This is a genomic window from Pseudomonas sp. AC070, from assembly GCF_979258635.1.
Window position 1 is genome coordinate 4,122,947 of the sequence record NZ_OZ409871.1, and the last position, 113,587, is coordinate 4,236,533.

Annotated in this window: 99 protein-coding genes, 1 pseudogene and 1 riboswitch (2 of these 101 cut by a window edge); of the genes and pseudogenes, 59 read left to right on the forward strand and 41 right to left on the reverse strand. The window is 60.3% G+C overall.

The features are described from left to right. From cptA to ACZZ0Q_RS18500, 9 genes are all read right to left on the reverse strand, one after another. Positions 1-1,310, reverse strand: the 5' portion of a protein-coding gene (gene cptA, locus ACZZ0Q_RS18460) for a phosphoethanolamine transferase CptA (protein ID WP_463560831.1). 424 nt of this gene lie to the left of the window's left edge; 1,310 of the gene's 1,734 nt are visible here — the first part of the coding sequence; it begins with the start codon at positions 1,308-1,310; its stop codon lies beyond the left edge, outside the window. Between the two features lie 248 nt (positions 1,311-1,558). Then, positions 1,559-4,162: a LuxR C-terminal-related transcriptional regulator gene (locus tag ACZZ0Q_RS18465; protein WP_463560833.1), complete on the reverse strand. Its 2,604-nt coding sequence runs from the start codon at positions 4,160-4,162 to the stop codon at positions 1,559-1,561. 211 nt (positions 4,163-4,373) lie between these two features. Continuing rightward, on the reverse strand, positions 4,374-5,741 hold the full coding sequence (locus tag ACZZ0Q_RS18470; protein WP_463541270.1) for a DUF1329 domain-containing protein: 1,368 nt from the start codon (positions 5,739-5,741) through the stop codon (positions 4,374-4,376). A gap of 37 nt (positions 5,742-5,778) precedes the next feature. Continuing rightward, positions 5,779-7,578 carry a DUF1302 domain-containing protein gene (locus ACZZ0Q_RS18475; RefSeq protein ID WP_463541269.1) on the reverse strand — a complete coding sequence of 600 codons (1,800 nt, stop codon included), beginning with the start codon at positions 7,576-7,578 and terminating at the stop codon, positions 5,779-5,781. A gap of 353 nt (positions 7,579-7,931) precedes the next feature. Next, entirely contained in the window at positions 7,932-8,846 is a 915-nt protein-coding gene (locus ACZZ0Q_RS18480; protein WP_463541268.1) for an SDR family oxidoreductase, read from the reverse strand. Between the two features lie 127 nt (positions 8,847-8,973). Continuing rightward, positions 8,974-9,528, reverse strand: coding sequence for a hypothetical protein (locus tag ACZZ0Q_RS18485; protein WP_463541267.1), 555 nt, complete (start codon positions 9,526-9,528; stop codon positions 8,974-8,976). A gap of 25 nt (positions 9,529-9,553) precedes the next feature. Further along, on the reverse strand, positions 9,554-10,450 hold the full coding sequence (locus tag ACZZ0Q_RS18490) for an alpha/beta fold hydrolase (RefSeq protein ID WP_463541266.1): 897 nt from the start codon (positions 10,448-10,450) through the stop codon (positions 9,554-9,556). After that, entirely contained in the window at positions 10,450-11,217 is a 768-nt protein-coding gene (locus ACZZ0Q_RS18495) for a class II aldolase/adducin family protein (RefSeq protein ID WP_463542291.1), read from the reverse strand. The genes ACZZ0Q_RS18490 and ACZZ0Q_RS18495 overlap by 1 nt, the downstream gene beginning before the upstream one ends. A gap of 256 nt (positions 11,218-11,473) precedes the next feature. After that, positions 11,474-11,926, reverse strand: a complete 453-nt coding sequence (locus ACZZ0Q_RS18500; protein ID WP_463541265.1) for a flavodoxin — start codon at positions 11,924-11,926, stop codon at positions 11,474-11,476. A gap of 218 nt (positions 11,927-12,144) precedes the next feature. Here ACZZ0Q_RS18500 and ACZZ0Q_RS18505 point away from each other — a divergent pair, with 218 nt between their 5' ends. The 7 genes from ACZZ0Q_RS18505 to ACZZ0Q_RS18535 all read left to right on the forward strand — a co-directional run bounded on the left by ACZZ0Q_RS18505 (position 12,145) and on the right by ACZZ0Q_RS18535 (position 16,146). Beyond that, positions 12,145-12,756, forward strand: a complete 612-nt coding sequence (locus ACZZ0Q_RS18505) for a hypothetical protein (RefSeq protein ID WP_463541264.1) — start codon at positions 12,145-12,147, stop codon at positions 12,754-12,756. A 144-nt stretch (positions 12,757-12,900) separates the two neighbouring features. Beyond that, a complete protein-coding gene (locus ACZZ0Q_RS18510) occupies positions 12,901-13,476 on the forward strand; it encodes an antibiotic biosynthesis monooxygenase (RefSeq protein WP_463541263.1) in 576 nt (191 codons plus the stop codon). Between the two features lie 73 nt (positions 13,477-13,549). Next, entirely contained in the window at positions 13,550-14,257 is a 708-nt protein-coding gene (gene folM / locus ACZZ0Q_RS18515; protein WP_463541262.1) for a dihydromonapterin reductase, read from the forward strand. 24 nt (positions 14,258-14,281) lie between these two features. Continuing rightward, a complete protein-coding gene (gene folX / locus ACZZ0Q_RS18520) occupies positions 14,282-14,653 on the forward strand; it encodes a dihydroneopterin triphosphate 2'-epimerase (protein ID WP_122452064.1) in 372 nt (123 codons plus the stop codon). Between the two features lie 115 nt (positions 14,654-14,768). Then, positions 14,769-15,059, forward strand: a complete 291-nt coding sequence (locus ACZZ0Q_RS18525) for a DUF1244 domain-containing protein (protein ID WP_122492816.1) — start codon at positions 14,769-14,771, stop codon at positions 15,057-15,059. Continuing rightward, on the forward strand, positions 15,059-15,397 hold the full coding sequence (locus tag ACZZ0Q_RS18530) for a HopJ type III effector protein (RefSeq protein WP_463541261.1): 339 nt from the start codon (positions 15,059-15,061) through the stop codon (positions 15,395-15,397). Before ACZZ0Q_RS18525 ends, ACZZ0Q_RS18530 begins: the two co-directional genes overlap by 1 nt. Positions 15,398-15,555: 158 nt before the next feature. Then, on the forward strand, positions 15,556-16,146 hold the full coding sequence (locus ACZZ0Q_RS18535) for a putative glycolipid-binding domain-containing protein (protein ID WP_463541260.1): 591 nt from the start codon (positions 15,556-15,558) through the stop codon (positions 16,144-16,146). Between the two features lie 104 nt (positions 16,147-16,250). On the opposite strand, the gene ACZZ0Q_RS18540 is transcribed toward ACZZ0Q_RS18535, so the two are convergent. Next, the gene (locus ACZZ0Q_RS18540; protein WP_463541259.1) at positions 16,251-17,615 is read right to left on the reverse strand and encodes a spinster family MFS transporter; all 1,365 of its coding nucleotides are present in this window, start codon (positions 17,613-17,615) and stop codon (positions 16,251-16,253) included. A gap of 364 nt (positions 17,616-17,979) precedes the next feature. Continuing rightward, positions 17,980-19,020 (reverse strand): ferrochelatase, encoded by a 1,041-nt coding sequence (gene hemH / locus ACZZ0Q_RS18545; protein WP_463541258.1) that lies wholly within the window; start codon positions 19,018-19,020, stop codon positions 17,980-17,982. A gap of 351 nt (positions 19,021-19,371) precedes the next feature. Here hemH and ACZZ0Q_RS18550 point away from each other — a divergent pair, with 351 nt between their 5' ends. Continuing rightward, complete coding sequence (locus ACZZ0Q_RS18550; RefSeq protein ID WP_463560835.1) at positions 19,372-20,358, forward strand: NAD(P)/FAD-dependent oxidoreductase; 987 nt, start codon at positions 19,372-19,374, stop codon at positions 20,356-20,358. Positions 20,359-20,439: 81 nt separating this feature from the next. On the opposite strand, the gene ACZZ0Q_RS18555 is transcribed toward ACZZ0Q_RS18550, so the two are convergent. The 4 genes from ACZZ0Q_RS18555 to ACZZ0Q_RS18570 form a co-directional block, all read right to left on the reverse strand. Then, a complete protein-coding gene (locus ACZZ0Q_RS18555) occupies positions 20,440-21,204 on the reverse strand; it encodes an amino acid ABC transporter ATP-binding protein (protein ID WP_122452069.1) in 765 nt (254 codons plus the stop codon). An 11-nt stretch (positions 21,205-21,215) separates the two neighbouring features. Continuing rightward, on the reverse strand, positions 21,216-22,313 hold the full coding sequence (locus ACZZ0Q_RS18560) for an amino acid ABC transporter permease (protein WP_463541257.1): 1,098 nt from the start codon (positions 22,311-22,313) through the stop codon (positions 21,216-21,218). 10 nt (positions 22,314-22,323) lie between these two features. Next, a complete protein-coding gene (locus ACZZ0Q_RS18565) occupies positions 22,324-23,502 on the reverse strand; it encodes an amino acid ABC transporter permease (protein ID WP_463541256.1) in 1,179 nt (392 codons plus the stop codon). 107 nt (positions 23,503-23,609) lie between these two features. Beyond that, a complete protein-coding gene (locus tag ACZZ0Q_RS18570) occupies positions 23,610-24,638 on the reverse strand; it encodes an amino acid ABC transporter substrate-binding protein (RefSeq protein ID WP_122492822.1) in 1,029 nt (342 codons plus the stop codon). 546 nt (positions 24,639-25,184) lie between these two features. On the opposite strand from ACZZ0Q_RS18570, the gene ACZZ0Q_RS18575 reads away from it, so the two are divergent. The 3 genes from ACZZ0Q_RS18575 (at position 25,185) to ACZZ0Q_RS18585 (ending at position 29,022) form a co-directional block, all read left to right on the forward strand. Next, positions 25,185-25,841 (forward strand): alpha/beta hydrolase, encoded by a 657-nt coding sequence (locus ACZZ0Q_RS18575; protein WP_463541255.1) that lies wholly within the window; start codon positions 25,185-25,187, stop codon positions 25,839-25,841. 27 nt (positions 25,842-25,868) lie between these two features. Beyond that, positions 25,869-27,794, forward strand: a complete 1,926-nt coding sequence (locus tag ACZZ0Q_RS18580) for an acyl-CoA synthetase (RefSeq protein ID WP_463560837.1) — start codon at positions 25,869-25,871, stop codon at positions 27,792-27,794. Between the two features lie 289 nt (positions 27,795-28,083). Then, positions 28,084-29,022: a GGDEF domain-containing protein gene (locus ACZZ0Q_RS18585; RefSeq protein WP_463541254.1), complete on the forward strand. Its 939-nt coding sequence runs from the start codon at positions 28,084-28,086 to the stop codon at positions 29,020-29,022. Positions 29,023-29,140: 118 nt separating this feature from the next. Here ACZZ0Q_RS18585 and ACZZ0Q_RS18590 read toward each other — a convergent pair whose 3' ends face one another. Beyond that, positions 29,141-29,725 carry a YajG family lipoprotein gene (locus ACZZ0Q_RS18590; protein WP_463541253.1) on the reverse strand — a complete coding sequence of 195 codons (585 nt, stop codon included), beginning with the start codon at positions 29,723-29,725 and terminating at the stop codon, positions 29,141-29,143. 522 nt (positions 29,726-30,247) lie between these two features. On the opposite strand from ACZZ0Q_RS18590, the gene mqo reads away from it, so the two are divergent. Beyond that, positions 30,248-31,762, forward strand: coding sequence for a malate dehydrogenase (quinone) (mqo, locus tag ACZZ0Q_RS18595; RefSeq protein WP_122492827.1), 1,515 nt, complete (start codon positions 30,248-30,250; stop codon positions 31,760-31,762). Positions 31,763-31,967: 205 nt separating this feature from the next. Here the strand turns inward: mqo and ACZZ0Q_RS18600 are convergent, their stop codons facing one another. Next, a complete protein-coding gene (locus ACZZ0Q_RS18600) occupies positions 31,968-33,077 on the reverse strand; it encodes an NADH:flavin oxidoreductase (protein ID WP_463560839.1) in 1,110 nt (369 codons plus the stop codon). Between the two features lie 60 nt (positions 33,078-33,137). Next, entirely contained in the window at positions 33,138-33,743 is a 606-nt protein-coding gene (locus tag ACZZ0Q_RS18605; RefSeq protein ID WP_463381841.1) for a TetR/AcrR family transcriptional regulator, read from the reverse strand. Positions 33,744-33,957: 214 nt separating this feature from the next. On the opposite strand from ACZZ0Q_RS18605, the gene ACZZ0Q_RS18610 reads away from it, so the two are divergent. Then, a complete protein-coding gene (locus ACZZ0Q_RS18610) occupies positions 33,958-34,236 on the forward strand; it encodes a hypothetical protein (RefSeq protein ID WP_463541252.1) in 279 nt (92 codons plus the stop codon). A gap of 140 nt (positions 34,237-34,376) precedes the next feature. Here the strand turns inward: ACZZ0Q_RS18610 and ACZZ0Q_RS18615 are convergent, their stop codons facing one another. Next, entirely contained in the window at positions 34,377-34,859 is a 483-nt protein-coding gene (locus ACZZ0Q_RS18615; RefSeq protein WP_463541251.1) for a glutathione peroxidase, read from the reverse strand. Positions 34,860-34,964: 105 nt separating this feature from the next. Further along, positions 34,965-35,450, reverse strand: coding sequence for an FKBP-type peptidyl-prolyl cis-trans isomerase (locus ACZZ0Q_RS18620; RefSeq protein ID WP_108096087.1), 486 nt, complete (start codon positions 35,448-35,450; stop codon positions 34,965-34,967). Here ACZZ0Q_RS18620 and ACZZ0Q_RS18625 point away from each other — a divergent pair. The 4 genes from ACZZ0Q_RS18625 (at position 35,433) to ACZZ0Q_RS18640 (ending at position 40,214) form a co-directional block, all read left to right on the forward strand. Beyond that, positions 35,433-35,783: a DUF3565 domain-containing protein gene (locus tag ACZZ0Q_RS18625; protein WP_463561034.1), complete on the forward strand. Its 351-nt coding sequence runs from the start codon at positions 35,433-35,435 to the stop codon at positions 35,781-35,783. The two genes, ACZZ0Q_RS18620 and ACZZ0Q_RS18625, sit on opposite strands and share 18 nt — an antisense overlap. Further along, on the forward strand, positions 35,783-36,967 hold the full coding sequence (locus tag ACZZ0Q_RS18630) for an acetate kinase (RefSeq protein ID WP_463541249.1): 1,185 nt from the start codon (positions 35,783-35,785) through the stop codon (positions 36,965-36,967). Before ACZZ0Q_RS18625 ends, ACZZ0Q_RS18630 begins: the two co-directional genes overlap by 1 nt. Before the next feature lie 81 nt (positions 36,968-37,048). Then, positions 37,049-39,139, forward strand: a complete 2,091-nt coding sequence (gene pta / locus ACZZ0Q_RS18635) for a phosphate acetyltransferase (RefSeq protein ID WP_463541248.1) — start codon at positions 37,049-37,051, stop codon at positions 39,137-39,139. A gap of 160 nt (positions 39,140-39,299) precedes the next feature. Further along, positions 39,300-40,214, forward strand: a complete 915-nt coding sequence (locus ACZZ0Q_RS18640) for an acyltransferase (protein ID WP_463541247.1) — start codon at positions 39,300-39,302, stop codon at positions 40,212-40,214. Between the two features lie 128 nt (positions 40,215-40,342). Here ACZZ0Q_RS18640 and ACZZ0Q_RS18645 read toward each other — a convergent pair whose 3' ends face one another. From ACZZ0Q_RS18645 to ACZZ0Q_RS18660, 4 genes are all read right to left on the reverse strand, one after another. Beyond that, positions 40,343-42,475 carry a putative bifunctional diguanylate cyclase/phosphodiesterase gene (locus ACZZ0Q_RS18645; RefSeq protein ID WP_463541246.1) on the reverse strand — a complete coding sequence of 711 codons (2,133 nt, stop codon included), beginning with the start codon at positions 42,473-42,475 and terminating at the stop codon, positions 40,343-40,345. Continuing rightward, entirely contained in the window at positions 42,456-46,214 is a 3,759-nt protein-coding gene (locus tag ACZZ0Q_RS18650) for a PAS domain S-box protein (RefSeq protein ID WP_463541245.1), read from the reverse strand. The genes ACZZ0Q_RS18645 and ACZZ0Q_RS18650 overlap by 20 nt, the downstream gene beginning before the upstream one ends. 263 nt (positions 46,215-46,477) lie before the next feature. Further along, entirely contained in the window at positions 46,478-47,215 is a 738-nt protein-coding gene (locus tag ACZZ0Q_RS18655) for an OmpA family protein (protein WP_463541244.1), read from the reverse strand. A gap of 105 nt (positions 47,216-47,320) precedes the next feature. Next, positions 47,321-47,956, reverse strand: a complete 636-nt coding sequence (locus ACZZ0Q_RS18660) for an MBL fold metallo-hydrolase (RefSeq protein ID WP_463541243.1) — start codon at positions 47,954-47,956, stop codon at positions 47,321-47,323. A gap of 318 nt (positions 47,957-48,274) precedes the next feature. Here ACZZ0Q_RS18660 and ACZZ0Q_RS18665 point away from each other — a divergent pair, with 318 nt between their 5' ends. Both ACZZ0Q_RS18665 and ACZZ0Q_RS18670 read left to right on the forward strand, forming a co-directional pair. Beyond that, on the forward strand, positions 48,275-48,571 hold the full coding sequence (locus ACZZ0Q_RS18665) for a type II toxin-antitoxin system MqsR family toxin (protein ID WP_463541242.1): 297 nt from the start codon (positions 48,275-48,277) through the stop codon (positions 48,569-48,571). Positions 48,572-48,573: 2 nt separating this feature from the next. Next, positions 48,574-48,975, forward strand: a complete 402-nt coding sequence (locus tag ACZZ0Q_RS18670) for a type II toxin-antitoxin system MqsA family antitoxin (protein ID WP_463541241.1) — start codon at positions 48,574-48,576, stop codon at positions 48,973-48,975. Here ACZZ0Q_RS18670 and ACZZ0Q_RS18675 read toward each other — a convergent pair. Further along, the gene (locus ACZZ0Q_RS18675) at positions 48,972-49,991 is read right to left on the reverse strand and encodes an AraC family transcriptional regulator (RefSeq protein WP_463560841.1); all 1,020 of its coding nucleotides are present in this window, start codon (positions 49,989-49,991) and stop codon (positions 48,972-48,974) included. The two genes, ACZZ0Q_RS18670 and ACZZ0Q_RS18675, sit on opposite strands and share 4 nt — an antisense overlap. Before the next feature lie 292 nt (positions 49,992-50,283). Here ACZZ0Q_RS18675 and ACZZ0Q_RS18680 point away from each other — a divergent pair, with 292 nt between their 5' ends. Then, positions 50,284-51,120, forward strand: coding sequence for a metal-dependent hydrolase (locus ACZZ0Q_RS18680; RefSeq protein ID WP_463541239.1), 837 nt, complete (start codon positions 50,284-50,286; stop codon positions 51,118-51,120). Between the two features lie 131 nt (positions 51,121-51,251). Here ACZZ0Q_RS18680 and ACZZ0Q_RS18685 read toward each other — a convergent pair whose 3' ends face one another. Both ACZZ0Q_RS18685 and ACZZ0Q_RS18690 read right to left on the reverse strand, forming a co-directional pair. Further along, positions 51,252-52,193, reverse strand: coding sequence for an alpha/beta fold hydrolase (locus ACZZ0Q_RS18685; RefSeq protein ID WP_463541238.1), 942 nt, complete (start codon positions 52,191-52,193; stop codon positions 51,252-51,254). A gap of 69 nt (positions 52,194-52,262) precedes the next feature. Continuing rightward, the gene (locus ACZZ0Q_RS18690) at positions 52,263-52,937 is read right to left on the reverse strand and encodes a TetR/AcrR family transcriptional regulator (RefSeq protein WP_463541237.1); all 675 of its coding nucleotides are present in this window, start codon (positions 52,935-52,937) and stop codon (positions 52,263-52,265) included. 104 nt (positions 52,938-53,041) lie between these two features. Between ACZZ0Q_RS18690 and ACZZ0Q_RS18695 the strand changes: the two genes are divergently transcribed. After that, positions 53,042-53,884, forward strand: coding sequence for a hypothetical protein (locus ACZZ0Q_RS18695; RefSeq protein WP_463541236.1), 843 nt, complete (start codon positions 53,042-53,044; stop codon positions 53,882-53,884). A gap of 117 nt (positions 53,885-54,001) precedes the next feature. Here ACZZ0Q_RS18695 and ACZZ0Q_RS18700 read toward each other — a convergent pair whose 3' ends face one another. From ACZZ0Q_RS18700 to ACZZ0Q_RS18715, 4 genes are all read right to left on the reverse strand, one after another. Further along, entirely contained in the window at positions 54,002-56,749 is a 2,748-nt protein-coding gene (locus ACZZ0Q_RS18700; protein WP_463541235.1) for a LuxR C-terminal-related transcriptional regulator, read from the reverse strand. A gap of 613 nt (positions 56,750-57,362) precedes the next feature. Then, positions 57,363-58,733 carry a DUF1329 domain-containing protein gene (locus ACZZ0Q_RS18705; RefSeq protein WP_463541234.1) on the reverse strand — a complete coding sequence of 457 codons (1,371 nt, stop codon included), beginning with the start codon at positions 58,731-58,733 and terminating at the stop codon, positions 57,363-57,365. A 32-nt stretch (positions 58,734-58,765) separates the two neighbouring features. Further along, positions 58,766-60,667: a DUF1302 domain-containing protein gene (locus ACZZ0Q_RS18710; RefSeq protein WP_463541233.1), complete on the reverse strand. Its 1,902-nt coding sequence runs from the start codon at positions 60,665-60,667 to the stop codon at positions 58,766-58,768. 232 nt (positions 60,668-60,899) lie between these two features. After that, the gene (locus ACZZ0Q_RS18715) at positions 60,900-62,582 is read right to left on the reverse strand and encodes a fatty acid--CoA ligase (RefSeq protein WP_463541232.1); all 1,683 of its coding nucleotides are present in this window, start codon (positions 62,580-62,582) and stop codon (positions 60,900-60,902) included. 281 nt (positions 62,583-62,863) lie between these two features. On the opposite strand from ACZZ0Q_RS18715, the gene ACZZ0Q_RS18720 reads away from it, so the two are divergent. Continuing rightward, a complete protein-coding gene (locus ACZZ0Q_RS18720) occupies positions 62,864-64,039 on the forward strand; it encodes a thiolase family protein (RefSeq protein ID WP_463541231.1) in 1,176 nt (391 codons plus the stop codon). A gap of 152 nt (positions 64,040-64,191) precedes the next feature. Here the strand turns inward: ACZZ0Q_RS18720 and ACZZ0Q_RS18725 are convergent, their stop codons facing one another. Continuing rightward, on the reverse strand, positions 64,192-64,824 hold the full coding sequence (locus ACZZ0Q_RS18725; RefSeq protein WP_463541230.1) for a LysE family translocator: 633 nt from the start codon (positions 64,822-64,824) through the stop codon (positions 64,192-64,194). 70 nt (positions 64,825-64,894) lie between these two features. On the opposite strand from ACZZ0Q_RS18725, the gene ACZZ0Q_RS18730 reads away from it, so the two are divergent. The 4 genes from ACZZ0Q_RS18730 (at position 64,895) to ACZZ0Q_RS18745 (ending at position 68,317) form a co-directional block, all read left to right on the forward strand. Next, positions 64,895-65,860, forward strand: a complete 966-nt coding sequence (locus tag ACZZ0Q_RS18730) for a 2-hydroxyacid dehydrogenase (protein ID WP_463541229.1) — start codon at positions 64,895-64,897, stop codon at positions 65,858-65,860. Positions 65,861-65,900: 40 nt separating this feature from the next. Continuing rightward, a complete protein-coding gene (locus tag ACZZ0Q_RS18735; RefSeq protein ID WP_463560843.1) occupies positions 65,901-66,899 on the forward strand; it encodes a methyltransferase in 999 nt (332 codons plus the stop codon). Positions 66,900-66,935: 36 nt separating this feature from the next. Further along, a riboswitch (yybP-ykoY riboswitch) is annotated at positions 66,936-67,069 on the forward strand. An 86-nt stretch (positions 67,070-67,155) separates the two neighbouring features. After that, positions 67,156-67,740 (forward strand): TMEM165/GDT1 family protein, encoded by a 585-nt coding sequence (locus ACZZ0Q_RS18740; RefSeq protein ID WP_463541228.1) that lies wholly within the window; start codon positions 67,156-67,158, stop codon positions 67,738-67,740. 133 nt (positions 67,741-67,873) lie between these two features. Continuing rightward, on the forward strand, positions 67,874-68,317 hold the full coding sequence (locus ACZZ0Q_RS18745) for a ketosteroid isomerase-related protein (RefSeq protein ID WP_122492855.1): 444 nt from the start codon (positions 67,874-67,876) through the stop codon (positions 68,315-68,317). A 111-nt stretch (positions 68,318-68,428) separates the two neighbouring features. On the opposite strand, the gene ACZZ0Q_RS18750 is transcribed toward ACZZ0Q_RS18745, so the two are convergent. After that, positions 68,429-69,247 carry a M48 family metallopeptidase gene (locus tag ACZZ0Q_RS18750; RefSeq protein WP_463541227.1) on the reverse strand — a complete coding sequence of 273 codons (819 nt, stop codon included), beginning with the start codon at positions 69,245-69,247 and terminating at the stop codon, positions 68,429-68,431. A 1,251-nt stretch (positions 69,248-70,498) separates the two neighbouring features. Between ACZZ0Q_RS18750 and ACZZ0Q_RS18755 the strand changes: the two are divergent. Together ACZZ0Q_RS18755 and ACZZ0Q_RS18760 are read left to right on the forward strand one after the other, a co-directional pair. Continuing rightward, positions 70,499-70,699, forward strand: a pseudogene (locus ACZZ0Q_RS18755) (HAMP domain-containing protein); the annotation flags it as partial. A 114-nt stretch (positions 70,700-70,813) separates the two neighbouring features. After that, a complete protein-coding gene (locus ACZZ0Q_RS18760) occupies positions 70,814-71,557 on the forward strand; it encodes a methyl-accepting chemotaxis protein (protein WP_463561036.1) in 744 nt (247 codons plus the stop codon). Positions 71,558-71,776: 219 nt separating this feature from the next. On the opposite strand, the gene ACZZ0Q_RS18765 is transcribed toward ACZZ0Q_RS18760, so the two are convergent. Further along, the gene (locus ACZZ0Q_RS18765) at positions 71,777-72,319 is read right to left on the reverse strand and encodes a phage infection protein (protein ID WP_463541226.1); all 543 of its coding nucleotides are present in this window, start codon (positions 72,317-72,319) and stop codon (positions 71,777-71,779) included. A 392-nt stretch (positions 72,320-72,711) separates the two neighbouring features. Further along, positions 72,712-73,446, reverse strand: coding sequence for an SDR family oxidoreductase (locus ACZZ0Q_RS18770; RefSeq protein ID WP_463541225.1), 735 nt, complete (start codon positions 73,444-73,446; stop codon positions 72,712-72,714). Between the two features lie 206 nt (positions 73,447-73,652). Here ACZZ0Q_RS18770 and ACZZ0Q_RS18775 point away from each other — a divergent pair, with 206 nt between their 5' ends. Both ACZZ0Q_RS18775 and ACZZ0Q_RS18780 read left to right on the forward strand, forming a co-directional pair. Then, complete coding sequence (locus tag ACZZ0Q_RS18775) at positions 73,653-74,090, forward strand: nucleoside deaminase (protein ID WP_463541224.1); 438 nt, start codon at positions 73,653-73,655, stop codon at positions 74,088-74,090. Positions 74,091-74,324: 234 nt separating this feature from the next. Then, positions 74,325-75,434 carry a polyamine ABC transporter substrate-binding protein gene (locus ACZZ0Q_RS18780; protein WP_463541223.1) on the forward strand — a complete coding sequence of 370 codons (1,110 nt, stop codon included), beginning with the start codon at positions 74,325-74,327 and terminating at the stop codon, positions 75,432-75,434. Between the two features lie 134 nt (positions 75,435-75,568). On the opposite strand, the gene ACZZ0Q_RS18785 is transcribed toward ACZZ0Q_RS18780, so the two are convergent. The 3 genes from ACZZ0Q_RS18785 to ACZZ0Q_RS18795 all read right to left on the reverse strand — a co-directional run bounded on the left by ACZZ0Q_RS18785 (position 75,569) and on the right by ACZZ0Q_RS18795 (position 78,349). Beyond that, positions 75,569-76,941, reverse strand: a protein-coding gene (locus ACZZ0Q_RS18785; RefSeq protein ID WP_463539766.1) for an IS3 family transposase whose coding sequence is annotated in 2 segments (ribosomal slippage) — positions 75,569-76,459 and positions 76,462-76,941 — 1,371 coding nt in all. Because the reading frame shifts where the segments join, the coding sequence is not laid out codon by codon here. A gap of 108 nt (positions 76,942-77,049) precedes the next feature. Further along, a complete protein-coding gene (locus ACZZ0Q_RS18790) occupies positions 77,050-77,985 on the reverse strand; it encodes a glutathione S-transferase family protein (RefSeq protein ID WP_463541221.1) in 936 nt (311 codons plus the stop codon). Positions 77,986-78,049: 64 nt separating this feature from the next. Next, complete coding sequence (locus ACZZ0Q_RS18795; RefSeq protein WP_463561038.1) at positions 78,050-78,349, reverse strand: GIY-YIG nuclease family protein; 300 nt, start codon at positions 78,347-78,349, stop codon at positions 78,050-78,052. 271 nt (positions 78,350-78,620) lie between these two features. On the opposite strand from ACZZ0Q_RS18795, the gene ACZZ0Q_RS18800 reads away from it, so the two are divergent. Together ACZZ0Q_RS18800 and ACZZ0Q_RS18805 are read left to right on the forward strand one after the other, a co-directional pair. Next, a complete protein-coding gene (locus ACZZ0Q_RS18800; RefSeq protein ID WP_463542289.1) occupies positions 78,621-78,872 on the forward strand; it encodes a CopG family ribbon-helix-helix protein in 252 nt (83 codons plus the stop codon). Continuing rightward, positions 78,847-79,137, forward strand: a complete 291-nt coding sequence (locus ACZZ0Q_RS18805) for a type II toxin-antitoxin system RelE/ParE family toxin (protein WP_463541220.1) — start codon at positions 78,847-78,849, stop codon at positions 79,135-79,137. The genes ACZZ0Q_RS18800 and ACZZ0Q_RS18805 overlap by 26 nt, the downstream gene beginning before the upstream one ends. 9 nt (positions 79,138-79,146) lie before the next feature. Here the strand turns inward: ACZZ0Q_RS18805 and ACZZ0Q_RS18810 are convergent, their stop codons facing one another. Further along, positions 79,147-79,617, reverse strand: a complete 471-nt coding sequence (locus ACZZ0Q_RS18810; protein WP_463541219.1) for a nuclear transport factor 2 family protein — start codon at positions 79,615-79,617, stop codon at positions 79,147-79,149. Positions 79,618-79,740: 123 nt separating this feature from the next. On the opposite strand from ACZZ0Q_RS18810, the gene ACZZ0Q_RS18815 reads away from it, so the two are divergent. The 14 genes from ACZZ0Q_RS18815 to ACZZ0Q_RS18880 all read left to right on the forward strand — a co-directional run bounded on the left by ACZZ0Q_RS18815 (position 79,741) and on the right by ACZZ0Q_RS18880 (position 99,056). Then, positions 79,741-80,685: a GlxA family transcriptional regulator gene (locus ACZZ0Q_RS18815; protein WP_463541218.1), complete on the forward strand. Its 945-nt coding sequence runs from the start codon at positions 79,741-79,743 to the stop codon at positions 80,683-80,685. Between the two features lie 63 nt (positions 80,686-80,748). Further along, entirely contained in the window at positions 80,749-81,528 is a 780-nt protein-coding gene (gene yaaA / locus ACZZ0Q_RS18820) for a peroxide stress protein YaaA (RefSeq protein ID WP_463541217.1), read from the forward strand. Positions 81,529-82,411: 883 nt separating this feature from the next. Beyond that, complete coding sequence (gene algD, locus ACZZ0Q_RS18825) at positions 82,412-83,722, forward strand: GDP-mannose 6-dehydrogenase (RefSeq protein ID WP_122492868.1); 1,311 nt, start codon at positions 82,412-82,414, stop codon at positions 83,720-83,722. 140 nt (positions 83,723-83,862) lie between these two features. Further along, complete coding sequence (alg8, locus tag ACZZ0Q_RS18830) at positions 83,863-85,344, forward strand: mannuronan synthase (RefSeq protein ID WP_463541216.1); 1,482 nt, start codon at positions 83,863-83,865, stop codon at positions 85,342-85,344. A 44-nt stretch (positions 85,345-85,388) separates the two neighbouring features. Then, positions 85,389-86,555, forward strand: a complete 1,167-nt coding sequence (locus ACZZ0Q_RS18835; RefSeq protein WP_463541215.1) for a PilZ domain-containing protein — start codon at positions 85,389-85,391, stop codon at positions 86,553-86,555. 3 nt (positions 86,556-86,558) lie between these two features. Beyond that, on the forward strand, positions 86,559-88,007 hold the full coding sequence (algK, locus tag ACZZ0Q_RS18840; protein WP_463541214.1) for an alginate biosynthesis TPR repeat lipoprotein AlgK: 1,449 nt from the start codon (positions 86,559-86,561) through the stop codon (positions 88,005-88,007). Beyond that, entirely contained in the window at positions 88,004-89,485 is a 1,482-nt protein-coding gene (locus ACZZ0Q_RS18845) for an alginate export family protein (protein ID WP_463541213.1), read from the forward strand. The genes algK and ACZZ0Q_RS18845 overlap by 4 nt, the downstream gene beginning before the upstream one ends. A 26-nt stretch (positions 89,486-89,511) precedes the next feature. Next, positions 89,512-91,155 (forward strand): mannuronan 5-epimerase AlgG, encoded by a 1,644-nt coding sequence (gene algG, locus ACZZ0Q_RS18850; RefSeq protein WP_463541212.1) that lies wholly within the window; start codon positions 89,512-89,514, stop codon positions 91,153-91,155. A 14-nt stretch (positions 91,156-91,169) separates the two neighbouring features. Continuing rightward, the gene (locus ACZZ0Q_RS18855; protein WP_463542288.1) at positions 91,170-92,663 is read left to right on the forward strand and encodes an alginate O-acetyltransferase; all 1,494 of its coding nucleotides are present in this window, start codon (positions 91,170-91,172) and stop codon (positions 92,661-92,663) included. Then, a complete protein-coding gene (locus tag ACZZ0Q_RS18860) occupies positions 92,660-93,772 on the forward strand; it encodes a mannuronate-specific alginate lyase (protein ID WP_463541211.1) in 1,113 nt (370 codons plus the stop codon). Before ACZZ0Q_RS18855 ends, ACZZ0Q_RS18860 begins: the two co-directional genes overlap by 4 nt. 198 nt (positions 93,773-93,970) lie before the next feature. Further along, the gene (locus ACZZ0Q_RS18865; protein WP_463541210.1) at positions 93,971-95,524 is read left to right on the forward strand and encodes an MBOAT family O-acyltransferase; all 1,554 of its coding nucleotides are present in this window, start codon (positions 93,971-93,973) and stop codon (positions 95,522-95,524) included. 12 nt (positions 95,525-95,536) lie between these two features. Further along, positions 95,537-96,712 carry an alginate O-acetyltransferase gene (locus ACZZ0Q_RS18870; RefSeq protein ID WP_463541209.1) on the forward strand — a complete coding sequence of 392 codons (1,176 nt, stop codon included), beginning with the start codon at positions 95,537-95,539 and terminating at the stop codon, positions 96,710-96,712. Between the two features lie 71 nt (positions 96,713-96,783). Continuing rightward, positions 96,784-97,434, forward strand: a complete 651-nt coding sequence (locus ACZZ0Q_RS18875; protein ID WP_463542287.1) for an alginate O-acetyltransferase AlgF — start codon at positions 96,784-96,786, stop codon at positions 97,432-97,434. A 176-nt stretch (positions 97,435-97,610) separates the two neighbouring features. Then, positions 97,611-99,056, forward strand: coding sequence for a mannose-1-phosphate guanylyltransferase/mannose-6-phosphate isomerase (locus ACZZ0Q_RS18880; protein ID WP_463541208.1), 1,446 nt, complete (start codon positions 97,611-97,613; stop codon positions 99,054-99,056). Positions 99,057-99,241: 185 nt separating this feature from the next. Here ACZZ0Q_RS18880 and ACZZ0Q_RS18885 read toward each other — a convergent pair whose 3' ends face one another. Then, complete coding sequence (locus ACZZ0Q_RS18885; protein WP_463541207.1) at positions 99,242-100,633, reverse strand: PhoH family protein; 1,392 nt, start codon at positions 100,631-100,633, stop codon at positions 99,242-99,244. A 541-nt stretch (positions 100,634-101,174) separates the two neighbouring features. Here ACZZ0Q_RS18885 and ACZZ0Q_RS18890 point away from each other — a divergent pair. The 13 genes from ACZZ0Q_RS18890 (at position 101,175) to ACZZ0Q_RS18950 (ending at position 113,307) form a co-directional block, all read left to right on the forward strand. Beyond that, positions 101,175-102,470, forward strand: a complete 1,296-nt coding sequence (locus ACZZ0Q_RS18890; RefSeq protein ID WP_463541206.1) for an NCS2 family permease — start codon at positions 101,175-101,177, stop codon at positions 102,468-102,470. Further along, the gene (gene trmA / locus ACZZ0Q_RS18895) at positions 102,467-103,555 is read left to right on the forward strand and encodes a tRNA (uridine(54)-C5)-methyltransferase TrmA (protein ID WP_463541205.1); all 1,089 of its coding nucleotides are present in this window, start codon (positions 102,467-102,469) and stop codon (positions 103,553-103,555) included. The genes ACZZ0Q_RS18890 and trmA overlap by 4 nt, the downstream gene beginning before the upstream one ends. Positions 103,556-103,682: 127 nt before the next feature. Continuing rightward, the gene (locus ACZZ0Q_RS18900) at positions 103,683-104,636 is read left to right on the forward strand and encodes a YbgA family protein (RefSeq protein WP_463541204.1); all 954 of its coding nucleotides are present in this window, start codon (positions 103,683-103,685) and stop codon (positions 104,634-104,636) included. 14 nt (positions 104,637-104,650) lie between these two features. After that, positions 104,651-105,622: a MerR family transcriptional regulator gene (locus ACZZ0Q_RS18905; RefSeq protein ID WP_463541203.1), complete on the forward strand. Its 972-nt coding sequence runs from the start codon at positions 104,651-104,653 to the stop codon at positions 105,620-105,622. After that, positions 105,622-107,100, forward strand: a complete 1,479-nt coding sequence (gene phrB / locus ACZZ0Q_RS18910; protein ID WP_463541202.1) for a deoxyribodipyrimidine photo-lyase — start codon at positions 105,622-105,624, stop codon at positions 107,098-107,100. Before ACZZ0Q_RS18905 ends, phrB begins: the two co-directional genes overlap by 1 nt. Positions 107,101-107,103: 3 nt before the next feature. After that, positions 107,104-107,580, forward strand: a complete 477-nt coding sequence (locus ACZZ0Q_RS18915; RefSeq protein WP_463541201.1) for a nuclear transport factor 2 family protein — start codon at positions 107,104-107,106, stop codon at positions 107,578-107,580. Beyond that, the gene (locus tag ACZZ0Q_RS18920) at positions 107,577-108,365 is read left to right on the forward strand and encodes an SDR family NAD(P)-dependent oxidoreductase (RefSeq protein WP_463541200.1); all 789 of its coding nucleotides are present in this window, start codon (positions 107,577-107,579) and stop codon (positions 108,363-108,365) included. The genes ACZZ0Q_RS18915 and ACZZ0Q_RS18920 overlap by 4 nt, the downstream gene beginning before the upstream one ends. After that, a complete protein-coding gene (locus ACZZ0Q_RS18925) occupies positions 108,362-109,612 on the forward strand; it encodes an NAD(P)/FAD-dependent oxidoreductase (protein WP_463541199.1) in 1,251 nt (416 codons plus the stop codon). Before ACZZ0Q_RS18920 ends, ACZZ0Q_RS18925 begins: the two co-directional genes overlap by 4 nt. Continuing rightward, entirely contained in the window at positions 109,609-110,406 is a 798-nt protein-coding gene (locus tag ACZZ0Q_RS18930) for a DUF1365 domain-containing protein (protein ID WP_463541198.1), read from the forward strand. The genes ACZZ0Q_RS18925 and ACZZ0Q_RS18930 overlap by 4 nt, the downstream gene beginning before the upstream one ends. Then, positions 110,393-111,664: a class I SAM-dependent methyltransferase gene (locus ACZZ0Q_RS18935; RefSeq protein ID WP_463541197.1), complete on the forward strand. Its 1,272-nt coding sequence runs from the start codon at positions 110,393-110,395 to the stop codon at positions 111,662-111,664. Before ACZZ0Q_RS18930 ends, ACZZ0Q_RS18935 begins: the two co-directional genes overlap by 14 nt. 16 nt (positions 111,665-111,680) lie before the next feature. Further along, positions 111,681-112,166 (forward strand): DUF2878 domain-containing protein, encoded by a 486-nt coding sequence (locus tag ACZZ0Q_RS18940; RefSeq protein ID WP_463541196.1) that lies wholly within the window; start codon positions 111,681-111,683, stop codon positions 112,164-112,166. Between the two features lie 39 nt (positions 112,167-112,205). Beyond that, positions 112,206-112,523 carry a YkgJ family cysteine cluster protein gene (locus tag ACZZ0Q_RS18945; RefSeq protein ID WP_122492890.1) on the forward strand — a complete coding sequence of 106 codons (318 nt, stop codon included), beginning with the start codon at positions 112,206-112,208 and terminating at the stop codon, positions 112,521-112,523. Positions 112,524-112,581: 58 nt separating this feature from the next. Continuing rightward, positions 112,582-113,307, forward strand: a complete 726-nt coding sequence (locus ACZZ0Q_RS18950) for a class I SAM-dependent methyltransferase (RefSeq protein ID WP_122492891.1) — start codon at positions 112,582-112,584, stop codon at positions 113,305-113,307. Positions 113,308-113,320: 13 nt separating this feature from the next. On the opposite strand, the gene yjiA is transcribed toward ACZZ0Q_RS18950, so the two are convergent. Further along, positions 113,321-113,587, reverse strand: partial view of a GTPase gene (gene yjiA, locus ACZZ0Q_RS18955; protein ID WP_463541195.1) — the 3' portion only. The gene runs 708 nt beyond the window's last position; 267 of the gene's 975 nt are visible here — the last part of the coding sequence; the start codon falls outside the window, past its right edge — the gene reads right to left on this strand; its stop codon occupies positions 113,321-113,323.

Consider the following 113,587-nt stretch of genomic DNA (forward strand, 5'->3'; position numbering starts at 1 on the left):
AGGCTCGACACCACGAAATCGTTGTACAGCACGGCATTGTCGTAACTGTTGTAGGTCGGCAGTTGGTCGTCACGCAGGCTGGCTGGCGCGCCCGAGCGGTCGGTGAATTTCTCGAACTCCGGCGGATAGCGGTACTGGTAACTCATGTGCGTGCCCAACAAGTGCACGACGATGAATTTCTTCGGCGCGTCTTCCTGCAACACCTTGGCAAACGGTGCCAACACGTCGCCGTCGTACTGGCGCGCGTTCTGGTTGCGGTTGTTGTTCAGGTACACCTGCTCGTCGGCCTGCTCGGAAAACGTGGTGAGCATGGTGTTGCGCTTGGTCATGGTCTGCTGGTTGGTAATCCAATAGGTCTTGAACCCGGCCTGCTTCATGACGCTGACAATGGAAGGCGTTTTCAGGTACAGGTCCGGGCTTTCTTCATCAGCAAAGGTCAGCACCTGTTGCAAGGCTTCGATGGTGTAGGGACGCGGGGTGACCACGTCGTCGAACACCAGCATGTCGTTGCGCAATTTATCGAGATTGGGCGTGGTGTTGCGCGGGTATCCGTACAGGCTCATGCGCTGGCGGTTGGTCGATTCGCCGATCACCAACACCAAGGTCGCCGGCTCATTGCCTAGGCTGCTCTTGAGGTGTTTGAGCGGCGGAATTTTTGCCACGTCATTGAGCATGCCCTGCATGTTGCCCAACTGCTCACGGTATTGCCGATAGCCCAACACCAGTTGCCACGGCACTGCCGGTTCCAGCTTGGCTTCGACTTTGAGCAAGGCATCGCCCAGGGTTTTCTCGCGCAGGCTTTGGCTGATCAGCGGATAACCAAGCGAGCACAACAACATAAACGCCGCCGCCGCAAAAGCCGGCTGACCGGTCATCTCAATCGGTCGCACCCGGCGCCACAACAGGTAAGCCACAGCCGTGTGCAAAGCGAAGGCTGGCACCATCCACCAGGCGAAGTATTGCGTCAGGTATTCACTGCTCTCGGCCAGGTTCGACTCGAACATGATGAAAATCACGCTCTGCGAAAACTCCTGCCCGTAAATGAAAAAGTACCCCAGGCTGGCCAGCGACCCGGCCCACAGCACCACGCCGATCACACCGGCGATAACCCGCGTTTTCGCCGGGAACAGCAACACCGGCACCAACCACAGCGCGCTCATCAAAAACGCCTGACGGAACCCGGTGAAGCCGGACGTGCCGGTAATTTGAATGAGTAACTGCGGAACGCAGGAGAAATACCAAAAAAATAGAAACAACCAGCCTATACCGGCCCAGTCGATGCCCCACCCTTTGCCGCTTCGAACTTGCATATACCGCTGCTCCGCCAAAAACCCGGAAATCCGCTGGAAAGAAACAATGCGTAGCGGAACGTTGGACGAGCACCCTACGGCAGGGGGTGTGAAAAATATGTAAGCGTGGAGAAGCCCGCGTGGCGAGGTTTGCAGGAATCGCGGCTAAAGCCGCTCCTACAGGTTTTCACGTTCTGTGGGAGCGGCTGGGCGGCATTCCGATTAGCCGCGATGGTTTTGATCTGGTCGGGAATCAGGAGCGGAGTTGTTTACACCAGCCAGCCCAGCGCCTTAGCCCGGGCCACCGCTTGCGTGCGCCGCTCGACGCCCAGTTTGACGTTGATGCGCCGCGCGTGGGTTTTCACGGTGTGCAGCGAAATATGCAGCCGATCGGCGATCTGCAGGTTGGAATAGCCTTGGGCAATCTGCTCCAACACCATTTTTTCGCGCGCGCTCAGCGGCGATGTTTCCGCCGCCGCCTCGGCGCCCGCCCCCGCCTGACTCAGCAACAGCCGCAGTTCCAATGGCTCCGCCAACTGCGGCAGCACGTTTTCCAGCCACGGACCAAATTGCGCGTGCAGCGCCTGCAGGTCCGGAGTCACGCCCTGCTGCTGCGCCGTTTCCAGGGCCAGCCGCAACATGGCCTCGGCGGGTTTTTCCAGGCCATTCGCCATCAGCGCCTGCACCAGGCTGAATCGGCAGCGGTTGAGCAAGCTGCGGTAACCGCCGCGCTCGCAGTCATCGCTAAGGGTTTGCAGCGCGTCCAATGCTGAACGCACCTCGCCCAATTGCAGATCGGCCAAGGCCAATTGATAGCGCAAACGTGGAAGCAGGTCGTAGAAGCCAGAAGGTGCCAGCAGGTCGCGTTCGAGGTAGCCGTCGAGCGTGGTTTGCAGCACGGCGCGCGCCCGCTGTGCTTCGCCTTGGCGCAACCACAGCGCGCCTTGCGCCAGTTGCAGCACGCCGCGATAGCGCACTTCCGGCACGTGCTGCCATTGCATCAGCCGCTCGGCCTTGCGCAGCAGTTGGAAGGCCAGCGTGAAGTCGTTAGCTTGGGCGGCCAGTTCGGCCAGGCCCTGGTAGCCAAAAATAACGTAGGCGTCTTCGCAGGCTTCAGCGGCTTGCAGGCCCGCGTTATAGGCGGCATGAGCGGCCTCGATTTGGCCCTGGCTGGCGAACAGGCTGCCGCGTAACAGCAGCAACCGCCCCATCACCGGACCCTGACGCCCCGCCGCTTGCAGATGTTGCAGGCACAGGTCGGCCAGTTCCAGCGCCGCCTGGGTGTCACCCATGACGGTGAGTTGGTGCACGCGGTCGACGCTCAGCAGCGCTTCGAACAACACGCTGCCGTTCAGGCGCGCCAGCTTCAATCCTTCCTGAATGTAGTCGTAGGCCTCGTCGAGCAGGTGCTCGGCGAATGCCTGCTGGGCGAGTGCCTGATAGCACAGCGCGCGCTGCGACCAGGCTTCGTCCGCCAACACCTCCAGCGCCTGCAACGAATGCTCGCGGGCGCTGCGTTGGCCGCGCTGGCGTTGCAGCACGCCTTGAATGGCTTGGTAATGCGCAAACAGTTGTTGCTGCTGCCGCGCCGTGGGCTGGGGGAAGAAGCGGCCGAGGTCTTTGAGGCAATCGTCCACTTCATCCAGGCGCGCGCAAATCAGCAGCGCCCAGGCTTGCAGGGTGATCAGGCGCGGCGTGCTGGAGTACAAACTGGCGGGCAGTTCGTGTCGCCATTGCAGAAATTGCGCAACGCTCTGGCCCACCAGCAACTGTTCTTGGCCGAAGCGCTGCAAGTAATTGGCCGCCACGTCGGGCTGATTGGCAAACAGCGCATGTTCCACGGCCGCGCGCACGTCGCCGTGGCTAGCAAACCATTGGCAGGCGCGCACGTGCGCCTGCGTCGGTGCGGGCGCTGAGCTTTGGCGTTTGAGCACGGCCGCCAGTGGCCGCGACAGGCGGAACCATTCGCCGCAGCTGTCCATGCCGAGAAAAAACATCTGCCGTGCATGCAGTTCTTCAAACAGCTGCGCGCCGCTTTCATCCAACACGTGCTCGCACAGCGCGGCGGAAAAACGCGGCATGTGGGCAAGCACCGACAGCGCCCGCAGCAAGGTTGGCGACAAGCCGGAGAGCACTTCTCGCACGATGTATTCGTGCAGCAACGGCGTGCCGGAGGCCAGGCGTTCGGGCAGGTTCTCGGCGGTGCCTTTGATCAGCAACAGGCAGGCGCCGGCCACCCAGCCTTCGCTGTTGTGCAGCAATTGCGCGCGCAGTTCGGCGGGCAGGTCGAGATGGTGTTGTTGCAGCAAGCCGTCGAGCTCGTGTTCTTCCAGGGCCAGCGCCGAGGCGTCCAGCTCCAGCAGATCACCTTGCAACATCAGGCGCGGCAGGTTCCAGGCCGGGCGCCGACGCCCGCCGATCCACCAACGCAGGGTGTGCGGTGCCTGTTCAAGCAGACGGTCGAGGCAGTCGTCGAGCTCGGCGCAGGCGTCGCGCGGGTAGTCGTCGAGCACAATCCAAAGGGGTTGCTCGATGCGGCTGAGTAGGCTGCACAGCTCATCGTAGGTGTCGCCCTCCTCCACCGCGCGGCCGAGCGCTTTGGCCAGGCGAGCAAGCAGTTCGATGGGCGTGAGGGCGCGGCCGAGCAGGTCGAGCCACACCACTTGGGTGCCGACCGGCGCTTGGCGCACGCATTCGTTGAGCAACACGCTTTTACCAAAACCGGCCGGTGCACAAATCAGCGCCAGGCGGCTGTCGCCAGCCAGCAGCGCTTGCACCAGACGCGGACGGGGAAAATGGGCCGCCGGCAAACGCGGCAGCGGACTGTCTGATAAACGCAGGGGGCGCGGTCCAATCGGGTGGACGTTATGCATGGTCGATGCCTCTGCTTTTTTTGTTTTTATTCAAGGTGAAACAAGGCCCGATCTTAACCACGCTTAGCTCGTAACGGGCGGCCAAATAAGAAAAAGGCGACCCGCGGGCCGCCTTATTCATACACCTGAGCAGTGCTCATTAAGCTGTGTGATGGACGCTCGTTGGGCTTCGCGGCGCTAGGCCTAACCTACGTCCAAATTGTTTCGAAGCTTAACGAACGCCAGCGTTACGCAGGGCTGCCGGGGTGTAGTCGGTGGCCGAGGTTTTGATGCCGTATTCAACCGAGTGTTTCTCTTCGTTCATCATGCCAATGGCCAGGTAACGGCCAGCGATGATGTCGTAGAGCGCTTCGAAGGCATAACCCGGGGCCTGCGCCACGAACTGCTGGTACAGGAACGCTTCGCCTACACGCCACAGTTGACCACGGCCGTCATACATTTCCGAAGCGGCGATCTGCCAGGAGTCTTCGTCGACGTAGAACTTACGTTTGCCATAGATATTGCGCTCGCCGCTTTTCAGGGTCGCTTCCACTTCCCATACGCGGTGCAACTCGTAGCGGGCCAGGTCGGAATTGGTGTGGCCAGCTTTGAGGATGTCGGCGTATTTCACGTCCGGCGATTGCAGCTTGAAGTTGTTGTACGGGATGTACATTTCTTTCTTGCCGATCAACTTCCAGTCGTAACGGTCAGGTGCACCGTTGAACATGTCGAAGTTGTCCGAGGTACGCAGACCGTCCGAGGCGGTGCCTGGGCCGTCATACGAAACCTGCGGCGCACGACGCACGCGACGCTGACCGGCGTTGTAGATCCACGCCATGCGCGGCTCGGCTACTTGGTCGAGCGAATCGTGTACCAGCAGCACGTTACCGGCTAGACGCGCGGGTTCGGTTACTTGCTGCTTGAAGAACAACAGGGCGTTTTCGGCTTTGGCCGGGTCCAGACCTGGCATACCCGCCGGGAACGACACCTCGTCGGTGAAGTGCACCAGGGTGTAGCTGCCGTTCGTTTGCGGCGTGGCCTGCACGATGTTGCGGCGCAGGTTGCCACCGCGATAACGGGTGATGTGGTTCCAGACCACTTCCAGGCCGTTCTGCGGAATCGGGAAGGCGTAGTAGCGGCTGTCGGTGAAGTTTTTCAGGCCGTTACCGCCTTCGAGCAGCACGGTTTTTTCGGCGCTGATCTTGGCTGCTTTGTTGATTTCTTCCGGCACGGCGGTGGTGCGGTGAGTCGGGTAAACCGGCATTTTGTAAGTGTCGGGATAGCGCTTGAACATCGCCAGTTGGCCAGCCGAGAGCTTGGCTTTGTACTGGTCGGCGTTGGCGGCGGTAATCACGAACAAGGGCTTTTCGCCGGCAAACGGATCGCTGACGAAACCACCGCTGTTTACCGACGCGGCGTTCTTCGCCAGACCGCCGTTCCACTCCGGAATACTGCCATCGGCATTACCCGCTTTCTCACCGCCCAGTGGCGTGAGCGTGGTGCCGAGCTTGGCCACTTCGGCGGCCGGCACGGCAGCCAATACGCTGCTGGCAAGCAGCGAAAGAGCCAGGGCACCCAACAGATTTTTCGTTGTTTTCATTGTTCTTGTAGTCCTCTGTTATTTCCGCAAGCAATTCTTAGAAGTTCACGCCAACGCTGAGGGCCAGGAAGTCACGGTCGGTGAGTACGTTGTAATCGCCGCCGAAGAAGTTGGTGTACGAAATACCCGCGGTGTAGGTGTTGCGGTATTCGGCATCCAGACCAATGCTCGCGGCCTTGGCGCCTTCGTTGAAGTTCGGGCCATAACCATCGACATCGTGCGACCACGACAGGTTCGGCTTGAGGTTCACACCGGCGAACACGTCGCTGTAATCCCAGATGGCACGAGCGCGGTAGCCCCAGGATGTGTTGGTGTAGTAGCCGTGAGGACCGCCTTGGGCGACGTTACCGAAGGTTGAGTCGCGGCCATAACGCAGCTCACTGCTGTGTTCCAGACCACCGATGGAGTTGGCGCCGATTTCACCCACTACCGTTACCCGATCTGCGCCCATGACCTGGTCGAAGAAGTGGGTGAAGGTGGTTTGGATCTGGGTGACTTCTTTGCGGTTGTAACCACGGTGATCGCGGTTGGCCGTTGCGCGCGCGGCAACCACGCCAGCCAGACCGCCACCTGCACCCGTGAAGGCACCGGCAGGGTCAGTCGCAGCCAACGGCGTCATATCGTTGGTGTTGATCTGCAGCGGCATATTTGGCCGGTAGCTGATTTCACCGGACCAGGCTGTGCCGGTGGGGAGCGTGGTGGAGAAGCTCAGGCCATACAGACGGATATCTTCCGGATATTCGAAGTAGTACTTGCCGGTGCCGAGCAGGATTGGCTGAGCCAAGGCACCGCCCAAGGTGGTGAACGCGCTCTGAATTTCGTTCGCGGTGGCGTTTTGAATGCCCAGGAACGGCGTACGAGCGTGGTAGTTCATGAAGTACGCGCCGTATTCGGTCTCATCGCCCTGCCAGCGCAATGCTGCGCCCCACTGGCCCGAGTCGCTTGGGTCACGGTCACCAATGCGGCGAACGGCTACACCCTGCGAATTCAGGTCTACGCCAGCGCCGGCCAATGCATTTCGCAGCACCGGGTTGTTGTTCAGGTTGGCAACCGTAGCGCCATCCAGAATGCGGTAGTTGTTATCGCAGCCTTCCTGCAACACGTCCGTGCTGGAGAAGAAGGTGCCGCAATTATCCACAACGGTCTGGTCCCACTCGATCTGGTAGAACGCATCGGCGGATAGATTCTCGGTAATGCTCTGCGAGAGGTAGAACATATTGACCGGAATCAGACCCTCCTTCACTTCGGCGCCTGGACGGCGGAAGGCGGAAACGTCGACCGGGTTGATCGAGTTGATGCCGTTCTGGATGAACGTACTTTCACCCCAGCTCACCACCTGCTTACCCAAACGCGCACTGCCTGGCTGATCGGCGATGGCGTAGTTGTGGTAGACGAAGGCATCCAGCAGTTGGTAGCCCGAGGACTTCGCGCCCATCTTGGCGTGGTCATCATCGATGTCCATCAGCTCGCGATGCTCATCTTTGAGTTCGAAGTCGTACCAGTATTTGCCGCGCAGGAAGACACCGGTGTCGCCGTACTTCAGTTCAAGGTCGTGGATGCCTTTGAAGATTTTCGAGAAGGTTTTGTCGCGTCTGAAATTCAGTCGGCCATCGTCGTTGGTTTGAGTGAAAGCGTTGCCGCCGTTAGCGCTACCGATGTAGTCCTGATCGGCCTTAGCAGTAGACCAGCTAGCACCAAGCGACAGCGAAGAGTCGAACTGCCCCTCGATCTCCCCGATATTGAAATTCACCGCGTGAGCCTGGGCGCAGGTGCCCAATGCGATCGCGATTGCCAGAGTCTTTGGCTGGAACAGTCCGGGCCTTTTTGTTGTTGTCATGCGGCTCTCCTAGTTGGTGAAACTGTGGTGCACCGTACTCAGCGGATGACACGCGGATAAGCGCACGAAGGTTTGATTCTTCGTGTCGCCCAAAAGGATGAAAGCCCGCACCATGCGGTCATCACAGGGCACCAACACTGGAATGAATGGAGGGGCATTCGGCGGGGCGGGAACTTTTGCAGTTTGTAAGAAAACCAGCGCAAAACTTCGCCTTCGCCACAGACCCTGTAGGAGCGGCTTTAGCCGCGATGCTTTTCGCTTAAGAGCATCGCGGCTAAAGCCGCTCCTACAGGTAAGAAATTTGGGCGAAAAAAAACCGGCCACTTGGGCCGGTTCCTCTTGGAGAGCAGTGATTACTTGCCCGCGTACTTCTGCAAATTCGCCATCATTGCTTGCAAGGCTTGCAGGCTGTCTTCGGGATGGCTGGCGCCTTCGAAGTCGCCGATTTCTCGCCAGTGGGCGGCCACGTCTTCAGCGGTGAAGCCGACTTTCGGATCAAAGCCCGCGCCGTTGCTGCGCTCCCACCGCACTTTGCCAATCCAGCCGCCGCCTACTTCGTAGAGGCCGGCGGTGTCTTGGCAGTTTTCGCTGCCCAGGTACACCACCAACGGGCTTACCAGTTCAGGCTTCAGTTGCTCGAACACTTGCTGGGGAATCAGCCCTTCGGTCATGCGCGTGCCGCCGGTAGGGGCGATGGCGTTGACGAAGATGTTGTTTTTGCGGCCTTCGATGGCCAGGGTGCGGGTCAGGCCGTACAGGCCGAGCTTGGCCATGCCGTAGTTGGACTGGCCGAAGTTGCCGTAAATGCCCGACGTGGACGAGGTGAAAATCACGCGGCCGTAGTTCTGCTCACGCATGTGCGGCCAGGCGGCGCGAGTGACCTTATAGGCGCCGGCCACGTGCACTTGGTAAACCAGGTCCCAATCGGCGTCTTCCATTTTGTGGAAGGTTTTGTCCCGCAGGATGCCGGCGTTGTTGACCACAACGTCGATGCGGCCAAATGCGTCGAGGGCGTTCTGCACGATCTTCTCGCCGTCGGTTACAGAGTCGTGGTTGGCCACGGCGGTGCCGCCGGCCTCAACAATTTCAGCCACTACGCGGTCTGCCGCCGAAGCGTTGGCGCCTTCACCGTGGGTGCTGCCGCCCAAGTCGTTGACCACCACCTTGGCGCCGGCTTTGGCAAATGCCAGGGCGTGGGCGCGGCCAATACCACCGCCAGCGCCAGTGACGATTACAACCTTGTCTTCAAAACGAACGGACTCGCTCATATCAAACTCCTGTGGCAGATAGCAGAACATGCGATGGCGCCGAGTGTCGCGGAGCGCGGCGGTGGCCACAAGAAAAGCGGCCGGGGCTGAATGGCGCGCAATAACGGTAGGGCATGATTCGCGCCGCTCACTGCCGACCTGGCGCGGGGGCCGGACAGGTTGGCGAGACGACGGCGGGCGGCTCAACGCGGGTGTAGCGATAGGTGACATCGCGGTCTGGCGCGCCGCCGGCAATGATCAGGAACATGCCGAAACTGCTGGTGTGCACCGTAGCGGCCAGTTGCTCGGGGGCGCTCAGTGCGAGCGTTACGTCACGCGCGTTGTGGCCCCAGGCGATAACCGGAATGCCGTTGAAGTCGCTGTCGGAAAATTGGTACTGGGTGCCGTCGAGATGACCGGCAATGCTCAGTTGCCCGACGCAGCGGCCTTCACGATGCAGGCGTGCGGTGAGCTGTTGGTCGGCGTCTATGTGCAGCTGAACCAGGCCAGCGGTGGCCGGCGCGTCGTTTACTGGAAAATTGGCGCGACTGGCCAGCAACGGCCAGAGCCCCGGCGCGAACTGCGGATTACCCAGCGGCTGTTGGGCATACCAGCCTTCAAATAGCGGCGCCTGCTCAGTGGGCGCGCTGCCTGCGCAGCCGCCCAATAAAAGCATCACCGTGAACATCGCTGCCTTGCGCATAGTGCCTCCCGCTAAACGTCAGCGGCTAGGCTACAGCAGCTCCAGCGAGGGCGGCGCGAAAAGCTTGGTAATGCTGCAACACCTGCGCCGGCGCCTCGGTTTGCGGGTAATGGCCAATGCCTTCGAGCAGCACGGTGTCCGGTTGCGGAATCAGCTCGCGGTAGCGCGCCACCATATGAGCGCCGGAAATCGGGTCCACCGCGCCATCAATCACCCGCAGCGGCAAACCGCCTTTCTGCATCGCTGTCACCCAACGGTCGCGCTGTTGCCGGCGCTCGGGAATGTAGTGAATCAAACGGTGCATCACCGCCGGGCCGTTGTTGTGGGCGATCAGGCTGTAGAAGTCGTCCAGTTCCTGCTCGCTAGGCTGGGTGTTGGGCCCGAAAACCTTGGCGAAACTTTCCGCCAACTTCTGCCGACCAAACATCCGGCCGATCAGCGGCCCGAGCGGACTCAACAGCAGTTTTTGCACCAGCACCGGGCGATGGGTTTCCGGGAACAAGCCGCCGTTGAGGAACACGCACGAGGCCAGGCGAATTCGCCCTTCGTGGTGCCGGGCTACTAATTCCTGCGCCACGCTGTCGCCGTAGTCATGGGCCAGCACATGCACCGCCGCGTCGATGTTCAACTGGCGCAGTAGCGCCTGTTGGATATCGGCCTGTTGCACCAATCGGTAATCGTGGCCTCGGGGTTTGGCCGAATCGCCAAAGCCGAGCATGTCGCAGGCGATCACCTGGTACTGCTGCGCGAGGGTGTTCCACAGGTAATGCCAGTCCCAGCTCGCGGTGGGAAAGCCGTGGATCAGCAGCAACGGCTCGCCGCGCCCCGCCGTCCAATAGGCAATTTTGTGGCCTTCAAACGTCAGGCTCTTCGCCTGCGCGCGCCAGTCGCGCAGGGGAATGCCGGCGAGAGCCGGCGTCATCACGCGCCGTAGCCCGGATTTTGTTGATCCAGTTTGCGCAACAGCGCCGGCCACGCCAGCGAGCCGCCCATGCCTTGGGAGGTTTTCATCACGCCCTGCACCATGGCTTTGGCGCCGTCGAGAATTTGCTGCGGAATGTGGATCAACTCGGCGCCGCCGCTTTGCGCCATCACTTGCACTTCGCAGGCGCGCTGCAAGGTGAACATCATCAGGAAGGCGTCAGCGATGCTGGACGAGCAAGTCATCAGGCCGTGGTTAGGCAGAATCATGAAATTGCTTTCGCCAAGATCGGCTTGCAGGCGTGCTTTCTCTTCATGGTTCAGCGCTACGCCTTCGTAGCCGTGATACGACAGGCTCGACAGCACGAACAGCGACTGCTGCGACAGCGGCAACAACCCTTGCTTCTGCGCCGACACGGCGATACCAGCTGCGGTGTGGGTGTGGATCACGCAACCGACGTCGTGACGCACTTCGTGCACGGCGCTGTGGATGGTGTAGCCGGCCGGGTTGATTTCGTAGGGGCTGTCCATCTTCTTCACGCCGTCGAGGTCAACCTTTACCAGGCTGGAGGCGGTGATCTCATGGAACATCAAGCCAAACGGGTTGATGAGGAATTCTTCGGTGCCCGGCACCTTGGCCGAGATGTGGGTGAAGATAAGGTCGTCCCAGCCGTGCAGCGCAATAAGGCGGTAGCAGGCCGCGAGGTCGACACGGGCCTGCCATTCGGCGGCGGACACCTGATCTTTGACGTTCGGTACGGATTTGATTTGCGCAGCGGTCACGGCGGTCACCTCGGTTGTTTTTGTTTTCAGTGCCGGTGAGTCTAGCGAGGGATGGCGGGGGCGATAGTCGCTCTGGCAGCCAGCTTAGTGGCCTTGTGGGTCAGGCGTGAATGAGGAACAGCAGGCCCTCTCCCCCAGCCCCTCTCCCGCGAGCGGGCAGAGGGGGGTTAATCAAGGTTTAGGCAAATAGCTCGGTCTGCCCCCTCTGCCCGCTTGCGGGAGAGGGCTGGGGAGAGGGTTTTTAGCTTTTTAGCGCCTCAACAAACCCCGCCAACCACGGCTCGGCATCCGTCTCCGGCGTCACGCTCTCGCTGGCATCCAGGCGCAGCATTGGTTGCACTTCGCGAAGGCCCAACTCGGCAAACAATTCCCGCATTTGCTCACCGCCGCCACAGAACGTGTCGCCATAGCTGGCGTCGCCCAGGGCAATCACAGCGCCCGGTAGGCCGCGCCAGTTCGGCAGTTCGTCGCGAATGGCGTAGTACAGCGGTTGCAGGTTGTCGGGCAGCTCGCCCATACCGGTGGTGGACGTCACGCCCAGAAAGGCATCGGGGGCAAAGGCTTTGAGGTCATCCAGCGTGGCGCGCGGGTTATGCCAGGTTTCGAAGCCAGCGGCCTTGAGCAACGTTTCAGCGTGGCGGGCCACTTCTTCAGCGGTGCCAAACACCGAGCCGGACAAGATCGCAACTTTCATTTATTCGCTCCGTTAGCAGGCTGAAAAAAACGCCGGCTATTATGCCTGAGCCTTGCAGCGATCGGATTCGAACGTCGGTAAAAGGCTCAATAACCGACGCTCTGCTGCCGCTTGTCGGAAAATGCCACGGTTTCACTAATAAAGCCTATATGGCGTTGTCCCACCACCGACGCACCTGGCCCTCCTAGTTGCCCGTTAGCAGTACTGGAGCATCTACCATGCAAGACCCCCGAATTCTGACGAGCGAGGAATTGGAGTTTCTCCAGGACCTGCAAGCGCCTGCGCGGCCGCCGGGTCCTGTGCAAACCCCGAGTTTGCGTGTGGACGGTGGCACGCAAACCAAAGCCTTGCTTACGCGCCTGGCGGCCAGCGATCAATTGACCATCGAAGCCCACTTCAACGGCGAGCGCGTGACGTTCCCGCTGCAATTGGTGGAAGACGAATTTCACAGCATGAGCCTGGAAATCGGCGAGCCGCAGGTGATCGAGCAAGGCCCTTCCGAACGGCCATGGCGCTTGAACCTTGAGCCGGCCGTGGAATTGGTGGACGAACACGGCAACCCCAGCGGCATGTGGCTGCACAGTGTTTCCACCACCGGTTTGCTGGTGGAAGTGCGCCATCAGGTGGTGCCGAACAGTTTTACGATGTGGCTGCCGCAATCGGGCGCCGAGCCACTTCGCCTGCAAGGCATCCTTGCTCGCCGTACCGATCAACGCTTGGTGGCGTACCGCCTGAGCGGACGCAAAACCGAGCACAGCGAGCGGCTGCGCCAGTACATCTATCAGCAGCATCGCCTGCTCAACCCGGTCGCCAAGGCGCCGGCGATCTGACGAGCTGCCCGCTCTAGTCCGCATCTTTGCTGGCAAATCACCCGGCAAACCCACTATTCTTCGCGCCATAACGCCCCGCCACCCTGGGGCGCTTTTTTGCCAAGGCTTTACCCAAGCGGCGGCACGGTTTTGAGGAGATACATAATGTCTGCTTCCCCCGTCACCCTGATGGTGGCCCGCCGCGTGCCGCGCGAGCGCTATCAAGACTTCATGCTGTGGCTGCGTGAAGGTGAGCAACTGGCCACCGACTTCCCCGGTTATCTCGGCTCTGGCGTGCTGGCCCCGCCGCCCGACGATGACGAATTCCAAATCGTATTCCGCTTCGCCGATGCCGACCTGCTCGCCAGTTGGGAACACTCCGCCTCACGCCGCGCCTGGCTGCAACGCGGTCAAGGGCTGTTCGCACAGCCGTTGGAGCACCGCGTTCAGGGCATCGACGCCTGGTTTGGCAGCGCCAGTCGAAACGTGCCCCGGTGGAAGCAAAGCGTGGCGATCTGGCTGGCGTTTTTTCCGGTGTCGCTGGCGTTTAATCTGATTTTTGGCGGGCTTCTGAGTGAGCTGCCGCTGGCCGTGCGCATTCTGCTCAGCACCCTGGCGCTTACGCCGCTGATGACCTACTGGTTCATTCCCCTCTCCACTCGCCTGCTAGCGCCGTGGCTGCATAAACGCAAGGCGCTGCCGGCCGTTAGCGAACCGGGCTTGGCCAGCGGCGCGAAGTAAGCACCGCGCCGCGTTTTGTGCCGGGAGGCAGACTGGGTTAACGTTGCCGGGCCTGTCTGCCAACGAGCTGCCCATGCCTGTTTCTGCCCCCATTCTGCTGACCGGTGCCGGCCAACGCGTCGGCCTGTATTGCGCCGAACGCCTACTGGATGACGGCCATCCACTGATCATCACCTACCGCCAGGAACGCCCCAGCGTGCAGCGTTTGCGCGCGCGCGGGGCGGTTGCCATTGAGGCGGATTTCTCCAGCGAAGCCAACATTCTGGCCTTTGTCGCCGAGCTGAAAAAACACACCTCGAGCCTGCGTGCCATCGTGCACAACGCTTCGCAATGGCTGGCGGAAACGCCGGGCGATGAGGCAGCGATTTTCCAGCAGATGTTCAGCGTGCATATGCTCGCGCCTTACCTGATCAACCTGCATTGCGCCGACTTGCTGCGCCAGGCGAGCCCGGCGGACATCGTGCACATCAGCGACGATGTCACGCACAAAGGCAGCGCCAAACACCTGGCCTACTGCGCCAGCAAGGCGGGGCTGGAAAGCCTGACGTTGTCGTTCGCCGCCAAGTACGCGCCGGCGATCAAGGTCAACGGCATCGCCCCGGCACTGATTCTGTTCAACGAGGGCGACGACGCCGAGTACCGCGCCAAATCCCTGGCCAAATCGGCGCTGGGTATCGAACCCGGCGCTCAGGTCATCTATCAAAGCCTGCGTTATCTGCTCTACAACCCCTACGTCACCGGCACCACCCTGAGCGTCAACGGCGGCCGGCACTTGAAGTAAACCGATTCGATGGAGTACACCGCTATGCCGCGACTGGAGCCTGGAATGGCGCGCATCAAGGTCAAAGACCTGCGCCTTCGCACCTACATTGGGATCAAGCAGGAAGAAATCGATAACAAGCAGGACGTGTTGATCAACCTGACCATCCTTTACCCGGCGGTAGACGCGGTGCAGGTCAACGACATCGAACACGCGCTGAACTACCGCACCATCACCAAAGCGATCATTGCCCACGTCGAGAACAATCGCTTCGCCCTGCTCGAGCGCCTGACTCAGGAACTGCTCGACTTGGTGATGGCCCACCCAGCCGTGCGCTATGCCGAAGTGGAAGTCGACAAGCTGCATGCCCTGCGTTTTGCCGAATCGGTGTCGATCACCCTCGCCGGTCACCGTTAACCCGCGCGCTGTTTATCCGGATGGCCTCGCGCCCGCATTGAAGTGCGGGCGTGGCGCTTCTATCATCGCGCCGTTCCGCCCTTCACCCTTTCGCACGTTCTCGGAGTACGTTGCCATGACCGAGCAAGAACAGATCGAACTCGAAGCCGCCGCCTTTCGCCAATTGGTTCAGCACCTGCGCGACCGCACCGATGTACAAAACATCGAGCTGATGAACCTGGCCGGGTTCTGCCGCAACTGCCTGTCGAAGTGGTACAAGGCCGCCGCCGACGACGTGGGTCTGCCGGTGACCATCGATCAGGCGCGCGAAGAGGTGTACGGCATGCCGTACAGCGAGTGGAAAAGCAAATACCAGAAAGAAGCCAGCGGCGATCAGCAAGCGGCGTTCAACAAGGGTCACAAGTAATGTCACTGTCTGATTTTCGCGCCGCCTTGCGCAGCGACCAGCACCTGTTCGCCAGCACCCTGGCGTTCATCGCCGAGCATTACGACTACCAGCCCAGCGCGTTCGTGAACGGCAACCAGAACAACGCCAGCGGGCAGAACGAAGGCTCGTGCAAAACCCTAGGATTGGCACTGCTCGAAGGGCTGAATCTGGAAGAAACCTTGCGCGCGTTTGGTGAGCATTACCGCAGCGTGTTGGCCACGCCAACCGGCAGTGACCACGGCAACATTCGCGCGTTGATGGACACTGGCCTCGGCGGCGTGAATTTCGAGCAGCAACCGCTCAAGCGCAAGGCCTAGCGCGTCGCAGAAAATTCAATTGATGTAGCAAAACTCTTACATACATCACAGAAACATCCGTCTATTCTGCTCGCCGGTTCACCATGGACGGTGCCCTGCGGCAGCACGCCAGCGCCCCACCGTTCATTTCTGGATATGCACGGATGCAGCCTACCTCGATGCAACAAACCCTCGTGTGGAAACCCTGGCTCAACCCCGGCGTGGAAAACCTGCGCCTGCGTCAGGACGAAAACGGCATTCATGCCAGCAGCCACCTGATTCAGAGCGTACGTGGCAACAGCATCGCCGCCACGTATGTGCTGGCCTTCGACCCAGCTTGGCGCTTTCGCCGGCTATGGCTGAAGGTCGACAACCTCGGGCAGCGCACCCTGACTCTTGAGCACGACGTTCACGGCGGCTGGACGCTCAACGGCGAACCGCGCAACGACCTCAACGAGTGCCAGCACGTGATGCTGTCCACCACGCCCTTTACCCACACGCCGATCCTGCAGCGCTGCCCTTTGGAAGTTGGCCAGAGCGCAGAGGTGCGGGTGGCGTTTGTCGACATGCTCACCTTCACCGTACAACCGCGAACCCAGCGTTATCAGTGCCTGCATCGGCAAGACGAGCAAACGCTCTACCGCTACGAAACAGCCGGCAAACAGAGCCGTGAATTGACCATGGACGGCCAGGTGTTTCTTAACAAAGCCAGCGAGCAATACCTGCGGCTGACTTCGAAGCTGGCGTTGGAATTGAATACCTGGGTTTGACGCGCAAAAAGCATCGCGGCTAAAGCCGCTCCTACAGGATTTGTGCGATCCGTAGGAGCGGCCGCGCGGCGATCCGCTTTAGCCGCGATGGGCCCAGCAAGCAATCAAGCCTTGGCCGGAACCCCAACCACGTCCACCGACGACTCTGCCGACCAGCCTTTCAAGCGCTCAACACTCGCCCGATACGGCTTCAACCCTTTGGCCAGCAACGCCACCGAGAACAGCACCGCCACGGTGGTGACGATCAGCAGCGAGTATTTGAGGTCGTTGTCGTTGGCGAACGCGTAGTCGGTCACCAAGGCCACCGCTGTTGGCCCCACGCCCAGGCCGATCAAGGTGATGACGAACAGGTAAATCGCCGACGCCTGTCCGCGCATGGAGTTGGGCATGATGTCTTGAATCGCGGCCGGGGCGACGCCGAAGGGCATGCTGAGGAAGAACACCGCAGGCGCCATCATCACCGAGGCGATATTGCCGGTGCTGGCCAGCGGGAACGCCAGCACGCAGGGCAATGCGCCGAGTGCGGCAATAAGGCCGACGCGCATGTTGCTGTCGGTACGGCCGCGCTTGCTCATCCAATCCGCCAGGCGCCCGCCGAACACGATGCCCAGGCAGCCGAACACCGCCACGATGCTGCCGTACACCACGCCCACATGGCCGGCGTCCCAGCCGTAGGTGCGGATGTAGAACGTCGGAATCCACGCGGCGCTGCCGTAGCCGGCGAAGGCCAGACCGGCAAAACCGAAGTTGTGGCAGATCACGGTGGTGCGGTTGGCACGGATGTAGCGCCCCACCTCGGCCAGCGGCACGGCCACACCGGCGCCTACACCACGACGAGCCGGCTCACGCACGGCGAGCATCAACAAGGTAAACACCACGCCGGCCGCGCCCAGCAGCAGGAAGATCAGCTGCCACGGCCGCACTTCGCCGATCACCGGCAACACCACATCGCCTTGCGCCGACGCGAATTTGATGACCAAGCCGCCGAGCAGAAACGCCAGGCCAGAGCCCAGATAAACGCCCATCGAATACACGCTGATGGCGGTGGCGCGACGGTCGCTGGGGAAGCTGTCGGCAATCAGCGAATACGCCGCCGGCGACAACGCGGCCTCGCCTACGCCCACGCCGATGCGGCACAGCAGGAACTGCCAATACAGACGCGCCATGCCGCAGGCGGCGGTCATCGCGCTCCAGAACAACACGCCGACGGCGATCAGGCCGCGACGGCTTTTGGTGTCGGCCAGGCGTCCCAGGGGAATGCCGCAGATGGTGTAGAACAGCGCAAACGACAAGCCCATCAGCAGGCTCATTTGCGTGTCACTGATTTCCAGATCGCGGCGGATCGGGCCCACCAGCAGGTTAAGAATCTGCCGGTCGATAAACGACAGAACGTACGCCACCATCAGAATCGTGACGGTGCCCCAAGCGCGGAGGCTGGAGGGATAGCCGGCATTATTGTTGTTATGCACCATGGTCTCCTTCGGCGCTGCCAGTGCAACGCGCGGCCGTTGAAAGTGCTCGCAGAGTAGCCGCAACAGGGGGTGGTTTTGGTCGTTATCAGCCTAGCGAATGCAGCGTAAAGGCGTTGGCGAATGACCTGCCAGTCAGGCCGTCTGGCATTGGTACTTTGGGGTGATTGACCGGGCAAAACGGCCGGCAAAACTCATACTTTTGGGTGCTTTGGAAACGGCTTTTGTTGATGCAGTTCGATGTGGCTGCAATCAGGTTTGCGACGATGATTCCGAATGACCCACCGCGTTTACGGAATGTTCTTCGAGCCCGCATAAAAAAGCCCCGCAAAGGCGGGGCTTGGGGCAAAGCGGTAAAGCGCTGTTACGATTTCAACGGGTTTCCCAGGCCTGCGGGCGCGTTTTCACACAAGGTGTTCAGCGCTTCAACCCATTGCGGGTGATCGTTGACGCACGGCACCAGCACCAATTCTTCGCCGCCGGCTTCCTTGAATTGCTCTTCGCCACGAATGCCGATTTCTTCGAGGGTTTCGATGCAGTCGGAAACAAAGGCCGGGCACATCACCAGCAGTTTTTTCACGCCCTGCTTGCCCAGTTCATCGAGGCGCGCTTCGGTGTACGGTTCGATCCACTTATTGGCGCCCAGGCGCGACTGAAACGACACCGACCACTGCCCCGGCTTTAAGCCCATCCGCTCGGCGAACGCCTCGGCGCTGCGCTGGCATTGGCTGCGGTAACAGAACGCCATGATCTCGTCGCTCACGCCCTTGCTGTCCGGCGCACGTAGATCGTGTTTGGGATTGCGTACCAGCTTGCGGATATGGCTTTCCGGCAAGCCGTGGAAGCTCAGCAGCAAATGGTCGAAACCTTGCTCCAGATAAGGCTTGGCGCTGGCCACCAGCGCGTCGATATAAATCGGTTCGGCATAGAACGGTCGCAGCGTGGCGAATTCCAACGTCAGCTTGTGCTCACTGACCACGCGCTTAGCCTCTTCGATCACGGTGGTCACGGTGCTGTCGGCGAACTGCGGGTACAGCGGCGCCAGGGTGACTTTCTTGATGCCCTGTTTAGCCAGGCGCGTTAGAACGTTTTCCAGCGACGGCTCGCCATAGCGCATGGCGAGTTCGACCGGGCCGTGTTTCCAGGTGTTTTTCATCGCTGCTTGCAGACGTTGGCTCAGCACAATGAGCGGCGAGCCGCCTTCCCACCAGATCGAGCCGTAGGCTTCAGCGGAAGCCTCAGGACGCTTGATCAGAATGAGCGACACCAGCAGTCGACGAATCGGCCATGGCAGGTCGATTACGTACGGGTCCATCAGAAATTGATTGAGGTAGCTGCGTACATCGGCCACCTGCGGCGAGGCCGGTGAGCCAAGGTTGACCAGAAGCAAGGCGTGATCGGTCATGCATATTCCTTAGCAAAGCGGAGCGGTTATGAACAAACGGCGCACAGCATCGCGCAAACACATGAAATTGCAAAATCGGTCATGGCTATTGCACTGATTAATAGCGAATCTGTCGTTCGCCAAGCGACAAACAGAGCAGGCGTCTGCTGTTTAAGCGTTCTATACCTAACACAAGCACACAGGCCTTTCGAACCTGTGGCCAATCCGCGAATCAGAGCGAGGAGAAGTCCCCGCAAAAGCACACCCGATGACCGTTGCGCTGCCCCATGCCCGGTCATCGCCTGATGCTTGTTCACGCCAATGGCCAAACCAGGAGAGCGTTAGCCCAGTTTGCGAATTTAGAGGTCAGACATGAGTTTCCCCATTGCCATTATTGGCACCGGCATTGCCGGTCTTTCTGCCGCACAAACCCTGCACGAGGCAGGTCTTAGCGTTCAACTGTTCGATAAAAGCCGGGGCAGCGGCGGCCGCATGGCCAGCAAGCGCAGCGATGCCGGCGCGCTGGACATGGGCGCGCAATATTTCACTGCCCGCGACCGCCGCTTCATCGACGCCGTACACCAATGGCAGGCCCGTGGTTGGGTGGCCGAGTGGACGCCCAGCTTGTACACCTTCAGCAACGGCGTGTTGGGTGCCTCGCCGGATGAGCAAGTTCGCTGGGTCGGCACGCCGCGCATGAGCGCCATTACCCGCGCGATGCTTGGCGCCCTGCCGGTGAAATTTTCCTGCCGCATTACCGAAGTGTTCCGTGGCCCCGAGCACTGGAGCCTGCAAGATGCCGAAGGCCAAGTGCATGGCCCGTTCAGCCAGGTGATCATCGCCACCCCTGCTTCCCAAGCCAGTGGCTTACTCGCCTCCGCCCCGAAACTGGCCGGCGCTGCTGCCAGCGTCGCCATGGACCCCACCTGGGCGGTTTCCCTCGCGTTCTCCGAACCGCTGGATACCCCGGTCGAAGGCTGCTTCGTGCGCGAAGGCCCGCTCGACTGGCTGGCCCGCAACCGCAGCAAACCCGGCCGCGAAACCGTGATGGATACTTGGGTGCTGCATGCCAGCAGTGCGTGGAGCCGACAGCACCTGGATCTCACCAAGGAAGAAGCCATCGAACACCTGCACGGCGCCTTTGCCGAGTTGATCGGCTGCGCCGTACCGGCACCGGCATTCACCCTCGCCCACCGCTGGCTGTACGCACGACCGGCCAGCAGCCATGAATGGGGCTCGCTGGTGGACGCAGACCTGGGCTTGTACGTGTGCGGCGACTGGTGCTTGTCCGGGCGCGTTGAAGGCGCTTGGTTGAGCGGCCAACAGGCGGCGCTGCGGTTGCTGGATCATTTGCAATAAGGCGCAGCCGACGCCGCCCAGGACGATTCAACGCCCACAAAAAAAGGAGCCTCACGGCTCCTTTTTCTGACCCATCCCCTACTAGTGCAGGATCTGGCTCAGGAACAGCTTGGTACGGTCGCTTTGCGGGTTGTCGAAGAAGTCGTTAGGCGCGGCTTGTTCAACGATCTCGCCTTTGTCCATGAAGATCACGCGGTTGGCCACGGTGCGGGCAAAGCCCATTTCGTGGGTTACGCAGAGCATGGTCATGCCGTCTTCAGCCAGGCCGATCATGGTGTCGAGCACCTCTTTCACCATCTCGGGGTCGAGGGCGGAAGTGGGTTCGTCGAACAACATGATTTTCGGTTTCATGCACAGGGCACGGGCGATGGCGACGCGCTGTTGCTGACCACCCGAGAGCTGGCCCGGGTATTTATGCGCCTGCTCCGGAATGCGTACGCGCTCCAGGTAGTGCATGGCGATTTCTTCGGCCTGGCGCTTGGGCATTTTGCGGACCCACATCGGCGCCAGGGTGCAGTTCTGCAGAATGGTCAGGTGCGGGAACAGGTTGAAGTGCTGGAACACCATGCCGACTTCACGACGGATCGCTTCGATCTGCTTGAGGTCGTTGGTCAGTTCCACGCCGTCGACGACGATGCGGCCCTGTTGGTGTTCTTCCAGACGGTTGAGGCAACGAATGGTGGTCGACTTGCCCGAGCCTGACGGCCCGCACAGCACGATACGCTCGCCCTGTTGCACGTTCAGGTTGATGTCTTTGAGTACGTGAAACTGGCCGTACCATTTGTTCACGCCCTGCATTTGGATAATGCCTTCAGGGCTCACAGGCTGTTTGATCGCTTCGCTCATTTAATCGACTCCTAACGCTTGTGGCCTGTGTCCAGCTTGCGCTCCAGGTGCATGGAGTAGCGGGACATACCGAAACAGAAAATCCAGAACACCAAGGCCGCAAACACGTAGCCCTCGGTGGCCATGCCCAACCAAGTGGGGTCGGCGGCCGCTTGTTTGACACTGTTGAGCAGGTCGAACAGGCCGATGATGATCACCAGGCTTGTGTCTTTGAACAGCGCGATGAAGGTGTTCACGATGCCGGGAATCACCATCTTCAGGGCTTGCGGCAGAATCACCAGGCCCATGCTGCGCCAGTAGCCAAGGCCCATGGCGGCAGCCGCCTCGTACTGACCTTTGGGAATGGCTTGCAGACCACCGCGCACCACTTCCGCCACATAAGCAGACTGGAACAGGATCACGCCGATCAGCGCCCGCAGCAGCTTGTCGAAGCTCATGCCTTCTGGCAGGAACAACGGCAGCATCACCGAGGACATAAACAGCACCGTGATCAATGGCACGCCGCGCCAGAATTCGATGAAGGTCACGCTGACCACTCGAATCGCCGGCAGGTTAGAACGCCGTCCCAGCGCCAGCAGAATGCCCAGCGGCAACGCACCGGCAATACCGACCGTGGCGATAACCAGGGTCAGCATCAGGCCACCCCATTTGCTGGTGGCGACGTTTTCCAGGCCGAAGTAACCGCCGTGCAACAGCCAGTAGGCCACCAGCGGGTAAACGATCAGGAAGCCGATGCCGTAGGCAGCTTTGCGTGGGAATTTATTGATGAACAACGGCGCCACGCCAATGATCGCCAGCCATACGGTGGCGTCTACACGCCAGCGCAATTCGGTGGGGTAGAAGCCGTACATGAACTGACCGAAACGCTGTTGGATAAACACCCAGCACGCGCCTTCCTTGGTGCAGTCAGCGCGGGTGGTGCCAATCCAGTTGGCGTCGAAAATCGTCCAGCTCAGCAGCGGCGGCACGATCAACCAGATCAGGTACACGGCGAACAGCGTCAGCAGTGTATTGAGCCAGTTGGAGAACAGATTGCTCCGCATCCACGCCACTACGCCGACGCTTTTGCGCGGCGGTGGCATGTCGGGTTTGAAAGTATGAGTCGTCATGCGCCTTTCCTCACCGTTCGATCAACGCAATGCGCTTGTTGTACCAGTTCATCAGCAGGGAAATGCTGATGCTGATGGCCAAGTACACGCTCATGGTGATGGCAATTACTTCGATGGCCTGTCCGGTCTGGTTGAGCACCGTGCCGGCAAACAGCGAAACCATGTCGGGGTAGCCGATACCGGCCGCCAACGAGGAGTTTTTCGCCAGGTTCAGGTATTGGCTGGTCAGCGGCGGAATGATCACGCGCAGGGCTTGCGGGATGATCACCTTGCGCAGCGTCGGACCGTTGCGCAGGCCCAGGGAATGAGCCGCCTCGGTCTGGCCGTGGCTTACCGACTTGATGCCCGAACGCACAATTTCCGCGATAAACGCGGCGGTATAAGCGGTCAGGGCGATGGTCAGCGCCAGCAGCTCGGGGATCATTACCCAGCCACCCACGAAGTTGAAGCCTTTGAGTGCCGGTGCAACCCAGTGCACAGGAGCGCCGAAAATCACCACGCTCAAGGCGGGAATCACCAGCATGATCGCCAGGCCAGCCCAGAACTTGTGAAACGGCACGCCTGTGGCTTCGAAACGCTTGTTGGCCCAACGCACCATCAGCGCGGTGCCGACGATGGCCAGTAACAGCGCCACGGCAAAGGCCCAGAAGCCGTCGGCCATGGTGCCCTCGGGCATGTACAAGCCACGGTTACTGAGGAAGAAACTGTCGGCGATATTCAGGCTGTTGCGTGGCCCCGGCAAAGGCAGCAACACCGCGAAGTACCAGAACAGAATCTGCAGCAGCGGCGGAATATTACGGAAGGTCTCGATATAAACAGTGGCCAGCTTGCTGACCATCCAGTTCGACGACAGCCGCGCCACACCGAGGATAAAGCCCAGAATCGTGGCGAACACGATACCGATGGCCGATACCAGCAAGGTGTTGAGCAGACCGATCACAAACACCCGTGCGTAGGTGTCCGACTCGGTGTAGCTGATCAGGTGCTGGGCAATACCGAAGCCGGCACTGTTTTCCAGGAAGCCAAAACCCGAGGTAATGCCCCGGTGTTGCAGGTTGGTTTGCGTGTTATCGAACAGAAACCAGCCCATTGAGACCACCGCCACAATGGTGATGATCTGAAATAGCCAGGCACGGAACCGTGGGTCGCTTAGCGAAAAGCCCCGCGAAGTGCCGATTTGTTTTTGCATGGAGTGAGTGCCCCAGGAACGTTGAAACGGAAAAGCCCAGTGACCGCAAAGCAATCACTGGGCCGTCCACCTGACCGAGCGCACCCGGTCAGACGGCTGACAGCCTGTTAACGAACCGGAGGTGCGTACTGCAGGCCGCCTTTGTTCCACAACGCGTTCAGGCCGCGTTCGATTTTCAGCTCGCTGCCCGCGCCGACGTTGCGGTCGAACACTTCGCCGTAGTTACCCACTTGCTTGATGATCTGTACTGCCCAGTCTTTCGGCAGTTTCAGGTCTTTGCCGTATTCGCCGTCAGCACCCAGAAGACGCAGAACGTCCGGGTTCTTGCTGCCTTTGGCTTCGGCTTCAACGTTCTTCGAGGTCACGCCTGCTTCTTCAGCGTTGAGCATGGCGAACAGGGTCCACTTAACGATGCTGAACCACTCTTCGTCGCCTTTACGCACGACTGGGCCCAAAGGCTCTTTGGAAATCACTTCCGGCAGAACCACGTAGTCGTTTGGTTGGGCCAGCTTGATGCGCTGAGCATAGAGCTGCGATTGGTCGGAGGTCAGCACGTCGCAACGGCTGGCTTCCAGCGACTTGGCGCTTTCGTCAGAGGTGTCGAAGGTGATGGGGGTGTATTTCAGACCGTTCGAGCGGAAGTAGTCGGACACGTTCAGTTCGGTAGTGGTACCGGCCTGGATGCAGATGGTCGCGCCGTCGAGTTCCTTGGCGCTGGAAACGCCGAGCTTCTTGTTAACCAGGAAGCCGATACCGTCGTAGTAAGTTACGCCGGTGAATACCAGGCCCATGCCCGCGTCGCGGGAGCTGGTCCAGGTGGTGTTACGCGACAGCATGTCAACTTCGCCTGACTGGATCGCGGTGAAGCGTTCCTTGGCGGTCAGCGGGCTGTATTTCACTTTCGATGCATCGCCCAACACGGCAGCAGCAACACCGCGGCAGATATCAACGTCGATACCTTGATAGTTACCCTTGGCATCTGGAACCGAGAAGCCCGGCAGACCGTCACTTACACCGCACTGAACGAAGCCTTGTTTCTTGACCTTATCCAGAGTCGCGCCCGCTTGAGCGAAGCCGCTGGCGCCAAGAATGGTCGCTGCGGTCAGGATAGCCAGGGTGGATTTCACCATCTTCATTAAAACCTCCAGTTGCTGTTGTTGTGTTTGGAGTCTTGGCCCCACCGCCGTACCCTTTTGAGGCACGCTCGTCCATCGGATGACGGTTGAAACGGGGTGCAGACCTGGGAGCGAGTCTAGTTGGCGATGCCCCCATCGGCCAAAACTCACCCCCCGCTTACTCTTCGCATGGGTTTGCTGAAATAAGCGGGTTGGGGATTTTCCCGTTCGCTTAGTCACTTTTTCCGAAGTGACCCGCGGCGAATCTATTGAGAATTTCCCGTGGCTTTTTTTTAGTTTGTTCCTGCGTAACGCGATTGCCCGTTTACCGTGCCGCTCTACTTTGCATGAGCTGGCCCACGCAAACGGTGGAGTGTTACCCAAATTGGGGCATGCAACCGGTTAATCCGTCTATAGCAAAGCCCGTGCCACACGCCCTTGAAAAGGCCGAATTAGGCAGGTCAAGAGCAAAACTTGTAGCCTTGCGACATGTTCGTAACGGATACACCAACCCCTCATTCAAGCGGCGCCCCGAAGCGGGGCATGCGCACCGAACTGGAGCCTAGCATGCACGAAAATCTGATACTCGAACCCACACTTTCTGCAGACGCGTGCGTTATTTGGCTGCACGGCCTGGGCGCTGATCGCTTCGACTTCCTGCCGGTAGCCGAAGCCTTGCAGCAACAACTGACCAGCACGCGCTTTGTCTTGCCGCAAGCGCCTACCCAGGCGGTGACTATTAATGGTGGCTATGCGATGCCGAGCTGGTACGACATTCTGGCCATGAGTCCGGCGCGGGCGATCAACAACGAACAGCTCGAAGCCTCGGCGCAACGGGTGATTGAGCTGATCGAAACGCAGCGCGACGGCGGCATCGACCCTTCGCGCATTTTCCTTGCCGGGTTTTCTCAGGGCGGCGCGGTGGTCTATCACGCCGCGTTCCTGCGCTGGCAAGGGCCGCTCGGAGGCGTGCTGGCGTTGTCCACCTATTCGCCAACCTTGAGCCCCGACGTGGTGCTGGCGGATACAAAAAAACAACTGCCGGTTTACTGTTTGCATGGCACGTTTGACGACATCGTGCAGCGGGCCATGGGCCGCGCTGCGCATGACTGCCTCGAGGCGCAGGGCGTGCCCGTGACCTGGCAGGAATACCCCATGAGCCATGAAGTGTTGCCGCAGCAAGTGCGCGATATCGGCACTTGGCTGGCAGCGCGATTGGGCTGAAACCCGCACAGCAGAAAAGGTCCGCACATGAACCAAGCCGTTGTTCATCAACCCGCGCAAGTTCCCGCTATCGCTTCGTTGCGCGACACCCTGGCGATCGAGCAAATCGCGCTGCAAGACCGCGACATGGCGCCCAGCACCTACGCCGTGTTGCAACGCAGTGCAGCGCGCAACCCGAACGCCACGGCACTGACCTTTTTGTTGCAGGGCAACAGTGAAGAACAGCCGTATCGGCTCAGTTATGGCGAGTTGTTCGCGAAGGTCACGCAAACCGCTAACGCCCTGCACCGCCTGGGCGTGCGGGCCGGCAAGGCGGTGTCGTTCTTGCTGCCGAACCTGCCCCATACGCATTTCACCTTGTGGGGCGGTGAAGCGGCGGGCGTGGTCAACGCGATCAACCCGTTGCTCGACAGCGAGCACATCGCCGAGCTGATTCGCGCTTCAGACTCCGAGGTGCTGGTGACACTGGCGCCCTTCCCCGGCACCGACCTGTGGGACAAAGTCGCCGGCCTGCGCGAGCAGTTGCCGGAGCTCAAGCACATCGTCACCGTGGACATGGCCAATTACCTTCCCGAGCCCCAGCGCAGCGGCATCAAAGCCCAGCGCGGCGGCTTGCCGGCGGGCGTGCTCGACTTTGACGAGCTGATCGCCGACTGCCCTGACGATCACCTGGAAAGCGGCCGCATCATTAGCCCGGACGACATCGCCTCGTACTTCCACACCGGCGGCACCACCGGCACGCCAAAGCTGGCGCCGCACACGCACCGCAACGAAGTGGCCATGGCGATGATTCTCGCCTTTGCCATCGACTTGCATGCCAGCGACGTCACGCTGTGCGGCTTGCCGCTGTTCCATGTGAACGGCGTGATGGTCACCGGCCTGGCGCCGTTTTATGTCGGCGCCGAAGTGCTGCTGGCCACGCCGCAGGGCTATCGCAACGCGAGCCTGATTCAGAACTTCTGGAAAATCATCGAGCGATACCGCGTCAGCTTCTTCAGTGGCGTGCCGACTATTTACGCTGGCCTGTTGCAGGTGCCGAGCGCCGGCCATGACTTGTCGAGCTTGCGTTACGCCTTGTGCGGCGCGGCGCCGATGCCGGTGGAGTTGATCCGCCAGTTCGAAAGCAAAACCGGCTTGAAGCTGATCGAGGGTTACGGCCTCACCGAAGGCACCTGCGGCACCTGCGGCAACCCGCCAGCGGGGGAAAGTCGCCCGGGGTCCATTGGCATTCGCATGCCGTATTGCGAAGTGAAAATCGCCGTGCTCGACGAGCAAGGCAACTACCTGCGCGACGCCGCCGAGAATGAAATCGGCAATCTGGTGCTGCGCGGCATCACCGTCTTCAAGGGCTACCTGCAGGCCGACAAGAATTCGGGCATTTGGGTGGATGGCGACTGGTTCAACACAGGCGATCTGGGCCGCATCGACGGGGACGGGTATATCTGGCTGACCGGGCGCAGCAAAGATTTGATCATCCGCGGCGGCCATAACATCGACCCGCAAATGATCGAAGAAGCCTTGCACAAGCACCCTGCCGTGGCGCTGGCCGCGGCCGTCGGCAAGCCGTGCGCGAAAGCGGGTGAGCTGCCGGTTGTGTACGTGCAGTTAGTTCCAGGCGCGACGGTGAGCGCTGAAGAACTGATGAACCACGCCGCTGCGCATATTCCGGAACGGGCCGCCGTGCCCAAAGATGTGTGGATCATCGACGCCATCCCGCTCACTGCCGTGGGCAAAACCTTTAAACCGACGCTGCGTTATGACGCCATCCGTCGGGTATTTGAAGCCGACCTACGGTCTATCGACCCTCAAGTGCGGGTCGAGGTGAGCGCCCACGACAGTTACGGTCAATTGGCACGTGTGTACCTGCAAGAACCAGACGCGGCGCGCCGTGCAGCCGTGGACGATTGCCTGGCCGGCTACTCGATTCGCTACGAGGTAGTGGCCGGCGCCTGAGGCTACCCAAATAAACAGTGAACGGAAAAATCGGTAGCAGACTCAGAATTATTGTCGGGCTGTGAACCGCTGAGCAGCACGGCGCCGCCATGCCAGCTATGGTTCACCTGGGTCTTCACCAACCCGTTGAAACGGCGAAACGCCAGCCGCTGGCGCAGCGAACATGATGATCGCCTGCGCCTACCGGGGCCTCGTCAGGCAGTTCAGCAAATCGGGTTTTCGCACTTACGAAAGGACGCGTCGCGATGCCATTCCCTATTGTTCACACACACGGAACGCTTCAATTGCGATGAAAAACGCGCAGTGGCAGGCCGACCTGCATTCCATCCATGACATGCGTCTGTTCCAGAACGTCGCGGCCCATAACTTGGGGCGCCTGCTGGAAAAGTTTCATGCCTTCGAACTGGACGCTGAGGAAGTGCTCCTCTCCCCGTTCGACCGTAACCAGCACCTGTACGTGTTGCTGGAAGGCGAACTGAAAGTATTCCTCGGCTCACTGGACAACCCCGCCGTCAGCACCCTGCAGCCCGGCGAGTGCGTGGGCGAAATCAGCTTTATCGACAACGATCACCCGTCCGCTTATGTGGTCGCGGCCGAGCGTTGCCTGGTGCTGCGGTTGCACCGCGAGTCACTGTTCAGCCTGTTCGCGCAATCGCCGGAGCTGATGCAAAACCTGCTGCAACTGCTGTGCGAGCGCGTGCGCCAAGGCAACCAGATCATTATCGACAGCGAGCAAAACGCCAACGTCGACACCCTCACCGGCGCCTTCAACCGGCGCTGGCTGGAACACATCTTCGAACGGGAAAACACCCGCTGCGCCTTTAACGGGCAGCCGATGTGCCTGTTGATGCTCGATGTCGATCACTTCAAGGCCTACAACGACAAGCACGGTCACCTGGCCGGCGACTACGCGTTGTGCCTGGTGGCGCATACCCTGCGCAACCAGTTGCGGCCCAAAGACAGCCTGACCCGTTATGGCGGCGAGGAATTCGTGATTTTGCTGCCGGAAATGAACGCCGACGAAGCCCGCGCCATTGGCGAACGGCTGCGCGCGGCGCTAGAACAGGTGAGTTCGTTCTACTCGCCCGTGGGCGTGCTGCCGGGCGTGACGATTTCCATCGGTTTGGCCGAGATTCGCGCCAACGACAGCTTGCAGAGTTTGATTGCACGGGCCGACAGCGCGCTGTACCAGGCCAAGCAGCAGGGGCGTAATTGTTTGTGTGGGTGAGGTGAGGTCGCGATAGCGCTTCAAGAGCATCGCGGCTAAAGCCGCTCCCACAGAGCGCGCGTTGCGCGCATAAAAAAGCCCGGCTAATCAGCCGGGCTTTTTCGTTTCAACGCCACGCTTACTGAGATAGTACCTGGCCGATGGTGGGATCTTTGAAGGAGCGCGTCAGGGCATCGCTCAACACGTCGCTGACCAGCTTGGTGTTGGTGTCCTGGTTTGGCGCCATGCCGAATTTCTGGTCAAGGGTGGCGCCGTAGCGGCCGCTGTAACGGCGGGTGGCGTTTTGTACGTCGACACGGAAGGTCGCGCCGATGCTGGCTTCGGTAACGTACATACCTTCTTTAGGCGATTGGTATTTCAGGTCGGCCAAGGTGAGGGTAATTTGCGGCGCGTTCATTGCACCTGGCGACGGGGTGAAACCCAGCAGGCGAACAGCGGCCTCGGCTTGTTGTTGCAGCTTGGGCACGATATCGGCGCCGGCAACGCTGATGGCGCTGGTTTCCGGGTACAGACCGCCACGGGTGCCGAGAATCGGCGAAGGACGACCGTCAACCACACGCACAATAACTGGCTGGCCTTGGCCGACCGGCGTGAGGTTGCCGTTGAGTTTGGGGGTGGGGCTCAGTTGTTGCGGGCTGTGGGCACAGCCAACCAGCGCCAGGCTGGCTACAGCGATCAGACCTAACAGCAGACGGTGCAGCATGCTCATCTCTCCACAAGGGTTGAAACGCCCGGTTGGGCCGCTTGAAGTGGCCGCAGTATACCCAGCGCAGCGGCGGCCTGACAGCGCTGAAGGTTGAGACAAAACCGGCTTTGCGAGGTTCCAGCAATGCAGGATTTAGGGCAGTTCAGCGGCCAATCGCTACCGGTCGGCCCGCGTGCAAACCGCACGCAAGCGTTGGTGGGCTGACCGGTGGGTGAATAAAAGTCACGCTAAAAAACCAACTTTTGTCATTTCACCGTTATAATCGCGCCCCGATTATAAGGACGTCTCCTGCTCGGGCCTCGCAGCTACCCTGATGTACTCAGCATCAGCAAGCACCGCCCCAGAGAGTCGCCCACTTCGCGTGACCTTTGCACGTTCTCTGCCTTGCTCCAGCACCTTATCTGCACGGGTGTAAAAGCGCGCAGATCGTAGCCATAAGGCACCTGAACTTTTGAGGTTCACGTTTCCAAAAGAACGTGAAAAAACGGTTTCACAACTTCACAAGAGTGTGGCGAGCAAATGGCGCAAAACGATTACGAGGCTGTCGATGTGCTGCTGGTAGGTGCCGGCATCATGAGCGCGACATTGGCCGTGCTGTTGAAAGAGCTCGACCCCGGCATCAAGCTGGAAGTCGCTGAAATGCAGGCGTCAGGGGCCATCGAAAGCTCTAACCCCTGGAACAACGCCGGTACCGGTCACGCCGGTCTGTGTGAATTGAACTACACCCCCGAAGCCGCCGACGGTTCGGTGGACATCAAAAAAGCCGTGAACATCAACACCCAATTCGAGGTGTCGAAACAGTTCTGGGCTCACCTGATGCAGCAAGGCAACTTCGGTTCGCCGAAAGCCTTCATCAACCCGATTCCGCACCTGAGCTTCGTACAGGGCGACAAGGGCATCCAATTTCTCAAAACCCGCCACGCTGCCATGGTTAAACACCATGCCTTCGATGACATGCAGTACACCGAAGACAAAGGCGTAATGGCCGAGTGGATGCCGCTGATGATGCCCGGCCGTGCCGCCGACGAAGCCGTCGCCGCCACCCGCGTGGAGTCCGGCACCGACGTCAACTTCGGCGCGCTGACCACGCAACTGCTGAAATTTCTCGGCGAGCAAAGCGATTGCCGCGTGAGCTACAACCAAAAGGTTGTCGGCCTCAAGCGCACCGATAAAGGCTGGCGCGTCAGCATCAAGAACACCCAGTCGGGCGCCACTCGCGAAGTGGACACCCGCTTCGTGTTCCTCGGCGCCGGCGGCGCTGCCCTGCCGTTGCTGCAGATGTCCGGCATTCCGGAAGGCAAAGGTTTCGGCGGCTTCCCGGTCAGCGGCCAATGGCTGCGTTGCGACGACCCGGAAATCGTTAAACAGCACGAAGCCAAGGTGTACAGCCAGGCAGCGGTCGGTTCGCCGCCGATGTCGGTTCCGCACCTGGACACCCGCGTGGTCGACGGCAAGAAATCGCTGTTGTTCGGGCCCTATGCCGGCTTTAGCACCAAGTTCCTCAAGCACGGCTCGTTCCTTGACCTGCCCCTCTCGGTTCGCCCGAGCAACCTCGGCCCAATGCTGGCCGTGGCACGCGACAACTTCGACCTGACCAAGTACCTGATCAGCGAAGTGCTGCAATCGAGCGAGCAACGCATGGAGTCGCTCAAGCGTTTCTTCCCGCTGGCCAAGGCCTCGGATTGGCGTTTGGAGATTGCCGGTCAGCGCGTGCAGATCATCAAGAAAGACCCGAAAAAAGGCGGCATCTTGCAGTTCGGTACCGAACTGGTCGCGGCCAAAGACGGCACCATCGCCGCCCTGCTGGGCGCTTCGCCTGGCGCTTCGGTCACCGTGTCGATCATGCTGGAACTGATTGAGCGCTGCTTCCCTGAGCAAGTGAACGCTGCGTGGGCTGAGAAGCTGAAAGCGATTTTCCCGGCTCGGGAAAAAGCGCTGGAAACCGACGCCACGCTGTACCGCGAAGTGAACGCCCGCAGCAATGAGTTGCTGGGGTTGACGCCGCGTAAGGTGGAGTCTGCGGCGACGGTTTGATCACTGTTCCGAACGGAAAAAACGGCGCCTGATGTGGCGCCGTTTTTTTTAGAGCTTCGCGAGCAAGCTCGCTCCTACAAGTTGTGCAGCCTGTAGGAGCGAGCTTGCTCGCGAACCCTGAAAACGAAGCCCTCAAAACAAAAAAAAGCCCCGCCAAAAGCGGGGCCTGAAGTGCGGCGCCATCAAGGCACCGCAAAGGGAAACATCACACCAGGCTGGTCAACGCATCACGGCTGAACGGAAGAATTTCGTCTTCACGGCCGTCGCGTACTTTTACCGCCCAATCCGGGTCAACCAACAGCGCACGACCGACCGCTACCAGGTCGAACTCCTGCTTGTTCAAACGCTCAAGCAACGCGTCGAGCTTCTCAGGCTGGGCGACCTTGTCGGTCTTGACCATGAACTGCATAAATTCGCCATCCAGGCCCACGCTGCCGACGGTGATGGTCGGTTTTCCGGTGAGCTTGCGGGTCCAGCCGGCCAGGTTGAGGTCGGAACCTTCGAACTCGGGCTCCCAGAAACGGCGGGTGGAGCAGTGGAAAATATCCACGCCGGCATCCGACAACGGCTGCAAAAATTCGCCGAGCGCTTCAGGTGTGGTGACCAAGCGTGCGGTGTAGTCCTGCTGCTTCCATTGCGAGAAACGGAAGATGATCGGGAACGTCGGGCTGGTGGCAGCGCGTACGGCCTTGATCAGCTCGATGGCGAAACGCGAACGGTTGGCCAAGCTGCCGCCGTATTCGTCGTCACGTTGGTTCGAACCTTCCCAGAAGAACTGGTCGATCAGGTAGCCGTGGGCGCCGTGGATTTCCACGCCGTCCATGCCGATGGCCTGGGCGTCTTTGGCGGCCTGGGCGAAGGCGGCAATGACATCAGCGATGTCTTGCTTGGTCATGCCGTGCACAACCTCAACGCCGTCTTTGACTTTGCCGGTTGGGCCGTAGCCCGGAACGCTGGCGTCCGGCTCGGTGCCAATGCGGCGAACGCTGCCCACGTGCCAGAGTTGCGGAACAATCTTGCCGCCTTCAGCGTGGACGGCAGCAACCACTTTTTTCCAGCCAGCCAGGGCGTCTTCCCCGAAGAAACGCGGCACATGCGGGTAACCGTTCGAGGCTTGGTGGCCGACGGTGGTGCCCTCGGTAACGATCAGCCCCACACCGCCGGCAGCGCGGCGACGGTAGTACTCGATGACGCCCTCGTTAGGTACACCGCCGGGTGAAAACGAACGGGTCATTGGCGCCATGACTACACGAGTCGGCAATTCCAGGTCGCCAAGGCGGAACGGTTCGAACAGGGCTTTCACAAGAGCGGTCATGCGGTTCTCCTAACGGTATCCGGGTTACGCCGCCGTGGCAGCGCAGTGGTTTTGGATGAATCAAACGGGCGTCAGCAGACGCTCCAGTTGGTGCAGAAAAACGGACAGCGGCGCGGCGTTGGCGCCGGCTTTCATGCGCATCAACGTGCCTTCCCAGGCGTTGGCGATAAATTCCGCCAGCTCCACGCAATCGGTACTGGCGCTCAGCTCACCGGCCTCGCGCGCTTCCAGTAAGCACCCGGCGAGGATGTCCACCGAGCGCTGCAGAATGCTCTCCACCTGCAAACCAATGGGCTGCGACGGCTCGGCCATTTCAAAACTCAGGCTGCCAATAAAGCAGTGGTACTGCGGTTTTTCCTGGCGGCGGAAGTGGTTCAGCAGCTCGCCGTAGAAACTCAGAATGCGTGCGCGCGGGCTTAGCGCCGGGTTGCTCAACGCCGTGGCGTAGCGCTGCAAACGCGGCGCGTACAAATGCTCCAGCGCGTGCACAGCGAAGTCTTCTTTGCTGGCGAAGTAGTGATAGAACGAGCCCTTGGGAATACCGGCGGCCTGCACAATCTCTTGTACGCCGGTGCCGTGGTAGCCGCGACGCAGCATCACTTCCGAGCCCTTGGTGAGGATCAGATCGCGCTTGTCGAGACGGATAGTCGAGGTGGCGTTATTCATGGCGCCGATCATATGACCGGTCGTCTCGTCCCGCACAGCATCATTGATGTGGGTGATAAAGCCCTACAAATGCTTCGGAAAATCCCGATATACATCGCTACTCGTAACGGGGCGGTTTCGTCGATACCAGCTATTGAACGGGTCGATTTCAACAAAAGCGGAGCGAGTAATAGTCTGAGCCCACTCTCACTCACCGGGCCGATAGGAGGCTCCAATGAACCGCTTAATGACTATCGCCCTGCTATTAACCGCCATCGTACTCACCGGCTGTGCTGGCCAAGGCCACTCCATGCTGGAGCTGAAACCTTACACCGCACTGGAACTGCACCAGAAAGCGCTGGAAGACTTGAGTCGTCAGGGTTTGTCGTTCGACGAATACCAGCTCAAACGCGCCCAATTGCAGGGCCAGCCAGTCCGTGATTTCGACTTTGATGGAATGGACGAACTGAACGCCGCCCGTGGCAATGGCAACCGCGAAGCACATCAGGGGTAACAAAGGCTCTTAGGCTTCTTCCGAGCTTCTGCGCTCGAGCCAGGCAAGGCGCCCCGCAGCTTTAAGCGCAGCGTACTCAAGTACGTGAGCATTAAAAGCGAGGACGCAACGCAGCCTGGCCGACGCGCAGGAGGTCGTAATTAAGCCAGGGCTTTTTCGATGGCTTGAACGATTGCCGGATCATCCGGCGGCGTACGCGGCGAGAAACGCGCCAGCACGCGCCCATCCTGCCCCACCAGAAACTTCTCGAAATTCCAGGTGATGTCGCCAGGAAACTCTGCGCCCTCGCCCGCCAACAAGCGGTACAGCGGGTGGCGGCCAGGGCCGTTCACCTCGAGCTTGCTGCTCAGGGGAAAGCTGACGCCGTAGTTGAGGCTGCAGAATTCTTTAATCTCGTCTTCGCTGCCAGGTTCCTGGCCGGCGAACTGATTGCACGGCAGCCCCAGCACACTGAAGCCTTGATCTTTGTAGTGCTGATACAAGCTCTCAAGCCCTGCGTATTGAGGGGTGAGCCCGCACTTCGAGGCGACATTGACCACCAGCACAACCTTGCCTTTGAGGGGCGCGAGCGGCAATTCCTGGCCATCCAAGGCACGTAAATTGATGTCGTGAAAAGCACTCATGACGAACTCCCAATCTGTCATCAAACAATGTCCTTACGGACAAAAAAGGCGCCCTACGAGCGCCTTTTTGGTCATCCAGTTAGCCGCTCAAGCAGCTTAGCTGAATCAGTGGTGGTGACCACCTTCGCCATGGATATGACCATGGGCGATTTCTTCTTCGCTGGCTGCACGTACGGCAACCACTTTGATCTGGAAGTTCAACCGTTGGCCGGCCAGCGGGTGGTTGCCGTCGACGGTGACGTCGTCGCCGTCCAGATCGCGGATGGTCACGATCTGCATGCTGCCATCCGGCGCCGACGCGTGGAACTGCATGCCGACTTCGAGCTCATCAACGCCTTCGAACATGCTGCGGCTCAAGGTGCTGACCAGTTCAGCGCTGTATTCGCCGTAGGCTTCTTCAGGCTCGACAGCCACGTTCAGTTCATCGCCAGCCTGCTTGCCAACCAGGGCTTTTTCCAGACCGACGATAATGTTGCCTGCGCCTTGCAGGTACACCAGCGGAGCGCCGCCGGCAGAGCTGTCGATCACCTCACCAGCATCGTTGGTCAGGGTATAGTCGATGGAGACAGCCGTATTGGCAGCGATCAGCATGGGGCAGAACCTTTGCGAAAGAGTGGAGAACGGGCAAGTTTAACCAAGGGATCGGCCGAAAGCGAACCGAGCGCAGACGGACGGCCCCACGCCCCGGCGCGCGGCGCAGCGCGCATTACAGGCTTTCGCCAAGACGAAGAAGGGCATTGGGTGGCGGTGCTTTCCTGCGGCCATACGCAACACCTGCGCCATCAACCGCCCTGGCAAAACCGCGACTGGGTGCAAGACCCCATGCAACGCGCGGAAAAAATCGGTCAGCCCTTCCCCTGCGGTTGGTGCGCGCAAGGGCTGGAACCGTTGAATGGAGCAGCACAGCAAGACGAGGAGCAGTGATGCAAGCACGGCATATTCTGGTGATCAATTGCGGCAGTTCATCCATCAAATTCGCCTTGATTCACGAGGCTCACTCACAAACATTTTTAAGCGGTGAAGCGCAAAACCTGGGCACCTACGACGCCGAATTACATTGGCGCCGGGGCGCCGAGTTCGACAGCCTGATGATTCCCAACGCCGACCACCGCGCCGCGCTCTCGCAGCTGCTGCCGGTGGTGCAAAGCGCCTGCGGCGGCAAACTGCACGGCATCGGTCACCGCGTGGTGCATGGCGGCGAACGCTTCAGCGAAGCGCGCCGTATCGACGCCCGCGTGCTGGCCGAGATCAACGCCACGGCCCACCTCGCGCCGCTGCACAACCCGGCCAACCTGCTGGGTATCGAAGCCACCCTCAAACTGTTTCCCAACCTGCCGCAAGTGGCCGTGTTCGACACCGCGTTCCACCACAGCTTGCCCGACTACGCGTACCGCTACGCGCTGCCGGAAAACCTCTACCGCGACCACGGCATTCGCCGTTACGGCTTCCATGGCAGCAGCCACCGCTACGTCACCGGCCGCGCCGCCGAAATGACCCACCTGCCGGTAGAAGACAGTTGCTGGCTGTCGGCCCACCTGGGCAATGGCTGTTCAACCTGCGCGGTGGTCAACGGCCAAAGTCGCGACACCAGCATGGGCCTGACCCCGCTTGAAGGCGTGGTGATGGGCACACGCAGCGGCGATGTCGACCCCAATCTGCATAGCCATCTGGCCCTGAGCCTGGGCTGGGACATCGAGAAAATCGACTACATGCTCAACCACGACGCCGGGCTGCTGGGCTTGTCCGGTTTGTCCAACGACATGCGCACCCTGGAGCAAGCGCACCGCGACGGTCATGAAGGTGCGACGCTGGCCATCGAGGTGTTTTGCTACCGCCTGGCCAAGTCGCTGGCGGCCATGAGCTGCGCGTTGCCGCGTCTGGACGGGCTGATTTTTACCGGCGGCATCGGCGAGAATTCCCCGCTCATTCGCAGCAAAACCGTGAGCCATTTGCGCCTGCTGAACGTGCAGCTCGACGACGAAGCGAACGAGCGTTATATCCGCGGCCTTTCCGGTACGATCCACGCCTACGGCCACCCGCGCGTCCTGGTGATTGCAACCAACGAAGAGCGGCAGATCGCCCTCGATACCTTGCAGCTACTGCACTAACAGCGCTGTCGAACAACGGGCCCTGCCCACCAGGCAGGGCTGTATAAAAAAGCGCGAGCCACGCGCGGTTCAGGAACTTGCATGCAGACTTATTTTCTTGCCCCCAGCGGTTTCGGCGTCGGCCTGACCTCCATCAGCCTTGGCATGGTCGGCGCGCTCGAACGTGTCGGTCTGCGCGTCGGCTTTTTCAAACCGGTGGCGCAACCGCAGCCGGGCGACCAGGGCCCCGAACGCTCCAGCGAACTGGTGGCGCGCACCCATGGTTTGCAGTCGCCCGCTCCGGTCAGCCTCGCCCATGTCGAACGCATGCTCGGCGAAGGCCAACTCAACGACCTGCTGGAAGAATTCATCCGCCTGTACCAGGACGCCGCCCGCGACAAAGACGTGGTGATCGTCGAAGGTATGGTGCCCACCGCGCACACCAGCTACGCGGCGCGCATCAACCTGCACCTGGCCAAGAGCCTGGACGCTGAAGTCATCCTGGTCACCGCTCCGGATGGCGACAGCGTGAGCGAGCTGTCAGACCGCCTGGAAATTCAGACACAAATGTTTGGCGGCCCACAGGACAGCTCGGTGCTCGGCGTCATCCTTAACAAAGTGCGTGACGAAGAAAACGCCAGCGCCTTTGCTGCCCGCCTGCAAGACCATTCGCCGCTGCTGCGCCGTCACGATTTCCGCTTGCTCGGCTGCATTCCCTGGCTCGACCAATTGAACGCCCCGCGCACCCGCGACATCGCCGACATGCTCGGCGCCCGCGTAATCAACGCCGGCGAATACGAGCAGCGGCGCATGCAGCGCATCGTCTTGTGCGCCCGCGCCGTAGCCAACACCGTGCAGTTGCTCAAGCCAGGCGTACTGGTCGTTACCCCGGGCGATCGCGACGACATTATTCTCGCCACCTGCCTGGCCGCCACCAATGGCATGCCGCTGGCGGGCTTGCTGCTGTGCAGCGATTTTCCGCCGGACCCACGCATCATGGAACTGTGCCGTGGCGCGCTGCAAAGCGGCTTGCCGGTGCTGTCGGTGACCACCAGTTCCTACGACACCGCCAACAACCTCAATCAGCTAAATAAAGAAATCCCCATCGACGACCGCGAGCGCGCCGAGCGGGTAACGGACTTTGTTGCCAGCCATATCGACCACCGCTTTCTCAGCCAGCGCTGCGGCGAACCCCACGAGCACCGCATGTCGCCGCCGGCCTTTCGCTTCCAACTGGTGCAACGGGCGCAGGCGGCGAACAAACGCATCGTGCTGCCCGAAGGCAGCGAGCCGCGCACCGTGCAAGCGGCCGCCATTTGCCAGGCGCGCGGCATTGCCCATTGCGTGCTGCTGGCCAAGCCTGAAGAAGTGCAGCTGGTGGCCCAGGCCCACGGCATTGAACTGCCGCCGGGCCTGGAAATACTCGACCCGGATTTGATTCGCAGCCGTTACGTGGCGCCCATGGTGGAACTGCGCAAAGGCAAAGGCCTGAACGCGCCGATGGCCACGCAGCAGCTCGAAGACCCGGTGATGCTTGGCACCATGATGCTGGCGTTGGATGAAGTGGACGGCCTGGTGTCCGGTGCGATTCACACCACCGCCAACACCATCCGCCCGGCCCTGCAGCTGATCAAAACCGCGCCGGGCTACAAGCTGGTGTCGTCGGTGTTTTTTATGCTGCTGCCCGATCAGGTGGTGGTGTACGGCGACTGCGCCGTTAACCCGGACCCAACGGCCACGGAGCTGGCAGAAATTGCTGTGCAGAGCGCCGAGTCGGCCGTCGCGTTTGGTATCGAGCCACGGGTGGCGATGATCAGTTACTCCACCGGCGAGTCCGGCACCGGCGTGGATGTCGACAAAGTGCGCGAAGCCACGCGCCTGGCCAAACAGGCGCGACCTGACCTGCCGCTCGACGGCCCACTGCAATACGACGCCGCCGCCATCGAAAGCGTGGCCCTGCAAAAAGCGCCGAACAGCGCCGTGGCCGGGCATGCCACCGTGTTCGTATTCCCCGACCTCAACACCGGCAACACCACCTACAAAGCGGTGCAACGCAGCGCCAATTGCGTGAGCGTGGGCCCGATGCTGCAAGGTTTGCGCAAACCGGTAAACGACCTGTCACGCGGCGCGCTGGTGGACGACATCATCTACACCATCGCCCTGACCGCGATTCAGGCAGCGAATCTTCCGTAGCGCCCCGCCGCTTCTTTGTGGCAGCGGCTTCGCTTGAGGCTGCTCGCGAAGAAGCAGAGACGCTTGCAGTTCCCCCGGCAATGGTTAATCTCTGCGCCTAACAACCGCCATCTTCTGCAAAAGAGCGGGAACCACAATTTCTTCACGAGGCATCTGCCCCATGCTGTCTTTCCTGCCTGCGCCGCTTCGCGGTGTGCTCGCCACGATTCTGCTGTTCGCCAACACCCTGATCTGGTGCTGGTTTCTGTTTATTGCCGCGTTGGTGAAATTGTTGCTGCCGTTCAAGCCGGTGCGCACCGTGTGCAACTGGGTGCTGAACTGGGCGGCCGAAGCCTGGATTGCCTGCAACAGCGGCTGGATGTGGCTGGTGCAAAAAACCGAGTGGAACCTCAAAGGCCGCGAACAGTTCAAGTACGACGGTTGGTACCTTGTCACCAGCAACCACCAGAGCTGGGTCGATATTCTGGTGCTGCAACACACGCTTAACCGCCGCCTGCCGTTCTTCAAATTCTTCCTCAAGCAGGAGCTGATCTGGGTGCCGGTGATTGGCCTGTGTTGGTGGGCGTTGGACTTCCCGTTTATGAAGCGCTACACCAAGGCCTACCTGGAAAAGCACCCGGAAAAGAAAGGCCAGGACACCGCCGCCACCCGCCGCGCCTGCGAAAAATTCCAGCATGTGCCGGTCGCAGTTTTCAACTTCCTGGAAGGCACGCGCTTTACCCAAGCCAAGCACGACCAGCAAGCCTCACCGTTCCGCTACCTGCTCAAACCCAAAGCCGGCGGCATCGCGTTTGTGCTTGATGCCATGGGCAAGCAGCTGAAATCGATGGTCAACATCACCATCCACTACCCCGAAGGCAACCCGAGCTTCTGGTCTTTCCTGTGCGGCGAAGTGCCGAAAGTAGTGGTGCGGTATCACACGCTGGAGATTCCGAAGGAGTTTCTCGGCAAGGATTACAACAGCGACGAAACCTACCGCCTCGGGTTTCAGCAGTGGGTGAATAAGTTGTGGGAAGAGAAGGATGCGGAGTTGGGGCGGCTGCATGAAGAGTTTCCGCCCTCGCGCCAGCCATAAGCGATGGTCTCCCCTCGCCCGCTTGCGGGAGAGGGGCCGGCGGAGAGGGCCGGCATCGGCGACACATTCCAGGTCGCCCTCTCCCTAACCCTCTCCCGCAACGGGAGAGGGGACCGACCGAGTTATCTCTACTTCTTGCGATAAACATCCCAATCAATCTGCGCCGGGAAGTGCTCGGTCTCCGAGACCGGCAACCCCTTGGCAACCAGAAAGCCCTGCATGATGTGGCAGCGGTGTTCCAGCAGCCAGTCGCGCTGTTCGATGGTTTCCACCCCTTCGGCGATCACTTCCAGGCCCAGGTGATGCCCCAAGTCGATGATGGTGCTGACCACCGCCGCGTCTTTGGGCGAGCTGAGCATGTTGGAAATAAACAGCCTATCGATCTTCAGCGTATCCAGCTCGAAGTGGCGCAAATAGGCGAGCGATGAGTAACCGGTGCCAAAGTCGTCGATGGCGATTTTCACGCCCAGCGCACGCAGCTGGCTGAGCTGTTCGCGGGTGGTGTCGAGGTCTTGCATGAGTGCGCTTTCGGTCACTTCCACTTCCAGCTGCGCCGGACACAAGCCCAGCTCGGCCAGCACACGGCGCAAGTCATCCACCAGTTGCGGCATACCGAACTGCACCGGACTGACGTTGAGACTGACCACAACGTTCTCGCCAAACGTCGGCCGCCAATCGCAACACTGCTGCACGCCTCGCCGAAAAATCCAGTCGCCGAGGCGGTTGATCAAACGGGTCTCTTCCAGCAGCGGAATAAACACATTCGGCGCAATGGTGCCCGACACCGGGTGCTCCCACCGCAACAGCGCTTCGAAGCCGCGTAGCTTGCCGGTCTCCAGATAGATTTGTGGCTGATACACCAACACAAAATCGTTCTGTTCAATGGCGTTGCGCAGGCTCTCTTCGAGCATCAAGCGTGAACGTGCGCGGCCGTTCATTTCCGGGGAAAAGAAGCGGTATTGCTGACGGCCGGCGCGCTTGGCTTCGTACATCGCCATGTCGGCGGCGCGCATCAGACCATCCACGCTGCGCCCACATTCAGGGAAACTGGCGATGCCGATGCTGGCGCCGAGTGTTACGTCCATGCCGTCGACACGGTGGCGCACCGAGACCAGTTCGATCAGTTTCTCGGCGATACGCGCGGCATCTTCCGGGTGTTCCAAACCGTCGAGCAAGGCGGTGAATTCGTCGCCGCCCATGCGCGCCAGCACGTCGTAAGGCCGCAGGCTGGAGCGCAGCAAATCGCCAACCTGGCGAAGCACTTGGTCCCCGGCCGCGTGGCCGAGGGAGTCGTTGATGCGTTTGAAACCGTCGAGGTCCAGATACAAAATCGCCATGCGTTTGCCGCTGCGGTCCAGGCGCGCCAGGCTCGATTCCAGAGCCTGGTGAAAACCGCGACGGTTGAGCAAACCGGTCAGCGCATCGGTGGCCGCCTGCGATTCCAGTTGCGCATAAAGGTTGCGCACCACGGACATATCCAACGCCAGAATCACCATCGAGCGCTGCAAGCGCGGCAGCGGTGAACTCGACAGCGCCACCGGCAACATCTGCCCGCTCACGGCGCGCAAGCTGGCGTCGTGCAGGCGATACGCTTCGCCGCGTAACCAATGTTTGTAGAACTCCGAATCTTTCCAGGCGGTGGGAAGGCCGGAGGTCACCAGGTAATCGAGCAGCGGCGTCCCTTCAATTCCCGCCACCGTGCCGTTGAGCATGCGGGCCATGGCCGGATTGACGAAGTTGATGTTGCCCTCTTCGTTAACCACCACGATGCCTTCGGCGGCGTTTTCCAGCACCGACGCATTGAATGCGCGAGCACTGTCGAGCTGCTTGGACAGCACCTGCAATTCGTGGCGGTTGCGCTCGTGTTCGAGCAGCACATTGATTTTGTGCCGCAGCACTTGCGGGTCGAAGGGTTTGAGAATGAAGTCCACCGCGCCGGTGGCATAGCCACGCAACACCGAGTCTTCGGTGTGGGCAATGGCGGAGAGAAAGATGATCGGGGTGTAGCGCGTACTCGGGTTGCCGCGCATCAAGCGCGCCACTTCAAAGCCATCCATGTGCGGCATCTGTACGTCCAACAGTACAAGGCCGACGTCGTTGTCGAGCAGGCACTGCAAAGCGGCCTCGCCCGAATTCACCGTGCGAACTTCCCACGGGCTATCGCCCAGCAAGGCTTCCATGGCCACCAGGTTTTCCTCGCGGTCATCGACCACCAGCAAGATCTGCTCGCTGGACTGCGGTTTAAGCTGCGCCTGAGCCATTACGTCCCTCCGATTTCGCCAACCAGCGTTGCAGCAGGGCTATGAGGTCCTGGCGTGCCACTGGTTTGGCTAGGTAGTCATCCGTGCCCGCGGCTAAACATTTTTCGCGGTCGCCCTTCATCGCATGGGCCGTCAGGGCAATGATCGGCACCGTGCAGCCTTTCTCCTGTTTCAGCAGACGAGTGGCGGTGTAGCCATCCATGTTGGGCATCGCCATGTCCATCAGAATCAGGTCAAACGCCTGTTCCGCAAAGGCGGCGAGCGCCTCGAAGCCGTCTCGGGCCGTACTGACTTCCAACCCCAGCTCATCCAGCAACGCGCTCATCGCATAAATGTTGCGTACATCATCGTCCACCAACAGCACCCGTTGCCCGTGCAGCGGGTTGATTTCCGGCACCACAACTTCGGGCTGCGGCTCACGCACACTGGACAAAAATCCTTGCACGGCCTGGCTCAGCGCTTGCAGATCCTGGCCATTTTTTTGCACCACCACGGCCGAATAACGACGCAGGCGTTGCAGGCTTTGCTGGGTTACATCCACACCGGTGTTCACGACCACCCGTGTATTGCTGAGAGGACGCTGTTGCGACATGAGTTCAATCAAATCAAAGCCGTCCTGGTCGGGTAGATCGAGGTCAACCACCACCGCCGCAAACTCGTCTTCCTGATAGGCGTCACGCGCTTGGGCCGCAGTCGCCACTGCCGTCACTGAGAAACCCAGGTGGCTGAGGTGCTCGCGGTAGTACTCGCGTTCCGGCGCGATGTCTTCTACCAACAATAGGCGGTTCTGTTCGTCGTGCTCATGGCGAGCCAGATCGGTGAACACTTTTTCCAGATCGGCCCGGGCAATCGGCTTGACCAGATAACGCGTGCCGGTGTCATGCCAGTCGTCCGGCTGCGGCACGCAGGAGATGATGTGCACCGGCATACCGCGATGCTGCGGATGCCCGCGCAGGCTGCGGTAAATCTGCCAACCGCTGACGTCGGGCAACAGGATGTCGAGAATCACCGCGGCAAACTGCTCACGCTCCAGCAGGCCGAGCGCCTGGGCACCGCTGCGGCAATGCACGCAGGCGAACCCATGGGCCTGCGCTTCGTCGGCAATCAGGTTGGCGAAGTCTTGATCATCTTCAACCACCAGCAACGCCGGGCCTTGCCCCACCCGCGTAGGCGCGACGGCGCTGACTTGCGGCAGCCCCACCGTGCCTTGCACCACGGTGACCGGCAGTTGCACGGTGAACACAGAGCCTTGGCCCGGTGCGCTGTCCAACTGCACCGTGCCTTCGAGCACCTCGACCAGTTGCCGGGTAATCGCCAGGCCCAACCCGGTGCCGCCGAACGCGCGGCTGGTTGAACCATCGATTTGTTGGAAGGCTTGAAACACGCGCTGGTGCTGGTCAGCGGCAATGCCAATGCCGGTATCGCGCACCACGATCTTAAGCATCTCGCGGCCGTCTTCCGCCGGGGCGCAACTCACGGTCACTTGCACCTCGCCCCGCTCGGTGAATTTCAGGGCGTTGGAAAGCAGGTTGCGCAAAATCTGTTGCAGGCGGCCCCGGTCGCTGTAGACCACGCGCGGCACCTGTGGGTCGACGCTGGTAATCAAGCGCAACCCCTTGAGTTCGGCCATGGGCCGAAGGCTGGCGTCCAGTTCCTGCATCAGGTCGTGGACGTTCATGTTCTCCATTTTCAACTGCACGCGGCCGGCTTCGATGCGGGCCAGGTCGAGCACGTCGTTGATCAGCTGTAAAAGGTCGCGGCCGGCGCGGTGAATGATGTCGGAGTGCTTGACCTGTTTGTCGTTGAGATTGCCGCCGCCGTTTTGCTTGAGCTGTTCGCTGAGGATCAGGATGCTGTTGAGCGGCGTACGCAGCTCGTGGGACATGTTGGCCAGAAATTCGGATTTATAGCGGTTGGCCAAGGCCAATTGTTCGGCCTGTTCACGCAAGCGTGCCTCAGCGGCCTTGCGTTCGCTGATGTCGATGATCACCGCCTGCACCAGCACGTCTTCGCCGCTGCGCAATGGCGACAGACCGACTTCCAGCGGAATCAACTCGCCATCCCGATGCCGGCCGAACAGCTCGCGGTTGTTGCCCATTTGCCGAGGCTCGGGCGAATTCAGGTAGCTCTGTCGCAAGCTCACGTGCAGCTCTTGCAACGACTCAGGCAGCAATTTTTCCACCGGCTGGCTCAGCAATTCAGTGCGTGGGTAGCCGAACAATTGCTCGGTTTGCCGGTTTGCCATGGCGATTCGCCCTTGGCTGTCGACCAACACAATGGCGTTGGGCGAGGCCTCGACCACCAAACGGAAACGTTCCTCGGCGGCCTTGCGCGCGCTGATGTCGATGATCACTGCCTGCACCAGCACATCGGCACCGCTACGCAGGGGCGAGAGGCCCACTTCTACGGGAATGGAATGGCCATCTTTGTGCTGACCAAACAGGTCGCGGTTGCCGCCCATTTGCCGAGGTTCCGGAGCCTTTTGAAATTCCCGGCGCATACCGACGTGGGCATGGCGTAGCGACTCGGGCAGCAGTTTTTCCACCGCTGCGCCGACCAGTTCGTCGCGCGGATAGCCGAACATCAGCTCGGCCTGTTGGTTGACCATGGCAATGCGGCCGTTGCTGTCGACCAACACAATGGCGTTGGGCGAGGCCTCGACCACCAGGCGAAAGCGCTCTTCGCGCTCACGCAGCCCGGCACTCATGATTTCGCTGTTGGCCAGCGCGCGTTCGCGCAGCAATAAATAGCCGCCCACCATCAACCCAAGCAGCACCGACGACAGCAGCCCAACCCACAGATTGAATTGCAACCGTGGGTTTTCCATCCGTCGCTCGTATTCAGCCGTGCTACTGACCGTAACCTGCCATTCGCGCCCAAACACGCCTAGGCTGCGCGTGAGCTGATACGCCGAGTTGCCTAGGTAACCGCCCTGGAGCAGCGCGCCGCCATCATCGGCGTTATCGACCAGCTCAATCTGAAAAAGCTCGGCGCGACTGCCCAAAATTCCCTCAAGCAAGTCATGCATCCGGAACGAGCCGGTGACCGCCCCCAGGAAAGCTTGCTGACGCTCTTCGGGGCTGGTGACCGGCGCGGTATTGGCGTAGACGGGCATGTACAACACGGCGCCAATTTGCGGATCCTGGTCGGTTTCAGACTTCAGCCTGAGCGGCGCCGAGAGCACCGCTTCGCCCGTGCGGCGTGCCTGATAAACCGCCTTGCGGCGCACGTCCTCAGATAGCACGTCGAAGCCCAGGCCACGGCGGTTACGCCAATCGAGCGGGCTGATGTAGTCAGCAATCAGGTATTCATCGCGCTCGCCGGAAGGATAAATACGGAAGTCTTTTCGTCCATCGCGCCGCTCGCCTTCGATAAACGCAGGCAGTTCGGCAGCGGGCACATAGCGCGCCCAGGCGACCGCCTGAATACCGGGATAACGGTCTTGGAGTTGTAGCTGATCGGTAGCCCGCATCCATTCTTCGGCGCTAACCGCATCGCTGCCAGCCAGTAATCCGGCCATGCCGCGCAGCACCATTTCATAGGCGTGCATACGTTCAAGAATGCTTTGCTGCACATCGTCCACAGCAATGCTGAAGCGTTGCTCCTGCTCGCGCCGATTGTTGGCTTGCAGCTCCTGCCACTGCCACACCACCAGTGCGCCCAGCCCAGCCATCAGTCCCAGCGCTACCAGAAAAGGCAGCCAGGGGCGGCGCGAGTGAAACCCAGGGTTTTCGTCCATGTAAGCTCCTGATCCTTCGCCAGCGTCCCTACCCCTTGGTAAAGCGACCTGGCAACCAATGGTCCAATCGGGCCATTGGGCTGAAGTCTAGTCAGGAATTTCGAGCGCGGCGCTTTGCCACCAAAAGATCAGCGAGCGGATACGAGGCAATCGCAATGGACGGTTGCAAACTCATGAGCTTCCGCGCGCTGCGTCTTCCCATGGCAGATTCGAACCCGCAAAAAAAGGCCTCCACTTGGGAGGCCTGGTTCAACGTTTAGCGCTTACTGCGGATATTGCTGATACTGCTGAGGCTGTTGATAGGGCTGCTGCTGATATTGCTGCGGCTGCTGCACGGCTTGCGGCAGCGGTTTCAGGTTGACCTCCACACGGCGGTTCTGGGCGCGGCCGTCGGGGGTGTCGTTGGTGGCAATAGGCTGATCGGGGCCGTTACCCCGGGTGGACAACCGCGAGCCGTCGACGCCTTGCGAGGTCAGGTAATTGGCCACGCTGGCGGCCCGGCGCTGCGACAAGTCCATGTTGTGCTGGCGGCTGCCGGTGCTGTCGGTATAGCCGACGATTTCAATGGTGTTCTGGTTGTACTGCTTGAACGAGTTGGCGAGGTTATTTAGCGGCGTATAGAAGTTGCCGGCGATATCCGACGAGTCGGTAGCGAAGGTGATGTTGCCAGGCATGATCAGCTTGATCTGGTCGCCCTCACGCTGCACCTGCACGCCGGTGCCTTGCATGCTGCGGCGCAGCTCGGCTTCCTGCTTGTCGGCGTAATAGCCATAACCCGCGCCCGCCGCACCGGCGACGGCGGCGCCAATCAGCGCGCCTTTGCCACGGTTATCGTGATTGATCAACGCGCCCGCAGCGGCGCCCGCGAGCGCGCCGATACCGCCATATTTCGCGGTGTTATTGGAACTCGGTGGCTGGTTGTCATAAGGATTTTGCGAGGCACAGCCAGCCAACAGCGCGACGGCAGTAGCGGCAATGATCAGGCGACTGAAGGTAAACATGGGGGGCGTACTCCTAAAACGCGGTCCACCCCGCTGGGCGGACCACCGTTGGAGCATAAAGTTAGCTGAAAATTCCGTGGCGCCGAGGGCCTAAGCGAAGCGGCGTCAGGCGCGAATGTACGGGTTCTCGCGCATCTCATCACCGAGCCGTGTATCAGGCCCGTGACCGGTCACCACCGTAGCATCTTCATCCAGCGTATACAGCCGCTGCTTGATCGAGCGCTCAATCGTCGAATAGTCGCCGCCCCACAAATCGGTGCGGCCAATGCCCCGGCGAAACAGCGTATCGCCGGCAATCAGCAGCTTGGCCTCAGGAAACCAGAAACTCATCGACCCCGGCGTATGGCCTGGTGTATGCAGCGCCACGCCGCAACCACACGCCAGCTCCTCATCGTCACGCAGCCACTGATCCGGCGCCGGCACCGGCGTATACGGCACGCCAAACATGCGGCACTGCATCTCCAGGTTGTCCCACAGAAAACCGTCCTCCTCGTGCAAGTGCAGCGTGGCGCCGGTTTTCTCCTTCATCTGGCCCGAGGCCAGAAAATGATCGAGATGGGCGTGGGTATGGATGATGCTCACCACCTTCAAACCATGGGCCTCCAACCGCGCCATGATCAGATCCGGATTGCCACCCGGGTCGACCACGATGGCTTTCTTGGTAACCGGGTCGCCAATGATTGTGCAGTTGCACTGCAACGGGCCGACAGGGAAGGTTTCGCGGATCAGGGTGGGGGTCATGACAGCTCCTCGAATAATCGGTGCCATTCTCGGTTTCGGTTCCGCGCGCTTCAAGGGCTAGTTGAACAACCGACACCCCTCGCCCGCTCATGGCCACGAAGCGCCCAATGAAGGATGAATGTACCAATACCTGCCTTTAACTCCCGGTTTAGAGCGTTCGCGAAATTTCCTTCAAACAACTCGGTTCCTTCTCGATTCCCCTTTTGGCCCGTTCACGCGCTACTGGCTCGCGGCTTTAAAGGCCTCGGCGACACAGAAACGAGTAGGCGACGGATTATTAACCTACTTGCCAAATAAAACCAAGAAGGTTAATTTGAAATGGAGAAACGGACTCCCCATTCTTCCCTCGCTCAGGTGAAGTTGTTGGTCTCGCAAGGCAAGGTTCGCACGACTCAGTCGGCTCGAATTGGCGCCAGCGAATTAGGTTTGGAATTGAGTGATGTGCTGGCTGTGGTGATGGCGTTGAAGACCAATGAATTTCGAAAAAGCATGACGACGCACGCGGACCACCGCATCTGGCAAGACGTTTACTGCCCGAGCACCTGCATGGGTGCTGTGTATTTGAAGCTGACGATTTCCGATGATCTTCTGATTGTCTCGTTCAAGGAGTTATGAACATGAAATGTCCCGTTTGCGGTGCTGCGCAGTTGGTTCACGACACGCGTGACCTGCCGTATACCTACAAAGGCGAAACCACTGTCATCCCCGGCGTCACCGGCGATTTCTGCCCGGCGTGCCATGAGTCGGTGCTCGATATAAGCGAGTCGGAGCGCGTGATGAGTGCGATGCGTACATTCTCGAAGCAAATTAACGCGACCATTGTCGACCCCACCTTCATCGCCCAGGTGCGGAAAAAACTTGCGCTTGACCAACGCGAAGCTGCAGAAATTTTCGGCGGCGGCGTGAATGCGTTTTCCCGCTACGAAACCGGTAAAACCAAACCGCCGCTGGCGCTGGTGAAGCTGTTCAAGCTGCTGGATTTGCACCCTGAACTGCTCAACGAAATTCGAACGGCTTAGCCCTCCCCCCGATAATCACTCGGCAATTTCCCCGTCCACTTCTTAAACGCCCGACGAAAATTCGACGCATCGCTAAACCCCAGCAAGTACGCAATCTCATACAGCGGCAATTGCGTGGTGCTGAGGTATTGCAGGGCCAGGCGTTTGCGGACGTCGTCGAGCACTTGCTGATAGCTCGTGCCCATCGCGGACAAATGCCGGCGCAAGCTGCGGCCGCTGGTGTGCAGGGCTTTGGCGGCGCTGCCAAGGTCGGGAAAGTCGCCGGGGCGTGCGAGCAGCAAGCGCCGTACGCGGGTGAGCAAGGCGTCTTGAACATCCAGCGTGGCGAGCAGCGCTTCGCATTGTTGCTCGCACATGTGCACGGTTGCTGGGTTGGCCAGGGCCATGGGGCGTTGCAGGTAGTGTTGCGGAATGCTGATGCGGTGGTAGGCCTGGTCAAACTGCACGCGCACCCCGAATACCTCCGCGTAACGCGCCGCGTGTCGCGGCGCTGGGTAGGCGAAACCTACCTCGATGCCGTGCATTTTTTCCCCGAGCAAGAACTGCGCGATGCTGTGCAAGCTGCACAGCAAGCCTTCGGCGGCAAAGTGACTCAACGCACCCAGCGGCATGGCTTCGCTGGCGCGCAATTCCACCCGTTCAAACGCTTCTACCCTTTCCAGTTCATAAGCCAGCCCCAGTACGCGGTAGTACTTGAGGGCGAATTGAATGGCTTTATCGAGCGTGGCGCTGGAGAGCACGGCGTAGCCGAGAATTCCGTGGGTGGATACGTTCAGGCGCTGACCCAGCAGCAAGCCCAACGCCGGTTCTTTGCATAGCGTGAGCGCAGCGCTGGCGAGCAGGTTGAAGTCGATAAACGATAGGCGCCCGTTGGGCGATTCAAGCAGCTGCGGTTTGACCCGGGCAGCTTGCAACAGCTCGTCACGTGGCACGCCGAGTTCGGTCGTGAGGTCGATCAACGCACTGGCGTAAGCGATGGGCACCAGCTCGGCAGCAAAATTCATGGACTGCTTCATCGTGGCTAAACTTCTTCCTTATTGTTCTTTTTTAGCGCCGGGCCGGTGGCCAGAAATGACGCGCAACGCAGGAATACTCAGGCGTACTTATGTGTCACACCACTCCTAAAGGATTGGAAATTGGCTCCAGCGAGCAAATGCCTAAGTGCCTTTGCTGTTACCCCAGTTACCTCAAGGTGACACGCCAACTGGCCATATATGACCGCCACATTGGCAGCTATCAACCTTTGCGAGGTTGTAAGCCGCGGCCATAGTGCCAACCATGGTTAAGCAACGACTCAGGGAGTCAGCAATGGTCAGCACCACGCCCGAAGGCTTGCAAATTCGCCCCCGCCACTTGGATTTCGACCTGCCGAATCCACTGCCTCGGCATTGGCACAGCGGCGATGCATTCAAGACCCACTTGTTCGACGCCATGTCGGTGTTGTTCCCCGACGGCGAGCGCTTCTTTATCGACTCGGTGCGCCACTACCGCGAGCAGATCACCGACCCGGTGTTGAAAGAGCAGATTCGGGGCTTTATCGGCCAGGAAGGTCACCACAGCCGCGAGCACTTGGAATACAGCAACCGCCTGCGCGATCTGGGCTACAACATCACCCGAATCGAGAAACACGCCCAGGCTCGAATCCGCTATACGCAGAAGAAGTTTTCACCACAGCGCCAGCTCGCCGCCACCGCTGCCTTGGAGCACATCACGGCAATCATGGCCGACGGTTTGCTGCGTGAGCCGCGCCATCTGCAAGGCGCACACCCTGAGTTAATTCGTCTGTGGCGCTGGCATGCCTTGGAAGAAACCGAACACAAAGCGGTCGCCTTCGACGTGTACAACCAAGTGTGCGGCAGCCGCAAGTTGCTGCGTCGGGCGATGATGATGGGCACGTTCTTTTTCGTGTTCGACACCTTCCGTGGCATGACGCACATGCTCAAACAGGACGGCCTGCTGTGGAACTGGCGCGTGTGGCGCGACGGCATTCAGTGGATGTGGGGCAAGAACGGCGTGTTCCGCCCGCTGATCAAAACGTATCTCGACTTCTTCAAAGACGGCTTCCATCCGTGGCAGCACAACAACATCGATCTGCTGCACAGCACGCGCGATGAGTTTGACGTGCCGGTGGCGCAGACGGCTTGAGCATCAATACTGGAAGAAAAAATGGCTCTCCTAAGAGCCATTTTTTTCGTCTTTTGATCGTGTAGGAGCGAGCTTCTCGCGAACCCTGCAAACGAAGGGCTTCGCGAGCAAGCTCGCTCCTACAGGCGGATTTAACCCTGCAAAAACCGCAGCGCATCCGCCGCGCTCTGCTCTGGAATTTCTTCCATCGGAATATGCCCCACGCCCGGATAAGTTTTCACCTGAATACCCGGCAAATCGCGCTGCCACAGCGGTACGTGTTTCGGCGAAATCCAGCGGTCGCGGTCGCCCCACATCAGCAGCGTCGGGGTAGTGATCTGGGCCACGCGCGCTGGGGTGCCGTGCAGTTCTTCGCGGTTCACTTTCAGCAGCACGCGGAAGATATCCATCATCGCCCGACGGTTGCCAGGACGCCGGCTCAGGTCGTAGTAGCGGTCCACCACGCCAGATTTGATACGCCCCGGTTCGCCATACACTTCTTTAATACCCTGGGCGATCAGCGCGCGCGGCATCCACATCGGCATGGCCCACGTGGCGCCAGGTAGCGCGGCGGCGGCGATCATCAGCGGCACCTTGCGCATGTGGTAGCCGGCCGGGTCGATCAGTATCAATTTTTCAACCCTTTGCGGCTGGGCCAGGGCGAAGTTCCAGGCGATGTAGCCGCCCAGTGAGTTGCCAGCGATCACCGCTTTGTTAACGCCCAAGTGGTCGAGCAGCAAGCCGAACACCTTCACCATGCGCTCGGCGTTGTACTGGCCGTCACGCGCGGGGCCGGTGAGCCCGAAGCCGGGCACGTCAAACCGAATGATGCGGTACTGGTCGGCGAAGGCGCTGATCCAGCCGTCCCAGGTATGCAACGAAGCGACCACGCCATGAATCAGCACCAGCGCCGGTTTATCGCGCGTGCCTTCGTCGCGGTAGTGGACATTGAAGCCGTCCAGCTCGACGAATCTGGAGCCGCTGTCGGCATTGGCGTAACGCGCTTTCAAACGGTCCAGCGGCAAGGCGCCAAAGCCCAAACGGGCGAAACCCACCGCCAGCGGCGGCGAAAGAGTCAGGCTGGAAGCAGACATGCGAAAACCTCGACAATCTTGTTATAGGTCGTCGCATCAAAGCATGGCCGGTTTCGCCTGGCGCCCAACCTAGGTTGTGACGGGGCACAACGCGGCGATCAGCAAGTCGCCCAATACGGCTTTGGCATGTTCGATTTCTACCCGCGTGGCCGAGCGGCCGAGTAATTCCAAAGAGCTGGTTTCCAGCGCCCAGATCAGCGCACGGTAGGTCAGCGGGTCGCGACGATTGCCGTCGTGCTCCAGGCGCTCGACCAACAACGCGGTCATTTCCACATGGGCACGCTGGCGATGGCGGGCCAGCGGCGAGTCAGCTCGCAGCGCCTCTTCCTGCATCAGGCGAATGATCGGTCCGACTGCCGAGTGGTAATCAAAGAAGCAACCGACCATATTGCGCAGCCATTCCTGTGGGCTGCCGGCGCCTTGTTGCATGTCGCGAAAGCGCGCCAATAGCAGCACCACGGCGGTTTGATAGATGCCTTCAAGCACATCCATTTTGTTATCGAAGTATTTGTAGAAGGTCCGGCGCGACACGTTCGCCGCTGCGAGCAGGTCGTTCACGGTGGTTTCGCTCAAGCCTTTACGCGCGAATACCGGAATGGCCGTGAGTTGGATGTTGATGCGCTGCAAGTGCCCAACCAGCGGCCCGTCTGCCACTTCACCTTGTTGGCGTGCCACAGCGCCGTAGCCGCCGAGGTCTTCGAATACCGCCAACACAGCGCCTTGCACGGCCTTTTCCGCTTCCATTGCACGTTCTCCTAAAACCAACCCTCAGCCCGGTGACGGCGCCAGGCGGGCTGGGTACTCTTGCACCCATTCTTATAAGAACCGCTGCCGGAACGTCTCTGCCCATGAAGCTATCACGCCGCCTGTTCTGGCCGCTGGCCATCCTTTTGCTGGTTATCGCGCGCGCGGTGCCGGCTGCCGAGCTGTTTTATCTGGGCGAGAAAATTCCCGACATTCAGAAACCCTGGACCAGCCGCGACTATCACCAGCTCGTCGAAGCCCTGCAAAAACTCGACAGCAGCCAAGCGAACGCCCTGCCCCGGCGCAGCGGCGAGTTCACCGGGCCGATCTACCAGCGCATGGTCAGTGAAGAAAACTTCCGCTCACAGCTGAACATTTACGCGCCGCTGGAACTGCGTCAGAACGAGGCGCGCGAGCTGCTGTTCCAGCTCAAAGAGCTGATGCGGCTGTACTTTGATTTCCACGCTGTGCAGCAGCCCTACGGCGCAGAGGCGCTGGGCCTGATGACCTACTCGCTGCGCCAGCAAGCGGTGCTGTTCACCCTGACCACTGAGTTCTGGATGACCCTCTCGCAACCCGAGCAAAGCAACCCGGTGCGCCTGCAAGGCCTGCAAGACACCAAGGAAGCGGCTGCCATGCTCACCTCCAGCGCCCTCGATTATCTGGCCCTGACCAAACAGTTCGGTCGCGAAGATTTGGCCTTGTATGCCGCCGAAATCAGTAAACAGCTGCCCGAGCTGTTCGTGCACCTCAACGCTCAGGTGCGGCCGCAACTGCTGGCGCGCATCGATGAGCTGGCGCAAAAGCATCCTTACGGCGAAGTGCGCAGCAGCATGAACGACCTGCTGCCGGTGCTGGTGGCGATTCAAACGGATGTGGAAAATCAGCTGGCGATGCCGGCGCCGCACAAGCCTGCGGCGAAGAAGCTTGACCTGACGGCGCCCTGATCGTTGCCCTGTAGGAGCGACCTTGGTCGCGAACCCTGGAAACGAAGTTTGAGAATTTCGTTTGCAGGGTTCGCTAGCAAGCTAGCTCCTACAAACAAGAGCCAACGAACAAAGCACTTAGCGCAACACGCCAATCGCCTTGGCCCGCGCCACCGCTTGCGTGCGCCGCTCAACCCCGAGTTTGCTGTTGATATGCCGTGCGTGGGTTTTCACGGTGTGCAGGGAAATAAATAGCTGCTCGCTGATTTCCTGATTCGAGCAGCCTTTGGCGATCAGCTTGAGCACCGACAGCTCGCGACTGCTCAGCGCTTCGGTCTGCACGCTGTTATCGATGGCTTCAAACACCTCGCCCTCTTCCAGCGCCGGCAACAAACCAAGCAGCCGCTCGCGCAGCGGGCAACCGGGACGGGGCAGCAGCTGTTCGCGCAGCCACTGGGGGTGTTTGCTAAGCAGTTCGTTGAACGGCAGCAGCCCGCCGCCAATGGCCGACTCCATGCTACTGAACAGTTGCTGTTGGGCCTCGCGCTCGCGCCCTTGGTCAAGCAACAGCAGCGTCAGTTGCACTTGCGCGAAGCCACCCATGAGCTGGCCGCCGACGCCTTGCGCACGCGCAATCAACGAGCGCAGCCGCCGCTCGGCATCGGCCGTGCGTCCTTGCAAGCGTTCCAATACCGCCTGCTGCATTTCGATGTGCAGCGGCAGTTGCGGGTTGTATTCCGGCGCGGCGGCGGCCTGTTCGCCGCTGTAGGTGGTGGCCAGGCGATACAGCCAGTCGCTGGCCAATTCAGTCTGGCCGCGCATCAGCCACAACTCGCACTTCACCACGGTAATCATGGCCAGGTAGTAGATCGCCGGCACGTCCCAGATATGCATCAGCCGCTCGGCTTCGGCCAGTTGGGCGAAGGCTTCGTTCAAGCGCCCGCTCCGGCCCTCGATGGTGGCCAGCACGCAATGACCGATCAGCACGCTGGTGTCGCGGCAGGCGCGCGCCTCGCTGATGCCGGCCAACAAAAGCGCTCGCCCGGCTTCAGGCTCCAGGCGCAAGGTGAGCAAATACCCTTCATACAACGTCAGGCGCGCACGCACCGCGTACAAGCGTTGCGACGACAACCCGCGCAAGCAATCCAGGCCGTGGCGCACTTCTTCCTGGGCGCGCAACACTTCGCCACGGGCTTGCAGCACACGGGCGCGGTCGTAATACGCCAGCGCTTCAAACAGCGGATTGCCGTAGCGCTGCGCCAGCTCCAACGCATCGCGGTTCAAGCCACGGGCGCGCCACAGATCGTTGCGGGTGATGGCCAGGTTGGCCAGGGTTGAAAGGCACATCAGGCGTTGACCGCAACGCTCTTGCGGCAGCGCCGACAAGGCTTCGCTGCAATAGGTTTCGGCCAGTGCGCTGTCGCCGCGTCCACGGGCAATCACGCCGCTGAGCGCTAGCCACTGGCCGATCATGGAACGTTGCGCACGGGCATTAGCCGCCGGCAAGAAGCGCGACAATTGGCTGGCCAAGTCTTCAGCCGCATCGAGCTGACAAGCCAAGGCCAGGGCCCAGGCGTACAACACAATCAGCCGCGGCGAACTGCCGAGCAGGCTTTCCGGCAAGTCCATTTTCCAGCGCAGCAACATCGCCACGTTCTGTTCACCGAGCAGTTGTTCCTCGGACAAATTCTGCACCAGGCTCGCCGCCACATCCGGCTGCCCGGCCCGCAGCGCCTGCTCGATGGCTTCGTCCAGTAAGCCTTGGCCGCTGAACCAGCGGCACGCGCGCAAGTGCAGCTTCGCTGCTGGCTGGCTCATGGAAACCGGCAAGCGCGCGCGCAGCAGATCGGAAAATAAATGGTGATAGCGAAACCAGCGCCCGTGCTCGTCCAGCGGCACCAGGAACACCTGATGCGCTTGCAGGTGTTGAAGAATGGTCGCGCTGTCATGGCCATCGCGCACCGCGTCGCACAGCTCGACGCAAAAGCGTTCCAGGAATGCAGTTTCGTAGAGAAACTCCTGCACGTCGGCGCTCTGACTTTCGATTACTTCTTCAAGCAAGTAGTCGCGAATCAGGCCATCGGCGCCGTCCAGCGAATGACCCCAATTCTGCGTATCACCGCCTTCGCTGGCGGCCAGCATCCACAAACGCAGCCCCGCCACCCAGCCTTCGCTGCGCTGCAACAGGTTATCCAGCGCCTCGCCTTGCAGGTTCACGCCCTGGCTTTCCAGCAGTTGGCTGGACTCGCCAAGCGTCAGGCGCAGGTCCTGCTCTTGCAGTTCCAGCAATTGGCGCGACAAGCGCAAGCGGGCCAGATGCCAATTCGGACGCTGGCGGCTGGTGACCAACAGCAGCAGCCCGGCAGGCAAATGGTTGAGGAAAAATTGCAGGCAACGGTCCAGCACCGGGCCTTGGGCCAGGTGGTAATCGTCGAGTACCAATAACAGCGGGTTGGCTGGGTCGAGGCGCTTGGTCAGATCGTCGAGCAGGCCGTCGAGCCACTCTTCAAAAGCAAACGGCTGATGGCGCTGGCGCAACTTGAGCAGCCCCAACGCTTCCTCGCCCAAACCGGGAAAGCAGCGCTGCAGCCCAAGCACCAAGCGCTCCAGAAAGCGGCCGGGGTCGCTGTCCATCTGGCTGAGGCTCAGCCACAAGGTTTGCCATCGGCTGGGCAGACGCTCACAGAACTCAATCGCCAACGAGCTTTTGCCAAACCCCGCCGGCGCCGTAAGCAACAGCAAACGGCCCGACAAACCATTTATCAGGCGTTCACACAAACGGGGACGGGTGATATAGCCAGCCGGCAGCGGCGGACGGAAGAACCGCCCTTCTCCACCAGCGATGGTAGGAAAAGCCAAACCTTGAGAACTGGAAAGATCGGTCATCGGCGGTTTCTTGTTATGGGGCCTGTAGACGTCATGGCGGGTAATGCATCGGCGCTTTGCAGCCTAGCCCCTTGAGGCGGGCTTTTGAAGTATTTGCCGGTGAACTTGCACGAAAATGCTGAAAAAGCTGTAGATCAAACGCATCGAGGCTAAAGCCTCTCCTACAAAAACTCGGTCCCTGTGGGAGAGGCTTTAGCCTCGATGCTTTTGCTTTTCAACCGCGACGAAGATCGAGATCGAGCGAGCTATGGCGAGGCAAGGCGCCCCGCAGCTTTAGAGCGGAGCGTACTGCAGTACGTGAGCATCTAAAGCGAGGACGCAACGCCGCATCGCCGACGCGCCAAATCCAAAGCATCGCGGCTAAAGCCGCTCCTACAAAAACGCAGCCTCTGTAGGAGCGGCTTTAGCCGCGATGTTTTTCGCTTTTCGATTCTGACAAAGATCGAGATCGAGCGAGCTAAGGCGAGGCAAGGCGCCCCGCAGCTTTAGAGCGGAGCGTACTGCAGTACGTGAGCATCTAAAGCGAGGACGCAACGCAGCATCGCCAACGCGCAGCCGATCGTTCAGCCATAAAAAAACCGGCCAGGAGGCCGGTTCTTTTATGGCGCTACGCTTACCGAACGCCGGACTGGCGCAAGGCTGCTGGCGTGTAATCCGACTCGGAGGCTTTGAAGTCGAAGTCGTACGCTTGTTTCTCTTCGTTCTTCATACCCAGAGCGATGTAACGGCCAGACAACAGGTCGTACAGGGTTTCCAGGGTGTACCACGGCACTTGCTTGTCGTAGTAGTACTCGGCATGTGCTTCGGCTACGCGCCACAGGGTGCCACGGCCGTCGTAGTGGTCGCCTTCGGATACCTGCCAGGTATCTTCGTCGAGGTAGAAGTCACGTTTGGCGTAGATGTGGCGCTCGCCTTCTTTCAGGGTGCCCACTACGTGCCATACGCGGTGCAGCTCGTAACGGGTCAGGTCCTGATTGATGTGACCGGCCTTGATGATGTCGGCGTACTTGAGGTTCGGCGAATCGAGGCGGTAGTTGTTGTACGGAATGTAGATCTCTTTCTTGCCTTCCAGCTTCCAGTCGTAACGGTCTGGCGCGCCGTTGTACATGTCGAAGTTGTCCGAGGTACGCAGGCCGTCGGCGGCGGTACCTGGACCGTCGTACGACACTTGCGGAGCGCGACGAACACGACGCTGACCAGCGTTGTAGATCCACGCCAGGCGAGGCTCTTTAACCTGGTCGAGGGTTTCGTGCACCAGCAATACGTTACCGGCCAGACGCGACGGCGCCGTTACCTGCTGCTTGAAGTAGAACAGGATGTTGCTTGGCTTGCTGGCGTCGTAGTCAGTCAGGTTGCTGCGGAACGTGAACTGGTCCTGGAAGTACACCAGCGAGTAGGAACCGTTGGCTTGAGGCGTGGCCTGGGTTACCAGACGACGCAGGCTACCGCCGCGATAACGGGTGATCTGGTTCCAGATCGCTTCGGCACCGTCCTTCGGAATCGGGAACGGGTACGCGGTGCTGAAGTTCTCCAGGCCGTTGCCGCCTTGAACCAGCTTGGTATTAACGGCGTTTTTCTTCGCCGCTTCTTGCACGTCAGCCGGAACGGTCGCGGTACGGTGAGTGGTGTACACCGGAATTTTGTAGGTTTCCGGGTAGCGTTTGAACATCGCGTACTGGCCAGGGGTGAGCTTGGCTTTGTACTGCTCAACGTTTTGCGCGGTGATGGTGAACAGCGGCTTTTCACTGGCGAACGGATCGCTGATGAAACCTTTGGCATCGACGGTGCCGGCGTTTTTCGGCAGGCCACCGGTCCAGGCCGGAATGCTGCCATCAGCGTTGCCGGCCATTTCCGCGCCCAGCGGCGTCAGGGTAGTACCGAGCTTGGCAGCTTCCTCGGCCGAAACCGCGGCCATTACGCTTGTAGCCAACATCGACAGCGCCAGTGCAGCGCCGGTGTTGAGCAGACTCTTTGTTATTTTCATAGTCATCGTCTTCCTCAAAGTTCTTTGTCTGCTTAGAAGTTCACGCCGAAGCTGAGCGCGGCGAAGTCGCGGTCTACCAGGGTGTTGTAGTCGCCACCGAAGAAGTTGGTGTAAGCGAGGCTGGCGGTGTAGGTGTTTTGGTATTCAGCATCCAGGCCAACGCTGATGGCTTTAGCGCCTTCGTTGAACACGCCGTTTGCGCCATAACCGTTGACGTCATGGGACCAGGCAACGTTAGGTTTGAGGTTTACGCCAGCGAACACGCTGTTGTAATCCCAGATGGCCCGTGCGCGATAACCCCACGACGTGGCTGTGGCGAAGCCGTCGTTGTTGCAGTTTTCACTGACGTTCTTAGCGGTAGGGCTACCCAGGGTGCTGGTGTTAAGCAAACGGCACGCGTTGTTTGGCAGAGCACCTGGGCCGTAGCTTGGGTCACGGCCGTAACGGACTTTGGACGTACTTTCCAGGCCGCCAATGTGGCTTACGCCGACTTCGCCCACCAGGGTCAGACGTTCAGCGCCCATCACCTGATCAAAGAACTGGGTGAAAGTTGTCTGGAACTGCGTGATCTCTTTACGGTTGTAACCGTGCAGATCCTGGCCCGGCGTGCCTTTAAGGATGGAGGCACTGTTGAACAACTGGAAGCCAGCAGCAGCAGGGTTATACGCAGCGTTGCCCAGTGGAGTCAGACCGCCGTAAAGGATATCGGTGGTATTGATCTGCACCGGAGCGTTCGGGCGATAGCTCAGCTCGCCGCTCCACGCGGTCCCTGTAGGAAGCGTGGTGGAAAAGCTCAAGCCATACAGACGGATGTCTTCCGGATACTCCATGAAGTACTGGGAGTTACCCGCCACACGCAACGGCGCCAAAGCAGCCAGTGGCCCCAAGGTGTTAGCACGATACGCGGCAGCAGGAGCGCCATGGCCGCTAAAGACCGGTGCGCGGCTGTGGTAATTCATGAAGTAGGCGCCGAACTCAGTGTCCAGAGCGTCGGAGAAGTAACGGAATGCAGTACCCCACTGACCGCTGTCGCGTGCATCACGGTCGCCGCCACGGGGAACGATGACGCCTTCATCCGGGTTACCCCACGTTACGCCCTGTGCAGCAAGTGCAGCCACGCCGGCAGGACCAGCCGCAGCCAGGGTTGCTTGACGGGTGCGCAGTACCGCCAGGTTGCCGTCACAACCATCGGCCACTACGTCAGCTTGTGCGAAAAAAGAACCACAGTTGTCTGCGACGGTTTGATCCCATTCCAGCTGATAAAACGCTTCGGCCGACAGGTTCTCGGTCAAACTCTGCTGCACGAAGAACATATTTACCGGAATCAGACCTTCTTTGATTTCGGCGCCTGGACGGCGGAATGCAGAAACGTCGATGGGGTTGATCGAGTTGATACCGTTCTGGATGAATGTACTTTCACCCCAACTCACAACTTGCTTACCCAAGCGAACCGAACCTGGCTGATCGGCAACTTGGTAGTTGTGATAGACAAATGCGTCGAGCACTTGCGCACCGGAAGCCTGAGCGCCTTCTTTACGGTTGTGATCGTCAATCTGTTTGAATTCGCGATCTTCGTCTTTTTGCTCGAAGTCGTACCAGTATTTACCGCGAACAAATACGCCGGTATCGCCGTACTTCAGTTCAAGGTCGTGAATACCTTTGAAGATTTTTGAAAAGGTATGGCCGCTTTTGTAGTTGAGGTGAGCATCGTCAGAGGTTTGCGACAGGCTATCGCCGCCGTTGTTAACACCGATCAGATCTTTGTCCGCACCCGTAGTGGACCAGCTCGCCCCCACCGACAGCGACGAGTCGAACGAACCCTCGATTTCGCCAACGTTAAAGGTCACAGCAAAAGCAGGTGTGGCGAGGGTGGTGGCGAGGCTGACGGCCAGTGGCAGTTTTGCCCGGCGCCAGAACGTTCTTGTTGTTGTCATCGACGCTACTCCATGTTTGTTTTTTTGTTATGGATGGCAGCGACTATAGCCACAAGGTCGTACGCAATGATCCATCTAAAGTGTGATTTGAACGCGCCAAGCACTCTGGAATGCAGGTTTCGGCGGTCTGAGGGGTGTGACTGAGGGCGGGATGTGGCGCAAAGCCAGCGCCTGAGGGGCCAAGCGCTTGCTCGGGAGGCGGGCCGCACGCTGTGTGTGCGGCCCGATACAGTCAAACGGTGGACAAAAATGCGCTGCCGGCTTCCTGCCATTGGGCGATATCCAGACGGATGCGTTTCTTGTCCAGCTTGCCGACGCTGGTTTTGGGAATTTCGGTAACAAGGGCGATTTGCGACGGAATCGCCCACTTGCTCAGCAGCCCTTGTTCCACAAATGGCTTGAGGTGTTCCTTCAGGCTTTTCGCGTCCAGCGCATGACCGTCGCGCGCAACCAACAGGGCAAACGGGCGCTCGCCCCACTGCGGGTCGGGAATTCCCACCACCGCTACTTCGCGTACGCCGGGGTGACGGCTGACGAGGTCTTCCAGCTCCAGCGAGGAAATCCATTCGCCGCCGGTTTTGATCACATCTTTGATACGGTCGCGAATGTCGATAAAGCCCATGTTGTCGAGCGTGGCGACGTCACCGGTGTGCAACCAACCGCCTTCCCACAACTCTTCGCTTTTCTGTGGTTCCAGGTAATAACCCTGGGTTAGCCATGGCGCGCGCAGCACCAGCTCGCCTTGCGACTCGCCGTCGGCGGGCAAGAAGTTGCCGTCGGCGTCGATGACGGCCGCTTCCACCAACGGCACCGGCACGCCGGCTTTGATTTTGTAGGTGGTGCGTTCGTCTTCGCTGCCGGCCAGCAGCTCGTCGTTCATGTGGGCGCAGGAAATCATCGGACAGGTTTCGGACATGCCGTAAGCAGCGGTCAGGTGAATGCCCCGCGCCTTCGCAGCTTCATACAGAGAGCGGTTCAGCGAGCTGCCGCCGATGATGATTTTCCAGCCTTTGAAGTCCACGTCTTGCGCCGCTTTGGCGTTCATCACCATTTGCAGAATGGTCGGTACGCAGTGAGAAAAGGTGACCTTCTCTTTCTTCCACAACCCCACCAACAGTTCGGGATCGTAACGGCCCGGATACACCTGTTTGATGCCGAGCATGGTCGCTACATACGGCACGCCCCAGGCGTGAACGTGGAACATTGGGGTGATGGGCATGTACACGTCATCGTTGGCCATCAGCCGTGGCGTATGCACGGCACCCATCATGCTGGCCATGCCCATGGTATGTAGCACCAACTGGCGGTGGGTGAAGTACACGCCCTTCGGGTTGCCGGTGGTGCCGGTGGTATAGAAGGTGGTGGCGACGGAATTTTCGTCGAAGTCGGGGAAGTCGTATTGCGGGCTGGCGGCTTGCAGCAGCGCTTCGTACTCGCCGACCAGACCGGGCAGATCGGCCGTTTTGTCAGCGCCGTCGGTGAGCAGGATGGTTTTTTCAACCGTGGTGAGAGCGCCAGAGATACCTTGGTAGATTGGCAGGAACTCGCTGTTGACCAGCACAAAGCGGTCGTCGGCGTGGTTCATGGTGTAGAGAATCTGCTCGGGAGACAGGCGGATATTGATGGTGTGCAGTACGGCGCCGATCATCGGTACCGCGAACATGCATTCGAGGTAGCGGTGGCTGTCCCAATCCATCACGGCCACGGTGTCACCGGCTTTCACGCCGGCGTTGGTAAGCACGTTGGCCAGACGGGCGACGCGCTCGTTGAAGGTGAGGTAGCTGTAACGCACCAGGTCGCGGTAAACGATTTCCCGGGTTTTCTCGTAGCGACTGCCCGACAGCAGCAAGCGTTTAATCAGCAGCGGCGCTTGGTACGCGTTGTCGGCGGGTTGGATTACGCGGGTTTGCAGCATGGAAAACACCTATGCACACGGCCTAATGGAGTGAAACACCTGCGCCGGACCTGGCGATATCGCCCCTGGTCTTGGGGCCAGCGGGCACGGTCGCGACGTTTCACGTTTTCTTGTATGGCGCACTCTAGAGCCGCTGCGCTAGGCATAAATCAGTCAAAAGAATGATTTCCACGTGACTCTTTGGCCACTTTTAGTCACGAGGTAGAATCGGCTCCATCGGCCAGTCTCCGACGGCCACACCAGACGTTTCACTAGAACAAGAGAAAGAGAGAGCAGCTCACATGTCAGACATCGTTATCGTTAGTGGCGCCCGCACGCCAATGGGTGGTTTCCAGGGCAGCCTGTCCAGCGTTCCGGCCGTCGACCTCGGCGCCCTGGCCATTCGTGAAGCGGTACAACGCGCCGGCATCGAAGCCGCCGATGTACAAGAAGCGATCATGGGCTGCGTATTGCCCGCCGGCCTCAAGCAAGGCCCGGCGCGCCAAGCCTCGCTGAATGCCGGCCTGCCCGCCGCCACCGGTTGCACCACCATCAATAAGCTCTGTGGCTCCGGCATGAAAGCCGTGATGCTCGCTCATGACCTGCTCAAAGCCGGCACCAACACCGTGATGGTGGCGGGCGGCATGGAAAGCATGTCGAACGCGCCCTACATCTTGCAAAAAGCCCGCTCCGGCCTGCGCATGGGCCATGGTGAGGTAAAAGACCACATGTTCCTCGACGGCCTGGAAGACGCCCGCACTGGTCGTTTGATGGGTTCGTTCGCTCAGGAAACCGCCGACAAATACGGCATCGGCCGCGAAGAGATGGACGCCTACGCCATCGAGTCGCTCAAGCGCGCGCAGAAAGCCATTGCCGACGGCTCGCTGGCCGCTGAAATCGTGCCGGTCACTGTCACCAGCCGCAAAGGCGAGGTCGTGGTGAAAGACGACGAGCAGCCGCTGAATGCCAATCTGGAAAAAATTCCCGGCCTGAAACCGGCGTTCCGCAAAGACGGCACCATCACCGCCGCCAACGCCAGCTCGATTTCCGACGGTGCCAGCGCGCTGGTGCTGATGACTGCCGAAGAAGCGGCGCGCCGTGGTTTGAAGCCGCTGGCAAAAATCGTAGGTCACGCCACCCAGAGCCAAGACCCTAGCGAATTCACCATCGCGCCCATCGGCGCCATGAGCAATCTGTTCGCCAAAACTGGCTGGAACAAGGACGACGTCGACCTGTTTGAAATCAACGAGGCCTTCGCCATGGTCACCATGCTCGCCATGCGTGAACACGGGTTGGACCATGCCAAGGTCAACGTGTACGGCGGCGCCTGCGCCCAGGGCCACCCGGTGGGTTCGACGGGCTCGCGCATCATCCTCACGCTGATTAACGCGCTGAAAAACACCGGCGGCAAACGCGGTGTAGCGTCGTTGTGCATTGGCGGTGGGGAGGCGACTGCGGTGGCGGTTGAGCTGTTGTAAATCTTCGCCCGAAATGAAAAAGCCCGGCTCTGATGCCGGGCTTTTTTACGCATAACTATTGTGGGAGCGGCTTTAGCCGCGATGCTTTTCAGGTCTAGGGCATCGCGGCTAATCGGAATGGCGCCCAGCCGCTCCTACAGGGTTTTTGATCATTACGGCATCCGCGCCAGCGCCACCTTTACCCCCAACCCCACCAACACCACACCCATCGCCCGATCAAACCAATGTCCCATGCGCGAAAAACCAGCGCGCACACGCTCCTGGCTAAACAACCACGCCACCATGCAAAACCACGTAGCCGTCGCGGCGGCCAGGTAAACGCCGTAGCCCGCCTGCACCAGCAACGGCGTGTGCGGGTTAATGACCACGGTGAACAGTGAGAGGAAAAACAGCGTGGCTTTGGGGTTCAAACCATTGGTGACAAAGCCGCTGACAAACGCACTGCGGGCGCTGCGCTGGACTGGTTCAACGGCTTGCTGTTGCGCATCGTCAGGCTTCGCCGGTTGAGCACGAAGCGCCTTGATGCCGATGTAAATCAGGTACGCCGCCGCCAGCCATTTCAGCGCACTGAACAGCACAATCGACTGCGACACGATCAAGCCGATACCCAGCAGCGAATACGTAACGTGCAGGAAAATGGCGCAGCCCACACCGAGTGCCGTCCAGGTGCCGGCGCGACGGCCGTTGGCCACGCTTTCACGCACCACCACGGCGAAATCCGGACCGGGGCTGGCCACTGCCAGCAGGTGAATCAGGGCAACGGTTAGAAACTCCGTCCAGTACATAAGTGGCGCTCCGCAGTCTGTTAGGCTGGCCACGATACGCCCTCCCCCGACCGCAAAAAAGGTACAGCTGATGACCAGCCGCAGCCGCGCCGTGTTTCTCGATCACGACTCCCTCGACCTCGGCGACCTCGACTTCGCTCCCCTGCGCGCCGCCTTTGGCGAGCTGACGCTGCATGCCAGCAGCACGCCTGAGCAAGTGGTCGAACGCGTGCAAAACGCCGAGGTGGTAATCACCAACAAAGTTCCTCTTACCGCTGAAACGTTCGCCGCTTGCCCGGCGCTGAAACTGGTGTTGGTGGCTGCCACCGGCACCAACAATGTCGACCTCGCCGCAGCCCGCGAACACGGGGTGGCGGTGTGCAACTGCCAGGGTTACGGCACGCCTTCGGTGGCCCAACACACCTTGATGTTGCTGCTGGCTTTGGCGACGCGTTTACCCGATTACCAACAGGCCATTCGCGACGGCAGATGGCAGCAAGCCAAGCAGTTCTGCCTGCTGGATTTCCCCATCGTGGAACTGGAAGGCAAAACCCTCGGCCTGCTCGGCCACGGCGAATTGGGCAGCGCAGTAGCGAAGCTGGCCGAGGCGTTCGGCATGCGCGTGTTGCTGGGGCAATTGCCGGGACGACCGGCCCGACACGATCGCCTGCCGCTGGAACACTTGCTGGCGCAAGTCGACGCGCTGACCCTGCACTGCCCGCTTAACGAACACACCCGCAACCTGATCGACGCGCCTCAATTGGCGCTCATGAAACCCAGCGCATTTTTGCTGAACACCGCCCGTGGTGGCTTGGTCAATGAACAAGCACTGGCTGATGCATTGCGCCGGGGTCATCTCGGCGGCGCGGCCACGGATGTACTGAGCCAAGAGCCGCCGAGCGCTGGCAATCCGTTGCTGGCGAACGACATTCCCCGGCTGATCGTCACGCCCCACAGCGCATGGGGAAGCCGCGAAGCGCGCCAGCGCATCGTTGGCCAACTGAGCGAAAACGCCGAGGCGTTTTTCCTCGGTGCGCCGAAACGACAGGTCGGCTAAGCTGCCCGGCTTTTTGCCGACCCCATTCAAGGAGACGCCCATGGACCCGCGAAGCGAAGTGCTGCTGCGTCAGCCCGAATTGTTCACCGGCAACGTGCTGTTGGCGGGTCTGCCGGCTGACGGTTTGCTCGGCGAACTGTCCGATGCACACGGCTGGAGCTGGCATGCCGGCGACCACAACAACCTGAGCGAGCGCTTCGCCCAGCGCTGCCATTTCGGCGTGGAACCGGGTGAGCGTAAGTTCGATGCCGCCGTGGTGTTTTTGCCCAAGTCGCGTGAATTGACCGACTACCTGCTGACTGCGTTGGCATCGCGTCTGGCCGGTCGCGAGCTTTTTCTGGTGGGTGAAAAACGCGCCGGCATCGAGCGTGCTGCCAAGCAACTGCAACCCTTCGGCAGCCCACGCAAACTCGACAGCGCGCGGCATTGTCAGCTGTGGCAAGTGACGGTGGAAAACGCACCGGCCGCACCGGATTTGAACGCCCTGGCGCAGCGCTACGAGCTGGAACTGGATGACGGCCCGCTGACCATCCTCAGCTTGCCGGGCGTGTTCAGTCACGGTCGCCTAGATCGCGGCACCGCCCTGTTCCTTCAACACCTGGACAAGCTGCCGAACGGGCACATGCTCGATTTCGGTTGCGGCGCTGGCGTGGTGGGCGCGGTGCTGAAGCGGCGTTATCCCGAGAGTTCGGTCACGCTGCTGGATGTCGATGCGTTCGCGGCGGCCAGCAGTCGCTTAACGCTGGCGGCCAATGGCCTTGAGGCGGATGTGATCACCGGCGATGGCATCGATGCCGCGCCGAAAAACCTGATGGCCATTCTTACCAACCCCCCTTTCCACGAAGGCGTGCACACCCATTACCGCGCCACGGAAGAGCTGTTGCGCAAGGCGGTAAAACACCTGGAGCACAAAGGTGAATTGCGTTTGGTGGCCAACAGTTTTCTGAAATATCCGCCGCTCATCGAACAGCATCTGGGGCCGTGCGCCACGCTGGGCGAAGGTCAGGGGTTTCGCGTTTACCGAGCCAAACGGCACTAACTTTGGCTTGCCGCTTACAGCGTCCTCGGGCAGAATCCGCTCCGTCCTAGGGGAGTAGTCTCCCGCAAGCACTGCAATTGCCAGCGCTTCGCCCGGCACGCGTCAACATACTTGCTCCTCAGAGCATGGCGCGTGCGACCCAAGGTCCGCCTAGACGGACCCAGGGGTTTGACAAGACCTATGACACGTAACTCCTTACCCGGGGCGGGAAGAAGTACGTGTCATAGCCGTGTCTACCCGCCCCTGAGGAAGCCTGATGCTTGATTCCCTTCTCGTTCCAACCGGTATTGTCGCCTTGGCTGAAATTGGCGACAAAACCCAGCTGCTCGCCCTGATTCTGGCGGCGCGGTTTCGTAAACCCTGGCCGATCATTGCCGGCATTGTTGTGGCTACCCTCGCCAATCATGCGGCGGCCGGCGCGGTGGGCGCTTGGGTCAGCGGATTTTTCTCTGATGTGGTGTTGCACTGGATTCTGGCGGTGAGCTTTGCCGCCACCGCGTTGTGGACCTTGGTGCCGGACAAAATCGATGACGACGAAACCACTACGGCCCGTAGCTTTGGCCCATTCCTCACGACCCTGATTGCGTTCTTTCTCGCTGAGATCGGCGATAAGACGCAGATCGCCACCGTTATGCTTGCCGCGCAATATCCCGAGCTGTGGTTGGTGATCATCGGCACCACCGTGGGCATGTTGCTGGCCAACGTGCCGGTGGTATTGGCCGGTAATTTTGCTGCCGACAAACTGCCGCTCACCCTGATTCGCCGTCTGGCAGCCGGTGCGTTCTTCATCCTCGCAGGCATCGCGATTTACCGAGCACTGCAAGCGAGCGGCATGGTTTAGTCCGCACCACTTATCTGACGCCAGGTTACTGGCGTTTCGGCCAATGCCGATTCACAGCGGCGCCAGGCAGAGTCCGCTAGGCTTGCTTCTCGTTAAAGGAAGCCCTTCTAGCCCAACTCTGCCGAGCGCCGCTATGTCATTGGATGATATGAAAAGGCTGGTCCGCCACCACATCGACCTGTCATGGAATAAAGGTCGAATCGCCCTCGCTGAACAACTGCACAGCAAAAGCTTTATCTACAAAAGTTCGTTCGTTGGGCGCCCGCTCGACAGCGAAGCCTTTGGGCAGATGGTCGTCGACATCCGCAGCGCCATGCCCGATTTGGTTGTAGTGGTCGAAGAAATGCTGGCCGAAGGCAACAAGGTGTTCACGTGGAGCACCCTGATCGGCACCCTGGAAAAACCTACCCTGGGCTATCCCGCCAGCGACAAGGTGCTGAGCATTTCGGCCATGGCCTGTTGGACGCTGACCTGCGGCGGTGAAATCGAAGAGCTGTGCACCATCTTCGATATGGAAAGCTTCCGCTCACAGCTGGGCCTGGTAACCCGGCCGTTCGCCGAAGTAGCGTTGCCCTAAACCAATACAAAAAACCTGTGGGAGCGGCTTTAGCCGCGATAGGCCAGTCGCCGTTTCTAAGCCTGACCAAGCGCGGCTAACCAATATCGCCAGCCGCTCCCAAAGATTTTATTACTTCGGTTTGGCCTGCTGATACAACGGCTCAACTTTCGGAATCGCCGCCTGCAACGAGGCGATGCGGCTGCTGCTGGCCGGGTGCGTGCTCATGAACTCAGGCGGCGAACCTTCGCTGGCCTGGCTCATTTTCTGCCACAGGGTTACCGCTGCATTGGGGTTGTAACCGGCGCGGGCGGACAGTTCGAGGCCGATCAGGTCAGCTTCGTTTTCGTTCTCGCGGCTGTTGGGCAGCGTCAGGCTGTATTCCACCACCGTGTCGGCCAAGGCCATCGAATCTTCGCCCAGGCCCAGCAATGCGCCGGCCCCTTGCTTGGCGATTTCCATGCCGTACGCCTTGGACATGGCCTCGCGACCGTGCTCGCGCAGGGCGTGGGCAATTTCGTGGCCCATGACGGCGGCCAGCTCGTCATCGGTGAGTTTCAGTTGGTCGATCAGGCCGCTGTACACAATGATCTTGCCGCCAGGGCCGCAGTTGGCGTTGAGCTCTTCGCTGTCGACCAGGTTCACTTCCCACGCCCATTGCGCCGAATCGGGGCGCAATATTGGCGCTTGGGCAATCAGCCGTTTGGCCACGGCATCAACGCGCTTGGCGTTGGCGCTGGTTTTGTCCAACTGGCCTTTGCCTTTGGCCTCGCTAAGGGTTTGCTGATACGACTGCGCATACATCTGGTTGACCTCTTGGGTCGACAGCATGCTGAACATGTACTGCTTGCGTCCCACTCCAACAGAGTCGCCGCTGGTGGTATTGACCGCCTGGCAGGCGCTTAGTAGCAGGCCTGCGGCCACTACCGTCAAACGAAAAGAGTGCTTCATACCGGTCCTCCATAAACGGGTTCGTATGCTAGTGCGCCCACCTTTGCAGAACAACCACACTTGCGCTCTGGCAATCGGCCATCTTTGCTACACATGTCCGCCGCTCATGCTTTCGCCGCAGGCGGCCGATACGCCAGGGACAGGTTGCCAACAAAGTCCGATGTGGGGGTGTTCATGCGTTTGAAATCCATCCAGTTCTCCGTGGCCCTGTTGGCCGGTGCCAGCGTGCTGGCTGTTGTGGCCGCGCTGGTGCTGTATTCGCTTTTCGCCGGTGCGCGCACCCAGGACATGGTGAAAACCAGCACCCAGTCGCTGCTTGAAGAAATGATTCACCAGCGTCTGACCACACTGGCCCAGGCGCAGGTCAGTCAAATTTTGCGTGAGCTGGAATATCCCTTGGTCATCGCCGCCGGCGTCGCGCAAACCAATGCTCTGGTTGGCGAAACCGACAGCAGCGGCGCGCCGGCGGTGAGCCTGTCGCGGGAAGAATTACTCAACCTGCTGCACGACGCCCTGCAAAAGAATCCGAAACTGGTCGATGCCTATATCGGCTGGGAGCCTGGCGCGTTTGACGGCAATGACGCCGCCTACGCCGGGCAGACCGCCAAGGGCGCCAGCGACATCGGGCGTTTTATTCCGTGGTGGTACCGCAAAGAGGACGGCAGCCTGACCCTCGATACCCTCGGCCCGGATATCGAAAGCAGCAAGCTGCTGCCCACCGGCGTGCGTGCCGGCGAGTATTACCTCTGCCCGCGCGAAACCAAGCGCACCTGCCTGATCGATCCGGCGCCCTACGAAATGGGCGGCAAGATGGTCATGCTCGCCTCGTTCAACGTGCCGATTCTGGCCAAGGGCGAATTCAAAGGCATCGTCGGTGCCGACCTCACCGTCGACTTCATTCAGGAACTGCTTAAAACCGAAGACGCCAAGCTTTACGACGGTGCCGGGGAGCTGGGCCTGATTTCCAACAACGGCCGCATCGTTGCCTACACCAAAGACCCCAGCAAACTCGGCGCGCCAAGCACCGAAGTGCTGCCGGGTATTGGCGATGTGAAATCGCTGCCGCTGGGCCAGGCGACCTTCAGCACCAACAAAGACACCGGCGAACTGCAATTGCTGATGCCATTCAACATCGCCGAAACCGGCAGCCGGTGGACCCTCGTGCTGCAAGTACCGGAAAAAGCCGTGTATGCCGAACTCAACGCCCTGCACCAGAAACTCAACGACCAACGCCAAACCGACACCCTCGGCATGACCCTCGTGGGCCTGGTGATTGCCGGCATCGGCCTGTTGGTGATCTGGTTCGTCGGCTACGGCATTGCCCGTCCGCTGAAACAGATGGTGGTGATGCTGGATGACATCGCCAAAGGCGACGGCGACCTGACCAAGCGCCTCCAAGTGGATCGCGCCGACGAGTTGGGCCAAATCGCCAACGGCTTCAACACGTTCCTCAACAAGCTGCAAAACATGATTCGCGATGTGGTGGGCTCGGTGCAGAAAGTCAGCGATTCCTCGGAGAACACCGCCGACATCGCCATCCGCACCAACCAGGGCGTGCAGCGACAAATGACCGAGATCGACCAAGTGGCCACCGCCGTGCACGAGATGACCGCCACTGCCCAGGACGTCGCGCGTAACGCCACCCTGGCGGCCGAGTCTGCCAACGCCGCCGACCGCTCGGCCAATGAAGGCAAACGCATCGTCAACAACACCTCGCAGGCCATCGCCTCGCTCGCCACCGAAATCGGTCGCGCCGTGTCGGTGGTTCAGAACCTGGCCAAAGACAGCGAAAACATCAACGCCATCCTCACCGCCATTCGCGGCATTGCCGAGCAGACCAACCTGCTCGCCTTGAACGCGGCCATCGAAGCAGCGCGGGCCGGCGAACAGGGCCGCGGTTTCGCCGTAGTAGCGGACGAAGTGCGCAACCTGGCGCAGAAAACCCAGCAGGCCACCGAAGAAATTCAGGCCATGATCCAGCAACTGCAGCACGGCACCCGTGAAGTGGTGAAGGTCATGGAAGACAGCCAGGGCAAAACCGACGAGAGCGTCAAGCACGCCGCCCAAGCCGCCGGCGCGCTGGATGCGATCACCGAAGCGGTGTCGGTGATCAACGACATGAACACCCAGATCGCCAGCGCCGCCGAAGAACAAAGCGCAGTGGCCGAAGACATCAACCGCAACGTCACCAACATCGGCCAGGTGGCTGCCGAGGTGGCCGGTGGCGCGGATGAGGCCAGCAAGGCGAGCGCGGAATTGACCAAATTGGCCGAGCAGCAGCGGCGGCTGATTAATCAATTTCGGGTGTAGGCGAAACCGAGCTTGAAGCGTTAATCGCAGCCCTCTCCCCAGCCCTCTCCCGCTCGCGGGAGAGGGGGCCGATCGCAGACAATCCGGAAAACGTCACCCCTCGCCCGCTTGCGGGAGAGGGGCCGGGGGAGAGGGCGGGCCCCAACACCCGATCCCGTTTAATCCCACACAACAAAAAGCCCGGCATCCGCCGGGCTTTGTTTTTTACTGCGTCAGTTATTAGCTGATACGACCAGCACCTACACGGTCAGCGCCGCCCTCAGCCACGCGGTTTGTGCCAGTACGATCAGCGCCACCTTCAGCTACACGGTTTGTGCCGGTACGGTCAGCACCGCCTTCGGCTACACGGTTGGCGCCGGTACGGTCGGAACCACCTTCAGCTACACGGTTCGCGCCAGTGCGGTCGGCACCACCCTCAGCTACCCGGTTAGCGCCAGTGCGGTCAGCGCCACCTTCAGCTACACGGTTGGCGCCGGTACGGTCAGCACCGCCTTCAGCTACCCGGTTAGCGCCAGTGCGGTCGGCACCACCTTCGGCTACACGGTTGGCGCCGGTACGGTCGGAACCACCTTCAGCTACACGGTTAGCGCCAGTGCGGTCGGCACCACCTTCGGCTACGCGGCTAGCGCCGGTACGGTCAGCACCGCTTTCAGCGACTACTTGGGAATTCAGTTGTTGGTACAGGTCGGTGGCGTGAACAGTCACAGCGCTGGCGGCCAGTACGGAGAGGGTCAAGCTGAGGATCAATTTGTTGGTTTTCATGATGTTCGCTCCAGAAGTTTTGTTTGCTTGGGTGTGAATTAAGTATTAATCGATTTATTGCCTGATAACAGCGCAAATATCCGCCTAAACACATCAACTTATTAGATATAAAGACCGTACACGCCCTCACGCACGGCGTAAGTTGGGATTCGCACCAGTTCGGATCTCCCGTTACGCCGGGGCGAGAACGATGACGCGAATGTTGCCGCCCACTCCTTGTTTGGTCTTATCGAGGCAGATTGCGTTGTCTCGATGGGGTCATTGAATGCCGGTGAGGTATCTGGCCTGTGTCGAGAATCCCTCCATTGAATTCGCTAGGTGTCAGAGGTGGGTGTAGATACACAGCGACACAATCGCCCCGTTTTTTTTAAAACAGGTTCGGCTTGGAAGACTTAGTAGGGGCTTGCTGTCGGCCGAACGATCAGCTCGCTGACGTCGACATCTGCTGGTTGCTCAACGGCGTAGGCGATGGCGCGAGCGATGGCCGATGCCGGAATCGCAATCTTGCGGAACTCACGCATCTCGGCACGCCCGCCTTCGTCGGAAATGCTTTCGGCCAATTCGGATTCCGTCACACCCGGCGCAATAACGGTGACGCGAATGTCGCCGCCCACTTCCTGACGCAGCCCTTCGGAAATCGCCCGCACCGCGTATTTGGTGGCGCAATACACTGCGGCAGTCGGGCTGACGGCGTAGGCGCCGATCGAGGCGATGTTGATGATTTGCCCGGCACGTTGTTTCTGCATCAACGGCAACGTGGCGGCGATTCCGTGCAGCACGCCGCGAATGTTCACGTCGATCATCTGATTCCACTCGTTAATCTTCAGCGCTTCGAGTTTGGAAAGCGGCATGACACCGGCATTGTTGACCAGCACATCAACGCGACCATGCAGCTCGACCGCAAAGTCGATAAACGCCTGCACGTCTTGCATGTTGGTAACGTCCAGCGCGCGGACATCGGCGATGCCACCGGCTTCGCGAATTTCGGCGGCCAGCGTTTCCAGGCGATCGGTACGGCGGGCGCCGAGCACCACGCGTGCGCCCTGACTGGCGAGAAGGCGCGCGGTCGCTTCGCCAATGCCGCTGCTGGCGCCCGTGATGGCGATGACTTTCTGAACTGTTTGCATGACGTATCTCCTGATCCGTTTTTTTAGAGGTCCTGCCTGAGCAGGTCTGGGATCAAGAATAAGAACGCTGGGCAAGCGAGGGCTATTCGATTACTGCGGCGTGTTTGCACATTCCTGCAAGCGTGAATTGGCAGCGACAAAGCCATCGCCACCACGCGCCCAATCGCCTAGGGTGTGATCATCGCTATCCCATGTCAGGAGAAACCATGGACGCCTTTATGCAAGCGGCAATCGAAGAAGCACAGTTGGGACTGGCCGAAGGCGGCATTCCGATTGGCTCGGTGTTAGTGCATGACGGTCGCATCATCGGGCGCGGCCATAACCGTCGTGTGCAAGAGGGCAGCGTGATCAAACACGGTGAAATGGATGCGTTGGAAAACGCCGGCCGCCAACCCGCCAGCCTGTACCGCGACGCGGTGCTCTACACCACGTTGTCGCCCTGCCCCATGTGCAGTGGCGCAATTTTGCTCTACGGCATTCGCCGGGTAATCGTCGGTGAAAACCAGACCTTTATGGGCGACGAAGAGCTGCTGCGCAGCCGCGGCGTGCAGGTTGATGTGCTGCAAAACCACACCTGCGTGTCGCTGATGGAACAGTTCATTGCCGAGCAGCCGCAGTTGTGGAATGAAGACATCGGCGAGTAAACCCTCGCCAACCCGCGCACTATCGGACGGGGCAGCCGCCCCGTTCTCCCCGCCTGACTTCCGCACTTTTCCGTGCGTGCACGCGCGAAAGACTTCCCGCACCGCCAGCCCCTAGATTCGAGCCCCTGCCCGCTTTACGTATTTGCGCGCCGGCCACGCCCGTGGTTTGGCGAACCCACAACGAATCGATGCAAGGCACAACTCTAATTACCTGCTCGGTTCTTCGGAGTAAGCATGATGAAAGGCTCGTTCGGCAAAACTACCCTGGGCTGCGCCATGGGGTTGGTCATGGGATTGTCACTGCACGCCAGTGCCGCCCAGCAGGAAATTCACTTCGCCAACTGGGGCGATTACGTCGGCCCCACCACCTTCGCCGACTTTGAAAAGGAAACCGGCATCAAGGTTGTGCTGGAGCCTTACGACTCCAACGAAATTCTCGAGACCAAACTGCTCACCGGTAACTCCGGATACGACGTGGTGGTCACCTCGGCAGAATTTTTGGCTCGCCAAATCAAGGCCGGCATCTACAGCCCACTCGACCGCGCCCAGTTGCCCAACGCCAAAAACCTTAACCCCGAGCTGATGAAAAGCCTCGAGGCGTCGGATCCCGGCAATACCTTCTCCGTGCCGTATCTGTGGGGCACCATCGGCATTGGCTATAACACCGCCAAAATCAAAGCCGCCCTGGGCGATAACGCGCCCGTGAACAGCTGGGATTTGGTGTTCAAGCCCGAGAACCTGGCCAAGCTGAAAGGCTGCGGCGTGGCCATGCTCGACGCGCCAACCAAAATTATTCCGCTGGCGCTGTTCTACCTGGGCAAAGACCCCAACAGCGAGAACCCCGAGGAAATCGCCGCCGCCACCAAACTGCTGCAAACGCTCAAGCCATCGATCACATACTTCAGCTCCACCAAATACATCGCCGACCTCGCCAATGGCGACATTTGCGTGGCCGTCGGCTTTTCCGGCGACGTGCTGCAAGCGCGGCAAAGCGCCATCGACGCGGGGAAGAAAACTGACGTGGCCTATAGCGTGCCGGATCAAGGCAGCAACATCTGGTTCGACAACCTGGCGATTCCGAAAACAGCCAAGAATGCCGCCGGCGCCCATGCGTTTATCAACTACCTGATGCGCCCGGAGGTTATCGCCGGCATCAGCAACTACTTGCGTTACGCCAACCCCAACACCGCCTCGCAGCCCTTGCAGGAAAAAGCCGTGCGGGAAAACCCGGCGATATATCCAGATGAAAAACTGATCGCAAAAATGTTCGTCAGCCTGCCGCCTTCGCAAACGGCACTGCGGGTGATTACGCGGAGTTGGAGCACGATCAAGTCGGGCATTTGACCCGCAGCGCGTCAAAAAAAAGCGCCCGGTGTATGCCGGGCGTTTTTCTTTAATCTTGCAGAGCTTCGAGGCTAAAGCCTCTCCCACAGGGATCGCATTTCTGAAGTGCGCCCCAAAAGTTGGACACGTACTGGTTAAGCCATGACGGCCTTTGCTCTGTAAGCAACAGGGCTGAGGCCGCCTAGCTTCATCTTGATCCGATCATGGTTGTAGTAACGGATGTATTCGTCCAGCCCGGCTTGCAGCTGAGCGACGTTATCGAAACGCTCGCGGTAGAAGTACTCCGACTTAAGCGTGCCAAAAAAGCTCTCCATTGTGGCGTTGTCCAGGCAGTTGCCTTTGCGTGACATGCTTTGCTTCAGGCCTGCTTTTTCCAAGCGCTCCCGGTAGTCAGGATATTGGTAGTGCCAGCCCTGATCTGAGTGCAGCAGCGGTTTTGCCGTCTCGGGCAGACCTTCAAGCGCTTGCTCCAGCATGCGGCCTACCAAGGCGTAACGTGGTCGGGTGTCGGTTTGATAGGCAACGATTTCGCCGTTGAACAGGTCCAGCACCGGGGACAGGTAAAGCTTTTCGCCGGCCACTTTGAACTCGGTTACGTCCGTGACCCACTTCTGGTTTGGCTGGTCCGCTTCAAACTGACGGGCCAGAACATTAGGCGAAGCCTTGCCGACCAAGCCCCGATACGAGCGGTACTTTTTCGGTCGCACCGTGCACTTAAGATTTAGATCGCCCATGAGGCGCCGCACCGTTTTGCTGTTAACCATCTGGCCAGCATTACGCAACGCAGCGGTCATTCGGCGATAGCCATAGCGCCCCATATGCTCCTCCTGAACGCTCTGGATAGAGGCTTTCAGAGGCGCGAACCGATCTCCGGTGTTCATCAGATTGAGCTGGTAGTAATACGTGCTGCGCGCCAACTGCGCGACTTCAAGCAGTTCTTCGAGCGAGAAATGATCACGCAGCTCGGTGATCAACTTCGTTTTTTCTTTGCTGCTTTCTCCTGCCTTTTCTTCTCCTCCCTGTGCTCCTTGAGCTTTTTTAGCCAGGCGTTCTCCACTTGGAGCTTGCGTAGCTTGAGCAGCAACTCAGCATGCGAAAGATCTTCATCGCTTGTGGTTTCAGGTGCAGAGGGCTTGGCGGGAGGTAGTGTCATAACGGCGGGCGGTCCTTTCCTGGCTGACTCCAGGGCTTCAAAGCCGCCACTGTAATACTGCTGCTGCCATATGCCCACTTGGGTTGAATTACCCAAATTGAAAGCCGCGGCCACGCAACGAAAAGAAAGATTTTCACGCCACATCTGCTGAAGAACAGCGAGCTTGAACTCTGCGCTATAGCTGACTGGCCGGGCCCGCAGGCTGGCATCGCCATGCAACCGGTAGGCTTCTACCCAACGCCGAAGCAGGGTGGGATCTAGCTGGAATTGCTCAGCAATAAAGCGAAAGCCTCGGCCTCGCTCAAGGAAGGCGGTGATAACAGACAGCTTGAACTGCGTTGTGTACTTGCTCATGGAAGAAGCCCCAAAGGTTGGATGGGTGTCCAACTTTTGGGGCGCACTTCATTTCTGATGTAGGAGAGGCTTCAGCCTCGATTGCTGCAACAGGCGATTCGGCAGTAATCACTGCGCTTCAATCTTGAAACCAAACCGCGGGAAGTGCACATGCACCACCCCACCGCGCGGGTCTTCACGACGCAAAATCAACTCTTCCCGCCCAGCGAACAACAGCTCACCCGCCACCGGATCGACGCCGTAGTCCGTCGCAGCGATGGTCACCTGTTGTCCCGCCTTGAAACCGTTCGGGTCTTCGAATGCCTCATCCGGCAACGGCGCGGGCGTGGCGGAACGAGCGACTTCCAGCGCCTCTTCGGCCGTCATCGGCGTGGAGGAGCCGTGACCAAAACCCAGCACGCGCCCAAGCCAGGCAGACACCAACGGATAGTCATCCACCAGCGGCGCTGTCACCGGCGTGGCCTTGAGGAACCACAGTTGGTGGGCCAGGGCGAAGTCGGCGTGGCTGGCATCGCCGAACAGGAAGTCGCTGCTGCTGGCCGCGAGCTGTTGCTCCAGACGGGCCATGAATTGCGGCCAATGGTGTTGCGCTTGCGCCAACGGCACACGGCTGGCGCTGCCCCCGCTGAATAAACCGGCGCGGTCAGCGATAAATGCCTTCACCGCTTCGGGCGGCAATTTGCCAAAGCGCACGGCAACGGAATCCGGCTGAAACACCAACGACACCGCGTGTTGGAAGAGCACGGAGTCGATCCAGTTGGTAAAGCCGGTGATGGCGAACAGTTGCTCGGCCGGGAACAGCGCGGGCGTGGCTTTTTCTGCTTCCAGGCGGCGCGCAATCAAGGCGGTGTCACAGTAAATATCGGCGCCCACTTGCAGCACCGGGGTCTTGCGATAGCCGCCGGTCAAGGCCACCAGATCGGGTTTGGGCATTACCGGCGAGATCATGACCGAGCGCCAAGACAACTGCTTGAACCCCAGCATCAACCGTGTTTTTTCAGCAAAGGGCGACGTGGGGTAATGGTGCAGAATCAACTCAGACATAACGGCTCCGGGGCGCTAGATGAACGCTGAAGCTTACGCGGCAAAGTGGCCCCGGCCCACCCAATCAAGCTGATGGCGCGTTATCACCCGATTGAATCACCGTGCCGTTTGCCGCAAGCACTTCTTTGGCTTTCTTGCTCAGCCGTTTGATCGCGCGTTCACGTCGCAACGCATCGCCCTTGTTTTCACAACGCTCTACATACACCAGCGCCACCGCCGGGCTGGAATAAAAGAAGCGCGCGCCTTTGCCGCTCTGATGTACCGCGAAGCGCCGATGCGCGTCATCGCTAATTCCGCAATACAAGGCGCCATTGGCCGCGCGGACCAAGTAGACGAACCAGGGCTTGCCGCTCGGCTTGCACATGGAGGGGGATTCGCCATCACTGGGGGAAGCGGACAACTGCAACCTGAGTACCTTGTAGAAATCACTGCTGCGCGGGGTTGGGCATGGTAACCGAGGCACGGCTGCACACAGATGGGCTATTCACAGCATTTTTCCTAGCGCATCGCCAGACGCCCCAGGCGTCGCTCAAGGATCCTTCGAGCTGTCGCTACCGGGCAAGTTGAATACAGTGAGGCCTTCCGTATACTGGAGCGACACTATGTTCAGGCTGTATACAAATGAGGTCCCTGTGATGGCATCGCCTGTCTTGTCATTTCGCGTTGAAGACGATCTGGTTGAACGCTTGGATGAGCTCGCCCAAGCGACAGATCGTGATCGCCAATATCACCTCAAGCGCGCACTGGCGCGTTATGTGGATGCCGAGTCTTGGCAGCTTCAAGCCACCATCCAAGGAATTGAGGATGCCGACGCGGGCAACCTCACGGATATAGACGCAGTGAAAGCGAAGTGGGTGAACCGTGCGAAAACTCGTACTGACCAATAAAGCCGAAAGCGATCTGCAAGCGATCCACGATCACTATGAACCCTTAGTGGGGGCGGCCCATGCGGACGCCCTCGTGGTGCGCCTACTCGACTCACTGCACTGTTTGCAGCGGTTCACCGGGCTGGGCCGGCCTTCACAGGTTCCCGGCATCCGAGAGCTAGTGTTAAGCGAGTTGCCCTTTATCGCGCCCTATCGATTCGTCGCGAACGAGGTGCAGGTGTTGCGGCTTTTGCACCAACGCGCCGAGCGGCCGGAAAGCGGGTAACGGGCCGCCTCACCGCCCAGCACGAAACGCCGCCAAGCCCTTGCTCGCTTGCTTACGAATTGCGCCCTGCACCAACGGCGTCCAGCCCAGCAACGTGCCTTTGGTTCCGAGCGCCTGTGCGGACCATTTCCACAAGTCAAAACGATCGCGGTGCTCAACGATCTTGCCGTCGCGAAAAACGAAGCTCGCCTGAATGCGATTAACCACCGTGCGCCCGGTGCCGCTGAATAAATAAGTAGCGACCCAGTGTGCACTGCCACTTTGCTCATCGGCTTGCACGTTTGAGTAATCGAGGGAGAAGTTCTGCGCACGGCTGGTGAGCATGCGCCACATATCAGCGGCTTCGCCGCCCTTGAGAGCGGGGAACACCGGATCACTGAAGGTCACGTCATCGGCATAGCATGCGGCCATGGCTTCAGCGTCTTGGCGCTGGAAGGCTTGGTAGAAACGGGTAATCAGTTCGGCGTTGGGGTGGCTCATGACGGCTCCGGCTGGCGGTGGAAGTGGCGGCATTATCGAGCCACGGACAAAAATCCACGATTGGCTAAATCGACAAGTTTGTGTTCAAAATAGCCACCCTCTCGGTTTCTTGGTTGGCGCTTCATGCTGCGCGTTGCCCTTTATATTTGCCCGCAAACGGTGTGCTCGAGCCTAAGCATGGCGATGGACGCATTTCAGTTGGCGAACCAACTGGCGGGGGAGCGCGTGTTCAACTTGCAGCGCTTCAGTCTGGACGGCCGCGCCGTGCAACTGCAGTTCGCGAGCATCAGCGTAGACGCAGATTTGAGCCTGGCCGAGAGCGCCGACTTGATCCTGCTGCCGGCAACCGGCAGCGCCATCGACACCACCTTGAGCGTGAACGCAGCTTTGTTGCCCTGGCTCGCGAAACAGGCGCCCCAGCGCTTGCTCGCCAGTTTGTGCAGCAGCGCCTTTCTGCTGGGCGCCGCCGGGGTTCTTGATGGCCGGACTGCCACAACCCACTGGAGCCTCGCATCGCAGTTTCGCCAGCGTTTTCCACGCGTGAACCTGCAAGCTGAACTCCTGATCACCCACGATGACCGCTTGTTCTGCTCCGGCGGTGCGCACGCCGGATTAGACCTATGCCTGTACCTGATCGGCTGGCATGCCGGTGCCGACCTCGCGCAGAAAGTGGCCGCCGCGCTGGTGTTCGACCAGGGCCGTGGCGAGCAAACCCGCTTTGCGCCGCTGGTACCGGACACCCCGCGCACTGACCCGCTGCATCCGCTGCTGACGTGGATGCGCAAACACCACGCCGAGCCGCTGGACCTGCCACGCCTGGCCCAGCAGGCCAATTGCTCACCGCGCACGTTGCTGCGCCGGTTTCGCGCCAGCACTGGCGTTACCCCGAACGAATATTTACAGCGGCTGCGCATTAGCGCTGCCCAGGCGGCGTTGCGTCAGCCGGCGCGCTCGTTGGAGCAGGTGGCCGCCGACGTTGGCTTCGGCGACCGCGCAGCTTTTGCCAAACTGTTCAAGCATTTATGCGGCGAAACGCCGGGCGCCTTTCGCCAGCGCCTACGCAGTTAACAGCCGCCAGACAAAACGCCCGTCACCGCATAGAATCGCCGCAGCCTTTAGGAGACGCCTGCCATGCTGATGGTGATTTCACCCGCCAAAACCCTCGACTACGACACCCCGCCTGTTACCAGCCGCCATACCCAACCGCAACACATCGACCATGCCCAGGAACTGATCGCCCAACTGCGCGACTTCACCCCGGCGCAAGTGGCCGAGTTGATGCATCTGTCAGACAAGCTCGCTGCCTTGAACGTGGCGCGCTTCGGTAGCTGGTCGCCGAAATTCACCAAAAAGAACGCCAAGCAAGCACTGCTAGCGTTTAAAGGTGACGTGTACACCGGCATGCATGCCGACGACTTCAGCGAAGACGATTTCGACTTCGCGCAAAAACACCTGCGCATGCTATCCGGCCTCTACGGCGTACTGCGCCCGCTGGACCTGATGCAACCTTACCGCCTGGAAATGGGCACCAAACTTGCCAATGCGCGGGGCAAAGATTTGTACGCATTCTGGGGCGACAACATCAGCGGCTGGCTGAACCAGGCGCTCAAAGCGCAAGGCGATGACGTGCTGCTGAACCTGGCCTCCAACGAATACTTTGGCGCGGTGAAACGTCAGGCCTTGAAAGCGCGAATCATCAACACCGACTTCAAAGACCTGAAAAACGGCCAGTACAAAATCATCAGCTTCTATGCCAAAAAAGCGCGGGGAATGATGGCGCGGTACGTCATCAAAGAACGCCTCACCGACCCTGCCGGCTTGAAGGACTTCAACTACCAGGGTTACCGGTTCGACGCGGCGCAGTCCAAGCCCGACCACCTGGTTTTCCTGCGCGACGCTGCAGAGGAATAACGGCATCGCGGCTAAAGCGGATCGCCGCCCGGCCGCTCCTACAGAACTGTTCAGCCGTTGCCACAGAACTTCGCGCCCCTGTGGGAGCGGCTTTAGCCGCGAGGCTTTTGGGCCAAACGATCTTCGTAATCCTGACAAACCCAATCGCGGCTAAAGCCGCTCCCACAGGCACCCGCGTTTCTCGTTAACCCTACGTTTATATCTGCGCAACGGCGCCGCAAACACCTGCTGCCATTCAAAGTTCCCCACCTATACCCAAACTTTAAGCGGGCATTTACAACACTATCGTCCTAACTCTAAGTGGTGGCACTTTAACCAACCTTAAGTAGTGGCCAAAAGTTATTGAACTGCACCACGCCCTATACCCGGCGGCATACAGCGTCATTGCCACTATATTGAAATCACGTTAAACAGACTTCGTATTGCGAAGTATTGCGAAACCCTGACGAACGGTAGGAACTATCATTTCTCCAGCGGGCTCATAACCCCCGTAACGACTTTTTACAGGTCGACTTTCTTAGTGCTGCCCGCACTAGCCGACCCAACTTGCGCAATAAGCCGTGGTTGTTTATTCGCTATAAGTCGCTACAAGCAAAGCGCTACAGAACCGATGTAAACGAAGCAGCGAACGATGGAGAAGCAGTACCTAAAAGACCTACTGCACAGCCTCACCAAAGGCTCTACGACCAGTGTTGGAGCGTAGGCCTGATAGCCGGGCGCATCCCTCTTACAACATGCCCAAACACGCATTCACGCAGTTGAATGTGACGAACTTTTTATGCCTGCGCTTTTGCGAATTATATAAGCGAAGCGCTTTACATGGGCGGTGGTTAGTTAATCACCCACGGTTTAACGGCGTAACTCAAGGTAATAGGTGAATACAATGCGTATTAGCATTTTTGGTTTAGGTTATGTCGGCGCAGTATGTGCCGGCTGCCTGTCTGCACGTGGTCACGAAGTTGTAGGTGTGGATATATCCGAAGACAAGATCAACTTGATCAACAGCGGTAAATCGCCAATTGTCGAACCCGGCCTCGAAGCCTTGTTACAGCAGGGTATTGAGACCGGCCGCCTGCGAGGCACCACCGATGTTGCCGCTGCAATACGCGACACCGAACTTTCGATGCTGTGCGTCGGCACCCCGAGCAAGAAAAACGGCGACCTGGAGCTCGATTACATCGAGTCAGTGTGCCGCGAAATCGGTTTTGTACTGCGTGATAAAACGACCCGCCACACCGTGGTAGTGCGCAGTACCGTGCTGCCCGGCACGGTGAAAAATGTGGTGATTCCCCTACTCGAAGACTGCTCAGGCAAAAAGGCCGGGGTGGATTTTGGCGTAGCGGTGAACCCGGAATTTCTGCGTGAAAGCACGGCGATCAAAGACTACGACCAGCCGCCGATGACCGTCATCGGCGAGTTGGACAAACAATCGGGCGATGCCTTGGAATCGCTGTACAGCGAGCTGGACGCGCCGATCATCCGCAAAGACATCGAAGTCGCCGAGATGATCAAGTACACCTGCAATGTCTGGCACGCGGCCAAGGTCACGTTCGCCAATGAAATCGGCAACATCGCCAAGGCCGTCGGCGTCGATGGTCGCGAGGTGATGGACGTGGTCTGCCAGGACAAAACCCTTAACCTCTCGCAGTACTACATGCGCCCCGGCTTTGCCTTTGGCGGTTCGTGCCTGCCCAAAGACGTACGCGCCCTCACCTACCGCGCCAGCCAGCTGGACGTCGAACACCCAATGCTGGGCGCCATCATGCGCAGCAACGTGGCCCAGGTGCAGAACGCCTTCGACATCATTGCCAGCCACGACAAACGCAAGGTCGCCTTGCTCGGCCTGAGCTTCAAAGCCGGCACCGACGACCTGCGCGAAAGCCCGCTGGTGGAGCTGGCCGAGATGCTGATCGGTAAAGGCTTCGACCTGAGCATCTACGACAGCAACGTCGAATATGCACGGGTGCACGGGGCGAACAAGGATTACATCGAGTCGAAAATTCCTCACGTTTCATCCTTGCTCAACAGCGACTTCAACGAGGTGGTGGATAACTCCGACATCATCGTTCTGGGCAACCGCGACGAGCGTTTCCGGCCACTGGCGCAGCATGCCCCCGAGGGCAAGCAAGTGGTTGATCTGGTGGGCTTTATGAAGCACACCAGCAACGGCACTACCGAAGGCATCTGCTGGTAGCCGTAAGTCCGGGGCGCGCGATGTTTGGCTGAAGTGCCGCCCCGACTTTTACCCCCTGCCTTACACGCAACACGGTCGCGCGCGCAGTGCGCTGCGCCTTGGCCGAAGGCATGTTTTTGAGAGACGGACAGGACACCTAAATGGATAGGCTCAAGCAGGGTTTAACAGAAGGCGCGGGGTGGCTGCTCTACCTCAGCCTTTTGTGCGCACTCGCCCTCGCGCTACCCCGATCAGTGTTCGACCCCGAGTCCAAACACTTCATTTTGCTCATCGGTGTGGTGGGCATCTGGCGCTACTCCATGGGCGCGCTGCATTTTTTACGCGGCGTGCTGTTTCTGTACGTGGTGTTCCCCTATTACCGGCGCAAGGCGCAGAAGCTTGGCGAGGCGGCAGACCCGTCCCACGTGTTTTTGATGGTCACCAGTTTTCGCATCGATGCGCTGACCACGGCGCAGGTGTACCAGTCGGTGATTCGCGAGGCGATTGAGTGCGGCTACCCCACCACCGTGGTGTGCTCGATCGTCGAACTTTCCGATGAATTTCTGGTGAAGAGCCTGTGGGAGAAATACAACCCGCCGGAGCGCGTCACCCTCGACTTCGTGCGTATCGCCGGAACCGGTAAACGCGATGGTTTGGCCCACGGCTTCCGCGCCATTTCCCGGCACTTGCCTGACCGCGATGCCGTGGTGGCGGTGATCGATGGCGACAGCGTGCTCGAGCCTGGCGTGGTGCGCCGCACCGTGCCGTATTTCAAGCTGTTCCCCAATGTCGGCGGCCTCACCACCAACGAATTCTGCGAGGTGCGCGGCAGCTACATCATGAGCGAGTGGCACAAGCTGCGCTTCGCTCAGCGGCACATCAACATGTGCTCGATGGGCCTGTCCAAGCGCGTGCTGACGCTAACCGGGCGGATGTCGATGTTCCGCGCGCCGGTTATCAGCAATCCTGAATTTATCGCCGACGTGGAAAGCGACTCGCTCGACCACTGGCGCCTGGGCCGCTTCAGATTTCTGACCGGCGACGACAAGTCCAGCTGGTACAGCCTGATGCGCCTGGGCTACGACACGTTCTACGTGCCCGATGCAGCGATCAACACTGTCGAGCACCCGCCGGAAAAGAGCTTTATCAAGGCCAGCCGCAAGCTGATGTTTCGCTGGTACGGCAACAACCTGCGGCAGAACTCGCGGGCCATGAAACTGGGCGTCAAACGCCTGGGCCTGTTCACCAGCGTGGTGCTGTTCGACCAGCGCGTGTCGATGTGGACCTGCCTGCTGGGCCTCACCGTGGCGATCATCGCCAGCCTCAAATACAGCATCGCGTTCTTTCTCGTGTACCTGCTGTGGATCGGCTTTACCCGCCTGGTGCTCACCCTGTTGCTGTCGATCAGCGGCCACCACATTGGCCCCGCTTACCCGGTGATTCTTTATTACAACCAGATCGTCGGCGCGATGGTGAAGATCTACGTGTTCTTCCGCCTTGACCAGCAATCCTGGACCCGCCAGCCGACCAAGCTCAACCGCGACCTCGCCAGCTTTCAGCAGTGGTTCAACACCTGGTCGTCGCGAACCATGACCTTCTCTGCCACCAGTGTGTTTGTCGCCACGCTGCTGCTGGTGGTGTGAGCGCGACCCCAATGGATCAACGACTCTCGAGTAGGAACAAGCCCATGAATACAGCCGTCAACGTCAATGTGGTGCACGAATCCGAAGCCCAGCGTCAGTTCGCCCGAGTGCGCCTGCCGGCCAAAATCCGCTTCAGCGGCAAGAACCGCGAGGTGGTCGAACAGACCGTTACCGACATGTCTGCCGGCGGCTTCAGCTACGCGGCGGCCACTAGCAACGTGCAGGTGGGCGACTTTCACAAAGGCAAAATGCTCTTTGTGATCGACAACATCACCCTGGCCATCGACACCGAATTTCAGGTGCGCTCGGTGGATGCCGACACCCAGCGCGTCGGCTGCCAATTCAGCAACATGCGCCCCCGGGAAATCGCCACGCTGCGCCATTTGATTACCGCCCACTTGAGCGGCGAATTGGTCAGCGTCGGTGAACTGCTCACCACCTTGCAGCGCGAAAACTTCACCAAAGCGCGCAAGCAAAAAAGCGGCGCCGGCATGAGCGCGTTTGCCCGCATGCGCGCGGTCACCTTTAGTGTCGGTGTGTTCCTGGTCGGCCTGCTGGCGTTTGGTTTTCTGTTCAAGTCCATCTACAGCCTGTACTTCGTCACCCACGCGCAATCGGCACTGGTCAACGTGCCGGGTATGCAAGTGACGATGCCGCGCGAAGGCACGGTGCAAAGCCTGATCGGCGCCGATGGCTTGGTTAAAAAAGGCGCGCCCATCGCCACTTTCAGCGCCTCGATGCTGGAAATGCTCAAGGGCCATCTGGACGACAAACAGCTGAGCCCATCCAACGTCGCCACCCTGTTCAGCAAGCAAATGAAAGGCACTCTGACCAGCCCGTGCGACTGCGTGCTGGCCAAGCAATACGTGGCCGACGGCCAATACGCGAGCAAGGGCGATGTGATTTTCGACTTGGTTTCTCGCGAGGCCAAAGCGCAAATCGAAGCGCGTTTCCCCTACAGCAAATTCAACGAAATCAAGCCCGGCGCCCGAGTGAATTTCCAGGTCGCTGGCGTGGATGACGTGCGCAGCGGCAAGGTGCTCAGCAGCAGCCTGAATGACACCGGCAACTTGTCGTCGGACATTCGCGTGGTGATCCAGCCCGACGAGCCGCTGGACAACGCCCTGGCTGGTCGTCCGGTGGAAGTGAGCAGCGACAACGGTCCGTCTTTTGGCTGGTTTGCCGACAAGGCCTTGGCGGCAGGGCTCTGACCTATGGCCATTTCTTCTTTGCACGCGTTTGCGCGCTCGCCGTGGCTGGCCGTCACGCCGCTGGTGATGGCCCTGGCCATGGCAGGCTGCGCGGGCCTGCCTGATCAACGCCTGGCCAACGAGGCGCTGAAAAACGGCGACACCGCCACGGCCCAGGCCAACTACAAAGCCTTGGCCGACATGGGCTACGCCGACGCCTCGGTGGGGCTTGCCGATATCCAGCTGCAAAGCGGCGACCCGGCGCAACTGGCTGCCGCCGAGAACACGTTCCGGCAAGCCGCAGACAATTCGCCGCGTGCGGCGTCGCGTCTGGGCCGGCTGCTGGCAACCAAACCCAACGCCACCGAGGCCGAGCACAAGGAAGCCGAGCAGCGCCTTAAGCAAGCGTTCGCCAATGGCGAAGAAGGCGCTGTGCTGCCCCTGGCGATGCTCTACCTGCAATACCCGCACACCTTTCCCGAAGTGAATGCGCAGGAAAAAATCAGCCAGTGGCGCGAACAGGGCCACCCGCAAGCGGAACTCGCGCAGGTGCTGCTGTACCGCACGCAAGGCACGTATGACGCGCATCTGGCTGACGTGGAAAAAATCTGCCAACAGGCCCTGGCAGCCGCCGACGTCTGCTACGTCGAACTCGCCACCGTGTATCAGAAACGCGGCGATGCAGATAAGCAGAAAGCCCTGGTCGAGCAACTGCGCAGCGCCTATGGCCGTGGCGTGGTGCCGGCCGCGCGGATGGAAGGTGTGGCCCTGGTGCTGGCCGACCAGGAGCTGGTGGCCGCCTCGGCTGACAGCGAAAACGGCGGCAAAACCGACCCGGCCACGGCGCAGGAACTGCTCGAGCAGATTGCCCCCACCTACCCCGCCGCGTGGGTCAGCCTGGCGCAACTGCTGTACGACTACCCGGAACAAGGCGACATCGACAAGATGCTCGGCTACCTGAAAAACGGCCGCGACGCCGCGCAACCGCGCGCCGAACTCCTGCTGGGAAAACTCTATTACGAAGGCAAGCTGCTGCCGGCCGACCCGCAGAAAGCCGAACAACACCTGCTAAAAGCGGCGCCGACCGAAACCAGCGCCAATTACTACTTGGGCCAGATGTACCGCCGGGGCTACCTCGGCAAGGTGCAGCCGCAACAGGCGCTGGACCACCTGCTGGCCGCCGCCCGCGCCGGGCAGAACAGCGCCGACTTCGCCCTGGCGCAGATGTTCTCCCAGGGCCGCGGCATTCAGCCTGACCCGGTGAACGCCTTCGTGTTCAGCCAGATCGCCGTGCAAAAAGGCACCCCGCAAGCGCCCGAGCTGGCGGCGCAAATCGAACAGCAACTGCCCCCCGGTTCCCGTGCGCAAGCCGAGCGCCTGCTGCAACAGGAACAAGCCTTGCGCGGCGCCGTTCTACAACAGACGACACAGATGCAAGCCATGCAACCTCAGGACGGGCAGGAGCCGCTATGAGCCACGCAAAACGCAAAACCACCAAAGCATGGATGAGCGCCGGTTTCGGCCTAAGCGCTACGTTGATCACCGCCCACTCCGCCTGGGCGGTGCAAATGACCGACAGCAGCAGCTGGGGCCTGGACGTGAAGATTACCGCCCAGTCCGAAGACGACCGCGACCTCGGCACCCGCAGCGGCGGCGACGTCAGCGGTGTGGGTATCGACCTGCGCCCCTGGGTGTACGGCAAGCGCGGCAACTGGAGCGGCTACGCCATGGGCCAGGCGGTGAGCGCTACAGACATCATCGAAACCGACACCCTGCAGCAACCTGAAGACGGCGAAAACGCCGAGAGCAGCAACAGCAGCGACGACAGCCGCCAGCCCGACAAAAGCTACCTGGCGCTGCGCGAATTCTGGGTCGGCTACTCCGGCCTTACGCCCTACCCCGGCGAAGAACTGCGCCTGGGCCGCCAGCGCCTGCGCAACGACGACGGCATGTGGCGCGACACCAACATCGAAGCGCTGAACTGGACCTTCGATACCACCTTGCTGCGCGCCCACCTGGGTGCAGCCGAACGCTTCAGCGAATACCGCACCGACCTCGACGAACTGGCGCCGAAAGACAAAGACCGTCTGCACCTCTACGGCGACGTGGAAACACAGTGGACGCCTGGCCAGTGGGTCGGCCTGAACGTGCAACACGCCCGCGACGATGGCGACCTTAATCGCCCCGGCGAAACGGTCGATGAACTGGATAAAACCAGTACCGGCGACCTCACCTGGCTTGGCATTCAGGCCAACAGCGACGCCTACAACCATCGCAACGAAAACCGCCTCAACTACTGGGCCAGCGCTACCTGGCTGACCGGCGACCGCGACCGCTTGAACACCTCCACGGTGGGCGGCGAGCAAGTCGCCACCGGCAAGCAAAGCGGCGACGTCAACGCCTGGGGCACCGACCTGGGCCTGCGTTTCAACCTGGATGAAAACTGGAAAGTCGGCGCCGCCTATGCCCGTGGCAGCGGCGGCGGTGGCGACAGCGGCGAAGACAACTTCGAGCAGACCGGCCTGCAAAGCAACCGCTCCACCTACACCGGCACGCGCTCGCGGGTGCACCGCTTCGGCGAGGCGTTTCGTGGCGAGTTGAGCAACCTGCAAGCGGCCACGCTGTTCGGTTCCTGGCAACTGCGCGAGGACTACGACGCGAGCCTGGTGTACCACAAGTTCTGGCGCGTCGATGACGAGCAACCGATCGGCACCAGCGGCATTAACGCCGCCATGCAAGACGGTGAAAAAGACATCGGCCAGGAGGTCGACGTGGTGCTCACCAAGTACTTCAAACAGGGCCTGCTGCCCGCTGCCGTCAGCGAAAGCATCGACGAGCCATCCGCGTTGGTGCGCTTTCGCGGTGGCGTGTTTAAGCCCGGCGACGCTTATGGCCCGGATGCCGACTCGTACATGCACCGCGCGTTTGTTGACGTGATCTGGCGCTACTGATGACCGGCCACGGGAGAGCCCTTGTGATGACTGCACACACCCCGCCGCTCCATCCGCTGCTGTTGGCCGGCGTGCTGCTGTTCACCGGTGCGTTCGGCCCTGCGGCACTGGCTGTGGAGGTGCCGCCAGCGTCCGACAGCCAGCAAAACGTGGCACGCGCCAGCGACGCGCCATTGCCCGGCACCGACGGCAAGCCGCAAGCGACCAAAGAATTGCGCCAGGCCAAAAGCTACACCGTGACCACCGCGCCGACCGACGCGCTGGAATTGGCCGCACCGAAATTGCCCGACCTCAGCGGCTACACCGCCGAGGCGGTAACCGCCAAGATCGACCGCCGTAAAAAAGGCAGCGTCACCGTGCGGCGCATGGTGCAGCAAGATGCCCTGAAAGAATTTATCGGCGGCAACAACCGCATGGCCGAATGGGTGACGCGTCAACGCGGCATGCCACAGGCGATCTTTATCGAAGGCGGTTACGTCAGCCTTGGCGAGGTGGCGAAAAAGCTGCCCAAGCAGTACTTCACCGCCGATGCCAATGGCGTGTTCACCCTGCGCCTGCCGCTGGTGGTGGCCAAAGACGCGACGTTGCAGATTGGTAAAGACGTCAAGGAACTGCGCCTCTCGCAAGACCGCGGCGCGTTTATCGTCAACGACGGCAAGCTGTTTATCACCGACACCCAACTCACCGGTTGGAACGAGGCGAAGAAAGCCCCGGCCACCTTTAAAAAACCGGAAGAGTTTCGCCCGTTCCTGCTCTCTTGGGGCGGCACCGAGACGTACATCGTCAACAGCAAAATCGCCAGCTTCGGTTACAGCACCAGCAAGTCCTACGGCGTGAGCATTTCCCAATACACGCCCAACATGAGCAAGCAAATGGGCCGCGCCATGCCCACCGGCTGGATCATCGGCTCCGAATTCTCGGACATGTGGTACGGCTTCTATTGCTACGAAACCCAGGACTTCGTCATCAAAGACAACGTCTACCGCGACAACATCATCTACGGCATCGACCCCCACGACCGCTCGCGCCGCCTGGTGATCGCCGGCAACACCGTGTACGGCACGCACAAGAAGCACGGCATCATCATTTCCCGCGAGGTGGATGACAGCTGGATCATCAACAACAAGGTCTACGACAACGCGCTGTCCGGCATCGTTATCGACCGTAACAGCGTGAACAACCTCGTCGCCTACAACGAGGTTTACCGCAACAACTCCGACGGCATCACCCTGTACGAAAGCTCCAACAACCTGATTTGGGGCAACCAGGTAATGAGCAACGCGCGCCACGGCATTCGCCTGCGCAACAGCGTGAACATTCGCCTCTACGAGAACCTGGCCGCCGACAACCACCTGGTCGGCGTGTACGGCCACATCAAAGACCTGAGCGACACCGACCGCGACATCGACCTGGACCCGTTCGACACCAAGGTGTCGATGATCGTGGTGGGCGGCGAGCTGATCAGCAACGGCTCGGGACCGCTGTCCATCGACTCGCCGCTGAGTGTGGAGCTGTACCGAGTGGCCATGCTGGCGCCGACCAAATCGTCGGGCATCAGCTTCTCCGGAATTCTCGGCGACAAGCAAAACGAAATTCTGGACCTGATGGTTCGCCAGGATAAGGCAGTGCTGATCGACCCCGTTGAAAGCCAGGCCGAACTTCAGGACTGAGGAGCATGCATTTCATGTACGTAGACAAGCCCCTGCACACCGCCAAGCGCTCAGCCAAAAGGCTCGCCCCGTCTGCACTGGCGCTCGCCTTGCTCACCGCCGCCGCCGCCCCTATGACCGAGGGCGCCGAAGCCGGCGCGCCGCAGTACAGCGTTCACGGTAATCCGCCGCTGTGCCCGGCGGCAGCGAACAACAATTTGTACAACACCAAATACCTGGGTTTCTTTACCCACTTGGTGCAGGCCCAGGACGACTGGCTGTTTCGTACCACCTACGACCTGCGCACCGACTTCGGCACCACGCCTGAGGGCTACGCCAAACTCAAAGCGTTGCGCGATGCCCTGAAGAAAAAAGGCATCGAACTGGTGGTGGTGTACCAACCGACACGCGGCCTGATCAACCGGGAGAAACTCACCAGCGAGGAGCGCAAAGCGTTCAACTACGACCTGGCGAAAAAGAACTACCTCGCCACCGTGGAAAAGCTGCGCCAGACCGGCATGTGGGTGCCGGATTTCAGTCCGTTGTTCGATGAAAACGAACAGCACGCCTACTACTTCAAAGGCGACCACCACTGGACGCCTTACGGTGCCGAGCGCACCGCGAAAATCACCGCCGCCACGCTGAAAGAAATTCCCGGCTTCGACGACATTCCCAAGCAGCAGTACGAGAGCAAACGCGTGGGCCTGTTGTCGAAACTCGGCACCTTTCACAAAGCCGCCGCGCAGCTGTGCGGCAACAGCTACGCCACTCAGTACGTCGACCGTTTCGAAACCGCCGTGGCCGACAGCGGCGGCGGTGAAGACGGCGGTGGCGATGACTTGTTCGGCGACGAATCGCAGCCGCAAGTGGCGCTGGTGGGCACCAGTAACAGTGGGCCGGCGTACAACTTCGCCGGTTTCCTGGAGCAATACAGCGGCGCGGAAATCCTCAACAACGCCATCTCCGGCGGCGGCTTCGACAGCTCGCTGCTGCAATACCTGAGCAGCCAGGAATTCCACGAACACCCGCCGAAAATCATCGTCTGGGAATTCGCCACGCACTACGACATGGCGCAGAAAAGCTTCTACCGCCAGGCCATGCCGCTGGTAAACAACGGCTGTGAAGGGCAAAAGGCACTGCTGAAAAACGACGTGAAACTGCACAACGGCAGCACCGAGATTCTGGTCAACGGCAAGAACCAATTGCTCGACCTGCAAGGCGGTCAACACCAGATCGACCTGACGTTCAGCGACCCTTCAGTGAAAACCCTGCAGGCGACCATCTGGTACCTCAACGGCCGCCGCGAGAACCTCAAACTGGAACAAAGCGCCGCCGCCGATACCGGTGGCCGCTATGTGTTCCAACTGCGTAACGACCCTGGCTGGGCAGAGCTGAACATGCTCGCCTTGGAAATTCACAGCCCCGAGCAAATGCCCGACGGCCTTAGCGTAAAAGCCACGCTGTGTAAACGACCGGCAGGCGGGGCCGGCACCCTAACGGCAAAAGCCGCAGGAGGCACGAACCTATGAACATCCCTCACACCTTGCTGCGCAGCGCAGCGTTGAGCACCTTGTTGGTTGCCGGTAGCGCCAGTGCCGCCCTGGTTCCACCCCAGGGCTACTACGCGCCGATTGAAAGCAAGAAAAGCAAACCGCCGGAAGAACAATGCGGCGCGCCGCCCACGCCTTACACCGACAAGCTGGTGTTTCGCAGCAAATACGAAGGCTCGGACAAAGCCCGGGCCACACTGAACAAGGAATCGGAAAAAGCCTTCCGCGACTCCACCGCCAGCATCACCACCCTGGAACGCGGCGTGAGCAAGCAGGTAATGGGCTACATGCGTGACGGTCGCCAGGAGCAGCTCGACTGCACGCTGAGCTGGCTGACCACCTGGGCCCAGGCCGATGCGTTGCTGAGCACCGACTTCAACCACACCGGCAAGTCGATGCGCAAATGGGCGCTGGGCAGTGTGGCGTCGGCGTATCTGCGCTTGAAGTTTTCCGAATCGAAACCGCTGGCGGCCTACCCGCAACAGTCGCAACTGATCGAGCGCTGGTTCAGCAAGTTGGGCGATCAGGTGGTGAAAGACTGGAGCTACCTGCCACTTAAACAGGTGAACAACCACTCGTACTGGGCGGCGTGGTCGGTGATGGCCACGGCGGTGGCGACCGACCGGCAAGACTTGTTCGACTGGGCGATTGAGCAATACCGCGTCGGCGCCAATCAAGTGGACGACGAAGGCTTTTTGCCCAACGAACTGAAACGCAAACAGCGCGCCCTCGCCTACCACAACTACGCCCTGCCGCCGCTGGCCATGATCGCTAGCTTCGCCGAAGCCAATCACGTTGACTTGCGCACGGAAAACCGCGACGCCCTCAGCCGCTTGGCCAAGCGGGTAATGGAAGGCGTGAACAACCCCGACGAATTCGCCAGCAAGGCCGGCGAAAAACAGGACATGGATGACCTGAAAATCGACAGCAAATTTGCCTGGCTGGAACCGTACTGCCAACTCTACCAATGCGCCGGCGACACGTTGAAGTGGAAGCAGTCGATGCAGCCGTTCAAGACCTTTCGCCTGGGTGGCGATTTGACCCGCGTGTTTGATCCGCAGGCGGAGAAGGGCAAGAAGGATTCCTGAGTTTCGCACTAACTCTTGTAGGAGCGGCTTTAGCCGCGATGCTCGAGATAGCTAAAAGCATCGCGGCTAAAGCCGCTCCTACAGGACAGCCGAAGACCAAGTGACAACGTAATCCTTGCCGGAAATTCCGGGGGGGTTTGGGGGGGATGTGGCGCTAGCCACGTCCTCTGAACCGAAGGTGACGATGGAGAGAGTCGGATGGTTTTTTCATCCAATGTGTTCCTGTTCTTGTTCCTGCCGATATTCCTCGGCTTGTATTACTTGAGCGGGCAACGCTATCGCAATCTGCTGCTGCTGATTGCCAGCTACGTGTTCTACGCCTGGTGGCGGGTGGACTTTCTTGCGCTGTTTGCCGGCGTCACGCTGTGGAATTACTGGATCGGCCTTAAGGTCGGCGCCGCCGGGGTGCGGACCAAGCCGGCGCAGCGCTGGTTGCTGCTCGGTGTGGGGGTAGACCTGTGCATTCTCGGCTATTTCAAATACGCCAATTTTGGCGTCGACAGCCTTAACGCCATCATCACCTCGTTCGGCCTGGAGCCGTTCATCCTCACCCACGTGTTGCTGCCCATCGGCATCTCGTTCTACATCTTCGAGTCGATCAGCTACATCATTGACGTGTACCGAGGCGACACCCCGGCCACGCGCAATCTCATCGACTTCGCCGCGTTCGTGGCGATCTTCCCGCACCTGATCGCCGGCCCCGTATTGCGCTTTCGCGACCTGGCCGATCAGTTCAACAACCGCACCCACACCCTGGATAAATTCTCCGAAGGCGCCACGCGCTTTATGCAGGGGTTTATCAAAAAGGTGTTTATTGCGGACACCCTGGCGATTGTCGCGGACCATTGCTTCGCTCTGGAAAATCCCACCACTGGCGATGCCTGGCTCGGTGCGCTGGCCTACACGGCGCAGCTGTATTTCGACTTCTCTGGCTACAGCGACATGGCCATCGGCCTGGGCCTGATGATGGGCTTTCGCTTTATGGAGAACTTCAAGCAGCCGTATATCAGCCAATCGATCACCGAGTTCTGGCGGCGTTGGCATATCAGCCTGTCCACCTGGCTGCGTGATTATCTGTACATCACCCTGGGCGGCAATCGCGGCGGCAAAGTGGCCACGTACCGCAACCTGTTTCTGACCATGCTGCTGGGGGGCCTCTGGCACGGCGCCAATATCACCTACATCGTTTGGGGCGCCTGGCATGGCGTGTGGCTGGCGATTGAAAAAGCCATTGGCATCAACACCGCACCGCGCAGTTTCAACGTGCTGCGCTGGGCCTTCACCTTCTTGCTGGTGATCATGGGCTGGGTGATTTTCCGCGCGGAAAACCTGCACGTGGCCGGCCGCATGTACGGCGCCATGTTTGGCTTTGGCGACTGGAACCTGTCGGAACTCAACCGCGCCAACCTCACCGGCCTGCAAGTGGCAACACTGGTGGTGGCCTACGCCACCCTCGCCTTCTTCGGGCTGCGTGATTTCTACGCCAACCCGCCCATCGACACACGCAAAACCGCCGAGGCCGACGGCCCTGCCACTGCGCAACCGGGCACCGTTAAAGCGGTGCCGGGCGAGCAGCCGAACATTCATGTGCCCGGCTTCACCGTCGGCGCCGAGGCGCAGGTGCAAGCGGCCTACTGGACCGCCGACTGGCCGCGCTACGCCATGCGAACGCTGGTGTTGCTGCTGTTCATGGCCTCGATTCTCAAGCTCTCGGCGCAGAGCTACTCGCCCTTCCTTTACTTCCAGTTCTGAGCGAGCCCAGCCATGACCCGATCATTACGCATTCTGTATATCGCCGTGTTCCTCGGCCTGCTGCTGGGCCTGGGCCTGTGGTCGCTGCGCGCCTTTACGGGCTTTAGCACCACGCCAACCGACACCGTGCTCAACGGCAAATGGGCCAAGGCCGCCGAAACCCAGTACGACAAGGAATTCCCGCTAAAACGCCTGGGCACGAACTTGTGGGCCGCGCTGGATTACACGCTGTTCAACGAAGGCCGCCCCGGCGTGGTGCTGGGCCGTGACCAATGGCTGTTCAGCGATGAGGAATTCAAGCCCATCGCCAACGGCCAGGATTACCAGCAAGAGAATCTGGCGTTGATTCAAGGCGCGCGCGAGCAGTTGGAGAAACGAGGCGTGAAATTGGTGCTGGCCATTCTGCCGGCCAAGGCGCGGTTGTATCCCGAGCACCTGGGCGATGAAGCCCCGGCCTCGCTGCACAGCGACTTGTACCAACGCTTCCACGCCAGTGCCGAACAGGCTGGCATTGTCGCCCCGGACCTGCTCATGCCGCTGCAACACGCCAAGCTGCAAGGCCAAGTGTTCCTGCGCACCGACACGCACTGGACGCCCATGGGCGCCGACGTAGTGGCGCAGAACCTCAGCGCCACGGTGGCCAACCAGGCGCCGATCAATGCCGCGCCGCAGCAATTCATCACCGAATCGAAACCGCCCGAGCCGTACAAGGGCGACCTCACCTCGTTCCTGCCGCTAGACCCGCTATTCAGCGACTTGCTGCCCAAGCCAGACCAGTTGCAACAGCGCACCACGCGGGCCGCTGATGGGCCTGCGGGAAACGGCGACGATGCATTGTTTGCCGACGCCCAGGTGCCCGTTGCCTTGGTGGGCACCAGCTACAGCGCCAACCCCAACTGGAACTTCGTCGGCGCGTTGCAACAAGCGCTGAAGAGCGATGTGGTCAGCTACGCCGAACAGGGCCACGGGCCCATCGAACCAATGCTCAAGTATTTGCAAAGCGATGAGTTCAAAAACGCGCCACCACAGCTGGTGATCTGGGAATTCCCCGAGCGCTATTTGCCGATGAAAACCAACCTGAGCGACTTCGACCCCAACTGGGTCGCTCAACTCAAGGCCGCCGGTGCGGCTACTGACGTGGCCGCATCCGGCCGCCAATCCTCCTTGCCAATCCAGGCAAACCGCTAGACCGATGCCCTGCTCGCGCCTTTCAGGGCGGGCATCACCTCATCATGGAGAACGACACAATGAAGCCATCCATCACCCATGCAATCGTTAACAACCGCCTCGGTAAAGCCTGCGCGTTCGTGGTAGTTGGCCTGCTCGCCGCCCAGGTACACGCCGACGAAGCCGCCCTTTACGGCCCCACCGCGCCGAAGGGTTCGGCATTCGTGCGGGTGTACAACGCCGGCAGTCAGGAAATCAACGCCACGGTCGGCAGCGCCAAGCTCAGTGACGTCGGCCCACTGGGCAGCAGCGACTTCGGCTTTCTGCCGGGCGGCGACTACAGCGCTCAGGTCGGCTCGCAAACCGTGCCGGTCAAGCTGGCCGCCGATAAGTACTACACCATCGTCGCCCTGCCCGGCGGCCAACCGAAACTGGTGGAAGAACCGCCATTCAAAAACAAACAGAAAGCCCTGGTGCGCGTGCAAAACCTCAGCGACACCAAGGTCACCCTGAAAACCGCCGACGGTAAAACCGCCGTCGTCGAAGACGTCGCCCCCGCCGCCCGAGGCGACCGCGAAATCAACCCGGTGAACGTCAAGCTCGCGCTGTTCAACGGCTCGCAAAAAATCAGCGACCTGAAGCCGGTCTCGCTTGCTCGCGGTGAAGCGGTTGCGCTGTACGTCACCGGCTCTGGCAGCAAGCTTTCGCCAGTTTGGGTCAAGCGCCCGACTGCTACTGAATAAACCAGCTTTTGGCTTTTCGCTTCGTGAATATCGATCTCGCGAGCTAGAGCGTGCCAAGGCAAAACCAGACCAGGAAGCGCAGTTGGCTGTAGCCAATGAGCAGTCCTGGGCTGGTTTTAACGCAGGCAGGCCGACGCGCAGTAGATCGCACGGACTCACATGTAAAGGAGATTCCCATGATTCCAATTATTCTTTCGGGCGGCAGCGGTTCGCGGCTGTGGCCGCTATCGCGCAAACAGTTTCCCAAACAATTCCTCGCCCTCACCGGCGAGCACACCATGTTCCAGCAAACCCTCGAGCGCCTGGTGTTCGAAGGCATGCAGCCGCCGGTAATCGTGTGCAACAAAGACCATCGTTTTATCGTGCAGGAGCAGCTCTCGGCGCTGAACCTGGCGAGCCAGGCCGTACTGATGGAACCCTTCGGCCGCAACACCGCGCCGGCCGTGGCGATTGCCGCCATGAAGCTGCTTAACGAAGGCCGCGACGAGTTGCTGCTGGTGATGCCGGCGGACCACGTCATCGATGACCAGAAAGCCTTCCAACGCGCCCTGGCCATCGCCACCATCGCCGCCGAAGCGGGTGATTTGGTGCTGTTTGGCGTACCGGCAACCAAACCGGAAACTGGCTATGGCTATATCAAAGCCAGCCTGGACGGTGCCCTGCCGGAAGGCGTCAGCCGCGTCGAGCAGTTCGTGGAAAAACCCGATGCCCAGCGCGCTGCCGAGTTTGTTAAATCCGGCAGCTATTTCTGGAACAGCGGCATGTTCCTGTTCCGCGCCAGCCGTTTCCTCGACGAACTGAAACGCCACGACCCGGACATCTACGACACCTGCCTGCTGGCGCTGGAACGCAGCGCATTCGATGGCGAAAACATCGACATCGACGCCGCCACGTTCGAGTGCTGCCCAGACAACTCCATCGACTACGCCGTGATGGAAAAAACCGACCGCGCCTGTGTCGTGCCGCTGACCGCTGGCTGGAGCGACGTGGGTTGCTGGAGTTCGTTGTGGGATGTGCATGAAAAAGACGACGCCGGCAACGTCACCAAAGGCGACGTGGTGGTGCGCGACAGCCACAACTGCCTGGTGCACGGCAACGGCAAGCTGGTGTCGGTGATCGGCCTGGAAAACATCGTGGTGGTGGAAACCAAGGACGCCATGATGATTGCCAGCAAAGACCGCGTGCAGGAGGTCAAGCAGCTGGTCAACACGCTGAAAGAGGCGGGCCGCAGCGAAACCGAAAACCACTGCGAGGTGTATCGCCCGTGGGGCTCGTACGACTCGGTGGATATGGGCGGGCGCTTTCAGGTTAAGCACATCACCGTGAAGCCAGGCGCGCAGTTGTCCCTGCAAATGCACCACCACCGGGCCGAGCACTGGATTGTGGTGTCGGGCACCGCCGAGGTGACGTGCGATGAAAACGTGTTTCTGCTGACGGAGAACCAGTCGACCTATATTCCGATTGCCTCGGTTCACCGGCTGGCCAACCCGGGAAAAATTCCGCTGGAGATTATCGAGGTGCAGTCGGGCAGTTATCTGGGGGAGGACGACATTGAGCGGTATGAGGATATTTATGGGCGCGATGAGGGCAGTGGGGTGCAGGTGAAGACGGTGGTGCGCTAGAGCCAAACGGCCCCTCTCCCCCGGCCCCTCTCCCGCAAGCGGGCGAGGGGTGACGTCTTCAACCAAACGGTGATCGGCCCCCTCGCCCGCTTGCGGGAGAGGGCTGGGGAGAGGGGCTCTTCATCTATGACCGGCCAAAAAAAAACCGGACCCCAAGGCCCGGTTTTTTCCCTCCTATCCACCCCTCACATATTCGCTTCCGCGTACTCGGCCAGCACCGACCGTGGCACGCCTTGCAAGGTGATATGCACCCCGTGTGGAAAATCTTTGAAGCGCTCCGTCAGGTAGGTCAGCCCCGAGCTGGGTGCTGACAGATACGGCGTGTCGATCTGCGCCAGGTTACCCAGGCACACCACTTTCGAACCGGTACCGGCACGCGTGATGATGGTTTTCATCTGGTGCGGCGTCAGGTTCTGGCATTCGTCGATCAGAATCAGGCTTTGCTGGAAGCTACGACCGCGAATGTAGTTCAGCGATTTGAATTGCAGCGGCACTTTGCCAAGGATGTAGTCGACGCTGCCGTGGGTGTTCTCGTCGTCCATGTGCAGGGCTTCGAGGTTGTCGGTGATGGCGCCCAACCACGGCTCCATTTTTTCCGCTTCGGTGCCGGGCAGGAAACCGATTTCCTGATCCAGACCTTGCACGCTACGGGTGGCAATAATGCGGCGGTAACGCTTGGTGACCATGGTCTGTTCAATGGCGGCCGCCAGGGCCAGGATGGTTTTGCCCGAGCCGGCCGCGCCGGACAGGTTGACCAGGTGAATATCCGGATCAAGCAAGGCGAATAGCGCCAGGCTCTGGTAAATGTCGCGAGGGCGCAGGCCCCACGCTTCCTGATGCAGCAAGGGTTCCTGATGCAGGTCGAGCAGCAGCAGCTCATCGGCTTTGATGCCTTTGACCCAGCCGACAAAGCCCTGCTCGTCGATGATGAATTCGTTGATGTGTACGGCCGGCAAGTTGTCGGTCATCTGCACGCGGTGCCAGGTACGGCCGTGGTCCTGGCGGGTGTCGACCTTGTTGACGCGATCCCAGAACGAGCCGCTCAGGGTGTGATACCCGCGCGGCAACAGCGAGATGTCGTCGACCAGTTGGTCGGTGTGGTAGTCCTCGGATTCAATGCCACAGGCGCGCGCCTTGAGGCGCATGTTGATGTCTTTGGTAACCAGCACCACAGAGAGGCCCGGCTTGCGTGATTGCAAGTCGACCAGCTGGTTGATGATTTTGTTGTCGTTGAGGTCTTCGGGCAGCCAGGTGATGGGCTCGGCGCGACGACTCATGAGGATGGAGAGATAACCGCAGGGACCGCTTTTATCGCGTTGAATCGGTACACCGTGTTCGACTTCTTCGGGAGAGGCACCGCCGAGAATCTTGTCGATCAGGCGGATGGCTTGCCTGCATTCTGCTGCGACGCCTTGCTTGCCAGTTTTGAGTTTGTCCAGCTCCTCGAGCACGGTCATGGGGATGGCGACGTGGTGTTCCTGGAAATTCAGGAGGGCGTTGGGGTCGTGGATCAGAACGTTTGTATCGAGGGCGTAGAGGATTGGAGCAGTAGGGCTGGAGCGTCCGTGGTCATCCATACTCGGTCACCTTCTTATAGGAGCCAAGCGACGGAATGCCAGGTCAGCGCTCCGCCGCACCAGACCGCCGTTTCATTCCCTGGCCGCAGCGGGGGAATTGCACCAGCAGAGAAGAGGCTGCTGCGTGCCAGTTACGACGGTCTGCCTTTTAGATACTCCAAAAAACGTGACAGGAAAAAGTAATTTTTGCGTTTGCCAGGTTTATTTTTCGGTGCGACGAAAAGCCCTTGGCGTCCCTGCAGCACCTCGTTAAAGTCGGAAGTCCTACCAGCGCTTAACAGCCTTTTCCTACATACATTGTGCGTATGCAGGATCGTTCGCCCCGCCCTCCTCCTGTTCTCTTTTTTCCATCACCGTTTGCTGCCGTACCGGCCTGCGCCCGATGCAAGGCACAAGTGCGCGCGTGCGAACTGGTATGATGCGCCGCTTTTTTCGCCGCACCCGACTCCTCGGAACCGAGCCACAGAGCGCCAGCCAGGCGTCTGTGCTTTGCTTCGATGAGCAACAAGACGGCCACTGATCACATCCGCGGAGCCCGCCCATGCTGGAAAGACTGTTCCAACTCACTGCACACAACACCACGGTGCGCACCGAGGTCCTTGCCGGGATCACGACTTTCCTGACCATGGCTTACATCCTGTTCGTTAACCCGAGCATCCTCGGCGAGACCGGCATGGATAAAGGCGCCGTGTTCGTGGCGACCTGCCTGGCCGCCGCCATCGGTTCGGCGATCATGGGCTTTATCGCCAACTACCCCATCGCCCTCGCGCCGGGCATGGGCTTGAACGCGTTCTTCACCTACACCGTCGTGTTGCACATGGGCCACACCTGGCAAGTGGCGCTGGGTGCAGTGTTCCTGTCGGCGTGTATGTTTTTTGTGCTGTCGATCTTTCGCATCCGTGAATGGATCATCAACAGCATTCCTCTGGAGCTGCGCTCGGCCATTGCCGCCGGCATCGGTTTGTTCCTGGCCCTGATCGCGCTGAAAGAAGCGGGCATCGTTGTTGCCAACCCGGCCACGTTGGTGGGCATGGGCGACCTCAGCCAACCGGCACCGCTGCTGGCGATTCTCGGCTTCTTTATCATCGTTGCGCTGGAAGCTCGCAAAATCACCGGCGCCGTGCTGATCGGCATTCTGGTAACCACCGCAGCGGGCATCGCCTTGGGCGTTTCGCAGTTTGGCGGCGTGTTCTCGATGCCGCCGTCCCTGGCGCCGACCTTTATGCAGTTGGACATTAAAGGCGCGCTGAACATCGGCCTGGTGACCGTGGTGTTTGCCTTCCTGTTTGTGGATATTTTCGACAACTCCGGCACGCTCATCGCCGTGGCCAAGAAAGCCGGTCTGATGCGCGCTGACGGCGATATGCCGAAGATGGGCCGCGCCCTGATCGCCGATAGCAGCGCGGCCATGGTCGGTTCGGTGCTCGGCACCTCGACCACCACCAGCTATATCGAATCGGCAGCGGGCGTCAGCGCCGGCGGCCGCACCGGGCTGACCGCCGTGGTGGTGGCTATTCTGTTTCTGCTGTCGCTGTTCCTCGCGCCACTGGCGGGCAGCGTGCCGGCTTTCGCCACCGCGCCAGCGTTGCTGTTCGTGGCCGTGCTGATGACCGCTGGCCTGGCAGAAATTGACTGGAGCGACATCACCGTCGCCGCCCCGGTGGTGATTACCGCCCTGGCAATGCCACTGACTTTCTCGATTGCCAACGGCATTGCCTTTGGCTTCATCGCCTGGGCCGTGATCAAGCTGCTCGCCGGCCGCTGGCGCGAACTGAACCCGGCCATCGTGATTCTGGCCGTGCTGTTTGTGGTGAAACTCGGGTGGTTCAACGCATGAGCGCGCCCCAATTCGACCCCAGCACCTACGACGCCCAACTGGCGGAAAAGAAGCAGCGCCTGCAGAATTTGCTCGCGCCGTTTGATGCACCCGCACCGCAAGTATTCGAGTCGCCGCGCGAGTTTTATCGCCTGCGTGCCGAGTTCCGCTTGTGGCGCGAAGGCGAAGAACGCTTCTACGCCATGTTCGCCGCCGGCGATAAACACACGCCGATTCTGCTCGAAGACTTCCCCATTGCCAGCCAACGCATTAACGCGCTGATGCCGCTGCTAAAAGCCGCCTGGCAAGGCAGCAAGGCGCTGGGCTTCAAGCTGTTTCAGGTGGAATTTCTGACCACACTGGCCGGCGACGGGCTGATTACCCTGTGCTACCACCGCCCGTTAAATGAGGAATGGCAAGCTGCCGCCGAGCAGTTGGCGGCGGACCTGGGCGTGAGCATTGTCGGCCGCTCCCGTGGGCAACGGCTGGTAGTGGGTCGCGATTACGTTGTGGAAAAACTCGATGTTGCCGGCCGCACCTTCAGCTACCGGCAACCCGAAGGCGCCTTCACCCAACCCAACGGCACCGTGAACCAGCACATGCTCAATTGGGCGTACGAGGCGCTCGGTCAACGCAGCGACGATTTGCTCGAGCTGTATTGCGGCAACGGCAATTTCACCCTGCCGCTGGCCACCCGCGTGCGCAACGTGCTGGCCACGGAAATCAGCAAAACCTCAGTAAACGCCGCGCTCGCCAACCTTGATGACAACGGCGTAAACAACGTAACGCTGGTGCGTTTGTCCGCCGAAGAACTGACCGAAGCGCTCAACGACGTGCGGCCGTTCCGTCGCCTGCAAGGCATCGACCTCAAAGCTTACGAGTTCGGCAGCGTATTCGTCGACCCGCCGCGCGCCGGCATGGACCCCGATACCTGCGAGCTGACGCGGCGCTTCGACAACATCCTGTACATCTCCTGCAACCCGGAAACCCTCGCGGCGAACATCGCCCAGTTGAACGACACGCACCGCATCGAGCGCTGCGCGCTGTTTGACCAGTTCCCGTACACCCATCACATGGAATCGGGCGTTCTGCTGACGCGCCGTTAATCGCCGCGCCTCCTCCCCAGCGGAAATACTTGTACAAGGCGCTTGCACTTGTACAAGTACATCACTAGTCTCTCGCCTAAAGCTGTACAAGATCCTTCGCTTGTACAAGTAAGCCGCAGGGGCAGTCATGGGTCAGAGCAAACCGAAAATAGCCGTCAGCGCCTGCTTAATGGGCGATGAGGTGCGCTACAACGGCGGGCACAAGCGTTCAACGTTGTGCACCGAGCAACTGACTGAGCACGTAGACCTGGTGGGTGTCTGCCCGGAAGTGGCGATTGGCATGGGCACGCCGCGCGAGCCAATCCGCCTGGTGGGCGATATCGCCGCACCGCGTGCGGTGGGCACCGTGAGCCCGGAACTGGAAGTGACCGACGCACTCACCGCCTACGGCGAGAAGATGGCCACGCAGCTCCCCGGCATCAGCGGCTACATCTTTATGCAGAAGTCGCCCTCGTGCGGGCTGTATCGGGTCAAGGTGTATCAGGCCAATGGCTTGCCGGCGCCGGGCGGTGGTCGTGGCCTGTACGCCGCTGCATTTTGTGCGGCGCTGCCGGATTTGCCGGTGGAGGAAGAAGGCCGGCTGAATGACCCGGTGCTGCGGGAAAATTTCCTCACCCGCGTTTACGCCTATGCCGACTGGCAAGAGCTGCTGCAAACCGGTCTGACCCGCCAGCGCCTCACGCACTTTCATGCCCGCTACAAATACCTGTTGCTGGCGACCAACCCTGAGCAGTACCGCGCCCTGGGCCAATTGCTCGGCGACATGGTGCTGCACGATCTGAAAGACCTCGCCCCACGCTACTTCAGTGCCTTGATGGAAGCGCTGCGCAAATGCGCCACGCGCGGCACCCATAGCAACGTGTTGCAGCACCTCAGCGGCCACTTGAAGCAAACGCTGAGCACCCAAGAAAAAGCCGAAATGCAGCAGCTGATCGAGCAATATCGCCGCGGTTACGTACCGTTGGTGGTGCCGCTCACGCTGCTTAAACACCATTTCCTCTTGCACCCTGATCACTACGTTGCGCAACAGGTTTATCTGCAGCCGCACCCGGCCACGCTGAGCCTGCGCAACGCGCTTTGAATTGGAACAGATAAATGAATAAACACGCCCCCCAGCACGATGAACCCGAAGACAGCACCGATGCCGAGATGCAAGCGGCGCTGGCCAATAACTTGTTGCCGATCCGCGACGTGTCGCGCATTACCGGCGTCAACCCGGTCACCCTGCGCGCCTGGGAGCGTCGCTACGGGCTGATCGTGCCGCAGCGCACGGCCAAAGGGCATCGCCTGTACACGCAAGACCACATCGCCCGTATTCAGGCGATTCTCACCTGGCTCAATCGCGGCGTAGCGGTCAGCCAGGTCAAGGCGCTGCTGAAAACCGCCGCGCTGCCCAATGCCCATGTCGACAGCAATGGCTGGGAAGAAGCCCGCGTGGCGCTGCTCAATGCCATCAGCGAACAAGCCGAGCGCCGGCTGGACGATGCCTTCAAACGCGTCGAGCTGCTGTACCCGCCAAAGCTGTTGTGCGAACAACTGCTGCTGCCGCTGCTTGCCGAGCTGGAACAGCGTTGGCAAGGCCAGTTCGGCGCGCAGTTGGAGAAGGTGTTTTTCTTCTCCTGGCTGCGCAGCAAATTGGGTTCGCGGATTTATCAGAACAACCGTCAACAGAGCGGCGCTCCGTTGCTGCTGGTGAATCTGTCGGACCTGCCGATGGAGCCGGCATTGTGGCTGTCGGCCTGGCTGCTGAGCAGCGCCGATTGTGCCGTCGAGGTGTTCGACTGGCCGTTGCCGCCGCTGGAGTTGGCGCTGGCCATCGAGCACATCAAGCCGCGCGCCACGCTGTTGTATTCCGGCCAGGCGCTGGTCAGCGCGCAGTTGCCCAAGCTGCTCGCCGACAGCAGTTGCCCGCGCTTGCTGGTGGGCCCGACCGTGCGCATTCACCACGCCGATTTGCTCGCACTGCAAACCCAGCTCAACGGTCTGCACCTGGCCGATGATCCCTTGCTGGCCCTGGAAACCTTGCAGCAGCTCGACATGCTCGGCGCCAAAAAGGCCAACGCGTGATGCGCCAGCTGATGTGGTTTCGCACCGACCTGCGCGTGCAGGACAACAGCGCCCTAACCGCCGCCATGCAGGCGGGGCCGACGCTCGCGGTGTTTCTACTCAGCCCCTCGCAATGGCAACAACACGACGACGCCCCGTGCAAAGTCGACTTCTGGCTGCGCAACCTCGCGCCCTTGCGCGACGCGCTGGGAAAGCTGGGCGTGCCGCTGCTGATCCGCAAGGCCGACACCTGGGCCGACGCGCCGCAGGTGATTGCCGAGCTGTGCAACGAGCATGAAATTGGCTGCGTGCAGGTTAATGAAGAGTACGGAATCAACGAAACCAAGCGCGACCATGCGGTGGCCGATCGCTTGGGCGAGCAAGGCGTGCTGTGGCACAGCCACCTCGATCAGCTGCTGTTCCAGCCGGGCAGCATTCTGACCAAAGCGGGCAATTACTTTCAGGTGTTCAGCCAGTTCCGCAAGGTTTGCTACAGCCGCCTGCACACCGCGTTGCCGCCGCTCGTGCCGCTGCCGAAAAAGCAGGCTGCGCTGGGCATTGCCAGCGATGCTCTGCCCTCCTCAGTGCCCGGTTTCGCCACGCCACCTGCCAGCCTGCAAGCGCTGTGGCCGGCGGGCGAGGTTGAGGCCCATGAGCGCCTGGACACCTTCGCTGACGAGCGCATCGGCGACTACCACGACAGCCGCGACCTGCCGGCCAAACCGGGCACCAGCCAACTGTCGACGTACTTGGCGGCGGGTGTGGTGTCGCCGCGCCAATGCCTGCACCGCGCGCTGATGAGCAACCACGGTGAGTTCGAAAGCGGCAACACCGGCATCATCACCTGGATCAACGAGCTGCTCTGGCGCGAGTTCTACAAGCACATTCTGGCCGGTTATCCGCGTGTGTCGCGGCACCGCGCGTTTCGCCAGGAAACCGAGGCGCTGGCCTGGCGCGACGCGCCCAAAGACCTCGCTGCCTGGCAGGAAGGTCGCACCGGTATTCCGTTGATCGACGCGGCCATGGCGCAGCTGCTGGCCACCGGCTGGATGCACAACCGCCTGCGCATGGTGGTGGCGATGTTTCTGACCAAAAACCTGCTGATCGACTGGCGTGAAGGCGAGCGCTTTTTTATGCGCCACCTGATCGATGGCGACCTCGCCGCCAACAACGGCGGCTGGCAGTGGAGCGCGTCCACCGGCACCGACTCAGTGCCCTACTTCCGCATTTTCAACCCAGTCAGCCAGTCGCAGCGCTTCGACACCCAAGGCCGTTTTATTCGCCACTGGCTGCCGCAGTTGAATGCGCTCAGCGACAAAGACGTGCACAACCCGCACGTGCGCAAAGGCGCCGACCTGTTTGGCGGCGTGGACTACCCCGCGCCGATTGTTGATTTAAGCAGTAGCCGTGCCCGCGCCATCAGCGCGTTCAAGAGCCTGGGCGATGCCCAACTTCCGCCGCTGTTTGGCGACGACAGCGATGTGCCCTGGAGAAACTGAGCCATGCCCCTTGAACCAGCAGCAGCGCCCGGCGACGAGCCGCAGCGTGACGGTGAACCGCGCGACTTCCTCCGGCGCTTCGCTAACGGCTTTGCCGCGTTGAACGCAGACAATCTGGACACACTCGGCCAGCTCTACAGCGACGGCGTGCGCTTCCAGGATCCACTGCATGAGATTCACGGCCTGCCGGCCATGCGTGCCTATTTCGAGCAGCTGTACGCCAACGTTCAAGACCTGCACTTTCAATTCCACGGCTTCGATGAACTGGCACCCGGCGCCGGTTATCTGCGCTGGACCATGACGTACCGCCACCCGCGTTTGAATGGCGGCAACGCCATCGCGGTACAAGGCTGTTCGCACCTGCTGTGGCGCGACAAGGTGTACGCGCACCACGACTACTTCGATGCCGGCGCCCTGCTGTACGAACACCTGCCCGTGATGGGCCGGGTTATTCACTGGCTGAAGGGGCGCCTGGCATGAGCAGCGGCAGACGGATCTGGCTGACCGGCGCCAGCAGCGGCATTGGCGCGGCCCTGGCCGAACAGTTGTTGGCGCAAGGCAACCGCCTCGCCCTCAGTGCGCGCCGTGTGGAACCGTTGCAAGCCCTGGCTGAGCGGTTTCCGGGACGCGTTCTGGTAGTGCCCGGTGACTTGGGCGAAGCCGAACAAGTGCGCGCAATTGGCGAGCAGATCGCGCAGCAATGGGGCGGGCTGGACGGCGCGATTCTAAATGCCGGCACCTGCGAATACATCGACGCTCAGCACTTCGAAGCGGCCATGGTCGAACGCGTCATGCGCGCCAACCTGCTGTCGGCCAGTTACTGCATCGAGGCGGCATTGCCGCTGTTGCGTGCGGGCCGTGAACCGCACCTGGTCGCGGTTGCCAGCTCAGTCACCTATTTGCCGTTGCCTCGCGCCGAAGCCTACGGTGCCTCGAAGGCGGCGCTGCGTTATCTGATGCAGGCGCTGCGCATTGACCTCGCCGCCGAAGGCATCGACGTCACGTTGGTGAGCCCGGGCTTTGTCGACACACCGCTGACTGCGCGCAATGACTTCGCCATGCCGATGACCTGGACCGCTGAAAAAGCCGCCAAACATATCGCCAGGCGCCTGCCAAAACGCCCCCATGAAATCGCCTTCCCGGGCCCCTTTATCGCCGTGCTCAAGCTGCTCGCCAGCCTGCCTTCCACGGTGCAATTGGCCATGGGTAAACGCATGGCCCGCAGCGCCGAACCTGTTTCGCATTCCGCCAAGGACGACGTATGAAAATTGCCATTATCGGCAGCGGTATTTCAGGGCTGACCAGCGCCTATCTGCTCAACCGCCAGCACGATATTCAGGTGTTCGAAACCAGCGAATGGATCGGCGGCCATACCCATACCGTGGACGTGCAGGTCGATGGCCGCGACTACGCGGTAGACACCGGTTTTATCGTGTTCAACGACTGGACCTACCCGAACTTCATCCGCTTGCTCGACAAACTGAAGGTGGCCTACCAGCCCACCGAAATGAGCTTCTCGGTGCACGACCTGCAGAGCGGCGTGGAGTACAACGGCAACACGCTGAACAGCCTGTTCGCCCAGCGCCGCAACCTGCTGTCACCGACGTTCTGGGGCATGTTGCGCGACATTCTTCGCTTCAACCGCGAAGCGCTGGCCGAGCTGGAAAACCAGCAAATCAACTCCGGCATGACGCTGGGGACTTATTTGCAAACGCGCGGCTATCGTCAGCGCTTTATCGACCACTACATCGTGCCGATGGGCGCGGCGATCTGGTCGATGTCGCTGGGCGAAATGCTCAATTTTCCGCTGCGTTTCTTTGTGCAGTTTTTCAAGAATCACGGCCTGCTGTCGGTGAACAACCGGCCGCAATGGCACGTGATCAGCGGCGGCTCCCGCGCTTACGTGGAGCCGCTGGTGGCCTCCTTCCGCCAGCACATCCGGCTCAATTGCCCGGTGCTGAAAGTGGAGCGCGATGAGCTTGGGGTGACCGTGCACAGCGCCCAGGGCATCGAGCATTTCGACAAGGTGATTTTCGCCTGCCACAGCGACCAGGCGCTGCGTCTGCTTGACCAGCCGACTGCCGCCGAACAAAGCATTCTCGGCGCCCTGCCGTATGCCGAAAACGATGTGGTGCTGCACACCGACACCCGCCTGCTGCCCAAGCGTCGCCTGGCCTGGGCCAGCTGGAACTACCGCCTCGACGGCAACCGCGAGCGCGCGGCGGCGGTGACGTACGACATGAACATTCTGCAAGGCATTCAGAGCGACACCACGTTTTGCGTGAGCCTGAATCAGAACGAGGTGATCGACCCGGCGAAGGTGCTGTCGCGCCACACCTATGCGCATCCGCAATACAGCCTGGCCGGCGTCGAAGCACAAGGGCGCTGGCACGAACTGCTCGGCGTGAACCATACGTACTACTGCGGCGCCTACTGGGCCAACGGTTTTCATGAAGATGGCGTCGTCAGCGCCCTGCGCGTTGGGCAGGCGTTTGGCGAGGCGCTGCAATGAACAGCGCCTTATACAGCGGCTGGGTGCAGCACCGGCGCTTCAGCCCGCGCGCCCACGATTTCCGTTATCGCATGGGCTTTCTGTTTCTTGATCTGGATGAACAGGAACAGGTGCTGGCGTTATCGCCATTGGCGGGGCGCAGTCGCTGGGCGCCTTTTGCGTTTCGCGAAACCGACTTTCTGCCGACCTTCACCGGCGCCGGCATTCGCCTGAGCGATGCCGTGCGCGGCGTGGTCAGCGAGGCCTTGGGCACGCCGCTGCTGGGCAGAATCTGCCTGCTGGCACAGCCGCGCAGCTGGGGCGTGGCGTTTAATCCGGCGAGTTTCTTCTACTGCTACGACAGCGTCGGGCAGTTGCAGGCGGTGCTCTGCGAAGTGAGCAATACGCCGTGGCGCGAGCGTTATCACTACGTGCTGCCGTGCGAAGACGGCCACTCCGGCCCGCACCATGTGCGGGTGGACAAGTCTTTTCACGTGTCGCCGTTTCTGCCGCGCGATGTGCAGTACCGCATGACCTTCAGCCAGCCCACTGCGCGTTTGGGCGTGTTTATGGCCGACTGGCAAGGCGAGCACAAACTGTTCGACGCCAGCCTGAGCCTGACGCGCCGCCCGTTAACGCGCGCGAGCCTGCACGGGCACTTGCTGAGTTTTCCCTGGATGACCGCCAAAACCGTATTGGCCATCTACTGGCAGGCCCTGCGCCTGCTGCTTAAACGCACGCCCCTTTTCTCCCACCAGCCGGCGCAGGGTTCTGTGCGCGTGGCTTCGCCGGAAAGCCACCATGAAAAGCCCTAGCCTTAGCAGTAAAACCTTTTCCCGCACTGGTAATGGCATCGGCGCCGGCCTGCTGCGCCGCGCCGTGTTGCGCCTGCTCGGGCAGATGCGCCACGGCCAACTGAGCATCGTCGAGAACGGCGAGCGCCTGGTGTTCGGCCAGCCTGGCGCCGAGCTACAGGCAGAAATTCACGTGCTCGACCCGGCCGTGTGGTCGTTGGTCGCCAGCAATGGCTCGATTGGTTCCGGCGAGGCGTATATCCACGGCTACTGGAGTTCGCCCGATCTCACCGCCGTGGTGCGCGTGTTTGTGTGCAACCTCGACCTGCTCGATTCCATGGAGCGTGGCCTGGCACAACTGGGGCGCCCGCTGGTGGCCGGCCTGCATTGGCTGAACCGCAACACGCGCAAGGGTTCGCAGAAAAACATCGCGGCGCATTACGACTTGGGTAACGAGCTGTTCGAGCAATTCCTCGACCCGACCATGATGTATTCCGCTGCCATGTTCCAAAACGCGGACGACACCCTGGAGCAGGCGCAGCTGAATAAGCTGGAACGCATCTGCCAGAAGCTCGCGCTAAAGCCGACTGACCACTTGCTGGAGATCGGCACCGGCTGGGGCAGCATGGCGATTTATGCGGCGGTGAATTACGGCTGCCAGGTGACCACTACCACGCTGTCGCGCGAGCAATACGCCTACACCCGCCAGCGTATTGAAGCGCAGGGGCTGCAAGATCGCGTGACGTTGCTGTTGCAGGACTACCGCGACCTGGTTGGCCAGTACGACAAATTGGTCTCCATCGAAATGATCGAGGCGGTAGGCCACAGCTTTCTGCCTACCTACTTCAAGCAATGCGCGCACCTGCTTAAAGACGACGGTTTGATGCTGCTGCAAGCCATCACCATCCGCGACCAGCGCTATGAGCAAGCCAAACGCAGCGTCGACTTCATTCAGCGCTACATCTTCCCCGGCGGCGCCCTGCCCTCGCTGACCACCATGCTCACGGTGGTGACTGAAGAAACCGATATGAACCTGCTGCATATGGAAGACTTCGGCCTGCACTACGCTCGCACCTTGCGCCTGTGGCACGACAACCTGCGTAACGCTCGCCACACCCTGCACGAGAAGGGTTACGACGATTACTTCTTCCGGCTGTGGGAGTTTTACCTGTGCTACTGCGAGGGTGGTTTTATCGAGCGCACCATCGGCACCGCGCAACTGCTATTGGCCAAACCGGCGGCGCAACCTGCGCCTTTGTTGGGCCGCTTTGACGCTTAAAACCGTGGCGAACGCCGTGCTGTTTCAGCTCGGATGGTTCGCGGGGGTTTACAGCCCGCAGTACCCGGCATTGCTGGGGGTCATCGCACTGGTGGTGGTTATTCACCTGGCGTGCCTCGGTCGCGGCGAGTGGCGTTTGCTGCTGGCTGTAACGCTGCTGGGCACCGCCATCGACAGCGCCCTGATGCACGGCGGGCTGTTCGTGTTTGCCGAGGGGCAAGCGCTACTGGGCGGCTGGCTGATTCCCGCCTGGCTGATACTGATGTGGACGCTGCTGGCCACCACCTTGCGCCATTGTCTGGCCTGGACAGCACGGCCGCTGGGGCTGGCCTGCGTGTTGGGCGCGGTGAGTGCGCCGTTGTCGTACTACGCCGGCGCTCGGCTGACCGGGGTGCAATTGCCCTTCGGGCTGGCGGCAAGTCTGCTGACCCTGGCGATGCTGTGGGCCGTGCTGTTTCCGTTGCTGCACGCCCTGGCGCGGCGCCTGCACCCGGACGAATAGCAGCCAGCACCTTTCGGCAATCTGTACACTGTCGCCCCCATGAGCGACCTTCCTGCCATTCCCCTCGTCACCCTCGAGCCCACGCCTGCCGTGGCCTGCTCCAACTGCGCGGCGTGCTGCTGCCAGTTGGAGGTGATGCTGCTCACCGACACGGGCGTACCCGAGCGCTATATCGACACCGATGAGTGGGGCGGCGAGGTGATGGCGCGTCTCGACGACGGCTGGTGCATTGCGCTGGACCGCGACACGATGCGCTGCACCATCTACGAAAACCGGCCCTGGGTGTGCCGGATTTTTGAGACCGGCTCAGCGGAATGCCTGGAAGAGCGCCAACAGTTGTCGACCATTTACCGCTAATTCCCACAACAGCATCGGTATAGTCGCACCTTAGACGTAACGGACAGGGACGCCCCACGTGCACAGCATCGAACGCATTTACCCCAAAGACCTCAACCCGCAAAACCCCGACGACCACGCGACGCTGGCCATTCATATGCAGCGCTACGAATTCGCCTCGGGTTTGCTCAGTGGCTCGCGCGTTCTGGACATGGCCTGCGGCTGCGGTTACGGCACAGCGCTGTTAGCCGAGCAGAACCCGGACAAAACCGTGATCGGTGTAGACATCGACCCCGACGCCATCGCCTACGCCCAGCAGCACTATCGGCTGAGCAACCTCAGCTACGTGTGCGCCAATGCCGAAACCTTCGCGGGCGAGCAGGCGTTCGACACCATCGTCAGCCTGGAAACCATCGAACATTTGCCCAGCCCTGCCCGCCTGGTCGCCAACTACAGTCGTCTGCTGGCGAGCGGCGGTCAGGTGATTGCCTCGGTGCCAATCACGCCGACCCTGGACGGCAATCCCCATCACCTGCACGACTTCAGCAAAGGTTCGTTCGCGCGCCTGTTCCGCAGCCAAGGCCTGCGCTCGGTGAAGGAGTTCGAGCAAGTTCAGTGGTGGCAATTCAAGGGGCTGTTTAGCAAGAAAGCCGATCACCAGAAACAGCATCGCTCTGAAGGCGTGGGCAACGCCGTGTTGCAGTACTACCGGCGCCACCCGTTCTATCTGCTGGCGCGCCTGGGTTCGATGCTTCGTTATGGCTTTAGCAATCGCTACCTGACGTGCCAGTTCAAGGCGCAGTGATCGCGTTCTGAATTCAGTCAGCCGCGACGGCGGCGAACCCCGCGCGAATCTCTTCTTCGGGTAACTGGTCACCGATAAACACGATCACGCTTTCACGCGCATCGTCGGCCAGCCATTCGCGGTCCCAGTCAAAGCCGTACAGGCGCAGCACGCCCTGAAACACCATGCGCCGGTCTTCGCCGGCAATATTCAGCACGCCCTTGTAGCGCAGCAGCGAATTACCGTGGGTTTCCAGCAGGTTTTCCATAAAGGCGCTGAGCTTGTCGATATCCAACGGCTG

Excerpts from the sequence above, each read along its gene's own strand:
- ACZZ0Q_RS18705 (WP_463541234.1), bottom strand. The coding sequence starts at position 58,733 with ATGAAAATAACAAAGAGTCTGCTCAACACCGGCGCTGCACTGGCGCTG.
- ACZZ0Q_RS18790 (WP_463541221.1), bottom strand. The coding sequence starts at position 77,985 with ATGTCTGAGTTGATTCTGCACCATTACCCCACGTCGCCCTTTGCTGAA.
- pta (WP_463541248.1), top strand. The coding sequence starts at position 37,049 with ATGCAGACTTATTTTCTTGCCCCCAGCGGTTTCGGCGTCGGCCTGACC.
- trmA (WP_463541205.1), top strand. The coding sequence starts at position 102,467 with ATGAGCGCGCCCCAATTCGACCCCAGCACCTACGACGCCCAACTGGCG.
- algD (WP_122492868.1), top strand. The coding sequence starts at position 82,412 with ATGCGTATTAGCATTTTTGGTTTAGGTTATGTCGGCGCAGTATGTGCC.
- ACZZ0Q_RS18535 (WP_463541260.1), top strand. The coding sequence starts at position 15,556 with ATGCAACAAACCCTCGTGTGGAAACCCTGGCTCAACCCCGGCGTGGAA.
- ACZZ0Q_RS18605 (WP_463381841.1), bottom strand. The coding sequence starts at position 33,743 with ATGAATAACGCCACCTCGACTATCCGTCTCGACAAGCGCGATCTGATC.
- ACZZ0Q_RS18680 (WP_463541239.1), top strand. The coding sequence starts at position 50,284 with ATGGTCAGCACCACGCCCGAAGGCTTGCAAATTCGCCCCCGCCACTTG.
- ACZZ0Q_RS18500 (WP_463541265.1), bottom strand. The coding sequence starts at position 11,926 with ATGAAAGTTGCGATCTTGTCCGGCTCGGTGTTTGGCACCGCTGAAGAA.
- ACZZ0Q_RS18795 (WP_463561038.1), bottom strand. The coding sequence starts at position 78,349 with ATGTGCAAGCCGAGCGGCAAGCCCTGGTTCGTCTACTTGGTCCGCGCG.
- ACZZ0Q_RS18690 (WP_463541237.1), bottom strand. The coding sequence starts at position 52,937 with ATGGAAGCGGAAAAGGCCGTGCAAGGCGCTGTGTTGGCGGTATTCGAA.
- ACZZ0Q_RS18750 (WP_463541227.1), bottom strand. The coding sequence starts at position 69,247 with ATGAAGCACTCTTTTCGTTTGACGGTAGTGGCCGCAGGCCTGCTACTA.
- ACZZ0Q_RS18675 (WP_463560841.1), bottom strand. The coding sequence starts at position 49,991 with ATGAAGCAGTCCATGAATTTTGCTGCCGAGCTGGTGCCCATCGCTTAC.
- ACZZ0Q_RS18490 (WP_463541266.1), bottom strand. The coding sequence starts at position 10,450 with ATGACGCCGGCTCTCGCCGGCATTCCCCTGCGCGACTGGCGCGCGCAG.
- ACZZ0Q_RS18765 (WP_463541226.1), bottom strand. The coding sequence starts at position 72,319 with ATGAAAACCAACAAATTGATCCTCAGCTTGACCCTCTCCGTACTGGCC.
- folM (WP_463541262.1), top strand. The coding sequence starts at position 13,550 with ATGCCTGTTTCTGCCCCCATTCTGCTGACCGGTGCCGGCCAACGCGTC.
- ACZZ0Q_RS18775 (WP_463541224.1), top strand. The coding sequence starts at position 73,653 with ATGGACGCCTTTATGCAAGCGGCAATCGAAGAAGCACAGTTGGGACTG.
- ACZZ0Q_RS18670 (WP_463541241.1), top strand. The coding sequence starts at position 48,574 with ATGAAATGTCCCGTTTGCGGTGCTGCGCAGTTGGTTCACGACACGCGT.
- ACZZ0Q_RS18550 (WP_463560835.1), top strand. The coding sequence starts at position 19,372 with ATGAGTTTCCCCATTGCCATTATTGGCACCGGCATTGCCGGTCTTTCT.
- ACZZ0Q_RS18870 (WP_463541209.1), top strand. The coding sequence starts at position 95,537 with ATGACCCGATCATTACGCATTCTGTATATCGCCGTGTTCCTCGGCCTG.
- ACZZ0Q_RS18845 (WP_463541213.1), top strand. The coding sequence starts at position 88,004 with ATGAGCCACGCAAAACGCAAAACCACCAAAGCATGGATGAGCGCCGGT.
- ACZZ0Q_RS18555 (WP_122452069.1), bottom strand. The coding sequence starts at position 21,204 with ATGAGCGAAGCGATCAAACAGCCTGTGAGCCCTGAAGGCATTATCCAA.
- ACZZ0Q_RS18740 (WP_463541228.1), top strand. The coding sequence starts at position 67,156 with ATGCTTGATTCCCTTCTCGTTCCAACCGGTATTGTCGCCTTGGCTGAA.
- ACZZ0Q_RS18700 (WP_463541235.1), bottom strand. The coding sequence starts at position 56,749 with ATGACCGATCTTTCCAGTTCTCAAGGTTTGGCTTTTCCTACCATCGCT.
- ACZZ0Q_RS18710 (WP_463541233.1), bottom strand. The coding sequence starts at position 60,667 with ATGACAACAACAAGAACGTTCTGGCGCCGGGCAAAACTGCCACTGGCC.
- yaaA (WP_463541217.1), top strand. The coding sequence starts at position 80,749 with ATGCTGATGGTGATTTCACCCGCCAAAACCCTCGACTACGACACCCCG.
- ACZZ0Q_RS18930 (WP_463541198.1), top strand. The coding sequence starts at position 109,609 with ATGAACAGCGCCTTATACAGCGGCTGGGTGCAGCACCGGCGCTTCAGC.
- ACZZ0Q_RS18760 (WP_463561036.1), top strand. The coding sequence starts at position 70,814 with ATGACCGAGATCGACCAAGTGGCCACCGCCGTGCACGAGATGACCGCC.
- algG (WP_463541212.1), top strand. The coding sequence starts at position 89,512 with ATGACTGCACACACCCCGCCGCTCCATCCGCTGCTGTTGGCCGGCGTG.
- mqo (WP_122492827.1), top strand. The coding sequence starts at position 30,248 with ATGGCGCAAAACGATTACGAGGCTGTCGATGTGCTGCTGGTAGGTGCC.
- alg8 (WP_463541216.1), top strand. The coding sequence starts at position 83,863 with ATGGATAGGCTCAAGCAGGGTTTAACAGAAGGCGCGGGGTGGCTGCTC.
- ACZZ0Q_RS18465 (WP_463560833.1), bottom strand. The coding sequence starts at position 4,162 with ATGCATAACGTCCACCCGATTGGACCGCGCCCCCTGCGTTTATCAGAC.
- ACZZ0Q_RS18730 (WP_463541229.1), top strand. The coding sequence starts at position 64,895 with ATGACCAGCCGCAGCCGCGCCGTGTTTCTCGATCACGACTCCCTCGAC.
- ACZZ0Q_RS18610 (WP_463541252.1), top strand. The coding sequence starts at position 33,958 with ATGAACCGCTTAATGACTATCGCCCTGCTATTAACCGCCATCGTACTC.
- ACZZ0Q_RS18575 (WP_463541255.1), top strand. The coding sequence starts at position 25,185 with ATGCACGAAAATCTGATACTCGAACCCACACTTTCTGCAGACGCGTGC.
- ACZZ0Q_RS18855 (WP_463542288.1), top strand. The coding sequence starts at position 91,170 with ATGTACGTAGACAAGCCCCTGCACACCGCCAAGCGCTCAGCCAAAAGG.
- ACZZ0Q_RS18645 (WP_463541246.1), bottom strand. The coding sequence starts at position 42,475 with ATGGCTCAGGCGCAGCTTAAACCGCAGTCCAGCGAGCAGATCTTGCTG.
- ACZZ0Q_RS18905 (WP_463541203.1), top strand. The coding sequence starts at position 104,651 with ATGAATAAACACGCCCCCCAGCACGATGAACCCGAAGACAGCACCGAT.
- ACZZ0Q_RS18810 (WP_463541219.1), bottom strand. The coding sequence starts at position 79,617 with ATGAGCCACCCCAACGCCGAACTGATTACCCGTTTCTACCAAGCCTTC.
- ACZZ0Q_RS18585 (WP_463541254.1), top strand. The coding sequence starts at position 28,084 with ATGAAAAACGCGCAGTGGCAGGCCGACCTGCATTCCATCCATGACATG.
- ACZZ0Q_RS18510 (WP_463541263.1), top strand. The coding sequence starts at position 12,901 with ATGTCTGCTTCCCCCGTCACCCTGATGGTGGCCCGCCGCGTGCCGCGC.
- ACZZ0Q_RS18565 (WP_463541256.1), bottom strand. The coding sequence starts at position 23,502 with ATGCAAAAACAAATCGGCACTTCGCGGGGCTTTTCGCTAAGCGACCCA.
- ACZZ0Q_RS18780 (WP_463541223.1), top strand. The coding sequence starts at position 74,325 with ATGATGAAAGGCTCGTTCGGCAAAACTACCCTGGGCTGCGCCATGGGG.
- ACZZ0Q_RS18880 (WP_463541208.1), top strand. The coding sequence starts at position 97,611 with ATGATTCCAATTATTCTTTCGGGCGGCAGCGGTTCGCGGCTGTGGCCG.
- ACZZ0Q_RS18560 (WP_463541257.1), bottom strand. The coding sequence starts at position 22,313 with ATGACGACTCATACTTTCAAACCCGACATGCCACCGCCGCGCAAAAGC.
- ACZZ0Q_RS18770 (WP_463541225.1), bottom strand. The coding sequence starts at position 73,446 with ATGCAAACAGTTCAGAAAGTCATCGCCATCACGGGCGCCAGCAGCGGC.
- ACZZ0Q_RS18650 (WP_463541245.1), bottom strand. The coding sequence starts at position 46,214 with ATGGACGAAAACCCTGGGTTTCACTCGCGCCGCCCCTGGCTGCCTTTT.
- ACZZ0Q_RS18945 (WP_122492890.1), top strand. The coding sequence starts at position 112,206 with ATGAGCGACCTTCCTGCCATTCCCCTCGTCACCCTCGAGCCCACGCCT.
- ACZZ0Q_RS18530 (WP_463541261.1), top strand. The coding sequence starts at position 15,059 with ATGTCACTGTCTGATTTTCGCGCCGCCTTGCGCAGCGACCAGCACCTG.
- ACZZ0Q_RS18615 (WP_463541251.1), bottom strand. The coding sequence starts at position 34,859 with ATGAGTGCTTTTCACGACATCAATTTACGTGCCTTGGATGGCCAGGAA.
- phrB (WP_463541202.1), top strand. The coding sequence starts at position 105,622 with ATGCGCCAGCTGATGTGGTTTCGCACCGACCTGCGCGTGCAGGACAAC.
- ACZZ0Q_RS18715 (WP_463541232.1), bottom strand. The coding sequence starts at position 62,582 with ATGCTGCAAACCCGCGTAATCCAACCCGCCGACAACGCGTACCAAGCG.
- ACZZ0Q_RS18900 (WP_463541204.1), top strand. The coding sequence starts at position 103,683 with ATGGGTCAGAGCAAACCGAAAATAGCCGTCAGCGCCTGCTTAATGGGC.
- ACZZ0Q_RS18630 (WP_463541249.1), top strand. The coding sequence starts at position 35,783 with ATGCAAGCACGGCATATTCTGGTGATCAATTGCGGCAGTTCATCCATC.
- ACZZ0Q_RS18475 (WP_463541269.1), bottom strand. The coding sequence starts at position 7,578 with ATGACAACAACAAAAAGGCCCGGACTGTTCCAGCCAAAGACTCTGGCA.
- ACZZ0Q_RS18525 (WP_122492816.1), top strand. The coding sequence starts at position 14,769 with ATGACCGAGCAAGAACAGATCGAACTCGAAGCCGCCGCCTTTCGCCAA.
- ACZZ0Q_RS18580 (WP_463560837.1), top strand. The coding sequence starts at position 25,869 with ATGAACCAAGCCGTTGTTCATCAACCCGCGCAAGTTCCCGCTATCGCT.
- ACZZ0Q_RS18725 (WP_463541230.1), bottom strand. The coding sequence starts at position 64,824 with ATGTACTGGACGGAGTTTCTAACCGTTGCCCTGATTCACCTGCTGGCA.
- ACZZ0Q_RS18590 (WP_463541253.1), bottom strand. The coding sequence starts at position 29,725 with ATGCTGCACCGTCTGCTGTTAGGTCTGATCGCTGTAGCCAGCCTGGCG.
- ACZZ0Q_RS18920 (WP_463541200.1), top strand. The coding sequence starts at position 107,577 with ATGAGCAGCGGCAGACGGATCTGGCTGACCGGCGCCAGCAGCGGCATT.
- algK (WP_463541214.1), top strand. The coding sequence starts at position 86,559 with ATGGCCATTTCTTCTTTGCACGCGTTTGCGCGCTCGCCGTGGCTGGCC.
- ACZZ0Q_RS18480 (WP_463541268.1), bottom strand. The coding sequence starts at position 8,846 with ATGAGCGAGTCCGTTCGTTTTGAAGACAAGGTTGTAATCGTCACTGGC.
- ACZZ0Q_RS18600 (WP_463560839.1), bottom strand. The coding sequence starts at position 33,077 with ATGACCGCTCTTGTGAAAGCCCTGTTCGAACCGTTCCGCCTTGGCGAC.
- hemH (WP_463541258.1), bottom strand. The coding sequence starts at position 19,020 with ATGACCGATCACGCCTTGCTTCTGGTCAACCTTGGCTCACCGGCCTCG.
- ACZZ0Q_RS18640 (WP_463541247.1), top strand. The coding sequence starts at position 39,300 with ATGCTGTCTTTCCTGCCTGCGCCGCTTCGCGGTGTGCTCGCCACGATT.
- ACZZ0Q_RS18735 (WP_463560843.1), top strand. The coding sequence starts at position 65,901 with ATGGACCCGCGAAGCGAAGTGCTGCTGCGTCAGCCCGAATTGTTCACC.
- ACZZ0Q_RS18860 (WP_463541211.1), top strand. The coding sequence starts at position 92,660 with ATGAACATCCCTCACACCTTGCTGCGCAGCGCAGCGTTGAGCACCTTG.
- folX (WP_122452064.1), top strand. The coding sequence starts at position 14,282 with ATGCCGCGACTGGAGCCTGGAATGGCGCGCATCAAGGTCAAAGACCTG.
- ACZZ0Q_RS18485 (WP_463541267.1), bottom strand. The coding sequence starts at position 9,528 with ATGCGCAAGGCAGCGATGTTCACGGTGATGCTTTTATTGGGCGGCTGC.
- ACZZ0Q_RS18835 (WP_463541215.1), top strand. The coding sequence starts at position 85,389 with ATGAATACAGCCGTCAACGTCAATGTGGTGCACGAATCCGAAGCCCAG.
- ACZZ0Q_RS18800 (WP_463542289.1), top strand. The coding sequence starts at position 78,621 with ATGGCATCGCCTGTCTTGTCATTTCGCGTTGAAGACGATCTGGTTGAA.
- ACZZ0Q_RS18925 (WP_463541199.1), top strand. The coding sequence starts at position 108,362 with ATGAAAATTGCCATTATCGGCAGCGGTATTTCAGGGCTGACCAGCGCC.
- ACZZ0Q_RS18815 (WP_463541218.1), top strand. The coding sequence starts at position 79,741 with ATGCTGCGCGTTGCCCTTTATATTTGCCCGCAAACGGTGTGCTCGAGC.
- ACZZ0Q_RS18660 (WP_463541243.1), bottom strand. The coding sequence starts at position 47,956 with ATGACCCCCACCCTGATCCGCGAAACCTTCCCTGTCGGCCCGTTGCAG.
- ACZZ0Q_RS18470 (WP_463541270.1), bottom strand. The coding sequence starts at position 5,741 with ATGAAAACAACGAAAAATCTGTTGGGTGCCCTGGCTCTTTCGCTGCTT.
- ACZZ0Q_RS18685 (WP_463541238.1), bottom strand. The coding sequence starts at position 52,193 with ATGTCTGCTTCCAGCCTGACTCTTTCGCCGCCGCTGGCGGTGGGTTTC.
- ACZZ0Q_RS18865 (WP_463541210.1), top strand. The coding sequence starts at position 93,971 with ATGGTTTTTTCATCCAATGTGTTCCTGTTCTTGTTCCTGCCGATATTC.
- ACZZ0Q_RS18505 (WP_463541264.1), top strand. The coding sequence starts at position 12,145 with ATGCAAGACCCCCGAATTCTGACGAGCGAGGAATTGGAGTTTCTCCAG.
- ACZZ0Q_RS18570 (WP_122492822.1), bottom strand. The coding sequence starts at position 24,638 with ATGAAGATGGTGAAATCCACCCTGGCTATCCTGACCGCAGCGACCATT.
- ACZZ0Q_RS18695 (WP_463541236.1), top strand. The coding sequence starts at position 53,042 with ATGAAGCTATCACGCCGCCTGTTCTGGCCGCTGGCCATCCTTTTGCTG.
- ACZZ0Q_RS18890 (WP_463541206.1), top strand. The coding sequence starts at position 101,175 with ATGCTGGAAAGACTGTTCCAACTCACTGCACACAACACCACGGTGCGC.
- ACZZ0Q_RS18665 (WP_463541242.1), top strand. The coding sequence starts at position 48,275 with ATGGAGAAACGGACTCCCCATTCTTCCCTCGCTCAGGTGAAGTTGTTG.
- ACZZ0Q_RS18745 (WP_122492855.1), top strand. The coding sequence starts at position 67,874 with ATGTCATTGGATGATATGAAAAGGCTGGTCCGCCACCACATCGACCTG.
- ACZZ0Q_RS18655 (WP_463541244.1), bottom strand. The coding sequence starts at position 47,215 with ATGTTTACCTTCAGTCGCCTGATCATTGCCGCTACTGCCGTCGCGCTG.
- ACZZ0Q_RS18720 (WP_463541231.1), top strand. The coding sequence starts at position 62,864 with ATGTCAGACATCGTTATCGTTAGTGGCGCCCGCACGCCAATGGGTGGT.
- ACZZ0Q_RS18915 (WP_463541201.1), top strand. The coding sequence starts at position 107,104 with ATGCCCCTTGAACCAGCAGCAGCGCCCGGCGACGAGCCGCAGCGTGAC.
- ACZZ0Q_RS18885 (WP_463541207.1), bottom strand. The coding sequence starts at position 100,633 with ATGGATGACCACGGACGCTCCAGCCCTACTGCTCCAATCCTCTACGCC.
- ACZZ0Q_RS18620 (WP_108096087.1), bottom strand. The coding sequence starts at position 35,450 with ATGCTGATCGCTGCCAATACGGCTGTCTCCATCGACTATACCCTGACC.
- ACZZ0Q_RS18935 (WP_463541197.1), top strand. The coding sequence starts at position 110,393 with ATGAAAAGCCCTAGCCTTAGCAGTAAAACCTTTTCCCGCACTGGTAAT.